The sequence below is a fragment of the Pantoea sp. PNA 03-3 genome, assembly GCF_003201175.1.
Classification (GTDB): domain Bacteria; phylum Pseudomonadota; class Gammaproteobacteria; order Enterobacterales; family Enterobacteriaceae; genus Pantoea; species Pantoea stewartii.
The window spans coordinates 346,029-461,371 of record NZ_QICO01000001.1 but is presented as its reverse complement, the minus strand read 5'-3'; the positions used below and the strand labels follow the sequence as shown (position 1 = coordinate 461,371).

General features: G+C 54.8%; 104 protein-coding genes (1 of these 104 only partly in view). 51 read left to right on the top strand and 53 right to left on the bottom strand.

Translation table 11 applies throughout. The annotated features are described in order from the left end of the window. Positions 1 to 156, top strand: partial view of a DapH/DapD/GlmU-related protein gene (locus C7433_RS02105; protein WP_033741380.1) — the 3' end only. The gene continues 474 nt to the left of window position 1, outside the view; only the last 156 of its 630 coding nucleotides appear in the window; its start codon lies off the left edge, out of view; the stop codon is at positions 154 to 156. Between the two features lie 49 nt (positions 157 to 205). Here C7433_RS02105 and C7433_RS02100 read toward each other — a convergent pair whose 3' ends face one another. The 7 genes from C7433_RS02100 to C7433_RS02070 all read right to left on the bottom strand — a co-directional run bounded on the left by C7433_RS02100 (position 206) and on the right by C7433_RS02070 (position 8,193). Further along, on the bottom strand, positions 206 to 1,672 hold the full coding sequence (locus C7433_RS02100) for a catalase (protein WP_033741382.1): 1,467 nt from the start codon (positions 1,670 to 1,672) through the stop codon (positions 206 to 208). A gap of 455 nt (positions 1,673 to 2,127) precedes the next feature. Next, entirely contained in the window at positions 2,128 to 3,159 is a 1,032-nt protein-coding gene (locus C7433_RS02095) for an NADP-dependent oxidoreductase (RefSeq protein ID WP_033741384.1), read from the bottom strand. 359 nt (positions 3,160 to 3,518) lie between these two features. Beyond that, positions 3,519 to 4,640, bottom strand: a complete 1,122-nt coding sequence (locus C7433_RS02090; protein ID WP_369974371.1) for an NAD(P)/FAD-dependent oxidoreductase — start codon at positions 4,638 to 4,640, stop codon at positions 3,519 to 3,521. 28 nt (positions 4,641 to 4,668) lie between these two features. After that, positions 4,669 to 5,742, bottom strand: coding sequence for a Gfo/Idh/MocA family oxidoreductase (locus C7433_RS02085; protein WP_110267523.1), 1,074 nt, complete (start codon positions 5,740 to 5,742; stop codon positions 4,669 to 4,671). Then, entirely contained in the window at positions 5,742 to 6,488 is a 747-nt protein-coding gene (locus tag C7433_RS02080) for an amino acid ABC transporter ATP-binding protein (protein WP_039340407.1), read from the bottom strand. Before C7433_RS02080 ends, C7433_RS02085 begins: the two co-directional genes overlap by 1 nt. A gap of 1 nt (position 6,489) precedes the next feature. Then, a complete protein-coding gene (locus C7433_RS02075; protein ID WP_033741390.1) occupies positions 6,490 to 7,296 on the bottom strand; it encodes an amino acid ABC transporter permease in 807 nt (268 codons plus the stop codon). A gap of 75 nt (positions 7,297 to 7,371) precedes the next feature. Beyond that, the gene (locus C7433_RS02070) at positions 7,372 to 8,193 is read right to left on the bottom strand and encodes an ABC transporter substrate-binding protein (RefSeq protein WP_039340405.1); all 822 of its coding nucleotides are present in this window, start codon (positions 8,191 to 8,193) and stop codon (positions 7,372 to 7,374) included. Between the two features lie 194 nt (positions 8,194 to 8,387). Here C7433_RS02070 and C7433_RS02065 point away from each other — a divergent pair, with 194 nt between their 5' ends. The 3 genes from C7433_RS02065 to C7433_RS02055 all read left to right on the top strand — a co-directional run bounded on the left by C7433_RS02065 (position 8,388) and on the right by C7433_RS02055 (position 13,027). Then, positions 8,388 to 9,497 carry a LacI family DNA-binding transcriptional regulator gene (locus C7433_RS02065; RefSeq protein WP_110267522.1) on the top strand — a complete coding sequence of 370 codons (1,110 nt, stop codon included), beginning with the start codon at positions 8,388 to 8,390 and terminating at the stop codon, positions 9,495 to 9,497. A 294-nt stretch (positions 9,498 to 9,791) separates the two neighbouring features. Beyond that, entirely contained in the window at positions 9,792 to 11,114 is a 1,323-nt protein-coding gene (locus C7433_RS02060) for a PAS domain-containing methyl-accepting chemotaxis protein (protein ID WP_233255745.1), read from the top strand. 116 nt (positions 11,115 to 11,230) lie between these two features. Further along, positions 11,231 to 13,027, top strand: a complete 1,797-nt coding sequence (locus C7433_RS02055; protein WP_110267521.1) for an EAL domain-containing protein — start codon at positions 11,231 to 11,233, stop codon at positions 13,025 to 13,027. A 76-nt stretch (positions 13,028 to 13,103) separates the two neighbouring features. Here C7433_RS02055 and iraP read toward each other — a convergent pair whose 3' ends face one another. Together iraP and C7433_RS02045 are read right to left on the bottom strand one after the other, a co-directional pair. Beyond that, positions 13,104 to 13,448 (bottom strand): anti-adapter protein IraP, encoded by a 345-nt coding sequence (iraP, locus tag C7433_RS02050; protein ID WP_033741400.1) that lies wholly within the window; start codon positions 13,446 to 13,448, stop codon positions 13,104 to 13,106. Positions 13,449 to 13,615: 167 nt separating this feature from the next. Beyond that, positions 13,616 to 14,110, bottom strand: coding sequence for a MarR family winged helix-turn-helix transcriptional regulator (locus C7433_RS02045; protein WP_033741402.1), 495 nt, complete (start codon positions 14,108 to 14,110; stop codon positions 13,616 to 13,618). A 249-nt stretch (positions 14,111 to 14,359) separates the two neighbouring features. Between C7433_RS02045 and C7433_RS02040 the strand changes: the two genes are divergently transcribed. The 8 genes from C7433_RS02040 (at position 14,360) to C7433_RS02010 (ending at position 22,730) form a co-directional block, all read left to right on the top strand. Then, positions 14,360 to 15,904, top strand: a complete 1,545-nt coding sequence (locus C7433_RS02040; protein WP_110267520.1) for a methyl-accepting chemotaxis protein — start codon at positions 14,360 to 14,362, stop codon at positions 15,902 to 15,904. 227 nt (positions 15,905 to 16,131) lie between these two features. After that, on the top strand, positions 16,132 to 16,452 hold the full coding sequence (locus C7433_RS02035) for a hypothetical protein (protein WP_110267519.1): 321 nt from the start codon (positions 16,132 to 16,134) through the stop codon (positions 16,450 to 16,452). 24 nt (positions 16,453 to 16,476) lie between these two features. Beyond that, complete coding sequence (locus C7433_RS02030) at positions 16,477 to 16,677, top strand: hypothetical protein (protein ID WP_033741409.1); 201 nt, start codon at positions 16,477 to 16,479, stop codon at positions 16,675 to 16,677. Between the two features lie 150 nt (positions 16,678 to 16,827). Further along, the gene (locus tag C7433_RS23505; RefSeq protein WP_133745223.1) at positions 16,828 to 17,103 is read left to right on the top strand and encodes a hypothetical protein; all 276 of its coding nucleotides are present in this window, start codon (positions 16,828 to 16,830) and stop codon (positions 17,101 to 17,103) included. 369 nt (positions 17,104 to 17,472) lie between these two features. Next, positions 17,473 to 17,667 (top strand): general stress protein, encoded by a 195-nt coding sequence (locus C7433_RS02020; RefSeq protein ID WP_033741481.1) that lies wholly within the window; start codon positions 17,473 to 17,475, stop codon positions 17,665 to 17,667. 697 nt (positions 17,668 to 18,364) lie between these two features. Next, positions 18,365 to 18,499: a hypothetical protein gene (locus C7433_RS24010; RefSeq protein WP_255421283.1), complete on the top strand. Its 135-nt coding sequence runs from the start codon at positions 18,365 to 18,367 to the stop codon at positions 18,497 to 18,499. Positions 18,500 to 18,784: 285 nt separating this feature from the next. Next, positions 18,785 to 20,449, top strand: coding sequence for a methyl-accepting chemotaxis protein (locus C7433_RS02015; protein WP_033741411.1), 1,665 nt, complete (start codon positions 18,785 to 18,787; stop codon positions 20,447 to 20,449). Between the two features lie 223 nt (positions 20,450 to 20,672). Beyond that, positions 20,673 to 22,730 (top strand): bifunctional diguanylate cyclase/phosphodiesterase, encoded by a 2,058-nt coding sequence (locus tag C7433_RS02010; RefSeq protein ID WP_033741412.1) that lies wholly within the window; start codon positions 20,673 to 20,675, stop codon positions 22,728 to 22,730. A 97-nt stretch (positions 22,731 to 22,827) separates the two neighbouring features. Here C7433_RS02010 and C7433_RS02005 read toward each other — a convergent pair whose 3' ends face one another. Beyond that, positions 22,828 to 23,391 (bottom strand): DUF4142 domain-containing protein, encoded by a 564-nt coding sequence (locus C7433_RS02005; RefSeq protein ID WP_033741414.1) that lies wholly within the window; start codon positions 23,389 to 23,391, stop codon positions 22,828 to 22,830. A 1,015-nt stretch (positions 23,392 to 24,406) separates the two neighbouring features. Between C7433_RS02005 and C7433_RS02000 the strand changes: the two genes are divergently transcribed. Beyond that, positions 24,407 to 24,928, top strand: a complete 522-nt coding sequence (locus tag C7433_RS02000; protein WP_110267811.1) for a DUF2778 domain-containing protein — start codon at positions 24,407 to 24,409, stop codon at positions 24,926 to 24,928. A 431-nt stretch (positions 24,929 to 25,359) separates the two neighbouring features. Continuing rightward, positions 25,360 to 25,599 carry an XRE family transcriptional regulator gene (locus C7433_RS01990; RefSeq protein ID WP_033741417.1) on the top strand — a complete coding sequence of 80 codons (240 nt, stop codon included), beginning with the start codon at positions 25,360 to 25,362 and terminating at the stop codon, positions 25,597 to 25,599. A gap of 275 nt (positions 25,600 to 25,874) precedes the next feature. On the opposite strand, the gene C7433_RS01985 is transcribed toward C7433_RS01990, so the two are convergent. Both C7433_RS01985 and C7433_RS01980 read right to left on the bottom strand, forming a co-directional pair. Further along, complete coding sequence (locus tag C7433_RS01985) at positions 25,875 to 26,216, bottom strand: hypothetical protein (protein WP_233255744.1); 342 nt, start codon at positions 26,214 to 26,216, stop codon at positions 25,875 to 25,877. Then, positions 26,209 to 27,753, bottom strand: a complete 1,545-nt coding sequence (locus C7433_RS01980) for a methyl-accepting chemotaxis protein (protein ID WP_058701927.1) — start codon at positions 27,751 to 27,753, stop codon at positions 26,209 to 26,211. The genes C7433_RS01985 and C7433_RS01980 overlap by 8 nt, the downstream gene beginning before the upstream one ends. Before the next feature lie 833 nt (positions 27,754 to 28,586). On the opposite strand from C7433_RS01980, the gene C7433_RS01975 reads away from it, so the two are divergent. Together C7433_RS01975 and C7433_RS01970 are read left to right on the top strand one after the other, a co-directional pair. After that, complete coding sequence (locus tag C7433_RS01975; protein ID WP_039340391.1) at positions 28,587 to 29,483, top strand: alpha/beta fold hydrolase; 897 nt, start codon at positions 28,587 to 28,589, stop codon at positions 29,481 to 29,483. A gap of 434 nt (positions 29,484 to 29,917) precedes the next feature. After that, positions 29,918 to 30,547 carry a glutathione S-transferase family protein gene (locus tag C7433_RS01970; protein ID WP_110267517.1) on the top strand — a complete coding sequence of 210 codons (630 nt, stop codon included), beginning with the start codon at positions 29,918 to 29,920 and terminating at the stop codon, positions 30,545 to 30,547. A 53-nt stretch (positions 30,548 to 30,600) separates the two neighbouring features. Here C7433_RS01970 and C7433_RS01965 read toward each other — a convergent pair whose 3' ends face one another. Together C7433_RS01965 and C7433_RS01960 are read right to left on the bottom strand one after the other, a co-directional pair. After that, complete coding sequence (locus C7433_RS01965) at positions 30,601 to 32,190, bottom strand: rhamnogalacturonan lyase B N-terminal domain-containing protein (protein ID WP_110267516.1); 1,590 nt, start codon at positions 32,188 to 32,190, stop codon at positions 30,601 to 30,603. A 24-nt stretch (positions 32,191 to 32,214) separates the two neighbouring features. Further along, complete coding sequence (locus C7433_RS01960) at positions 32,215 to 33,432, bottom strand: pectate lyase (protein WP_110267515.1); 1,218 nt, start codon at positions 33,430 to 33,432, stop codon at positions 32,215 to 32,217. Between the two features lie 723 nt (positions 33,433 to 34,155). Between C7433_RS01960 and C7433_RS01955 the strand changes: the two genes are divergently transcribed. Then, positions 34,156 to 35,817 (top strand): methyl-accepting chemotaxis protein, encoded by a 1,662-nt coding sequence (locus tag C7433_RS01955; protein ID WP_110267514.1) that lies wholly within the window; start codon positions 34,156 to 34,158, stop codon positions 35,815 to 35,817. Positions 35,818 to 35,986: 169 nt separating this feature from the next. Here the strand turns inward: C7433_RS01955 and C7433_RS24080 are convergent, their stop codons facing one another. Further along, a complete protein-coding gene (locus C7433_RS24080; RefSeq protein ID WP_072193598.1) occupies positions 35,987 to 36,757 on the bottom strand; it encodes a helix-turn-helix domain-containing protein in 771 nt (256 codons plus the stop codon). A gap of 99 nt (positions 36,758 to 36,856) precedes the next feature. On the opposite strand from C7433_RS24080, the gene C7433_RS01945 reads away from it, so the two are divergent. Continuing rightward, a complete protein-coding gene (locus tag C7433_RS01945; protein WP_199227841.1) occupies positions 36,857 to 37,243 on the top strand; it encodes a nuclear transport factor 2 family protein in 387 nt (128 codons plus the stop codon). Between the two features lie 187 nt (positions 37,244 to 37,430). Here the strand turns inward: C7433_RS01945 and C7433_RS01940 are convergent, their stop codons facing one another. Together C7433_RS01940 and C7433_RS01935 are read right to left on the bottom strand one after the other, a co-directional pair. Beyond that, positions 37,431 to 37,727, bottom strand: a complete 297-nt coding sequence (locus tag C7433_RS01940) for an NIPSNAP family protein (protein WP_039340383.1) — start codon at positions 37,725 to 37,727, stop codon at positions 37,431 to 37,433. Positions 37,728 to 38,069: 342 nt separating this feature from the next. After that, positions 38,070 to 38,801 carry an SDR family NAD(P)-dependent oxidoreductase gene (locus C7433_RS01935; RefSeq protein WP_110267512.1) on the bottom strand — a complete coding sequence of 244 codons (732 nt, stop codon included), beginning with the start codon at positions 38,799 to 38,801 and terminating at the stop codon, positions 38,070 to 38,072. Positions 38,802 to 38,900: 99 nt separating this feature from the next. On the opposite strand from C7433_RS01935, the gene C7433_RS01930 reads away from it, so the two are divergent. Continuing rightward, complete coding sequence (locus C7433_RS01930) at positions 38,901 to 39,281, top strand: helix-turn-helix domain-containing protein (RefSeq protein ID WP_033741436.1); 381 nt, start codon at positions 38,901 to 38,903, stop codon at positions 39,279 to 39,281. A 289-nt stretch (positions 39,282 to 39,570) separates the two neighbouring features. Then, a complete protein-coding gene (locus tag C7433_RS01925; RefSeq protein WP_110267511.1) occupies positions 39,571 to 40,104 on the top strand; it encodes a GNAT family N-acetyltransferase in 534 nt (177 codons plus the stop codon). Positions 40,105 to 40,271: 167 nt separating this feature from the next. Here the strand turns inward: C7433_RS01925 and C7433_RS01920 are convergent, their stop codons facing one another. Further along, positions 40,272 to 41,249, bottom strand: a complete 978-nt coding sequence (locus C7433_RS01920; RefSeq protein WP_110267510.1) for an alpha/beta hydrolase — start codon at positions 41,247 to 41,249, stop codon at positions 40,272 to 40,274. A gap of 12 nt (positions 41,250 to 41,261) precedes the next feature. Further along, the gene (locus C7433_RS01915; RefSeq protein WP_110267509.1) at positions 41,262 to 42,143 is read right to left on the bottom strand and encodes an MBL fold metallo-hydrolase; all 882 of its coding nucleotides are present in this window, start codon (positions 42,141 to 42,143) and stop codon (positions 41,262 to 41,264) included. Positions 42,144 to 42,259: 116 nt separating this feature from the next. On the opposite strand from C7433_RS01915, the gene C7433_RS01910 reads away from it, so the two are divergent. The 6 genes from C7433_RS01910 (at position 42,260) to C7433_RS01880 (ending at position 48,919) form a co-directional block, all read left to right on the top strand. Next, positions 42,260 to 43,171: a LysR family transcriptional regulator gene (locus C7433_RS01910; RefSeq protein WP_110267508.1), complete on the top strand. Its 912-nt coding sequence runs from the start codon at positions 42,260 to 42,262 to the stop codon at positions 43,169 to 43,171. Positions 43,172 to 43,804: 633 nt separating this feature from the next. After that, a complete protein-coding gene (locus C7433_RS01900) occupies positions 43,805 to 44,260 on the top strand; it encodes a hypothetical protein (protein ID WP_039340368.1) in 456 nt (151 codons plus the stop codon). 304 nt (positions 44,261 to 44,564) lie between these two features. Beyond that, entirely contained in the window at positions 44,565 to 45,587 is a 1,023-nt protein-coding gene (locus C7433_RS01895; protein WP_039340367.1) for a LacI family DNA-binding transcriptional regulator, read from the top strand. A gap of 213 nt (positions 45,588 to 45,800) precedes the next feature. Beyond that, positions 45,801 to 46,724, top strand: a complete 924-nt coding sequence (locus C7433_RS01890; RefSeq protein ID WP_110267507.1) for a TIM barrel protein — start codon at positions 45,801 to 45,803, stop codon at positions 46,722 to 46,724. An 11-nt stretch (positions 46,725 to 46,735) separates the two neighbouring features. Further along, positions 46,736 to 47,905, top strand: a complete 1,170-nt coding sequence (locus C7433_RS01885) for a Gfo/Idh/MocA family protein (RefSeq protein ID WP_110267506.1) — start codon at positions 46,736 to 46,738, stop codon at positions 47,903 to 47,905. A 123-nt stretch (positions 47,906 to 48,028) separates the two neighbouring features. Further along, entirely contained in the window at positions 48,029 to 48,919 is an 891-nt protein-coding gene (locus C7433_RS01880; RefSeq protein ID WP_054687743.1) for a sugar phosphate isomerase/epimerase family protein, read from the top strand. A gap of 207 nt (positions 48,920 to 49,126) precedes the next feature. Here the strand turns inward: C7433_RS01880 and C7433_RS01875 are convergent, their stop codons facing one another. Further along, positions 49,127 to 50,023, bottom strand: a complete 897-nt coding sequence (locus tag C7433_RS01875) for a LysR family transcriptional regulator (protein WP_033742190.1) — start codon at positions 50,021 to 50,023, stop codon at positions 49,127 to 49,129. Positions 50,024 to 50,399: 376 nt separating this feature from the next. Between C7433_RS01875 and C7433_RS01870 the strand changes: the two genes are divergently transcribed. From C7433_RS01870 to C7433_RS01855, 4 genes are all read left to right on the top strand, one after another. Beyond that, positions 50,400 to 51,083, top strand: coding sequence for a nucleoside recognition domain-containing protein (locus C7433_RS01870; protein ID WP_033741636.1), 684 nt, complete (start codon positions 50,400 to 50,402; stop codon positions 51,081 to 51,083). After that, on the top strand, positions 51,076 to 51,543 hold the full coding sequence (locus C7433_RS01865) for a YjiG family protein (protein WP_033741638.1): 468 nt from the start codon (positions 51,076 to 51,078) through the stop codon (positions 51,541 to 51,543). The genes C7433_RS01870 and C7433_RS01865 overlap by 8 nt, the downstream gene beginning before the upstream one ends. Before the next feature lie 17 nt (positions 51,544 to 51,560). Continuing rightward, positions 51,561 to 52,664 carry a M20 peptidase aminoacylase family protein gene (locus tag C7433_RS01860; RefSeq protein ID WP_033741640.1) on the top strand — a complete coding sequence of 368 codons (1,104 nt, stop codon included), beginning with the start codon at positions 51,561 to 51,563 and terminating at the stop codon, positions 52,662 to 52,664. A 379-nt stretch (positions 52,665 to 53,043) separates the two neighbouring features. Then, a complete protein-coding gene (locus C7433_RS01855) occupies positions 53,044 to 53,370 on the top strand; it encodes an NIPSNAP family protein (RefSeq protein WP_033741642.1) in 327 nt (108 codons plus the stop codon). Between the two features lie 228 nt (positions 53,371 to 53,598). Here C7433_RS01855 and C7433_RS01850 read toward each other — a convergent pair whose 3' ends face one another. After that, positions 53,599 to 54,153, bottom strand: coding sequence for a GNAT family N-acetyltransferase (locus tag C7433_RS01850; RefSeq protein ID WP_110267505.1), 555 nt, complete (start codon positions 54,151 to 54,153; stop codon positions 53,599 to 53,601). Positions 54,154 to 54,223: 70 nt separating this feature from the next. On the opposite strand from C7433_RS01850, the gene C7433_RS01845 reads away from it, so the two are divergent. Continuing rightward, on the top strand, positions 54,224 to 54,616 hold the full coding sequence (locus tag C7433_RS01845) for a VOC family protein (protein WP_110267504.1): 393 nt from the start codon (positions 54,224 to 54,226) through the stop codon (positions 54,614 to 54,616). A gap of 132 nt (positions 54,617 to 54,748) precedes the next feature. Then, the gene (locus C7433_RS01840; protein WP_052133182.1) at positions 54,749 to 55,384 is read left to right on the top strand and encodes an aspartate/glutamate racemase family protein; all 636 of its coding nucleotides are present in this window, start codon (positions 54,749 to 54,751) and stop codon (positions 55,382 to 55,384) included. Between the two features lie 27 nt (positions 55,385 to 55,411). Here C7433_RS01840 and C7433_RS01835 read toward each other — a convergent pair whose 3' ends face one another. Together C7433_RS01835 and C7433_RS01830 are read right to left on the bottom strand one after the other, a co-directional pair. Further along, positions 55,412 to 56,512: an NADH:flavin oxidoreductase/NADH oxidase gene (locus tag C7433_RS01835; protein ID WP_110267503.1), complete on the bottom strand. Its 1,101-nt coding sequence runs from the start codon at positions 56,510 to 56,512 to the stop codon at positions 55,412 to 55,414. A gap of 284 nt (positions 56,513 to 56,796) precedes the next feature. Then, positions 56,797 to 57,108, bottom strand: coding sequence for a DUF1471 domain-containing protein (locus C7433_RS01830; protein ID WP_033741649.1), 312 nt, complete (start codon positions 57,106 to 57,108; stop codon positions 56,797 to 56,799). Positions 57,109 to 57,691: 583 nt separating this feature from the next. On the opposite strand from C7433_RS01830, the gene C7433_RS01825 reads away from it, so the two are divergent. The 3 genes from C7433_RS01825 to C7433_RS01815 all read left to right on the top strand — a co-directional run bounded on the left by C7433_RS01825 (position 57,692) and on the right by C7433_RS01815 (position 60,505). Continuing rightward, complete coding sequence (locus tag C7433_RS01825) at positions 57,692 to 59,305, top strand: alkaline phosphatase (RefSeq protein ID WP_110267502.1); 1,614 nt, start codon at positions 57,692 to 57,694, stop codon at positions 59,303 to 59,305. Between the two features lie 211 nt (positions 59,306 to 59,516). Then, entirely contained in the window at positions 59,517 to 59,936 is a 420-nt protein-coding gene (locus tag C7433_RS01820; RefSeq protein ID WP_033741652.1) for a hypothetical protein, read from the top strand. A 5-nt stretch (positions 59,937 to 59,941) separates the two neighbouring features. After that, the gene (locus tag C7433_RS01815; protein ID WP_110267809.1) at positions 59,942 to 60,505 is read left to right on the top strand and encodes an RNA polymerase sigma factor; all 564 of its coding nucleotides are present in this window, start codon (positions 59,942 to 59,944) and stop codon (positions 60,503 to 60,505) included. Positions 60,506 to 60,553: 48 nt separating this feature from the next. On the opposite strand, the gene malG is transcribed toward C7433_RS01815, so the two are convergent. From malG to malE, 3 genes are read right to left on the bottom strand one after another with little or no spacing between them, the layout of a single operon-like run. Continuing rightward, positions 60,554 to 61,444 carry a maltose ABC transporter permease MalG gene (gene malG, locus C7433_RS01810; protein ID WP_110267501.1) on the bottom strand — a complete coding sequence of 297 codons (891 nt, stop codon included), beginning with the start codon at positions 61,442 to 61,444 and terminating at the stop codon, positions 60,554 to 60,556. Positions 61,445 to 61,453: 9 nt separating this feature from the next. After that, positions 61,454 to 62,992, bottom strand: coding sequence for a maltose ABC transporter permease MalF (gene malF / locus C7433_RS01805; protein ID WP_110267500.1), 1,539 nt, complete (start codon positions 62,990 to 62,992; stop codon positions 61,454 to 61,456). Between the two features lie 58 nt (positions 62,993 to 63,050). Beyond that, on the bottom strand, positions 63,051 to 64,235 hold the full coding sequence (gene malE, locus C7433_RS01800; protein WP_110267499.1) for a maltose/maltodextrin ABC transporter substrate-binding protein MalE: 1,185 nt from the start codon (positions 64,233 to 64,235) through the stop codon (positions 63,051 to 63,053). Between the two features lie 365 nt (positions 64,236 to 64,600). Here malE and malK point away from each other — a divergent pair, with 365 nt between their 5' ends. The 3 genes from malK to malM all read left to right on the top strand — a co-directional run bounded on the left by malK (position 64,601) and on the right by malM (position 68,069). Beyond that, entirely contained in the window at positions 64,601 to 65,734 is a 1,134-nt protein-coding gene (malK, locus tag C7433_RS01795) for a maltose/maltodextrin ABC transporter ATP-binding protein MalK (protein ID WP_039340343.1), read from the top strand. Positions 65,735 to 65,750: 16 nt separating this feature from the next. Continuing rightward, on the top strand, positions 65,751 to 67,052 hold the full coding sequence (locus C7433_RS01790) for a maltoporin (protein ID WP_039340341.1): 1,302 nt from the start codon (positions 65,751 to 65,753) through the stop codon (positions 67,050 to 67,052). A gap of 96 nt (positions 67,053 to 67,148) precedes the next feature. After that, positions 67,149 to 68,069, top strand: a complete 921-nt coding sequence (gene malM, locus C7433_RS01785) for a maltose operon protein MalM (RefSeq protein WP_110267498.1) — start codon at positions 67,149 to 67,151, stop codon at positions 68,067 to 68,069. 563 nt (positions 68,070 to 68,632) lie between these two features. Here malM and malQ read toward each other — a convergent pair. Then, on the bottom strand, positions 68,633 to 70,687 hold the full coding sequence (gene malQ, locus C7433_RS01780) for a 4-alpha-glucanotransferase (protein WP_110267497.1): 2,055 nt from the start codon (positions 70,685 to 70,687) through the stop codon (positions 68,633 to 68,635). A gap of 5 nt (positions 70,688 to 70,692) precedes the next feature. After that, entirely contained in the window at positions 70,693 to 73,095 is a 2,403-nt protein-coding gene (gene malP / locus C7433_RS01775) for a maltodextrin phosphorylase (RefSeq protein WP_110267496.1), read from the bottom strand. 279 nt (positions 73,096 to 73,374) lie between these two features. Here malP and malT point away from each other — a divergent pair, with 279 nt between their 5' ends. Then, complete coding sequence (gene malT / locus C7433_RS01770) at positions 73,375 to 76,077, top strand: HTH-type transcriptional regulator MalT (RefSeq protein ID WP_110267495.1); 2,703 nt, start codon at positions 73,375 to 73,377, stop codon at positions 76,075 to 76,077. 36 nt (positions 76,078 to 76,113) lie between these two features. Here the strand turns inward: malT and C7433_RS01765 are convergent, their stop codons facing one another. From C7433_RS01765 to C7433_RS01755, 3 genes are all read right to left on the bottom strand, one after another. Beyond that, entirely contained in the window at positions 76,114 to 77,346 is a 1,233-nt protein-coding gene (locus tag C7433_RS01765) for an MFS transporter (protein ID WP_058701896.1), read from the bottom strand. A 120-nt stretch (positions 77,347 to 77,466) separates the two neighbouring features. Continuing rightward, the gene (locus tag C7433_RS01760; protein WP_033741672.1) at positions 77,467 to 77,904 is read right to left on the bottom strand and encodes a GNAT family N-acetyltransferase; all 438 of its coding nucleotides are present in this window, start codon (positions 77,902 to 77,904) and stop codon (positions 77,467 to 77,469) included. After that, entirely contained in the window at positions 77,901 to 79,238 is a 1,338-nt protein-coding gene (locus C7433_RS01755; protein ID WP_110267494.1) for a glycoside hydrolase family 10 protein, read from the bottom strand. Before C7433_RS01755 ends, C7433_RS01760 begins: the two co-directional genes overlap by 4 nt. Before the next feature lie 113 nt (positions 79,239 to 79,351). Between C7433_RS01755 and C7433_RS01750 the strand changes: the two genes are divergently transcribed. From C7433_RS01750 to C7433_RS01735, 4 genes are all read left to right on the top strand, one after another. Continuing rightward, positions 79,352 to 79,516 carry a DUF2256 domain-containing protein gene (locus C7433_RS01750; RefSeq protein WP_110267493.1) on the top strand — a complete coding sequence of 55 codons (165 nt, stop codon included), beginning with the start codon at positions 79,352 to 79,354 and terminating at the stop codon, positions 79,514 to 79,516. Between the two features lie 143 nt (positions 79,517 to 79,659). Then, entirely contained in the window at positions 79,660 to 81,990 is a 2,331-nt protein-coding gene (locus C7433_RS01745; protein WP_033741674.1) for an FdhF/YdeP family oxidoreductase, read from the top strand. Between the two features lie 304 nt (positions 81,991 to 82,294). Then, positions 82,295 to 83,008, top strand: a complete 714-nt coding sequence (locus C7433_RS01740; RefSeq protein ID WP_033741675.1) for an MgtC/SapB family protein — start codon at positions 82,295 to 82,297, stop codon at positions 83,006 to 83,008. A 253-nt stretch (positions 83,009 to 83,261) separates the two neighbouring features. After that, entirely contained in the window at positions 83,262 to 83,795 is a 534-nt protein-coding gene (locus C7433_RS01735) for a C40 family peptidase (RefSeq protein WP_033741678.1), read from the top strand. A gap of 753 nt (positions 83,796 to 84,548) precedes the next feature. Here C7433_RS01735 and C7433_RS01730 read toward each other — a convergent pair. The 11 genes from C7433_RS01730 to C7433_RS01680 form a co-directional block, all read right to left on the bottom strand. Further along, complete coding sequence (locus tag C7433_RS01730) at positions 84,549 to 84,935, bottom strand: hypothetical protein (RefSeq protein ID WP_110267492.1); 387 nt, start codon at positions 84,933 to 84,935, stop codon at positions 84,549 to 84,551. Between the two features lie 225 nt (positions 84,936 to 85,160). Further along, positions 85,161 to 85,571, bottom strand: a complete 411-nt coding sequence (locus C7433_RS01725) for a VOC family protein (protein WP_058701893.1) — start codon at positions 85,569 to 85,571, stop codon at positions 85,161 to 85,163. 149 nt (positions 85,572 to 85,720) lie between these two features. Continuing rightward, complete coding sequence (locus C7433_RS01720; RefSeq protein WP_033741683.1) at positions 85,721 to 86,167, bottom strand: NUDIX hydrolase; 447 nt, start codon at positions 86,165 to 86,167, stop codon at positions 85,721 to 85,723. Positions 86,168 to 86,211: 44 nt separating this feature from the next. After that, positions 86,212 to 87,408, bottom strand: coding sequence for a PotD/PotF family extracellular solute-binding protein (locus tag C7433_RS01715; RefSeq protein WP_110267491.1), 1,197 nt, complete (start codon positions 87,406 to 87,408; stop codon positions 86,212 to 86,214). 4 nt (positions 87,409 to 87,412) lie between these two features. Further along, positions 87,413 to 88,432, bottom strand: a complete 1,020-nt coding sequence (locus C7433_RS01710; RefSeq protein ID WP_199227833.1) for a GTP-binding protein — start codon at positions 88,430 to 88,432, stop codon at positions 87,413 to 87,415. Positions 88,433 to 88,452: 20 nt separating this feature from the next. Next, positions 88,453 to 88,737 carry a hypothetical protein gene (locus C7433_RS01705; protein WP_006119159.1) on the bottom strand — a complete coding sequence of 95 codons (285 nt, stop codon included), beginning with the start codon at positions 88,735 to 88,737 and terminating at the stop codon, positions 88,453 to 88,455. Between the two features lie 12 nt (positions 88,738 to 88,749). Further along, complete coding sequence (locus tag C7433_RS01700; RefSeq protein WP_033741687.1) at positions 88,750 to 89,496, bottom strand: SDR family NAD(P)-dependent oxidoreductase; 747 nt, start codon at positions 89,494 to 89,496, stop codon at positions 88,750 to 88,752. A gap of 9 nt (positions 89,497 to 89,505) precedes the next feature. Then, the gene (locus tag C7433_RS01695) at positions 89,506 to 90,279 is read right to left on the bottom strand and encodes an SDR family NAD(P)-dependent oxidoreductase (protein WP_006119161.1); all 774 of its coding nucleotides are present in this window, start codon (positions 90,277 to 90,279) and stop codon (positions 89,506 to 89,508) included. A gap of 9 nt (positions 90,280 to 90,288) precedes the next feature. Further along, complete coding sequence (locus C7433_RS01690) at positions 90,289 to 91,656, bottom strand: MFS transporter (protein WP_058708135.1); 1,368 nt, start codon at positions 91,654 to 91,656, stop codon at positions 90,289 to 90,291. Positions 91,657 to 91,685: 29 nt separating this feature from the next. Further along, positions 91,686 to 92,561 carry a polysaccharide deacetylase gene (locus tag C7433_RS01685; RefSeq protein ID WP_033741691.1) on the bottom strand — a complete coding sequence of 292 codons (876 nt, stop codon included), beginning with the start codon at positions 92,559 to 92,561 and terminating at the stop codon, positions 91,686 to 91,688. A 19-nt stretch (positions 92,562 to 92,580) separates the two neighbouring features. Next, on the bottom strand, positions 92,581 to 93,957 hold the full coding sequence (locus C7433_RS01680; RefSeq protein ID WP_110267807.1) for an amidase family protein: 1,377 nt from the start codon (positions 93,955 to 93,957) through the stop codon (positions 92,581 to 92,583). A gap of 284 nt (positions 93,958 to 94,241) precedes the next feature. On the opposite strand from C7433_RS01680, the gene C7433_RS01675 reads away from it, so the two are divergent. After that, a complete protein-coding gene (locus tag C7433_RS01675; RefSeq protein ID WP_039340319.1) occupies positions 94,242 to 95,285 on the top strand; it encodes a GntR family transcriptional regulator in 1,044 nt (347 codons plus the stop codon). A gap of 122 nt (positions 95,286 to 95,407) precedes the next feature. On the opposite strand, the gene C7433_RS01670 is transcribed toward C7433_RS01675, so the two are convergent. The 5 genes from C7433_RS01670 to C7433_RS01650 form a co-directional block, all read right to left on the bottom strand. Then, entirely contained in the window at positions 95,408 to 96,058 is a 651-nt protein-coding gene (locus tag C7433_RS01670) for a hypothetical protein (protein ID WP_110267490.1), read from the bottom strand. 144 nt (positions 96,059 to 96,202) lie between these two features. Continuing rightward, entirely contained in the window at positions 96,203 to 96,592 is a 390-nt protein-coding gene (locus C7433_RS01665) for a RidA family protein (protein ID WP_006119165.1), read from the bottom strand. A gap of 9 nt (positions 96,593 to 96,601) precedes the next feature. After that, complete coding sequence (locus tag C7433_RS01660; RefSeq protein WP_110267489.1) at positions 96,602 to 97,933, bottom strand: FAD-binding oxidoreductase; 1,332 nt, start codon at positions 97,931 to 97,933, stop codon at positions 96,602 to 96,604. A 23-nt stretch (positions 97,934 to 97,956) separates the two neighbouring features. Then, positions 97,957 to 99,429: an aldehyde dehydrogenase gene (locus tag C7433_RS01655; protein ID WP_110267488.1), complete on the bottom strand. Its 1,473-nt coding sequence runs from the start codon at positions 99,427 to 99,429 to the stop codon at positions 97,957 to 97,959. A gap of 33 nt (positions 99,430 to 99,462) precedes the next feature. Further along, positions 99,463 to 100,593, bottom strand: a complete 1,131-nt coding sequence (locus C7433_RS01650) for an alanine racemase (protein WP_110267806.1) — start codon at positions 100,591 to 100,593, stop codon at positions 99,463 to 99,465. Between the two features lie 93 nt (positions 100,594 to 100,686). Here C7433_RS01650 and C7433_RS01645 point away from each other — a divergent pair, with 93 nt between their 5' ends. From C7433_RS01645 to C7433_RS01630, 4 genes are all read left to right on the top strand, one after another. Beyond that, the gene (locus C7433_RS01645) at positions 100,687 to 101,601 is read left to right on the top strand and encodes a LysR substrate-binding domain-containing protein (protein WP_006119169.1); all 915 of its coding nucleotides are present in this window, start codon (positions 100,687 to 100,689) and stop codon (positions 101,599 to 101,601) included. Between the two features lie 334 nt (positions 101,602 to 101,935). Further along, positions 101,936 to 102,499, top strand: coding sequence for a fasciclin domain-containing protein (locus tag C7433_RS01640; RefSeq protein WP_110267487.1), 564 nt, complete (start codon positions 101,936 to 101,938; stop codon positions 102,497 to 102,499). Positions 102,500 to 102,541: 42 nt separating this feature from the next. Next, complete coding sequence (locus tag C7433_RS01635; RefSeq protein ID WP_110267486.1) at positions 102,542 to 103,096, top strand: RNA polymerase sigma factor; 555 nt, start codon at positions 102,542 to 102,544, stop codon at positions 103,094 to 103,096. After that, entirely contained in the window at positions 103,093 to 103,749 is a 657-nt protein-coding gene (locus C7433_RS01630; protein WP_110267485.1) for an anti-sigma factor domain-containing protein, read from the top strand. The genes C7433_RS01635 and C7433_RS01630 overlap by 4 nt, the downstream gene beginning before the upstream one ends. A 45-nt stretch (positions 103,750 to 103,794) precedes the next feature. On the opposite strand, the gene C7433_RS01625 is transcribed toward C7433_RS01630, so the two are convergent. After that, the gene (locus tag C7433_RS01625) at positions 103,795 to 105,438 is read right to left on the bottom strand and encodes a methyl-accepting chemotaxis protein (protein WP_110267484.1); all 1,644 of its coding nucleotides are present in this window, start codon (positions 105,436 to 105,438) and stop codon (positions 103,795 to 103,797) included. 828 nt (positions 105,439 to 106,266) lie between these two features. On the opposite strand from C7433_RS01625, the gene kup reads away from it, so the two are divergent. Further along, positions 106,267 to 108,135 carry a low affinity potassium transporter Kup gene (gene kup / locus C7433_RS01620; protein ID WP_033741705.1) on the top strand — a complete coding sequence of 623 codons (1,869 nt, stop codon included), beginning with the start codon at positions 106,267 to 106,269 and terminating at the stop codon, positions 108,133 to 108,135. A 59-nt stretch (positions 108,136 to 108,194) separates the two neighbouring features. Here kup and C7433_RS01615 read toward each other — a convergent pair whose 3' ends face one another. After that, the gene (locus C7433_RS01615; protein WP_054633744.1) at positions 108,195 to 108,818 is read right to left on the bottom strand and encodes an FMN-binding negative transcriptional regulator; all 624 of its coding nucleotides are present in this window, start codon (positions 108,816 to 108,818) and stop codon (positions 108,195 to 108,197) included. Between the two features lie 97 nt (positions 108,819 to 108,915). Between C7433_RS01615 and C7433_RS01610 the strand changes: the two genes are divergently transcribed. Beyond that, positions 108,916 to 109,332, top strand: a complete 417-nt coding sequence (locus tag C7433_RS01610) for a GFA family protein (RefSeq protein WP_006119187.1) — start codon at positions 108,916 to 108,918, stop codon at positions 109,330 to 109,332. 5 nt (positions 109,333 to 109,337) lie between these two features. Here C7433_RS01610 and C7433_RS01605 read toward each other — a convergent pair whose 3' ends face one another. Both C7433_RS01605 and hipB read right to left on the bottom strand, forming a co-directional pair. After that, complete coding sequence (locus C7433_RS01605) at positions 109,338 to 110,441, bottom strand: HipA domain-containing protein (RefSeq protein WP_110267483.1); 1,104 nt, start codon at positions 110,439 to 110,441, stop codon at positions 109,338 to 109,340. After that, a complete protein-coding gene (gene hipB, locus C7433_RS01600; protein WP_006119197.1) occupies positions 110,441 to 110,680 on the bottom strand; it encodes a type II toxin-antitoxin system antitoxin HipB in 240 nt (79 codons plus the stop codon). Before hipB ends, C7433_RS01605 begins: the two co-directional genes overlap by 1 nt. 113 nt (positions 110,681 to 110,793) lie before the next feature. Here hipB and C7433_RS01595 point away from each other — a divergent pair, with 113 nt between their 5' ends. Continuing rightward, on the top strand, positions 110,794 to 111,246 hold the full coding sequence (locus C7433_RS01595) for a GNAT family N-acetyltransferase (protein WP_110267482.1): 453 nt from the start codon (positions 110,794 to 110,796) through the stop codon (positions 111,244 to 111,246). Between the two features lie 38 nt (positions 111,247 to 111,284). Here the strand turns inward: C7433_RS01595 and C7433_RS01590 are convergent, their stop codons facing one another. Both C7433_RS01590 and C7433_RS01585 read right to left on the bottom strand, forming a co-directional pair. After that, complete coding sequence (locus C7433_RS01590) at positions 111,285 to 113,663, bottom strand: glycoside hydrolase family 3 N-terminal domain-containing protein (protein ID WP_110267481.1); 2,379 nt, start codon at positions 113,661 to 113,663, stop codon at positions 111,285 to 111,287. A 21-nt stretch (positions 113,664 to 113,684) separates the two neighbouring features. Continuing rightward, positions 113,685 to 115,064, bottom strand: coding sequence for an MFS transporter (locus tag C7433_RS01585; protein WP_110267480.1), 1,380 nt, complete (start codon positions 115,062 to 115,064; stop codon positions 113,685 to 113,687). Positions 115,065 to 115,343 lie beyond the last annotated feature (279 nt).

Sequence of the window (115,343 nt, the reverse complement as noted above, 5' to 3'; positions counted from 1 at the left end):
GTGCCCGCCAAACCGATTCGGGTTCGCTTCCATCCGGCGATTGCCACGCGCTTACAACACATCGCCTGGTGGAACTGGCCACGGGAAAAGATCATGGCAAACCTTGCCGATTTTCAGTCAGAGGATATTGAGCAGTTTTGTGCAAAGCATGGCTGAATGCGACGGGGATAAAACGGTGGCGGATGCCACCGTTTGGCAGGGCGGTTTAGCGTTTAGCCCGCGCGTCCAGCACGGCCGTGGCGATGCGGTCGCCAATGGTTTTGTCGATATTGCGCCAGTACGCAAAAGCCCGCGACAGCACTGGCTCTTCCACGCCGTTTAACAGATGACCCGTAACGTTGTTGACCAGCCGGTCACGCGCGGCGTCATCCATCACCTTATTGATCAACGTATTCGCCTGGCCTACGTCGTCGTCGTCACGGCGCAGAGAATAGGGTGCCCGTACCATATCGCCGCTGGCAGACCAGACCGAGTCGGTTGGATAACGTTCACCATCGGCAACCGGGCCGCCTTTGCTGTTGGGCGCATAAACCGGGTCGGATACCGGGTTAATGCGCATCGCGCCGTCTTTGCTGTAGCTGTTGACCGGCGACTGCGGGGCGTTAACCGGAATCTGCTTGTAATTTACCCCGAGTCGGGCGCGGTGGGCATCCGCATAGGCAAAGACGCGCCCGAGCAGCATCTTATCCGGGCTCAGACCAATACCGGGCACCAGATTGTTAGGCTCAAAGGCAGCCTGTTCAATCTGCGCATGGTTGTCGGTAGGATTGCGGTTCAGCGTAAGTTTTCCAACCTTGATCAACGGGTAATCGCTGTGCGGCCAGACCTTGGTGAGATCGAACGGGTTGTAGCGGTATTCATCTGCCTCCGCAAAGGGCATGATCTGCATATAGAGCGTCCAGCTCGGAAAGTGGCCGTTTTTAATGGACATGAACAGATCGCGCGTATGGTAATCGCCGTCCTCACCTGCCAGCTTATCGGCTTCCTGCTGCGTCAGGTTTTCAATGCCCTGATCGGTATGGAAGTGGTATTTCACCCAGAACTTCTCGCCCTGTGCGTTTACCCACATATAGGTGTGACTGGAGTAGCCGTTCATATGACGCCAGCTTTTGGGAATACCGCGATCGCCCATCAGCCACGTGACCTGGTGCGACGATTCCGGTGACAGCGTCCAGAAATCCCACTGCATATCGTTGTCACGCAGATTGTTGTCCGCACGGCGTTTTTGCGAGCGAATAAAATGCTGAAACTTCATCGGGTCGCGAATAAAAAACACCGGCGTATTGTTACCCACCAGGTCGTAATTGCCTTCGCGGGTATAAAACTTGATGGAAAAACCGCGTGGATCGCGCCAGGTATCCGGGCTGCCGCGCTCACCGGCTACGGTTGAGAAGCGCATCAGCACATCCGTTTTCGTGCCGGGCTGAAAAACGTTGGCTTTGGTGTAGCGACTGACATCTTCAGTCACCTCAAAAAAGCCAAAGGCACCGCTCCCTTTTGCATGTGGCTGCCGTTCAGGAATACGTTCACGGTTAAAGTTCGCCATCTGCTCAATCAGATAGTGATCGTGCAGTACCAGCGGGCCGTCCGGTCCTACCGACAACGAGTGCTCATCGCTGGCAACCGGAATGCCTGCGTCGGTGGTGGTGGGTTTACGCGCATCGTGACTCATTCAATTAGTCTCCATGTTTATACGGGTATTGCATGGAGTAAGCGTAGCGTAAAACTGAGAAGCGCAACGGTGAATCGTTCACTCTTTATATGACGATCTGTTTATCTTCCTGTTCGCCTCTGACCCAGGCAGGCAGGGCTTTTCACGCCCCAGACCTGACAAACCCACCGGGATGGTGAGTGTTTTTTAATCATTCCACCTTCAGGTGTTGTCGCAAGCTCATCAGGCCGTGATGCAGGAGATCTCTCCCTTTCCGGGCGAGGCGTGGGCGGTGTGTTGCCCGTAAGGTGAGGCTGGTGGGTATGTAGGGGGACGTTTTGGCCGGTACTGGTTCAGACAGCTCGCTGTCGGTCGTGCTCTGCCGCAGGCATTGAAGGCGGCAATAACTGTTTTACCGTCCGGCAGATAAAAAAATGCAACGTCAGTGACGTTGCATTTTTAAGTGACAGGTGGGGTTACGAGGCCACTTTCACGACGGTTTTACCGAAGTTTTTACCGTTCAGCATATCGATAAACGCTTTGGGTGCGTTCTCCAGACCGTCAATCATGTGCTCGCGATAGTGGATCTTCTTACTCTCTACCAGCGGCGTCATGGCTTTCAAAAACTCAGGATAGCGGTGGCCGTAATCCTGGAAAATGATAAAGCCCTGCATGCGAATGCGCCGGGTCAGAATACCGGCCATGATGCGTGAGGTACGGTCAGGGCCTGGCGGCAGCTCTTTTTGGCTGTAGGCAGAAACCAGTCCGCAAACCGGCACCCGCGCCGCCGGGTTCAGCAGCGGGAAGACCGCATCGAACACCTTACCGCCCACGTTTTCAAAATAGATATCAATGCCATCCGGGCAGGCATTTTTGAGCTGCTCTTCAAAGTCCTGGCTGTGGTGATCGATACAGGCATCAAAGCCCAGATTTTCCACCGCATGACGGCATTTTTCTTCACCACCCGCGACACCTACCACGCGACAGCCTTTCATTTTTCCTAACTGGCCCACGGTCGCGCCCACCGGACCGGTTGCCGCCGCGACAACCAGGGTTTCGCCTTCTTTCGGCTGACCGATATCCATTAATCCCATATAGGCCGTAAATCCGGGCATGCCGAGAATTCCCAGCGCCCATGAGGGATGCGGGAGGTCGCTATTCAGACGGGCAACGTCTTTACCATCAGACACGGCATATTCCTGCCAGCCGCTCTGGCAAAGCACCCAGTCACCCGCTTTAAATTCACTGTTTTTGGATTCGGCGACCTGACAAACCGTGCCGCCAACCATCGGCTTATCCAGCTCTGCCGGTGGCGCGTAAGATTTCCCTTCATCCATACGTCCGCGCATATAAGGGTCGAGTGACAGATAAATCGTACGCAGTAAGATCTCGCCATCTTTGATTTCAGGTGTCGGCTGCGCAACATAACGGAAGTTGTCTTCCGTTGGTTCACCCTTGGGGCGTGAAGCCAAAAGCCAGGCGTGATTTGTTGTCGATTGTTCAGTCATAAAGTCGTCCTTTGCATGGGCAAACCGCTCAGGGTTGCCGGGAATGAATGGCTAAGTGTAGATGACAGAACAAAGCATGCTTAACCGTGCTGGCGGTCAACGGGCGGGGCAAACAGGACTCGCCCGGCGTACCGCTACGCACAGCGCGCGCCACGTGGCCCGTTCAGATTGCTCCGAATCCAACGCGTCGTGACGGTGTCACACGGGGAACAACGTTATACCGGTCGTCACGGAGTCTGAAGGGGGCGGTGACGCTGAAAGCCGCGTCAGGTGGCGGGAGAAAGGGGGCAAAGATGCCCCAGCGCATAACCATGTCGCAGACGGTTCCCGCGCCGTCGGGCGACGGCGCGGGGGCGGGCTTAGTTAAATCGTTCCGGCCGGAAGGTCGCGAGCATGGGATGCCGGACGTCGTTAAGGATCTCCTCCGTCAGCAATTCGCCCAGAATCAGTGCCAGCGTTGCGCCCGAATGGGTAAAGGCCACAAAGCAACCGGGGACTTTTTTCAGCTCCCCGACAACCGGTTCACTATCCCCCGGCACGGGTTTCAGGCCAATTTTCCAGCTGTCTGCTTCCAGTGGTGCGCCGTCGCCAAGCAGGTGACCCGCATCCGCCATTAACTGGCGAATAACGGCATGATCGATGCTGTACTGACCATCAGCATGCGCAACGATATCCTCTTCATACCAGTCATGATCGACCGCCAGCGTACGGCCAGGGTTGGGACGTATCGCCGCGCGGGGCGTATTTAATACCACGTTAAGATCGCGTTCCTGTGCGGTAGTGGTAACCAGCATGGACACCGGCGACCCGTTGGGAATGCGTACACCAAGCGGCGCAACGACATCGGGCGTCCAGGGACCACAGGCGACAAGCACCCGATCGGCCATGATGTCGCCCCGTTTCGCGCTGCGAATGCCTGTGGCCCGCCCACCTGCGGTCAGCACACTGGCTTTGCCTGCCTGTTCAATCACTTCGCCGCCTGCGGCTTTGAAATCCTCAACCAGTTTTGCGGCCAGATGCGGCAGGCTTACCCAGCCCTCACCAGGGTTGGCAATAGCGACGCTGGCCAGCGCGCTGGGGTTAACCTGCGGATCCACCTCATGCACCGTGCGCGGATTAACCAGCCGGGAAGCATAGCCAAGGGCGTTTTCATAATCATGACGCGCTTTGGTGCCCGCCTCGTCATCCGCCGCCCAGAACAGCGCACCGTCAAAGCGCAGCCAGCTGAGATCGGGATGGCGGGCAAACAGGGTGCGGTAGCGGTCAATGCCCGCCATTCTCAGCGCATGGTAAGGCGCGGAACGCTCTCCGGCAGAGTTAAGCCAGGAAAGTGAACGTCCTGATGCGCCAGAGCAGAGTTCGGCTTCGGTGACCAGCGTCACTTTCGCGCCAGCCTGTGCCAGCTGGCATGCCGTGGAAACGCCTAAAATGCCGCCACCCAGTACAACAACGGTTTTGGCCACAGAGTTGTCAGTCATCATGGATTCCTTCTGTCAGAAAATACCCCATTCAGGCAAGGCGTACGCGACTTTGCCGATGGAGTTGCTCAATAAGTTTCAGCACGCCCAGCGCCTCGCTGGCGTCCACTGGCGGCGGGCCGCCGTGTACCAGGGCACGGGCAAGACGGTGATAAAATTCAGGGTAATTGCCGCGCTGCAGCGCCACCGCCTCACTTTGCTCCACGGTGCCCAGCCGGGCTGCGCGTTCAGGCGGCGTTACGCCGTAGGCGCTGTCAGTCGGGGACATGCCCGCGGCCAGCTGCGGCTCCTGGTTATCCAGGCCCCAGTGCGTAAAAGCTCGCTGGCTGCCCAGCAGATGGAAGCGGGGAGCATTAAGCGCGGCCTGGCCATTCATCCACAGCCGCGAACGCACGCCACAGGTATGCAGTAAAGAAACGAAGCAATCCTCATCGCTGTTGGACTGACTGCCGGAATAGCGTGCCAGCTCGGCGCTGGCCTCCTGCACCGGACCAAACAGCTGTATCGCCTGATCGATCAGGTGGCTGCCCAGATCCAGCAGCAGGCCGCCCCCTTGCGCAAGCGAAACGCTGTCGCGCCAGTTACCAAATCCGTCAGGTCGCCACCACTCAAAGCGCGACTCAAAGCTTCTGACGGTGCCAAATGCCTCGTCCTGCACCAGGCGTTGCAGCGTCAGAAAATCGCCGTCCCAGCGGCGATTGTGAAAGACCGTTAACAGGGTGCCAGCCTCTCGGGCGGCGTCAATCATCGCTTCCGCCGCGCTGACGTCAGGCGCAAAAGGTTTATCCACCACCAGATGGATACCGCGCAGGCTGGCCTGGACAGCCTGCTCACGGTGCTGAGCGGGCGGCGTCGCCAGCACAATAAGATCTACTGCGATGTCGCCGTTGTCGATCAACTGCAGCAGTGACGGCCAGTCCGGCACAATTCGCGCCTGGGGATAATGCGTTTTTGCCGCGGCGACGCGTTGCGCATTACCGGTCACGATCACCTCAAGACGGTAAGCGGCATCGTGTGAAATCAGTGGGGCATGAAAGACCTTGCCGGCAATGCCAAATCCCACCAGCGCCGTGCGGATGGGACCTGTCACCTTATGCTGTGCCATCAGAGCACCTCCGATAAAAAACGTTGTAAACGGGCAGATTGTGGACGTTCAAATAACTGATCGGGTGGCCCAGCTTCGACAATCTCGCCCTCATCCATAAACACCACCTGGTCGGCCACGCGGCGGGCAAATCCCATCTCATGCGTGACCACCACCATCGTCATGCCGCGCTCACAGAGTTCAGCCATCAGCGTCAGCACGCCTTTCACCAGTTCGGGATCGAGCGCCGACGTGGCCTCGTCAAACAGCATCACCTCGGGCTCCATCGCCAGCGCCCGGGCGATCGCGACACGTTGTTGCTGCCCGCCGGAGAGATCGCGCGGACGATGGTCGGCGCGCTGTGCTAAGCCGACCTCAGCCAGACGTTGCCGGGCAATTGTCTCTGCCTCCGTTTTCGAGCGGCCTTTGACTTTCCAGGGAGCCAGCGCGACGTTTTCCAGCGCACTGTGATCGGGGAACAGATTGAAGTGCTGAAAGACCATGCCAATGCGCAACCGCAGCGCATCGGGTTTGTCCTTCAGTACCGAACGCCCGGCCAGCAAGACGTCGCCGCTTTTGGGTTCATGCAGGCGATTGATACCGCGCAGCAGGGTCGATTTTCCCGATCCGGAAGGGCCGATGATGCAGGTGGTGGTGCCGGGCGCGATGGTCAGTGACACATTGCGCAGCACCTCAATCGGGCCGTACGCCAGGGTCAGATTACGCAGCTCCAGGCTTGCGCCGTGAAATGCAGTGGACGTTGCCATCTCAGTGTCCTCGTTCGCTGGTCAGGGAGGCCGTGGGCGTGACGGCGCGTTTTACCGCCACCTCATCAATTTCTTTCAGTCCGCTCTGCGGCGCCGTTGCCCGGCGGCGTCCGGTGCGGTAACGGACGTCAATATGGTTCACCGCATGGGTTAAGGGCACGGTAATCATCAGGTAGAACAGCCCCGCCAGCATCAGCGGTGACAGATTGCCGCTCAGCACCGCGGCATCCTGGCCAACCCGGAACAGTTCGCGCTGGCTGGACATCAGCCCCAGCAGATAAACCAGCGAAGAGTCTTTAATAATCGCGATGAACTGATTCACGATGGCAGGCAAGACGCGGCGGATGCCCTGAGGAATGATCACCAGCCGCATCGCCCGACCATAGCTCATGCCCAGCGCCCGGCAGGCTTCCATCTGGCCTTGCTCAATGCTCTGGATCCCTGAGCGAAAGATTTCGCCCATATAGGCGCTGGCAATCAGACTCAGGGCAAAAATGCCCAGCGGATAAGGTGAGGGGCCAAACAGCTGATAGCTGAAGCGCGCCAGCCCCTGACCAATCAGCAAAATGGTCAGGATTGAGGGCAGGCCGCGAAACAGATCGGTATACAGCCGGGCCGGTACACGCAGCCAGCGCGAAGGCGAAATCCCCATCAGCGCCAGAATCAGGCCGAAAAAGGTGCCCAGCAGCGTGGCGGCCAACGAGATGATCAACGTGTTGACCAGGCCCGTTGCCAGCAGCTGCGGCAGGACGTCCTTCATTGCAGAAAAATCAAAGAAGGTACGGGAAAGAATAGTGATCAGATCCATAGCCGATTCTCTGTTGCGGGTGACGGACAACGCCCGTCACCGAATGTATTCACTCGCACACCGGTTGCGCGGGGACTAATTGTGCTGAGGCAGATACTGTTCAGGCATAGGCGAGCCCGGAAACCACTTCTCATAAAGCTGTTTCCACGTCCCATCCTGCATCGCCGCTTTGATGGCTTTGTCCAGCGCCGCTTTAAAGGCCGGTTTGTTTTTCGCTATCGCCACGCCCGCCGGGGCGTCGAAAGAGGGGATGTTGGCTGCCGTCACCAGTTTGAAGCGGGTGGCATAATCTTTGGCGGCTTCGTAATCGAGGAACATGGCATCAATAGTGCCGTTGTTCAGCGCGGAAACGGCCGCGTTGTTATCGGGAAAGCGCACCAGATCGGTCTGTTTGAAGTTGGCCAGCGCATAGCTTTCCTGCAGCGTGCCCTGAATGACGCCCAGTCGCTTGTGCGCCAGCGTTGCCACGTTTTTCACGCCGGAATCGCTGCGGGTCAGCACCGTCAGGTAACCCGCCAGATAGCCCGTGGAGAAATCAACGGTTTTTTCACGGGCCGGTGTGATTCCGATCGCGGCCACGCCTGCATCATATTGTCCGTTGGCGACGGCGGGCAGGATGGCGGAAAAATCCTGTCCGACAAAATCCACCTTATCAATGCCCATACGATGGGCGACATTTTTGAAAAATTCGACGTCAAAGCCGGTGAAATTTCCGTCTTTGTCCGTAAAGGTATAGGGTTTCGCGTCGCCCAGGCTGGCGACACGCAGATGGCCCGGTTCAATCAGCCCATAGGGATTGTTGTCGCTGGCTGCCCGTGCACTGACGCTGGTTGAGAGCATTACCGCGAGGCCGAAGACAACGGCGGTTATTTTGGTTAAACGTTTATGCGATGTCATAAAGCTCTTCCATTTTGCAGGTGAAACGTCGAAGGTCACTGAGCCAGTACTGTCTGATTGAGACCGGTCTCAATGCGGGTCAAAATGAAACCGGTAGTTGTTGTGAGACCGGTCTCAAGTGGATACAATGATATTAAGCACACGCTTTCAGCAGCGTCAATTACGATGTTATCAACTTGTGATTCAAAATAATTATGACCAGCAAAAAACAGCAAGTACGCGGACCCACAGTAGCCGATGTGGCACGTCAGGCAGGCGTGTCAAAAGCCCAGGCGGCCAGAGCATTGGGCGGCTATGGCGCCGTAAGTGAAGAGGTACAAATCCGCGTCACCCAGGCGGCAGAAACCCTGGGTTACCGGCCCAATGAGCTGGCGCGCAGCATGAATACCGGGCGTTCGAACACGATTGGCGTGATCGTGGGCGATATTGAAAACCCGCATTTCGGCCTTGCGCTGCGTGGCATGGCGGATGTGGCGCGCCAGGCGGGGTTTCATTTGCTGCTCAGCAACAGCGATGAAACCGTGGAAGAGGAACGGGAAGCCGTGCGCGTCATGCTGGACAAGCGCGTTGATGGCATCATCGTGGCCCCCTGCAGCTCGCTGGCGTGTGATAACGACCATCTTAAACAGGTGCTGACGGAAGGCCGCGCGCTGATGACCTTTGACCGTTCCGTCGAAGGGCTGGACGTGGAAACCATTCAGGCTGACTTTCTTAACGTGGCGAGGGAGGCGACGCAGCTGTTGCTTAACGCCGGTCATCACCGTATCGCATACCTTTCCAGTATGCGCATTGCCGCGCCTTACACTCACGCGATGAGCTTAGGACCCACGCCGGTGGCGCAGCGGGTGAAAGGGATGATTGATGCCCACCACGATGCCGGTATGGCACTCGACCCGAATCTGGTGCGCCTGAATGCCCTTAACGAAGCGTGCATCGAACAGATTCTGACGGAGCTTCTCTCGCTTCCCGAACCGCCCAGTGCGCTGATTGCGTCCGACAATTTGATTGCAATGGGAATTCTACGTGGACTGGCCAGACGTGGGTTGCGTGTGCCCGAGGATATTTCGTTTGTTATGTACGATGATTTTCCCTGGACCGAACTGATGACGCCCGCGCTTACGGTCGTGGCCCAGCCGGTTTATGAGATGGGCCGCGAAGCCGCACGCCGGTTAATCTGCCATATCCGGCAGCAGCCCGCCGGCGCGTTACCGGCATTCGACAGCTGGATGGTGGTGCGGGGATCGGTCGGGCCAGTGCGGGCAGGAGGAAAGCCGGTTCCAGCCGCCTGGGCGCTGAGCAAATAGGGGATTGTTCTTACAGCGGTCTTACTGCCGTGTCCCGTCATTATCCTCAGACGAGCAGGCCCGAGCGGTCAGTCAGGCTGCCGAGGTTGCCTGCATGACGCAGTTTGCGCAGCAGCATGCCTTTTGCAGCGGAGTCGTTTACGCATCCTGTTGAAGGTCATACAAAAAATTTATTTTTTATTAGTGAATTAATTTCACCCGGTAATAATCAACGGAAACTATCACAACAATACATAATGCCAGGGTCTTAACAGCCGATAACCAGATTAGTCAACTCAGATTACGGTCGTGGTTATGCGCTTTAATGTATTAAAAAATGTCTTTTCCTTTCTTAACGATCTTCGCAGCGGGCGTAGATCGGCGCCGTTCAGGGCGCTTAACAGCGCGATGCCGGTTATTGAATTCAGTCCTGACGGAACGATTCAGAAAGCCAGCCCGCTTTTCCTGACCGCAATGGGCTACGAGGCGCACGAAATAATTGGGCAACATCACAGCATGTTCTGCCCGTCTTCCCTGACGGATTCACCTGAATACCGCCATTTCTGGCAGCGCCTTGCCGCCGGTGACGTTCGCAGTGGTAAACATCTGCGGCTGGCTAAAGGAAACCGTCCTGTCTGGCTGGAAGCCAGTTATATCCCGGTCAGGAACCGCCGTGGCAGGGTGTGCAAAATCATTAAGATAGCGGCGGACATCTCAGAACGCATAGAGGCAGGGCTGGAACAGGAATCTGTGATCAACGCCATCAACCGGTCAATGGCTGTGATTGAGTTCAGTCCTGACGGTCGTGTCCTGGATGCTAATGACAATTTCCTGAAAACGACCGGTTACAAACGTGAGCAGGTTGTGGGTCAACACCATCGGATGTTCTGTTCAGAACAGCTTTCTGAAAGCGACGAATACCGGCAGTTCTGGAAAAGGCTTAATCAGGGCGAATTTTTTTCGGGGCAGTTTCCCAGACTCAATCATCACGGGAAGCCACTCTGGCTGCGCGCGACGTATAATCCTGTTTTTAACAGCAATGGCGAATTATATAAAATCGTCAAGTTTGCCACGGATGTGACCGAACAGGTTTTGAATAACCAAAAAGAGCACGATGCCGCCGTACAGGCCTGGGAAATGGCTGTACAGACGCTGGGAAATGCGCAGAATGGGGCGAATGTAATTGAGAGTAGTATTGAAGTTGTGGACCGGATCGCGCAGGACATGAACGCGATCTCCGCTGACATCGCGCGCCTCAACAGCCAGTCAGGAAGCATTGACGGCATGGTAGAGACCATCAGACGGTTTGCGACACAAACACGGCTTATTGCCCTTAACGCCGCGATTGAAGCTGCCAGAGCAGGGGCGTCCGGCAGGAGCTTTGCGGTTGTGGCCGCCGAAGTGCGCGCGCTGGCGGCAAGCGTCAGCGGGGCCACAGAAGAAATAGAACAGGTGGTATCAAATAATAATCAGCTGGCCCGGGAAGTGCTGAAAGGTATGGAACTCAACCAGAAAAATACGGAGCAGGGCGTCATACTGATGCGCGAGGCCGGCGAGGTCATCGCCATCATTAAGAAAAACTCGGAACGCGTGGAAGGGGCGGTCAGGGAGTTTACGCATACGGTTGAAACTGAGTAACGAATCCGCTTTAGCCGTTTTATCATTCAGCATTATCCTGCTTTCTGAGCACAGGGATGTCCTTCAGTGCAGCGCCTTGCTTTTTTAACTTTTGCCTTTCAGGGAAAGGATACGCCATGTTGATAAACATTCGTCACGGAGCGCAGTCTTCGCCACGCTCCGCAGACATTCTGCGATTGCCCGATCAGGAGCGTGATGAGGTACTCAACCACTTCGCCGCCCTGACCAGCACGTTGCTGGGCATACCGACCAGCTTTATATCCGTTCTTGATGAGCAGCATCAGACGTTTCGCGCAAAGTACAACACGACGCTGTGTCAGACTGATCGCAAGGATGCATTCTGCCGCTTCGTCGTGGAGAGCGCGATTCCGGTCATTGTGCCAGATACCTTACTGGACGCACGTTTCACCACGAATCCGCTTGTCACGGGGGAGCCTTACCTCCGCTTCTACGCGGGCGTGCCGTTGATCAACGCGCAAGGAAAGGTTATGGGGACGCTATGCGTCACAGACAGTCAGCCACACGCCTTTCCGGCTGAAAAGGTCAGGTTGCTCAGCCGACTTGCCGCGATGGTGACGGTCTTTCTGAAGGCCTGGCAGGTCGCGGGATTAACGGATGCGGTAACAGGCTTGCCTAACCGTCAGCAACTCATCCGCCATCTGGATCAACTGTCTGAGGCGGGGCATTCCGACGTCCTCAGGCTCACCGTTATCGACTGCATTGATATGCCCCGAGCCTATGAACTGGCCCGGGCACTGGGCATGCCGCCAGTGGAAGCGCTCCTGCGGGACAGCGGGCGTCTGCTGCAAAACAAGCTGGCGCTGGGGCCTGAAAAAATTTTTTACACGGTAGCCACTGGGCGCTTTGCCTTCCTGTCCCGCTCAGATGAGCCGTTTTCGGCCGATGCTGTTCTTGAAGCAATGCGCGACGTGCGGCCTCTCGCGCCCGAAGGTCTTGCTATGGACCTGACATTGTACGCGGGCGATGTCTGCTTTACGCCAGCGGCGCTACCGGCCCAGGAAGCCCTGCGGCGCGCGGTCAGCGCACTTCACGAAGCCATCAGCATCAATGGTGGCGCTCGTTCGTTTAGTGAGGTGAGTGACAGCAGGCGCAATGGCGATTTCATGTTGATGAACGATCTGTCGGCAGCCCTTAAAACCGGTACAGGCGGGCTGTATCTGGTTTATCAGCCCCGGCTTTCCTTATCTGATGTACAACCGACGGGGTTTGAGGCGCTGATACGCTGGTGTCATCCCGAGCGGGGCGAGCTTTCGCCCGCCGAATTTCTGCCCGCAGCGCAGTTAACCAGCCTGATGAGCGATATCACTGACTGGGTGATCACGGAGGTGATCCGTCAGCTGCGCGTCTGGTTATCCGAGGGCATCAGTCTGCCGGTATCCGTTAACGTCAGTGTCAGCGACCTTGCACGAAGTGGCTTTATTGACCACCTTGACGCGAAGATGGCGCAGGCCCAACTGCCACCCGCTCTGCTGGAGTTCGAATGTCTTGAAACGGAGCTAGCCACGGAAAATCCTGCCGCCCTGGCAATGATGGCGCAGTTAAGACAACGAGGATATCGTCTTTCGCTGGACGATTTTGGTGCCGGTTACAGTAATATTGGTTATCTGCGCAGGATGCCGGTGGACGTTATCAAGCTTGACAGGGCGCTGATAGCCGATTTGACCTCGAATGAAGCAAGCCGCATTATCGCATCGAGCGTGATAGGTATGCTGAAATCTCTGAACTATGTTGTTGTGGCTGAAGGCGTTGAAATACCAGAGGCTCTGGATATGCTCGCTTCATGGGGATGCGATCAGGCACAGGGTTTTTACATTTCTCATCCCTTGCTTCCGCAGGCACTAAAAAGCTGGCTCTCCACCTTTAAATACGGTCAGCTGGGCCACGCAACATAAATAACGTCCGGTTGCTGGCCCGTTGGGTAAAGGATGACGGGCGGTAAGGTGTGGCCTGGCGCTTAACCAAGCCGGCTTATTCCACAGAGGGGGATAATCCTTTAAGTTTAGTCATTCCTTCATGATTAATTTCGTCATCCGCGCCATCGACAGCCCTCGAAATGGTGAGCAGGCTCTGAAATTCACTGAGCAGGAGCGCGGCGTCAGACTTCAGCAGATCATCGCATTCAGCAGAGTCGATGACGGTGTTAATGGCTTTGTTAGCACTTTCAATCATTTCAGTCACACCGCCTTCTTTACTCACCGCCAGCACAAGTGCGCTGATGAGCAGAGACTGCGCCTCAACACGTGCTGTTAACTGCTTCATCCCTGCGTCGATATGCGATATTTTAGCCAGCATGCTAAGTACAACGTTTTTCATTATCGTCCCTCTTAAACTTTCAAAAGAAATCGGTCAGCAAGTTGCTCTCAAATTAAAACCGGTCTGTCCGGTTGGCCATAATCAGTGCCATTGTGCTTCAGTGAATAAGATGGGGTACTCTGCCGCCAGCCCCAGCCTGTCATCCCGTCTGAGATAATGACAAAACATCAGGCGTCAGGGTTCCGCTGTTCCGGCAATGCCTGGATAATTTTTTCCTGAACCTGTCTTATCCCGTCGCGCAGGCTGGCCAGGGTTTCAAACGGGATGCCCATTTCACAAATCATCGCTGCAGGTACGCCTGTGGCCCGCCTTTCAAGTTCACGGCCTGCTTCAGTCAGGCGAATAATCACTCTGCGTTCATCATGACCGGTATCGCGCAGGCGACTGATAAAGCCTGCCTGCTCAAGTCGCTTGAGGAGATGGCTGAGCGTGCCGGAGTCCAGTTGCACGCGCTGACCTACCTCAGAGACCGTGATGCCATCCTTTTCCCACAAGACCAGCAGCGCCAGATACTGTGGATAGGTCAGCCCCAGCGGTTTCAGGTGAGGCTGATAAAGCTTTGTCATAGCCAGCGAGGCCGAGTAAAGCGCAAAGCAGAGAAACTCCTCCAGACACTGAGGTTGGGTGTCTTTACTCGCGCTGGCGTCATTAATCTCTTTCATGCCGGGGCTCCAGATAAGGGGGAAGCCGGCAAGCGTTCGGTAATCGTGTGATGCGACAGACGTCAGGAAGCCGGAAACACAAGATATCACGGACACGTCATGGATGCTTTAAACCGCGGCCAAACTGAACGTGACCGCAATCATATCGACGTCAATTAAGTTGTGTTCAATTTATTTTGTAAAGTCTGTGCAGTTGACGCGTCTGCGGCCGATAGAACCTGACAGTGACATAACATTCGGGAAAATATAATGAAGGTTTCGACGCGTCTTGCTACAGGCTTTGGTTTACTTGTTCTGCTTTTAATTATCTGTACGGGCACTGCGTTACATGCGCTGACCGATGCACAGCGCGGCATGAATGACGCGATAAACAACAAAATGAAACGGTTTGCGATCGTTCTGGATATGCGTGGTGATATCCGTGATATGGCCATCGCCGCACGCAATCTGGCGTTGCTGACGGATGAGAAGGAATCCAGGCCCGAATGGGACCGTATGACGACACAGCGGGAAAAATATATCCACGAGCGGGAGCAACTGGTTGAAAGCATGACACACAGCGTCAGTGCACAGGGTAAAACCGTGCTGGATGAAATACTGGCAGCTGAAGATGACGCCATGCAAACCCTGATGACCGCGGCCAAAATGGGGCTGGAAAACCGTCAGCAGGACGCGACTGTCTACCTGATGAAGACTGCGCGACCGGCTCAGCAAAAGCTTCTGAAACTGCTCAACCAACTGACAGAGATTCAGAAGGCGCAGACCGTTCTTACGGTTGGCGAGACCAGCGAGACCGTTTCCCGCACAAGAGCAATGCTGATCGTGCTGACCCTGCTGTCAGTGCTGACTGCCGTAGCGGGCTGCATGATTGTCAGCCGCAGCCTGATGCGCCAGCTGGGTGGCGAACCAGCTCAGGCTCAGGCGCTCGCCGCCGCCATCGCCGCCGGAGACCTGACGGGACCGGTCGTGCTGCGCCGCAACGACACAACCAGCCTGCTGGCCTCACTGGATGGGATGCAGGCGAACCTGCGTGGTCTGGTGTCAAAAATTAAGGATTCGTCCGCCTCCGTTGCGCTGGCCGCCGATGAGATTTCACAAGGCAATACGGAACTGTCATCCCGCACCGAGCAACAGGCCGCGGCGCTGCAGGAAACCGCGGCCAGCATGGAGCAGCTTTCCGCCACTGTGAAAAGTAACGCGGCGGGTGCCCGGCAGACAGCCGAGTCCGCCCGTGAGACCGCGCAGCTGGCCCGCAGCGGCGAAACGGATGTGAAGCGTATGTCAGACACGATGCACGACATTTCCGTCAGCGCCACCAAAGTGCGTGACATCACCTCCGTCATTGAGAGCATCGCGTTCCAGACCAACATCCTTGCCCTGAACGCCGCTGTCGAAGCGGCGCGGGCAGGCGAGGACGGACGCGGGTTCGCCGTGGTGGCGGGTGAAGTCAGAACGCTCGCACAGCGCAGCGCCTCGGCCGCAAAAGACATTAAAACGCTGATCGAGCAGGCCGTTACGCAGGTGGAGAGCGGCGTCACGGTGGCCTCCTCAACCGGTCAAAGCATCCTGAAAATCGTCGGCATGGTCGGCGAACTGGCTGAATCCATGGACGAGCTTTCCCTGGCATCATCTGAACAGATGCAGGGCATCTCGCAGGTAAGTATCGCCGTCAGCCAGATGGACGGTGTGACGCAAAACAACGCGGCGCTGGTGGAGGAATCCTCCTCCGCCTCACAGTCGCTTTCTGAGCAGGCGCATGCCCTGCGCACGATGGTAGAAACCTTTAAGGTATGACACCCGGTAAATCAGACGCCGCGTAACGGCTCAGATGTATCCCTCTGAATGACGGCGTGGGAGGTCAGGGAGAATCAGCGGAGGTGGGGAATAACCCATTCACTTCCGCTTTCGCCAGCAAACTGCGTCATATGGGCCGGGCGTTAAGCCCGGCCCATCCCAGTGCTGTGTTAACGAGCGGCGCCGGGCAGAGGGGCTGCCTGCGGTCAGGATGTGCGACTGCGAGGGTGAACAATATTTTATGCTGTATGACAGGCCATAACGTGATTGGGCAGCTTCCCGTCAATCACGACTTCAACGTTTCTTATTATCTGCTTCATCTGAACCCCGCCTCAGAGCCTGTTCAGGCGCGACAGATCGCCTTCTCCATGGGGACGTTTTGCTTGCCGCTGGGTTCGGTTGCGGTGATGAATACGCTGCCGGCGGGAAGGGGCCGGACGGCCATCGAAAACGGAAATCATCCTGTTAACCGGGCCGTTTTTTGCGTCCTGCAGGAAGCGGTCCAGCAGGCGCGGCCGGGCCGCTTCGGTCAGGATGCTATACTGTAAGAACGTTTGCTTTACGGAGGCTTCATGGGGTCCAGAGAAGATACCGAAGAAAAAGCGCTTGAACTGGCGGGTAAAGTTATCTCGCAGTTGCTTAGCGAAAAAGCCAGTGTAAAGAAAGAAGAGATTATCTGCGCGCTACACCGCCTGGGGCAGGAAACCGGAGACTGGCGGGTGCGGGCAGGCTGTGAGAAGGCCGTGCTGATGATGAAACGCAGAGTTCACTGACCTCTGCGACACGCTCTGCCACGTGTATCAGCCGATGCTGTCAGGAAGTTAGTGGCCGTTTCCCGCCCATAACTGGAGATGTCTTTCTCCGAAAAAATTGCTGTCTTCACTGGCTGCGCCGCTTAAAAGTCTGCGGGTCTGGCGCAAAGCGTGATCGATAAGCTGACGCCGGGCATCATCAGTTTCCGTTTCGAGCATCCTGTTCAGCTGCACGCGCAGCGCCTCAGAACTTATGTCTGCATCATCTTCAAGCAGCGTCAGCAGGGCTTCGCCGATAACAATGTTTACCTTTTCTTCTTCACTCCTGAACATATCAACCTTCTTGTTGCTGGCAGTAAAAGTCCGTTGCGGCGGACAAGCGGTATTGCGCTAAAGCATCATTTTTGTATGTTTTTCGAGTGTAGTCCCGGCCACCCGAAACTGTAAAATCAGAACATGCCTTGTCCGCCCGGGAGCCAGCATCGTTAATAAGCATACGCTGCGTCAGGTCCCGCAGGCTGACTCCTGCAAGCGCTGTCTCGCAAAGAAGAAGACAAGCAGCAAACCTGTTCGGGATGGTGGTGAGAATCTTCTTAAAAGACCGGCTGTGGAAACTGTACACGACCCGCTCATGGTGTACAAATTTTATTTTGTTAACGCTGTTTTAAATAGATAAAAAATCTGTAGAAAGCGAAGCGGTGAATCTAAAACCCTTTATTCTTCCGACGTAAACATATGTTTATTCCTGTTTTTATTCAAAATTACAGCCATGCTTATATCCTCATCAACATTTTACACAATCAAAAGGTAACAGATATGAGCAACAGACGTGGTGGCGCGGGAAATTTCGCGGAAAATCCCCAGCGCGCGGCGGAAGCCGGAAGGAAAGGCGGAGCCGCCAGTAGCGGTAATTTTAAAAATAACCCGGAAAGAGCGGTTGAGGCCGGACGAAAAGGGGGTAAGGCAAGCCGCCGGGGCAGCGCACAGGAAACCGCTTCCCGGCCTGGTTGAGGGGCCGCCTTTGCGACTTGCGGGCTTGCGGCTTTCCCCGCCTGTTTTAAAGAGGACCTTAGCAGTACTGGATTAACAAGACGAAAGGGCTGTAAATCAGTGGCCCGGTAAGCCTGCCGGGCCGTCTCGTTAACAAGTTTTATACGCTGTTGGCCCTGTTCTTCAGGGCGGGCTCATGATTTTCAGTGAGGATACGCGAAAAGCGCCTGAACGGCTCATCACCCCTGATAATGTTGATTCTTCTCTGTTTTATCGGGATAAAAAAAACCGCCCGTAGGCGGTTAAGTCATCTTCCATGCAACAAGATCTTTCCTTAGAGGGATAGCCTCAATCAGCCTGGTCCTGCAGGCACTTCCCTGCAAGCGTAAACGGCAAAAAACTTCCGCATTGATATTTCATCCCGCCCCCCGGTCATCACGCTTTTGTTATCCGTCAGCGTCCGAATGGTCCGGCTTTACGTCATGGTCAGAACTCTGCGCCTGACGGAGGCTGGCGCGAACGGCCGCTTTTTGCGCGTAGCGGAACCGTTACGCGCTCGGCCTGGCTGTGTTTCTCTCCCTCGCCGTACATTAAGAGCGAATTAAGATGCGTGTAATAACGATTTAAAATAATTGATGTATGTCACAGTTAAAGAAAGTAACTACAGTGACGATAACTTTAAAACGGGATAAACGCGCTTTTACCAGAAGGATTTAACATGACCGTTAGCCACATAACCAGCCTGTCATGGGTTACCCAGACTAACCTCACGCTTTCACCGTCTTCACTGCGCAGGGCGATTGCGCGCCTGTCTTCTGTGCTGGCGCAGGCCATGCTGTCACGACTGCGTTAATCAATGCGGAGGGACAGCCTGCGATGCCGTCTGATGCCGTTCCTCACGTGCTTACGTCATGAGGAGGCCACAAACACGTATTTCTCTGTGCGGCCAGTCCCGTTAAACAGGGTGTTAAAACGGCACCTGATTATAAATTGCGCGCAGCTTGTTCCCGAACAGCTTAATCATCCTGATCGCTGTTTGCTGAAAGAGAGCGGTAAAACGCGCGCGGGATTAGGCTCGTCAGGTCTGAACCCTGGCTCTGAATAATTTTAATTTTCATATTTTAACCGAGGAAAGGTAATGAACAACATACGCATCGGCATTCGACTGGGTGCCGCTTTTGGCTTTATTCTGCTTCTTCTTATCGGTATTGCGCTGGCCGGTTTAATTCGTATCGACTCCCTGGGCGACACCGTGGATAAACTGGCTGGCGATCGTTTTGATAAGGCGACCGCTGCCAGTAACCTGCGCTTTTACGTTACGGATATGAGTCGTATGGTCCGCAGTATCGCACTGGTCGATGACCCGGCTCAAAAAGAAAGACTGAAACAAAACTATGAGCAGTCCCGCGCCCGGCTTGAAACGGCTTTTAATAAAGTCGATCAGATACTTCATGCGCCCAGAAGCCGTGAGCTCATCGCCGTGATGAAACGGGCCGGTACGCAGTATCTTGCCTACTCTGAACAGGCGGTAAAACTGGGCATGGAAGGTAAGCGGGATGAGGTAACGCGGCTGCTCACCGGACCCGCTTATGAGGCGCAGGACGAATACACAAAGGCTATCACAGACCTTGCGACCTTTCAGGGCCAGCAGATGAAGACCGCCGGTGCCAAAGCAGCGGCAGAGCAGCGCAGCGCTCAGGTTGTTCTTGTCTCCCTCAGCGTGGCGGCTATTGTGCTGGCAGCAACCCTGGCCTGGTTTATTACCCGCAGCATTGTCAGGCCCGTAAACATCGCGCTGCAGGCCGCAGAGCGCATTGCTGACGGCGACCTGACTGCAGAAGTGCCGGTCAAAGGACGTGACGAAACCGGAAAACTCCTTATAGCGATTCGTGGGATGCAGCATTCACTGGTACAAACCGTCAGCGCTGTCCGGGCGAACGCGGAGAGTGTTGCCGCCGCGAGCCTGCAGATAGCTCAGGGAAACACCGATCTGTCACAGCGCACTGAAGAACAGGCCAGCGCGCTGGAACAGACCGCCGCCACAATGGGTGAACTGGGCGTCACGGTCAGGAATAACGCAGACAATGCCAGCCAGGCCGCGATGCTGGCGGTAACGGTGCGTGACGTTGCCCGCCAGGGTAATGACATCACCACAGATATCACCGGTACCATGAAGGGAATTGGTGAGAGCTCAGGACGCATTGCGGATATCACGTCAGTGATTGACAGCATTGCTTTCCAGACCAATATTCTGGCGCTTAATGCTGCTGTCGAAGCCGCGCGGGCAGGCGAGCAAGGGCGTGGCTTTGCCGTGGTGGCAGGTGAGGTCCGTTCGCTGGCGCAACGCAGTGCAACAGCGGCAGGGGAGATTCGTCAGCTCATCGAAGCCAACGCACAGCGCGTCAGCGAAGGGACTTCACTGGTGGCGCGTTCTGCTGACACCATGTCTGCCGTGGTTTCGTCGGTCGGTCAGCTGACTGACAGGGTGGAGGAAATCACCGCCGCCACCGCAGAACAGGCTCGCGGAATTGAACAGGTCAGCATTGCCGTGACGGAAATTGATGATGTGACGCAGCAGAATGCTTCCCTGGTGGAAGAGTCCGCTTCAGCGGCAGCAAGTCTGCGCGAACAGGCCGATATATTGCTGCAGTCCGTCTCTGTTTTTACGCTGTCAGAGCCGTTATCGCCCGTCGCTCAAACCGCGCTGGTTGAAGCGCCGGTCACGGTTTCCGCCTCAACGACAACGCCTCACTCCAGCCGACCAGCCGGGAAAGATGCGGAAGAAAACTGGACAACATTCTGAAACCGCCCCCGGATTTGAGGGGGGCTGATTTGAGCCAGAAGCGGATAACGTTGCGAACGTCTTGCATGCATTATTTTGTGACAGGTAGAAATACCTGTCGCTCTTTTTTCTCTGACTAAATTTTTACAAAATTGTGTCACTGTTTTAGGCCACCGGCGCCGATACTCATCTGTAAAGCAGGATCATCTCCGAACAGGTCGGTGAACTTTTCAAGGACAGCCGCATGAAATCCGTAACCAATGACCAACTGGGGGCCGCCGTGGCCAGAACGTCTCTTTGCGCAATATACCTGCTGTCTTCAACCGGAGAAGTCATGAGCTGGAATCTGGGGTGCCGCGAGATTAAGGGCTGGGACAGCCGTGATATCAGAGGGCAACATATTTCGGTTTTTTACGATGAAGATGAACAGGCCAGGAACATCCCTGAGGCAAACCTGAGAGAGGCCCGCGAGCATGGCAAGTTTACAGGCGAAGGCTGGCGGCTGCGGAAAAACGGCAGCGCATTTCGTGCATCCGTAGAAATTGAATTCCTTAATCCCTCCGATCAGGAACATGCGGCATTTATTAAAATCGTGCGCGACGTCACGCATGATTATCAGGAAAGGGCGGCATTACGCATCGCTCAACAGGTTATCCTGAAAAGAGAAACGGAGTTGTCAGACACCAATAAGGTGCTTGACGCGGTTTTCTGTCACACGCCCTGTGCGCTTATCCTGTGTGACGCAAAATCCGGCGACATTATACGTGCGAACCCGACTGCCAGAAATTTGCCCTGTTTGCAGGAACTGGTGCTGAGCGGTAACACGCAAACCTCGCTTCACGCGGATCTGCCAGACGATCTGGCGGGTGTGTTCAGGCAAGCCTTTACGCTTCTTCCCGATGAAGGTTTCAGCGAAACGGTCTCGTCAACGGCGACAGAGCCGGCCTTTTCACTCCGCATCACGGCTGAAAGGCTTAATTCGGGCGGGGGAGAAGACTATCTCCTGTATACCATCCTGGACGTCACCGCGGAGTTTCAGGCTGCGGCAAGGGCGAATCACCTCGCCCTTCATGACCCACTGACAGGGCTCCTTAACCGGCGGGGCCTGATGCCCGAACTGGAGACGCTTCTTAGCGGTGACAGCCCCTTTGCCGTCATGGTGTCCGACATCGATCGTTTCAAAAGTATCAATGACGTGCTGGGACATCCTACCGGAGATGCACTGCTTATTGAGGTTTCCGCGCGGCTGCAATCCGTCCTGCGCCCTGAAGATATACTGGCCCGTACAGGCGGCGACGAGTTTGTTGCCGTCCTGCCAGGTATCAGCTCAGCCTCTGAAGCCAGCGAAACGGCATCACGCCTTACGGCCGTATTGCAGGAGCCGTTCATGCTGAAGGGCAGGAAAGTTACGTCGGGTTGCAGCTTCGGCGTCTGCCTCTTTCCCGGCTATGCACGGGATGCTGAAAGTATGTTATCGGCGGCGGATATTGCCCTGTATGCGGCCAAGTCAGCCGGACGTAACGGCTGGGTCATCTTTACCGATGAGCTTGCCCGCTCTGCGGCAGAGCGCTTCAGCCTGGAAAACGACCTGCGTGGGGCACTGGAAAACGGTGAGCTACAGCTATTTTATCAGCCTGTTGTCTGCAGCGTCAGTGAAGAGATTGTGGCTTATGAAGCCCTGCTGCGCTGGCATCATCCTGTGAGAGGAAGTGTGCCGCCAGATATTTTCATTCCTCTTGCTGAAAAAACCGGACTTATCCATGATATCGGTGCCTTCGCGCTTGCGCGCGCCTGTACGGATATGGCGGGCTGGTCAGGACAGGAGCGGATAGCCGTGAACATTTCCCCCCGACAGTTCAGGGACCCGCAACTGTCTGACAGGGTGAAAAACGTTCTCATCCATAGTGGGCTACATCCCAACAGGCTCGAACTGGAAATTACCGAATCGGCCTTGTTCGACAACCCGGATTTCAGTTACGAAGTGATACGGAAGTTTCGGGAGACAGGCATTAATGTCGTTCTGGATGATTTTGGCACGGGGTTTTCTTCACTGAGCCACCTCAGTTCCGGGCTTTTCAGCAGAATAAAGATAGACAGGTCATTCATCAGCGATCTGCACCAGGATGCCGGGGCGGCAGCCATCGTCAGTGCTGTTCTTTCACTGTGCCGTCAACTGAACGTGGAAGTCACTGCAGAGGGTGTGGAAACGTTGGCTCAGGCGGCCTGGCTCAGGACATATGAATGTCCTTTAATGCAAGGGTATCTTTTTGGCAGGCCGGGACCGTACTGGATTCAGACGTAAACGCGTTACCGTCCTGAAAAGCTGAATAAGAGGTTGCCCGGGCGGCATGACAAAAGTTCACCGGACAACCTGTTTAGTTGATGGCTGGCACAGAGCCTTACATTGACGCGTCCTGGGCGGACTTCAGGTGCTGCTCAACAACCGGAGTATGGGCGTCTGCCAGCGCCTTCACATCGGGATCTTTTATCTTTTTCGCGTCACTTTCCAGCGTCGACAACACCATCTTGTGGTCTTTGACGCCGGCATTTTCCATATACATCTTGTCAAAAGCCTTGCCGCTCTGTTTTTCCAGTTTAGTGGCCATGGCTTTATGTTTAGCATCAGGCGCGGTCGGCAGCGTAACCCCTTTTTGCTGAGCGACGGTCTGCACTTTGGTCAAGGCACTGGTGTGATCATCGATCATCTTCTGCGCGAAGGCTTTGGTTTCGCTGCTTTCAGCCTTACTCAGCGCGATTTTAGCGGCAGCGATTTCATTGATATTTGCCTGCGCCATGTCTTTGATTGCTTTTTCGTCACCGGAACTAAGCTTTGTCCCTGTTTGTCCAGCTGTGGTGCTCTGCGCCGCGCTCGTTGGCGTCTGCGCCTGCACGCTCACGCTGCTGAACATCGCGACGGCAGCTGAAACGGCCAGCAGGCCAGTTAACATCTTACTCTTTTTCATTTCGTTCTCCTGAAGCTTACAGGGAGGCTGACGACAGGGAGTTTTCTGTGTGCAGCCATGTAGGGAGATAACAAGTGCACTGGTCAGTATAGTGGAGTTTCGGATTTATCCAGCAATTTTTTTTATGTTTTAGGCGGTTGCAGAGAAGCGGAGCTGATATCTTTTTTCTTTTTGCTGTGTATTTAAGCCAAGCGAGGCTTTGGGTTAAGCCGCCTTTATACAGCATGGCGACATCCGGGCGGCCTGGAAGGTGAAGTTTATAACATAAATTTAATTAAAGTTTTTTTAGCTGGGAAACGCCCCGGTGATGTTTTCTCGCCGGCTGCATTTTTGCTATAAAGCGTTAAACGCGGCAGCGCGGTAAGCGGGACGTGATGCTGATTGTGTGCTGCCCGTTCTTAACGGGAAACGGAAAACCCCCAGGAGTCAGCCTGTTTTCCTTACGCGTTGACGTCGTAAAGGAAAGAGGCGATAAAGTCAGCACCTTTCTACGGGAAGGGCACAGGCTGCTGTCCTCCAGACTCAGGATGCATGTAAAGCCGGTCAGCAGCTTATCAACGTCAAAAACACGTTTCCGCACAGGGAAAATAGATTCAAATTCCGCCTCTGGTTGTGACCGTAAACCCGGTGTGAGCGAGGCCCACTAAGCCAGCGGCAGGCACACAAATGAAAACCCACCCTGTGCGCGATGCAGGCGCGGGGCGACAGTTTTTTCAGCACAATAAGATCTGACAGAATAGTGTCATTTCCTGACGGGCTGGGGGGTAAGACAATGTGTTATCTGATCCAGCAGTAATTTTTTCTACGAAATTAACCCTTTGTATAAAGGAGAAAATAATTTACAGGTATGTTCTGGTTTACTGGTGGGAGACATTTTGGGGAATATGAGAGCAGTTTGACAGAAGCAGGTAACTCAATCTTAAAAGAGCAAAAAAAACACATATTGGTTATTTACTCACCACTACTCAATAGGTACACTATTTGTAAGGATTTACAATACCCTAAGGAAAGGAGTATGGCCTTACATGGAAAATTAATATTGAACGGGGCAGATTATGCACCTTTCAATCTGTATGGTGTGGGTGTTTTTATGGCTTTCTCGGGTAAAGGCGTCTACCGGAATAAAGGAGCATGTGGCGCTATTCCGAATGATGGACCATTGCCACCGGGAAAATACTGGATAGTAGAGCGAGGAGCAGGTGGGCCAGGCTCATGGGTTAAAGCTAAGGCACAAGATCTATACAACAAATTTTACTATGGTGCTGAGTTTGGTCGTGATGAGTGGTTTGCCCTTTACAAGGATGACTGGGGCATTGATGACGGAACCTGGATTAATGGTGTTCATCGTGGATTGTTTAGGCTTCATCCAGGTCAAATTTCTGAGGGTTGTATAACAATTGCACATAATTCAGACTATTCACTCATCAGAAATGCACTTATAAGAACCGCGCCAATACACGTTCCCTGTATGAGGTCACTTATGGCTCGTGGCTGGGTAGAGGTAATAGATGGTGGCTATAACAACACGTGCCCGTAGAATTGCGAAAGTTATATTTTATATTCTTTTGTCTCTGGTTATCGCTCGCATCTTAGGTGCGCCTGAAAACTGGATTAGTGACAAGTTCTATTCATGGCTTGGTCATCTTATTTATGGACCAGGAGAAATAGGTGCAGACAATTACTATGATCTTTATTTCTATGTCTCCGTAATAACAGTTTTTTCTATAACAACCTTAATCTATTTATTTACAATGAAGTTAATTAACAAATTAAAAAAATAACATGCCAATCCCTCCGTATCCCTGCAGCGTTTTATCAGGCGGTGTGAAGCCTGCGGAGCAGGGGAATCTGCCCGTTTACGCGCCCTCGTTTAGCGTTTCGCTTATCCCAATAAGATATTGCATGCGTATTGAACAGGGCTGATGAGTGTTTTATGCTCGGGGGAAACCATGGAAGAAGTGAGGCTTTATGGACGAGCATTCAGTCGGACGCTTTCTGGCGTCTTTGTTAGCCGAATACAATATGAGCGTAGAGCAGCTCTGCCGCCGTTCCGGGCTGCAGATGCATGAGGCCCGGTTCCTCCTGCGCGGCACGCTGACCGTTACGCCAGCCGTGGCTGAAAAACTCGGTCGGGCGTTTTATTCCCCTGGCTTCTGGCTGGTTCGTCAGGCGATGTCTGAGCTTAATAAACTCAGTCGGGAGACTTAAATAACAGGGCTGCGTAGCCCCAAAAGCCGGGCTGGCTCGTCTGCATCACAATGCCTGCCTGGCGGAGGAGGGTCAGCATAAGGCGTGAAGGAATATTCAGTTGACAGGCTCTTCGCCCAACCGACACGAAAGTGCCGTTGAAAAGGGGATTCACAGCCGAAATCAGCACCTGATTCAGGCAAAAAAAAGCCCGCCTGAAAAACGCGGCGGGCCATGCCCTGTTGCATGCAGGTTGAAGGTAATCGCGCGGCACCCCTGAGCGTCCGCGCCATCGTTTATCTCTGTCGGTCTTTCCCGTCTTTCGCCTGCTGTGCGGCGCAGGCCATGAAATTTTCAATGATTTCTACGGCATAACTGATCGCCATCAGATCTGCCGTCAGCCGCACATCCGTGCGCAGCAACGTTTCGGTGACGCCGGGCCGACTCAGCAGGGGCTTTATGTCCTGAACCCGACGTATCAGATGCGCCCAGTTATTGGCAAAGGTGTCCATACTGGCGTAGCCACCGTGCCTGAGCTGAATAAAAATGACATCAATATCGGCCTTCAGCGCACTTATCTTCGCGATGTTAAGCGGATCGTTCTCTGGCGCATCAGGCTGCGGATGGGGCTCAGACACGGAACGCCTCCACCATGCCGCGCAGGGCATGCGCCTGTTCAGAAAGCGAACGCGAGGCCGTAGAAGACTCTTCAACCAGCGCGGCGTTGCTCTGCGTCACACCGTCCATCTGACTCACCGCCACGCTGATCTGCGAAATACCCTGCATCTGCTCTGAAGAGGCCAGAGAGATGTTATCCATCGCCTCCGCGAGTTCGCCGACCATTCCCACAATTTTCAAAATGCTTTGTCCGGTGGAAGAGGCCACGTTCACGCCGCTTTCTACCTGTGTTACGGCCTGTTCAATCAGGATTTTAATATCCCGCGCGGCCGTGGCGCTGCGCTGCGCCAGCGTGCGTACTTCGCCTGCGACTACCGCGAAACCGCGCCCTTCCTCACCCGCGCGCGCCGCTTCTACTGCGGCATTGAGGGCCAGGATATTAGTTTGAAAGGCGATGCTCTCGATCACAGAGGTAATATCACGCACTTTGGTGGCGCTGACCGAAATGTCATGCATGGTATGTGTCATGCGTTGCATATCAGATTCCCCCTCGCGCGCCAGTTGCGCCGTCCCCCGTGCCGCGTCGGCTGTCTGCTGCGCACCCGCCGAGTTGCTCTTCACCGTTGCGGTAAGTTGCTCCATGCTGGCGGCGGTTTCCTGCAGGGCGGCGGCCTGTTGCTCGGTGCGGGATGAGAGTTCGGTGTTACCCTGGTCAATCTCATCAGCCGCCAGAGAAACGGAAGCCGAGGCATCCTTGATCTGCGAGACCAGCCCGCGCAGGTTCGCCTGCATACTGTCGAGCGAGGCCAGCAGGCTGGTGGTATCATTACGACGAAGCACGACAGGCGAGGTCAGGTCTCCAGCCGCAATGGTCGCAGCCAGTGCCTGGGCCTGGGCGGGCTCACCGCCCAGTTGACGCATAAGGATGCGGATCACCACGACGCAGGCACCCACGCCCACCAGCACCGAAGCCCCGGCGAGCAGCAAAAGAAAAAGGGTATCACGGGCGGTAGCCGCGCTGTTTTGCTGCACCTCGGCCAGACTGGTTTTCTGCTGAATGTTAGTGACGACCAGCAGATCTTTCAGCATTTTATCCTGGACAGGTTGTACCTCTTTTGTCAGGCACTCGAAAAATTCTTTATCACGGTTGGCCAGCCCAAGCTGACTGGCTTTGGCGAAGATGCTGAAGAACTCGCTCTCGGTGTCGGTCAGTCTTTTAAAGGCCGCGCGACCCGGCGGAAGCGAGTCGATCTGCAACAGATCGCCCAGCGCCTGACGATTGGCAATGAAGTCAGCTTTATTTTTTTCCATCTGCGCAGCGACGGGTTTCATAGCAACCGGATCGCTAAGCAGGCCAAGCGTTCTGACATCAATAGCCATCTCCCTTAATTCCCCCAGCATATCCTGCGCAAGCTGATATTTTTTCATCTTGATATTCACGACGATATCCATGCTTGCCCGGGCTTTATGAAGGGCATTGAGCGCCGTGCCTGTGCAGATAATAAACAGAAGGATAAGCAGACCGAAACCTGCAGTCAGACGGGTTGAAATTTTCATTTTGTTCTCGTTATAAAAGTGAATTTTGCTGTGTATCTTTCCCCGGCAACATTTAATGATGCCTGTCAAAGCGATTAAATTATAATTCGCCTTGACAATTTCGTATGTTTCCTGGTTATACCGTTCCTAAACAGATCTCAGATAAGGGGGCAGAATAACGGGATGGCCTTGGAACGACGGAATGCGCCATCCTGACATCCCTGTTACGGCTCGTATTCAGCCCGCCTCGCGTTGTCGCCAGGTATCTCAGCTAGCGTGTTATGAAGTGAAGCATTGAGCTTGACATGATAACCGCTGCAGATTTATATAGGAAATGATCATTTCCTAACTCTAGGCCCTGACAGAAGCGGGCGAACAGGACGGCTCTGTGGCGGCAACGGCGAATGAAACCGCTGCGGCAGAGAGCTTTCTGGCGCTTCACCAGAGAATGCGAGGAGTAGGTAAAGCATCGATACGCACGATACCGATCTATCGGCCGGACGCTGAAAATACTGGCGTACAACCAACGCTCGCGACGAGGTGTTCTTCCGACTGGAAGCCGGCTTCGATCCCGTATTCTGCGGACCTGACAGCGTACTGCCGAGCCGTTTCCCGACGTTGAGTCCGTTGCTGACCGGGTTAATGAACGGTTCAGGTCACACGAAATGAACAGGTCGATAATGCTGGCCGCTCAGGAAGCTGCGTACGAAAACGGGGCGGTGATCTCGATTGTGCGGGCGACTGCCGGTCAGGTTGGTTCACCAAAAAATGGCACAAGTCCGCCCGTCGGGTTTGTTTTCATTCACGCACCTGTCGGTTGCCGACGAGTGATCGTATGACAAGAGGAACAGGTTATGTCTGCTTCTGTGATCCCTGATGCGCCCGACGGTTTTCGTCACTGCTTTGCACGTGTGGAAGGGTTGCGTTTTCATTATGTCACCGGTGGCCGACCAGATGGCTTTCCGCTGGTGTTGCTGGCCGGTTTCCCTGAAAGCTGGTTTGCCTGGCGAAAGGTTATGCCCGGTCTGATGGCGCACTTTCGCATTGTGGCCGTCGATTTACCCGGCCAGGGCGATACCGATAAACCGCTTGCGGGCTACGATACTCAAACGGTTGCCAGCCGACTGCACGCCTTCGTCGCATCGTTAGCATTAGGCCGGTATTTTCTGGCTGGACACGACGTCGGTGCCTGGGTCGCCTTTACTTATGCGATGCTTTACGGCGAGGAGATCCGGGCGCTGACCCTGATGGACGCCGGTATTCCCGGTATATCGCTGCCGGATACGTTGCCCACAGATTCCCGTCAATCCTGGAAGACCTGGCACTTCGCCTTCAATGCCGTTGCGGATCTTCCCGAAGCCTTACTGACGGGGCGTGAGCGCATTTATCTGGAATGGTTCTTTCGGGAGAAAGCGGCCGACCACCGTTGTTACGGCGAGACGGAAATTAACGAATATGAACGCCTGCTCAAAGCCCCTGGTGGATTGCGCGCAGGACTGGCGTTTTACCGCGCCCTGTCACAGTCAGCAGCACAGAATGCTGCGCTTGCACAGCAAACACGTCTGACGATGCCGGTACTGGGGCTGTCAGCCGATCAGGGCTCTATTGCGGATATGGCCGCCACCCTGAAAGCGTATGGGGACGATATTCACAGCCAGCGGCTGGCGGATTGCGGCCATTTTCAGCCGGAGGAGCAACCTGAAGCGACGGCCAGGGCACTGATTCAGTTTTTTGGACAATATGCCCATTAATGCCGACTTCTGGATACAACGTCCTGGCGCAAGCAGAAGGGAATTTCTGTCACGGAAGTCCCTGGACCTGTCTGTAACGAGGAGCGGGGAATTCGCTATCACTTTCTTTTTATTAAGTAACGCCACGAGAAGAGTGATAAATATGACCGTGTTTCGTCGTAAATGGCGTATATGAAGACGCTGAGCAACATCAAAACACGCGCTGTTATTTCAAAAAGAAACCTGTTTAAGACATGATGTAATTCTTTTCGCGTCGATAACGTGCCTGATTTTGTCCGATGCTTATTACGCGATTACTCAATACCGCCTTTATTCTCATCTGTAGCAGGGAGTTATGCTGCTTCTGGTGCCACCCTGATGAACGTCATCACTGCTGGTAATATGTATGCAGGCTCGCCTCAGGGCGCGGGATTAACGCATACAGGGTATCTTATATGTACACACTCTATGGAAGCGCACGTTCGGGCGCCGCCGCGATTGAGATGGCGCTCAGTTTGGCCGGGGCGGAATACACAACGGTTGAGGCGAGTTCATGGCTCAAAGACAGTGGGTTTGAAACCTTAAAGCGGTTGAATCCGCTGGTCCAGATTCCCACGCTCATCCTGCCTGACGGGGCCGTGCTGACTGAAAGCGCAGCCATCATGATTTATCTTGGTATGGCCTGTCCTGATGCCGGCATCCTTTCAACTGACGCCGACGTTCGTGCTCAGCAATTACGGGGGCTGGTGTATATAAGTGCAAACTGTTATGCCGCCATCGGCATCATTGATTACCCGGAAAGATGGCTGGACACAGGCTCGCCGGATCAGCGTAAGCAGCTGGCCGAGGGGGCGGTCAACAAACTCTATGAGCAGTGGGACATGTTCAGCGATCTCTTTTTTGACACGCGCGCATGGCAGCCTGCTAACCCCGGCGCGCTTGAAATGCTGGCCTGTGTGGTGAGCCGCTGGAGCAATGCGCGTGCGCATCTCAGCCGCACCAGACCCGCTTTCTGTGCTTCGCTGGAAGAGGCAGAAACGCATCCTGTCATCAAGGCTGTTGTGCGCCGTCACTGGGGAACCTGACACGTGATGAAGACAGCGTTTTCTCCGCCTTTTCAGGACTGATAACGCGCCGCTCATCGTACTAACTGAATACTGTCATAGACGAAGCCTGGGCTCAGAAATCCTGTGCCTTTTTGCCCCGAGGCCACATTAATATCCAGTGTGTTAATTCCTGCCTGCAGGGCGGAAGCCGGCAGGACAAAAGTAAAAAGCGCATTATTGCCCCGGAAAGTGCCGCGGGTGATCCCCCGACTCGCAGGCTGGCCAGAAGCCGGCGGAATCGGCGCGGTCCAGCGCTGATTGACGCTGACCTGAGGGCGTCCTCCAGACTGCGCCAGAGTAATAAAAATTCGTAAAGTTAAATCATGCACATCGTGACGAGACAGCATGAAACGGATGCGGGTTGGCGAGTTAATATCCCGCCACTGCGCGGCAGGAAAGTCGCTTTCTGATGCGGTTCCCACAAGGTAATCAGCGGCTGTCCAGGGCGACATACGCCGATCGGACGGGTGAGCGGACATCAGCAAACGGGCGTTACGAAACCCCGACGGAGTGCCATCCGGTGAACCCGTCTGCCAAATAACCTGACCCGGTAAGGTCTGGGCGGCTAACGCAATCTGAGTTTGTCTGCCGGCCTGGATGTCTGCTGTACGTTGCGCGACTTCCCGTTCCTTATCGTACAGCGTTATCTGATAGTGCCCCTGACGCACGCCCGTCAGTGTAAAACGCCCCTGGCTGTCCACGCGCGTCCAGTATTCGGCGCTGGCGTTTCGCAGGCCGACAACGGCGGCAGGGCGATCGCTCATTCCTTTCACCACACCTGACAGCGTGCCGCGTTCAGTCTGATCGACAAACCCTTTCAGCCCCAGTGACGCATGAATAAATCCCACATCGATTAACGTGGCGGAGGGCTTCTCTCCGGTCGTAAACAACAGCCCATAGATACCATGCAACCCCGGTCGAAACGGTTCTGTCTGGGTATGACTGGAATACATATAGTTGTACAGCTCGTGTGTCATCTGCGTTTTTTGCGTCGCGATGTCCTTAAAGAACGGGCCACCTGAACTGAGCTCATGATTGCCCGTCAGCATAAAGACCGCTACGCCCGGACCGTGGACGCCGTGCAGATCGTCATCAATCATGGGACGGGCGGAGTAAAACTTGGAACTGGTCCGTCCGTCAGGCAACAAAAAGACGTCGTTGCCTTCAATCGCTTTTCCGACGTTTGAATCGTTGCCCCAGTCGGCCTTTGGGAATTTTTTGACATCCAGACGCGTCACGAAACGCAGTTCCCCGACCGGCAGAAGCGCGGGCGCGTAGGTCGCCATATACAGGGCGTTGCGGCCTTTTTTGGCGAGGTAGTAGTGGATAAGTTCCCCCGCCTGCGCACTGATGACAATGACATCGCCTGCCGTTTTCACTCCAACCTGCGCGTGCCCCAGTCCGGAGGCGACTTGTGAGGCCTTGTGCTCTGGTGATGCCAGCTCACTGCCATGAAACCGCATTGATGTCAGATCACCGTTGCGGTCATCGATGCTAAACACCAGATCGGCACCGGTATCCACCACCAGAGTGTTGCCGAAGTGTGTAACGCCGAAGGCACTGGCAACGCCCAGCCTGCTGAACAGACAGAAGACAAAAATGCGCAACAATAAACGTGCCATCGGGGAAACCCTCACATTAAAAACTTACCGCACCGGACTGTGAATATGGCCCACGCCAGCTTCACGGGGCACCTGGACGCTGGCCACCTCTGCGGAAACAGGCGAGACGAGCCAGGCGCGATCGTATCTGAAAGCCTCCAGGACCGTGATATCTTGTGGGCGATAGTCGTTGCCGCTCTGGGTTTGCAGATTACTGACACAGCGCCTGCCCAGATTTTTCAGACAGGCGTTTTCCCCAGCGGCGGCGTTCGTATCAAAAAGCGCGAAGGCATTACCGGGCTGCCTGATGTCGTTAAACAGCGGATGAGCCACATTCTTAAAGGCGTTACCTTCCACCAGCAGACGCGAAGAGGGTGTTCTGGACATTATCGCGCCCTGATACGTCAGATTGACAAAGACATTGTTAACCAGCTGCGCCAGGACACTGGCATTGCCCATCCCACCGGCATGCGGGGCACGCCCGGAGGTATCATGAACATAATTGCGCGCGACCGTTAATGTGTCATGCTGCCCCAGAAACAGCCAGACCCAGTAATGGTGGCCGTCGCAGGTCGCGGAATAGGGTGTTCTGCCGTCAAATTCGTTATCGGAAAGCGTGACATGGGACGCGGAGCCCCAGCCCGTGACAATCATCTGTCGGCCAATGCGGGCGAAAGTATTGTGATCAATCCACACACCCTCCGCATTATCAATGGTAAGGGCATCCCCTCCCCAGACCAGCTGCGGATTGATATCTGACAGTGTCAGATTGCGGATAATCACGTTGTGAACGCCGCCACCGACGTAAAGCCCGATGCCCTGAATCCCCGCATGTGCCCCTACACCAATCAGCGTCTTATTTGATCCCACCTTAAGACGGTCTAAACCGGCATTATCATAGGTCACCGAAACCGGCGCTTTGCCCTGACAAAACTGGTTGGCACCGTTGCGCGCCCATTGGCCACCGCCTCCTGGGCAGGCATTTGCCATGCAACCCCTTTCCGTGGTCGTGGCTTTGCCGTTGACCATGACCGTTCCACGAAAATCGACGGTATGATCCAGAGCGATGATCCGGGGACGATCATCCGTACAGTTTCCGTGCCGGTCATAGGTGGCGCACAACGCCTTCACCAGATCATCAGTGCGGATGGGATGAACAACCGCGCCACCGCTACCGCCCGTCACGCCTTTTGCAAAGCCGTCCGGCAGATCGGCAGCGCGCGATAACGCGGACGTCAGGCAAAGAACCGCAAGGAGGAACATCGTGAACAATCCGTAAAAAGGGCGGAAAACAGCCTGTCTACAGAGCGTGTGAACTGAAAACCTGAAGCGACAGTGCGGGCTTTTCATTCCTGTCCTCTCAACGACGCCGTGTTGCGCTGACATACCGGGCCCGCATCGATGTCGAGCGGGGGAAGAGCCTGTCGAACCCACCAGGCCACTCGCATCGTACAGGAAAGTCGAAATGAACGTACAGCCGTGACCCGCAGGTGCGTCACAGGACGATCATGGGCATACAGGCAACGTAAACATGTCCCTGCGCATCAGACCGTCGCGCTCAGGGCTGATCGCGTCAGCCGAAAACTGCGCCGTTACCGCGTTGTTCCGCTGCCTGCCAGAAGTGGATGCAAATACAACAGTTTCTACTGTAAATAAGGACGCCATCCTGCCGATGTAAGGTTAAACCTGTCGCAACAACTGGAGCGAACATAAAGACATATGCGTCGTATAATTTATACTTCGCGTAGTGTGAAAAGTGCCGTTTGTCATGTCTGCCTCAGGCTTTTACTCACCGAATCTGAACCATGTTGAACGTGCTGTTTATGTCCCCGGCCCAACTTTGTTTTCATCACCTGTCACAGTAATAGGTCATTCTCTGATCATTTTTATTAAATGATATTTTTCTCCCGCCGATAAATCGTCTGAATGTTTGAGTTAGTACTGATATTCATCAGTCATCAGAATCCCTTTATGGCAGGAAATAACATGACCATTACACAGCGTTTACTCTTTACCTTTTCACTCCTTTCTGCTGCCCTGGTGACAATGGTTATCGTTGCAGTGCTGGTGGCGGGCGGCTTTCAGTCCCGCTTTAACTATGTTCAGGAAAATACGGTTCCGTCCATTCTGGACATCGGCAAAATGGTCGACAGCAGTAATGCGCTTGTCATCTCACTTTACCGCCACCAGAGTGCAACAGACCCGCGCCGTCAGGCTGTGCTGGAAAAGGAAATCGAGGGGGCGATTAGCCAGATTAAGTCGCTCAACCAGTATTATCTGAAGAATGATATTTCAAGCGATGAGGACCGTCAGTTAACGGAAAATTCGTTTGCCGCTATCAAAAAAGTTGAGGACACTTTACCGGCTTTTCTGGTCGCCTCTCGTGCACAAAATGATGCGGCTTCACTCGGCTCCCTTCAGGGTAACGACGGCATTGGTGCCGCTGCGCGTCAGCTCAATGCCGGTTTTCAGAAACAGCTGAAACTCAACGTAGACATTGGTAATGCGCTGCGCAAACAAAATGATCACACTTATAACGTAACAGTGTGGAGCCTCATCGGCGGTTCTGCCATAGCCATTATCATTCTCGCATTCTTCGCCCTCAGAACCATTTTTGGCATCAAACGTCAGTTGAACGGCATGCGTCATGTAATGGAAACCGCCAGTGAACGCCTTGACCTGACGCTGCGTGCAGATGTGAGTCGCCGGGATGAAATTGGCCTGACCGCCAGCGCCTTTAACCATCTGATTGAGAATGTGTCAGACTCACTTTCTAAGGTTGAAGCGTCGGCTCAGTCTGTCAGTTCATCATCGGCGCAGATTTCGGCCGGCAACGAAGATCTGTCTTCGCGCACGGAGGAGCAGGCCGCGTCGCTTGAGCAGACAGCAGCAAGCATGTCTGAACTCAGTGAAACCGTCCGTCAGACCGCAGAAAACACACGGCTTGCCAGCCAGCTGGCCAAAAATGCACAGGACATTTCAGAAGACAGCGCAGGCCGTGTCCGCACACTGCTGTTGACGATGGGCGATATCAAAGACAGTTCCGCAAAAATTACTGACATCATTGCGCTGATTGAAGGTATTGCCTTCCAGACCAATATTCTTGCCCTCAACGCCGCTGTTGAAGCGGCTCGGGCAGGGGAGCAGGGGCGCGGATTTGCCGTGGTGGCAGGTGAAGTCCGTAACCTTGCACAGCGGTCATCCTCTTCAGCCCGTGAAATTAAAGAGCTGATCGAATCGTCTATGAGTTTTGTCCAGGCAGGCTCCGAACAGGCTGAGGGCGTTGGCAGTAATATGTCACGCATGAATGATGCCGTCAGGCAGGTTACCGATCTTGTGGATGAAATCTCTGTGGCCGCCAGTGAGCAGTCACAGGGGATCAGCCAGGTGCATCAGGCCGTTAACCAGATGGATGATGTCACTCAGCAGAACGCCGCGCTGGTTGAACAAGCCTCGGCCGCCTCAAATTCGCTGATGGAGCAGGCCGCATCACTGAACCAGTTGGTCAATAACTTCACCCTTAAACCGGTTTCACACGTCCCTGCGGTGGTCCGCAGCAAGGTGGTAACTTCTTCACACGCGCCATCGTCTTTTCGTTCAGGTCCTGCCGTTGCAGCAGCAGATGAAAACAACTGGCAGAGTTTCTGATCTTTACGTTAACAGCGTTTCATTTAATTAAGGGCTGACACCGGCCCTTTTACTTTTTTATGCAGGAAACTTTTTCAGCATAAAAGCCTGAATCTGCTTATTAGTGCGTTTTATCAGAAGCACCGTCTGCTTTGAGCCAGAAGCCGATGCTTAATGCGGGCCTGCATATTTAAATTCTGAATCGTGCAGGAGTGGTGCCAAATACCCTGCGAAACATGGCGATAAAGGCACTCACGTTGTCATATCCAAGTTCCAGTGCAACTGTCGTCACTTGCTTGCCTGCGGCAAGAAGCTCAAGAGCTTTGAGTAACCGTATGCGCTGTCGCCATTCATTAAAGCTAAAACCGGTTTCGGATCTGAAACGCCGTGTCAGTGTGCGTGACGATACTCCCGCCCAGAATGCCCATTCTTCAAGTGTGCGACCGTCATCTGGACTCTCAGACAGCACCTGAGCAACTTTTAAGAGCCGTATATCCTGCGGCATTGGCAACCCAAGATTAACGCTGGGAAGCGAACCGATTTCATCAAGGATAACGTCAGATAAACGTTTTTGAGGCGCATTAAGCTCTGCAACCTTCCAGGAGGCTGCTCGTGTTATCGCTTCGCGTAGCAGATTTGTAACTGAGAGCACAGCAGGCTTATCAGATAATGCGCCACAGGCCGCAGCAGATATATAAACACTCCATCCTGAATATGGGCCGTGCGAGCGCAGACCATGCGGAATATTTGGAGGTATCCACACGGCATGCGTTGCCGGTACGACCCAGCGACACTCTTCCGCATCGATCGTAAGCAGCCCATGCTCAGCGCCGAGTAACTGTCCACGAATGTGATGGTGACGTGGTGTTTCCCTTATTGCATCCGACTGGCGGGCCGCGACAATCAAAGTGGGTCCATCAGAAGAAAAAGCCCGGGAGAATGGAATTAACGGGTCGGTCATATTGGCTTATTTGAGGTATTTATTGTCTTTTATACCGTACCGAAGCCATCAGGTCGATTGTAGAGTACTGATAACTTATGATGAGGACTGACCATGAAAATGATTTCTATTGCTAACGTATTGGATGAGATTATTAACCAACAGGAAATCCCCCTGGAAGAGATACTTAATCGCCACTTTAGTCCCGGTTATCGGCAGCGCACTGATAATGAGTGGGGAAGTTTAGATAGCTTTGCTCATCATGCTCGTAAACTTCGCGAAATAATTTCTTTCGGCAAAATTGATGTGCATGACGAACTTCGTGAAGGCAATCTCTATGCTACCAGACATCGTGTATTGTGTACTAAGCGCAATGGGGAAGAGGTTGAGATGGAAGTTTATATGTTTGCTGAAACAGATGATTCAGGGCTATTTGTTCGTATTGAAGAAGCCACACTTATGCTTAAAGTTCTGGAAAGTGACCGGGACCTGGGTAGCACCAGGTAACAGGGGTTTAAATGTCCGCTTCTCGCTTATAGCGGACAAAGGAAGAGATTTTAGCGTCCGCTTTGTGCCAGAAGCGGACAGGCCAAATGCGCTTTGTATGACCCCGCCTTAACGGCCGGTTAATTGCTGTGTATCAATTTAAGTGACTGCGACAGGAATGTTCCTGCTGGCTGAGAAAGTCGCAAAGTCAGAAAAGTGTTTCCTTAATAATGATTTCATCCACCCGGAGGATTGAAGACATATCGAAACCTTCCATGTCTGACATGAACTCCTTGCTGGCCATATATTTCTGATTTATAGCTTGTATTTCGGCATCCTCCTGATAGGTAACTGTTGCAATGACCTGACATTCTTTCCCCAGATAAACATGATTTACATATATACCAAAGGCTGGGAGAGAGGCCATATGTCTGGGCCAGTGTCGGTGAAAATAAATTTCTGCAGACTGTTTGTCTTTGAGTGTATAAATTCTGACCTGTTTCATATTTTCAATCCTGCTGTTAAGGCTTTCATACAGAACAAAGTCAAAGCATACCTATTCTATTTCTGAGAAATTAGCAAAAGACCACTTTTCGCGCATAGCGGACCTTCAGCTCAGTCAGCCTGTCCACTTTGTGCCAGAAGCGGGCCTTGCTGAAATGATGTCGGATTCATTAACGGCGAGCGCGTCAATGCCGCAATAAGCGGCAGCATACCGTCTGCCGGACACCGATACTAATAAACGGGAATTTGGGCACAGCCATCTGGCTAAAGAAAAACCGGGTCGTCGCCCGGTTCGTTTCTCGTACAGCTTTTCTCTGATCTTAGTTAAACTGAACGCCATGCCTCATACCTGTGTCATGCCACCATCCACACAGATTTCTGCTCCGGCTATATAACTGCTTTCATCACTTGCAAGGAACAGGGCGGCACTGGCAATTTCTTCAGGTCTGCCCATTCTTGATAAGGGAATGGTGCTGATTATCTCATTACGTAGCTCTTCAGAGGCTGCACGCATCATCTCCGTATCGACAGGGCCGGGGGCGACAACATTAACGCGGATGCCACGAGCGGAGAGTTCACGTGTCCATGTGCGGGCAAAAGAACGAAGTGCTGCTTTACTGGCACCATATACGCCATATCCCGGCGTGCCAATCACATCGGCAACCGAACCTATCAAAACGACGCTCGCTCCCTCCTTCATCAGAGGAAGGGCTGCCTGCAGAGCAAAAAGCGGTGAGCGCACATTCAGGCCAAAAACAGAATCAAAATGTGTCGGCGTGACGTCATCAATCGTCGAGTATTCGGCCATGCCGGCGTTGATGACCAGCACATCTATCTGGCGGGATTCTGTCTTGATTAAATCGAGTATTCGCGTCAGTTCACTTATCTGGCTGACGTCAGCTCGGACTGGCCTGGCAGTGCCCTTTATGGTCTGACTGGCTGCTTCTAACTCCTCATTACGGCGTGAGGTCAGCCAGGTTGTGGCACCTTCACTGGCAAATCGCTGGCTGATAGCCAGACCAATGCCTTTTGCACCGCCGAGTATCAGGGCAACTTTATTCTCTAATCTACTCATCTGCTCTCTCCTGTCAGGGTGGAAAACAGATGATATAATTTGTAAACTTAATAACAATTACGCACTTTATTTATATCAGGTATCGGGGAATATATCGCCATGTCTCAAACTGATTGTAATGACCTGAAAGAAATAGGGAAAACGCGGCCGGTTCTGGAGAACATAACCAATAAATGGTCAATTTTAATTCTCACTGTGCTTTGTAATGAACCTGTGCGCTTCAACGAACTCCGTCGCCGGCTGGAGGGTATTACGCACAAAGCATTGTCTGATGCGCTGAAGCGGCTTGAGCGCAATGGATTGGTGCTCCGAAAGGTGCTGCCTACTTCACCAGTGAGCGTGGAGTACAGCCTTACACCGCTGGCACAGACGCTTCAGGAGCCATTCAGTGCGCTGTATGGATGGGCGCTAAAACATGGAGCGGAAATGGAACGGGCTCAGTTGATGTACGATACCAGACAGGCGGAAGAGATTTGCTGAAGAGTCGTAATGTTGAATCCTGTTGCGATGCGCGCTCAGTTTTACAGGCCAGCATCGAAAAATGTTGATTAATGAAGCCCCACGTTTCCTGACAATGCTTTATGTGGATGTCCGCTTTGTATCAGAAGCGGACATTTACGTATGAGCTAAGCACTCTGTCACCATGAGTTTTCCAGATTCATTTTCATCCTTGCGTAAGATGTGATGTATGGTTTGACCGGGTAAGCTGATTTTCGACTGAATGTGATTTTGCTAACATGAAACGCCATTGCGTTTGTGAGAGGTAACAGTGATTCACTTAAGACAGGCTCAGCGCAGTGATGCCGATGCAATAGCACATCTGCACACCGCCGGATGGAGAGATACCTACACGAAAGTGATGTCTGCGGATTTCCTTGAAAATCAGGCGCAGGAAGATCGACTTTCACACTGGCGCTCAGCACTGAATCAGAGCAATGAAAGCGAAACAGTGTTTGTAGCTGAATATGATGGAAAGGTTGAAGGCTTCATATGTATTAAGCTCCACTATGATGCGCAATGGGGCTGTTATATAGACAGCCTGCATGTAAGCTCTTCACTACGTGGTCACGGTGTAGGAAAACAACTTCTCTGGCGCGCAGCCGAATGGGTCAAGAGCAGGGATGATGAGTCACCGCTCTATTTGTGGGTGTTTGAAGATAACACCCAGGCAACAGCTTTTTATCAGCGCCTCGGGGGCACCATTGTGGAGAGAACATTATCCGATATGCCTTCATCAGATAATGCCCAGGTATTCAGAATCAGCTGGAAAAATGCCGGTCAGCTTCTGACAACTGCTTGCTGAAAGGTTAGCCGAAATGCTTTTTATTTGTATCAACAGCGGGCAGGGCGAAATTCCCCTTTTCGCACCTGACGGACCTTAATCTGTTTCAGTGGTTGCTTTGTGCCTGAAGCGGATGTTGTCTGGCACGATACTTTTCTGAACATGAGGCTTGAGTGATACAGGCCTCATTAAATATCCAGAACCTGACTGATAAAATAGCGGGTAAGCTCAAACACCTGATGTCGGTTTTTCTCCAGCACCATCATGTGTGTGGCTTCACCGATTTCTGTCCAGCGCTTCCAGGGGGTGCCTGTCGCTCGCAGGAACCAGTCCTGGATTGCATTCACAGGTACATCACGATCCCATTCACCATGTAAGAGCAATACGGGGACGCGGATGTCGGCGGGATCGTAGACGCCTTTATTTTTTGCCCAGTAACACCGTGTATCCTGAATCGGACCGTTGCTAACCCGGATTTTGCGCTGGGCTCTCAAAACCGGATCGGGTTCCTCATTCACTGTTTGCCGGGCCCACTGCATAAATCCGCCGGGACAAATAAGGCTGTTCTTTTTATTGTCTGGCGCGGCCTGAAGCCAGCGTGATTCCACTGCATCAATGTCAATATCGCGCCATGCGCCCATTTCGCCGCCGGGATCCAGCGCGTATTTACCGTCCTGAATCCACTGTGGCGCAATAAGCGTCAGACGCCGCACGTTAGCGCTATTCCGTGTGGTGTAAAGCGACGCCACCGTTCCTCCCCATGACATCCCGATGAGGTTCAACTGCGTCAGTCCATGATGTGCAAGAACGTAATCAACCGCACTTCCTAAGTCCCTTACTGCGGTTTCAGCACGCGCTGACGGCGGATTTTCCCGCGCAGGCAAAGAGAAAGAAGGTAGTCTCGATGCGCGGCCGTATCCACGCACATCCACTGCCCAGACATCCAGACCGGCTGCGGCAAGGTAATCAAGGAAAGATTCCCCCTCAAGCGGTGTATCAAACAGACTTCCCGATGAGAAAGTGGCGCCGTGCATCAGCAGAACCGTCTGTGCCGCATCAAAGTCGGTAGTATCAGCGCGCCGCCTGTGACGCAGCCACAATGAAATGTCTCTGGTATCGGAGGGGATGGCGAAAGCTTCGCTGAACAGCGGTGGTATGTTTGTCATGATATTCTCCTGTCAGGCGTGCTGCCAGGTTAACTGGCCGTTTGTATTGAGAACCCGTCCTGCCGAGCTGTCCGGAAAGTGAGAGGTAAAAACCAGCGCTCGGGTCTGAGCAGCAAAATTCATCATCACTGTCCGGGATTTTTTTGCCGTATCAGGAAATTCGCAGTAGCGGCTGTTCCACTCGGGGAGGCATATCTGAAGCGGGCTGTGCACGACGTCACCCCAGAACAGGGCCGTCTCACCGCCGTCTGAGAAACTGAATGCCAGGTGATCAACGCTGTGCCCCGGTGTTCTGTGAATCTGCAGCCCGGCAACGACCTCTGTCTCGGCGCTGTCCAGAAACACGGCCTGCCCTGAAGCGACGACCGGATACACACTGTCATCCATTGCACCTGTGCTTTCCGGCATGACATTAAGTGGGTTCTGATAAAAATGGTATTCATCTGCGGAGAAGTAGTAGCGGGCGTTCGGAAAAGTGGGGCGCCACTGACCTTTCTTCCAGACAGTATTCCAGCCGACGTGATCGACATGAAGGTGCGTTAAAACGACCGCATCCACCTGCTCAGGCTCAACGCCTGCCGCTCGCAGCGCATGCAGCCAGTGGCTGTTCATTTCATGAAACTTTGCATTGCCAGGGCGTTTTTTGCCGTTACCCGATGCGGTGTCGAGGATGATGACCTTACCGTCTTTTTCAATCAGCCAGCTGTGTGTGCTGAGCGACACGGTCTCGTCTGTAAAATCCAGATCATGACGTTGAATGTGTTCAGCAAAACGCAAGGCTGACTGACGATCCCACTGTGGAAACAGGTACGACACGGGAATGCCGTTGCTCTGTTGCTCTGGAATCTTTGTGATTTTTGCACCGGCGACGTGCCAGGTTAACAGCTTGCTCATGTGCTTTTCCGTTGGGGGAATGGACTGGATGGCCTTATATTCAGGGTTGTGGGCGTAATGAACAATCGGGCGCCGGGCAAACTTAAATTGCAGATACAGCAACAATAAGGCGGGGCATGGATAAATTTTCTGCGATACGCAGCTTTCTACAGGTCGTTGAAACCGGAGCCTTCACCCGTGCTGCGGAAAGTCTCGGGTTACCCAAGTCAACGGTGACACGGCAGATTCAGGCCCTCGAAAATGAGCTGGGTGTAAAACTCTTACATCGTTCTTCACGACGGCTAAGCCTCACGGAACAGGGTGAGGTTTACCACAAGGGCGCGCAGGCATTACTTATCCAGGCGGAAAAACTGGACAGCAGCGTTTCGGGAGCGGCTGGAACGTGGCGTGGCCAGCTCAGGGTAGACATGCCGGGTGCGCTGGCATACTGCCTGATTATTCCGAGGTTGGGGGATTTCATGGACCGCTACCCGGATTTACAGATCATCACAAGCGTGGGCAACCGAACCAGCGATCTCATTGAAAATCAGTTTGACTGCGTGATACGCATAGGACGACTTCACGATGACTCGCTTGTTGCCCGCTCTCTGGGAGCACTGCCCATGGTGGTATGCGCCGCGCCCGCATACCTTAAAAGAGAGGGTAAGCCCTCCCATCCCACGCAGTTAGTGCACTTTCATCATATTCAGGTGCGTTCCCCACAGAGCGGCAGACGTTTTGAGCATCAACTGACGAAAGCCAGCGAATCGTTTCCGCTTAGCGGTCCGTTTCAGATATCCGTCAACGACGCTTACGCGGCATTCAGTGCGGCGCGCGCGGGCCTGGGCATCGTAACGACCTATGATTTTCTGGTGGCAGACGCGCTGAGAGAGGGGGACCTTATCAGGCTGTTTGATGACTGGCAGGTTGATGAACTCCCGGTTCATATTGCCTGGCCGGAGAACCGCCAACTGGCACCCCGTATACGATTATTTGCTGACTGGGTCAGGGAACAATTTTCAGTAACAGGTATGACAGGACGCCCCTGAGGCAATGGTTGACGCTGACTGGTAGTGTTTTGCTGCTGAGGTAACGTGTTTAGTGACTGTTGCCGCTCCTGAAAATGCTTCCTCTCAGCGAGTGATGCAAAGATCAGGCATGACTTATAAAGCAATAGAACAGTTTTACCTTGTGCCCTACGTCGTTCATGAACCTGGTATTTAGCGCGATCAGTTATAAGGCGGATGTTTACACAACGCCCCCCTGATAAAGGAGCGCGTTTCATCGACCCGTTGAACTCACAGCGCAAACCGGACCTTACGATTTAACCGGACTGGCCTGTGCAGGATTTCAGGCCGAAACATACCTCTTCAGACACAGCCATGGATTTTCCTGATCATAATGGTAAATCATCATTAGGTTTTCCCTTACAGACGTAATACTTACAGAGCCGAACGATAAAGAACTGGCTGAATCTGAACCACAGATATGAACCAGATGCAGAGCAGCGGCTAGCTGGTGAAGCCGTAAGGCAAAAGCAGGGCTCGGCTGTCATCACTCAGTCCCTCTGGTTATGATTAAGCAGACCTTAATTTTCCAGCCCCTGAGAGTCCTGTTCTTATGGAGTTTTGCGCCGGAACCCCATATCATTGATTAACAATGGTCAAGTAAAGGAAGCGCTGATGCAACTGATAAAAACTGAATACACCCTTAGATCCGGTTATCCGATTGTCAGGCGCACGCTGGAGAACAAAAAGAATTTAGTGAAACAGCCTGGTTTCGGTCCTGAGTCCTGCTGTGCAGTAGTCGAGTACCGGCTACGGGGTAATATTCGTTATGCGTTCGGAAACAGTCGGATGCAGGTAAGCGTGCCACCAGGAATCTATACTAATAACTGGGTAAGGCTGCATGGCGAAATGGCTGCACTCGTTGCTGCGATAGAACGCATTGAGCGCTTTTCCAGCGATGATGTCATACCCATCACGGCTGCCTATATTGAATTGCGACCCTGTGAGGCCAACTGCATGCAGGCACTGCATAATATCCTGCCTGAGAACGCTAACGTCTATTACTCTTTTGACCACCCCACTCAGGTTGAGGAATGGAAATTACGTGCTCACGAGCTTTGTGGTGTTTGAAACTTTTCACACATTTCCCGGCTAAAACACAGGACAGCCACTAATACACAGGGGAAAACTTAGGGTGTTTTTCTGGGGTAATGCTGCCTGCCGGGACTGGTGTATGAAACCGCACGGACTGGAATGTTAATCACGCATTCTGCTGAATAACCTACATCCACGTTTTCTCTGCCTGCTGTCATGGGGCGGTCACTTTCTGCCAATGCGTCATCCTGTAAAAAACGCCGTAAAGCAGCAGAAGTATTTTGCTGCTGCACACTTTTTGTGTTTAAGATGATAGAAATCTATCATCTCGGGCTGTGTAATGAAAAAAATATCCATGTCAGCGGTAGCCAGAGCGGCGGGTGTCGGGGTGGCTACCGTTGATCGTGTTCTAAATAACAGAGCGTCAGTAAAGCAGGAAACCCGGGACCGTGTTCTGCGCGCAGCGGAAGCGCTCGGTTACCGGGAAGATCTGCGTAAGGTGATGACGCCAGAAGCCACGGCGGTTAAAAGCGCGGTGCGCACCGGGTTTATTCTGCTGCCCAGTGATTATTCGTTTTACCAGGTGCTGTCAGAGGAAATCCGCCGGTATGCGGACGGAAAACTGGCGACAGAGCCGGCGTTTGTGTGGGCTGATATACATGACGTGGAGAAAGTCGTGTCGTCTCTTGAAGCTCTGGCAAAACGCGTCGATATCATTGGAGTAGTTGCGCTCGATCATCCTCTTATACGGCACACCATTAAGCAACTATCCGCATCAGGCGTGCAAATTTTCACTTTGTTTTCCGATCTTTCTCCCTGTGGTCAGGCGGGCTATATCGGTCTCGATAATCTGAAAGCAGGGCGTACAGCGGGATGGTTTGCTGAGCGCATGATGGAAAAAGACAGTGTTATTGGTGTGCTGCTCGGCGATCACCGTTTCAACTGCCAGGAAAGCTGTGAAATAAGCTTCCGTTCGTACCTGCGCGAGAACAGACAAGATGCGGTGGTGCTTGAGCCGTTACAGACGCGGGAAAGCATCAGTGGGGGCTATCTGGCTGCCAGCCAACTGCTAAAAAACCATCCCAGTGTGGCCATGATTTATGCGCCGTGCGGTGGCATAGAGGGCGTAATCAAGGCGGTCTGTGAAAGCGCGCGACATGATATAAAAATTCTCTGCCATGGCCCGTTCATCGGCGATGAAATGGCGCTTATCGCGGGGCATGTCGATGTGATGATGCGCCACCGTATCGATGTTGTGGCTGAGACGATCGTCTCTGTTTTTATCCGCAGGTATCAGGAAACCGACCGCAATCCTCTCTCTGTTACCGTTCCCTTCGATCTGGTTACCCGGGAAAATATCTGACGTCTCACGACGTATCACGCAGAGGGTTGTGCTGTCTGAATTTGATGTAAATCTATCAATAATATGATTTAAAAAAATCATGATCTCTATCAAATAATCCACGAAGGAGGGTTGCTGGTATCAAAAAACCGGCGCAATACTGCGCGCACTGAGTCAGGCATTTGTCGCCTGCATGTCAGTGCTTACCTGTGTTGCCGCATCCGGAGAAAAACCATGACCATTTCCATCGCGACTGCACCCTGTAGCTGGGGAGTGGACGACCCGAAAAACCCGTTTCTTCCCCCCTGGCAGAGCGTGCTAAAAGAGGCCGCGCTCGCCGGATACAAAAGTCTGGAGCTGGGACCATGGGGATACTTGCCTGTTGAGCCCGAAGCCCTGACGTCTGCACTTGAGGAACATCAGCTGTCTGTTATTGCCGGCACCCTTTTCGACGATTTAGTCAGTGAAGAAAACTTCCCGGCAATGATCGATCTGACCCATAAGATCTGCCACAACCTGAGCGCCGTTACCCGGCAGGCTGACGCTGTCAATGAGGGGGCATCGCCACCTTATCTTGTCATCATCGACTTTGGTGATCCTGAACGTGCCGCCACAGCCGGTCAGTCAGAAAAGGCCCCGCGGCTTAATCCCAGTGACTGGCAGACGATGATAAGACATATCACCATTCTGAGTGAGATTGCCTGGAAAGCGTACGGTGTCAGGCCGGTCATTCATCCCCATGCTGGTGGCTGCATTGAGTTTGCCGATGAACTGGAAAAGCTGGTCCACGATATTCCCCATACCGTAGCCGGGCTTTGCCTGGATACCGGCCATCTGTATTACGCTGGCATGGCGCCGGTGGCTACGCTGGAACGTTACTGGGACAGGATTGATTACCTGCACTTCAAGGATGTTAACGAGGCTGTCTGGCGCCGGGCAGTTAAAGAAGGGCTGGATTTTTTCACCGCCTGCGCCCAGGGCGTCATGTGTCCTCTTGGCAGCGGTGCCATCCACTATCCGGACGTTCATGCATTTCTGCGCCAGCGTCGTTACAAGGGCTGGATAACCATTGAACAGGAAAGAGATCCGCGTGATGCGGATACAAGCCTGCGTGATGTCACGGCCAGTCTGCATTATCTGCATTCCGTCGGTTTCTGAGGAGAATAATCATGATTAACGGCATTAAACCGCTCGAAAAATCACTTCGGTGGGGCATGGTCGGCGGTGGCGGAACCAGTCAGATTGGCTACATTCACCGCTCATCGGCACTCCGTGATCATACCTTTACGTTAGTCGCCGGCGCGTTCGATATCGATGCCGCACGTGGGCGCGCCTTTGGTGAGGCACTGGGCCTTTCACCAGACCGGTGCTATGCCGACTACGAAACCCTGTTTGCTACAGAAGGACAACGCGAGGACGGTATTCAGGCCGTCTCCATCGCCACACCAAACAACACGCATTTTGCTGTCTGCTGCGCCGCGCTTGAAGCCGGACTTCATGTGATATGTGAGAAGCCGCTGTGCTTCACGGTCGAAGAGGCTGAGCATCTGGCGAAACTGAGCCGGGATAAAAACAAGATCATCGGCGTGACGTATGGTTATACCGGTCATCAGCTCATTCTCCAGGCCAGAGAAATGATTACGGAGGGACTTCTTGGCGACATCCGCATTGTTAACATGCAGTTTGCACACGGTTTTCACAACGAATCCGTTGAACAAAATAACGCCAGTACCAGCTGGCGCGTTAACCCGCGCTTTGTCGGACCCAGTTACGTGCTGGGGGACCTGGCAACCCATCCGTTGTGCATCGCTGAAACTATGGCTCCCGCCTTAAAAATCAGGCGACTGCTGTGCTCGCGGCAGAGCTTTGTTAAAAGCCGTGCTCCCCTCGAAGATAACGCGTTTGTCCTGATGGAATATGAGAATGGCGCAGTCGGCAGTCTGTGGGCCTCCGCCGTTAACTGCGGCTCCATGCATGGGCAAAAAGTGCGCATCGTCGGCGCTAAAGCCAGTATCGAGTGGTGGGATGAACAGCCGAACCAGCTCCGGTTTGAAATTCAGGGCGAGCCGGTACGCATCCTGGAAAGGGGCATGGACTATCTTCACCCGGCCGCGCGTGCAGATGACCGTATCGGAGGGGGACATCCGGAAGGTCTTTTCGAAGCCTGGTCAAACCTCTACAGACGTTTCGCGCTGGCCATGGATGCCACCGATCGGGGTGACGACGCCTTCCTGAAAGATTTCTGGTATCCCGATGTGCATGCGGGGCTGGCGGGCGTCAAATGGGTGGAAAACTGTGTCCGCTCAGCCGAATCCGGCTCGACGTGGGTGGAATGCTGATATTGGCTGTCGTGAAAAATGGTCTGAGCGCATCATTCTGTTGAGGATGAGATTTGCGATTAAGTGACTTTCTCTGCCTGAAACCCGACTCAGGCAGCATGAGATAACGTAAAGGTGGCATCAATGAAAATTGCATTCGACGTAGATGTAATCAAAGATCTGGGTATCACCAAAATGGTCCGTCAGGTGTCGGAATGGGGCTACAAGTACATCGAGCAGTCTCCGCATCCGGAAATTAATCCGTTCTATAAGCATCCCCGCGCAAGCCGCGAAATCATTGCGGAGTATAAGAAGGCCCTGCGCGAAACGGGCGTTGAAATTTCCTCTTTCATTTGTGTTTACCGATGGTCTGGCCCGGATGAACTGCGCCGACAGGCGGCGGTAAAAAACTGGACACGCCTCGTTGAAATCGCCGTCGAAATGGGGGTTCAGGTTATTAATACCGAACTGGCGGGCGATCCTAATCAACCTGAAATCTGCGATGAGATGTTTTACCGCTCGATGGAAACACTGCTTCCGCTGTTCGAACGTGAAGGCATCCGTGTAGAAATACAGGCGCATCCATGGGACTTCTGCGAAGAAAGCGACGAAACCGTCAATATGGTCAGGTCATTCAGGAGCGATAACGTTAAATACGTTTACAGCGTCCCGCATACCTTTTTTTACGATAAAGGAAAAGGGGACGTAGAGAGGATGCTTCGTCATGCGGGGCACGATCTCTCTCATGTTCTCATTGCCGATACGATGAATCACACCAAACATTGCCGCTACATTGTCAATCCACCCGGTGTCGATGCGACCATTCATCAGCATGTTGGCATCGGAGAAGGCGAGGTGGATTTTGAGACGCTGTTCCGCACCCTGCGGGAAATGAAGTTTGCAGAGCAGACGTTCAAAGTGGGTGGCGAACCTATCGTGGCCGCTTCGCTGTTCGGTTACCCGGAAAAAATGAAATATCAGGCCGTTGAGACCCGCGAGCGGATAGAACGGGAATTGCTCACGCCACCACGCTGAGTCATCTGTCCGGCATGAGGGGGAAGGTATTCCCCCCTTCACGCCGGGCTTTTAAGCGATACCTCGCAGGCTGTTACTGCCTCAGTACTGACTGTTTGGCTCAACGTTTTATCGCTTCTCCTTGCTCACCGCTGGCTTCAGCCATCTTCGCTGTCCTGATGTTTCTGCGTTCCGCATGACATCCAGCCCTTACGGCTGTCTCTGCTTTTATCTGTCGCGAAACGCATTATGCAGAAGTCGCCACATATGATGGGCTGCCGGGGTAAAGCGCCTGTCGGAGTTCCGTAACAGGTGACACTGAGCGCTACTGGCAATCGGGTGATCGATTGGCACGGCGACAAGTGTGCCCTGGCGAATGGGGTCGGCGGCGGCGTGGGCCGTCATAAATGAGACGCCGAGCCCGGCCTGACTGAGGTTCATGGCGGTCGAGAAGAGGTTACACCGGTAAGCCGGATGAAACTGCAGGCCCTGGCTTTTGAACATCGCGTTCATATGCCGCTGCAGGCCGAAGTTCTCTGTGAGGGCGATAAGCGGGTGAGCAGTCAACGCTTCAATGGTGATGCTGGCAAGACTGGCGACAGGATGCTGCGGCGCGACGACGGCACAGATCGGCCCCCACTTAAAACTGTGCCGCTTCAGTTCCGGTGTGCCAATCGGACCAAACGCCAGCGCCATATCCGCTTCGCCGCTGACGATATCGTTCATCATCTCCTGCATGCTGCCGACCACAATATCGACAAACACCTGCGGGTAAGACTGGGCAAATTCGCGCATAACCCCTTCGATAAACGCCGTGATCAGTCCGCCGCCAATGCGCACCGAAAGCGTTCCGCCGCGCATATGGCGCAGATCTTTAAGCTGGCTCTCCAGCTTTTCGCGCCGCATACGGCTGACAAAATAGTCCTCTGCCAGCAGGCGTCCCGCTTCGGTCAACACCACGTTACGCCCACGCCGTTCCAGCAAGGGAAGCTGTAGCGCACGCTCAAGTTGTGCGATTTGACGGCTGACGACCGACGCATTAACCCCGAGGATATCTGCCGCGCGGCGAATGCCGCCCTGGTTACCGACTTCATACAGATAGCCCACCTGTTTATCCTGGAACATCTGCCACATTTCCTCGTTACTGTTGACCTTAAGGCAACAATAACATCACTCCACGGCTATTTATCAAGCTGTTTAAATAGTGATAATCAAATTAACCGTTAATTTTCGCTGGTCAGAAAAGAAAAAAAGCGAACAACATCGTACTGCACCAAAAGTGCGCCCAAAAACGGTGAGAAGTTATTTGCCTGCGCCTTTAGGCAGGCAGAGAAAAATACACTTTTCCGAAAAGGGATATGACGTTCTCATGTTTTTTTGGGAAGGGGTTTTACTGCACTAAAAATCTTAATAAAAGAGGTTTATTTCACGGCTGGGCTATTCAGGCATGGATCCTGCTTAGTATCAGGACTTTTCCATTACAGATGTAAAGAGAGATGATATGAGCGAATCAAAAACACTGAAGCAGCCAGATAAAGAAGCGACAGAGGAGTGGAAAGTGGGGCCGGGCGCGTGGATTTCACTGATCATTGTGCTGCTGGTCTTTTCCGGCTTCTTTTTTAAAGTTGACGGTATGGCCTGGCTGGGTGCATTCGATTTTACCACGTTAGGTGGCGCGTTCGGCACCATGAAAACGCCGGAAACCAATACCTTTATCGGCAGCGGCGGCCTGAGCGCCAAAGCCGGCTTCCTCTTTGCACTCTCGCTGGTGCCCACGGTAATGCTGGCACTCGGCCTGCTGGAAATCTTCACTCATTACGGCGCGATTCGCGCGGCACATAAATTACTTACTCCGCTGTTAAAACCACTGCTCGGAATTCCGGGTTATACCGGTCTTGCGTTGATTACCGATCTGCAAAGCACCGATGCCGGCGCGGCATTAACCAAAGAGCTCTATGACAGCAAAAAAATCACCCGTAAAGATGTGGTGATTATGGGCTCGTGGCAATACTCGGGTGCTGGGTTGATTAATAACTATTTCTCTATCGGCTCGGCGATGTTCGCTTCATTAACGCTCCCCATTATTATTCCGCTGATTTTAATGTTTGTTCTTAAATTCGTCGGTGCCGCCGTGGTTCGCCTGGCATTAAATACTGTTTATAAGCGAGATTTCGACAATGAATAATCAGGCAAAAGTCTCCGGTAATCCGTTTGATATTTTCGTTATTGGTGCGCGCAAAGGGTTTAATATCGCCATTAATAATCTGATGCCAAATGTCTTAATGGCCTATGTCATCGCAGAAATGCTTAATTTGCTGGGCGTGATGCAGATTATTGGGCACATTTGCGCCCCGCTGATGGGGCTTTTTGGCCTGCCGGGCGAGGCGATCACCGTACTGTTAACCGCCTGGCTCTCTTCCTCTGCGGGCACCGGCGTTGCCGTCAGCCTGCTGAGTAAAGGCCAGCTTGATATGGCCCAGATTACCATTCTCGCGCCCGCCATCTTTTTGATGGGCTCGCAACTCCAGTACATGGGGCGCCTGCTGGGCGTGGCCGATGTGCCGAAGAAGTACTGGCCGTTACTGATGGCGGTCAGCATTCTCAATGCCGTAATCGCCATGCTGATTATGCGCGTTATTGCCTGAGCACTAAGGAGTAATACGTGTCGCGTACACTTGAGCACTTTAATTACCTGCACCAAATCCCGGAACTGGGGTTCGAAGAGTTTAAAACCTCCGCCTATATCGCGGGCGTACTGGAGGCGGCGGGCTACCGTGTCACTCGCCAGGTAAATAACACCACCGGTATTGTCGCCGTTCTGGACAGCGGTAAGCCTGGCCCGACATTAGCGCTGCGCGCCGATATGGATGCGCTGGGGCATATCATTGACGGCCAACATGTGGCGCGTCACACCTGTGGGCACGATGGCCACTCCACCGTCGTACTGACCACCGCCCAGGAGGTGATGGCTGAAGGATTGGTGAAAAAGGGTAGGTTAAAATTCATCTTCCAGCCTGCGGAAGAGCTGGGCACCGGGGCGATTGCCCTGACCGAAGGCGGCGTGCTTGATGATGTCGACATGTTGCTCGGCTTCCACCTGCGCCCGTTGGAGGAGTGCCCGATGGGCCAGGCCGTGCCGGCGATGTACTACTCAGCGTCCGCTACCGTGGAAGTGATGTTCCACGGCAAAGCGGCGCACGCCGCGCGGCCACATTTGGGCGTCAATGCACTGGATGCCGCTGCGCACGCGGTGCAGGCGGTGAACGGCATTCATCTTGCTCCGTCGCTGACATGGAGCGCAAAAGCGACACGGTTTCTCTGTGATGCGGGCGTGACTAACTCGATCCCTGATAAAGCGCAGGTGTGCTGGGATCTGCGTGCGGCAGAGAACGAAGCAATGGCTACCCTTAAACCGCAGGTGGTACGCGCGATTGAGAGCAGCGCCGCCGCCTATGGCGCACGCGCAGAGATCCGCATTCTGAAAGAGATGCCCGCCGCCATTATCCATGACGAGGCCACAGACGTGATCGCACGCGGTATTCGCAGCGTATTTGGCGAAACCGGCCTCACTGCGCCGAAGTCGACACCCGGCAGTGAAGACTTCTTTCACTATCTGCGTCTTCGTCCACAGATCAAAGGCGGCTTCTGGGGACTGGGGGCCAACCTGACGCCAGGTCTGCATCATCCGGAGATGCATTTTGACCGTGACGCGCTGGCGCTTGGGGTGAAAGTGTTTAAAGCCTGCGTGCAGGATGTGCTTGGCTGATTATCAGTTAGCAACAGCGACGTGCCGCGCTCACCGTACGTCGACGTCGGAATCGCAAATGATCCCCTCAACGTGTAGCAGCGATCTGCACGGGATGAAGGGACAAACCTCCGGCGTCGACTATGTTCGGCGCGGGGGCTGTTTCCACTGGCTTTAACAACGTATGGCGCGCCATATCGCTGACATGCGCGCATACCGTCAGCAAACCCTGTTATCAAGGAACTCGTCTGGGCGTATAGGGTATGAATGCTGAAGCCTCTGTTACATCATATTTATGGCGAGACTTAATGAATAACCAATCAGAAGTGAAGTTTATTGATTTCGCTTTGTGTGCGGAATGGTATGGTAAGCACAAATATAAATCAGGAGGAAGAGGTGCATGCGTGCAGTCGAATTATTACAGTACGGCCTGAAACCAGGCACTGGACGAGACTTTCATAAAATCATGGTCGAGAAAAGCGCGCCTTTACATCGTGAAGCGGGAATCGACATCATTGCTTTTGGCAACTCTGCACATGATGTCGATGCTTACTACCTCATCCGGGCTTTCGATAATATGGCGCATATGGAAGCCTCTCAGGCCGCGTTTTACCTGAGCGATGAATGGAAGCGTGGCCCACGAGAAGCCATCATTGAACGTATTCAGACCTGTGTCAAATCTGTATTGATGCTCTCTGAGACAGCAATAAATGCTTTGAGAAACTGACATATTTCGCCCAGCCGTGAGCTTCTTTGCCATTTCTTAAAATTGTAATTAAGTGGCAGACATTTATCAGGTACTACTGTCAGCGTTGGCTTACTCATATCATTATCTTCCCAAACCTGCTTCATCATATTTATTATGCAAGTTCACCTGGCGATAACCGTTACGATAAGTACACATCCTGGTGCGTTCTCATTCGTCTGCGCACAGGTTAATTAACAGCTCACCCTGCTAACATTTAGGTTCCGCAGTGGTTTGTGCGGCCTGCCACTGCTCACGCGTGATCGCATAACACAGGCTTGGCGGGGCATTTTCGACGTCATAAATCTCTTTGATGTAGCGCAACCCGCTTTTCTCCAGCACGTGAATTGACGCCTGATGATGACGTCGTACCGAGGCGGTCACGGACGCCAGCCCCAGCTTGTTGAAGCCGTAATCCAGGGCAAAACGTGACAGCTCAGTAGCATAACCTTTACCCCATGCCTGGGTGTCAAAGCGATAGCCGAGATTATTGGTCAACTCACCGGCAAACTTACGTACGCTCAACCCACCAAAGCCAATCAGCGTATCGGGCGCATCTCGCGTCGATATCGCCCAGCTTTCAAATCCGTACCGTTTAAAAGCGGCCAGTCTCTCGGCCAGCTTCTGCTGCGCGAACGCCAGGCTCGGATACGGGCCCGCCGGGTTAAACGTGTTGGTCGCAGGATCGCCATAAATACGGAACAGATCCTTGTCGTCGGAAGGGCGCATAGCTCTGAGCAACAAACGTGCTGACTGCAGAAACATTATAAACCTCACTGTTATGTCGTTATCCACGCTCACTATTAATAGCCTTTTTACAGAATCAGGAGAAGCAATGGTGATACAACAACTGCGCATTGCGCGCCCGGTCAGTGACCTGACCGCGAGCGCAGACCTGTACTGCACTGGCCTTGGATTGCATAAACTGGGGGAATTCAGGGACCATGACGGATTCAGCGGCATTATGCTGGGCGATAAGACCTTGCCCTGGCATCTGGAGTTTACGTCTTGTCAGCACCATCCTGTCCAGCCCGCGACAACGGTTGACGATCTGCTGGTGCTGTATCTGCCGGACGCGGCGTGCTGGCAGCAACGTTGTCAGGCAATGACGCGTGCCGGGTTTACTGAAGTGACGTCTTTTAACCCGTACTGGGCAAAAAACGGCGCAACCTTTCAGGACAGGGACGGCTATCGGATCGTTATCCAGCATGCCGCATGGCAGGCCTGACGGCATAAGTAATAAGCAGGCGCTACCACACGGGCTGGTGGGTTGGCGTGCGGCTCTCTCTTACAGAGGAGACGTTTGAATCTGGCGTCGCCCATGGCATGATGAAAACCTGTTTTTACGCCGAGCCCACACATGATCGCTATTGCCTGTTTACATACTGCGGCCAGCAATATTTGCATCTTTGACGATGCAGCGAGCCAGTTGCCGTCGGGAGATCTGCAACTGAGTCATCTGGTGATGCCGCACCTGCTGGCGGAGGCCGAAGCCAGTGGCGGACTGACGCCTGAACTTCATGCACGGATCGGCGCGTTGCTGGCGAGTCTGCAACCCCATTTTGACGCCATTCTGATGACCTGTTCCACGCTCGGACCGGTGGCTGAAAGCTTTACAAACGCATCTTCGCCGTGCGTGGTCTGGCGCACAGACAGCATGCTGGCAGAGGCGGTCCGCGAAAATCCCAGGCAAACGGTCGTGCTTTGTGCGGCTGAATCCACGCTGGGCGCCACGCGGGCACTGTTTCACGGTGCCAACGGGCGGCCAGAGGTCGTTCTGATTCCGGGAGCCTGGCAGAAGTTTAAAGCGGGGGATCAGACCGGCTATCTTGCCTGTGTAACAGAAGCGGTTGAAGCGGCCTGGCAGCAGGGCGCGGAGCAGGTTGTGCTGGCGCAGACGTCAATGGCACCGGCGGCGGCGCATTTCGCATCAACACGGCAGCCCCTGACCGGCCCGCATCTGGCGCTACAGCGTTGTCTTCAACACTATCAGTAAGGCCGCACGCTGTGCGGCCATAACGGTTTACTCGTCCGGCGTCAGTGTTCCTTTTGCGCCGTGAGGTTCAGAACGCAGATACTGCGGCGGCGCTTTCACCGTTGCATCGAATGCGGCAGCGGCGTGCCATGGCCAGCGTGGGTTATAGAGCATACCGCGTGCCAGCGCGACCAGATCCGCTTCCCCCTGCTGCAAAATATCTTCGGCTTGCTGCGGCTCGGTAATTAAGCCTACCGCAATCACCGGGATACCGATTTGCTGACGAATATCCCGCGCGAAAGGGACCTGATAGTTCGGGCCGACGCTGATCTGCTGCTGTTCTGACAAACCCCCACTGGAAACGTGGATATAGGCGCAGTTCAGCGCTTCCAGCTGTTGCGAAAAAGCAATGGACTGGCTTACATCCCAGCCGCCTCCAACCCAGTCGCTGGCAGAAATACGCACGCCCACCGGAATGGCGGCCGGGACGGCCTCACGTACTGCTTTAAAGACCTCAAGCGGAAAACGCATTCGGTTCTCCAGTGAGCCGCCGTATTCATCATCGCGGGCATTGGAAAGCGGCGACAGAAACTGGTGCAGCAGATAGCCGTGCGCGGCATGCACCTCAATGAGTTCAAGGCCAAGACGAACGGCCCGCTTTGCCGTAGCGACAAACGCCTCTTTGACACGCGCCAGCGCGCTGGCGTCCATTGCGCTGGGCGGATGATCGCCTTCACTGAACGGCAGGGCGGAAGGGGCCACGGTTTGCCAGCCACCGTTCTGAGGCGAGATGTGTTCGCCGCCTTCCCACGGCACGTCGCAGGATGCTTTGCGCCCGGCATGACCCAACTGAATACCAATCGGCATATCGGAATAGCGACGGATGTCCGCTAATACCGCCGCCAGTGCGGCTTCGGTGTCATCATTCCATAACCCCAGGTCGCCGTAGGTGATACGACCAATATCTTCTACCGCGGTCGCTTCAATGATTAACAGTCCAGCCCCTGAAAAGGCGAGCTGCCCCAGATGGATACGATGCCAGGCGGTTGCGCAACCCTCTTCAGCGGAATACTGACACATTGGCGCAATAACAATTCTGTTATCGAGCGTTAATTCACCGAGTGAAAAAGTGGAAAACAGCGTGCTCATAAAAACCTCATGTCTGAGAATCAATACGTTGAAAAACTATAGTGGCTGAATGCAAAACAGGGGCGACAGGCGGCAAAACAATTTATCCCTTAACTGATATTAGTTACATCATACAGTTAAGTTTCTGATTTAGACCGCACGATGAGACACCGGAGAGATGTTTAAAAATGCAGACTATGCAGGCGTTAGCAGCAGGAAAAGGATCAAAAAACCCTGCTGTTATCATCCGGATAATCAGCAGGGTTCGGAAGGGCTAAAAACGCGTTGCGAAGATGGAGATGTCACTAGTGTGCTCTCTGCAATGCCTTCTCATCCAGCGCATACAGGGTCGCGGTCGCTTCCAGAATATGCTGCTGGTCATTACCGGGTTTGTGAGAATCAACCTGGGTAATGTGGTAACCCACAGCACCGGCCTCAGTGGCTTTGCGCAGCAGCGCATCAGTCACTTCCTGCATTGAGGTCGCCCAGGTCACCGTCGTTACGCCCATCGGGGTGATGGCATTTTTTTCTTCCTGAGATAAGCCGCTACGGATAAACACAGGGCTGACTGTCTGAGGAGAGAAGATAGACAAAAGATCCTGAACAAGTGCTTTCATTTTAATGCTCCTGAATATCGGAATGTATCGCTATCACGGGCAAACGACGCGACAGTGATCGTTACGGGTTTGCTATGTGCTTACGTTTTATTGCCGTGTTAAATACTGTCGGCAGAAGTTATCAAATACCTTTTCAAGTAAATGAATTTGGCTTTTCTTGCTAATCAGATGCTTATGAAAGCTTCCGCCACACTTGAGCTGAAATTTGGCAGGATTTTTGTGTCTGCTTACAGGTTGTGAAATTAAGATACAAAATCCCAACGTCAAATTAACAAACGAAGTCGGTACGCCCTGGCATTAACGTTGGGTCATCCGTGTGCTCACTTACAGAGCTTTACACAGCACGCTTTCTGCAGCAGGTTTTTTAAAGTGATGCCTCAATGCATTGATATAAAAGCTTTTTATCCGTTACACTGAAAGCGATGGCCAGACAGGGGGAAGCAGGAGGGGGATTTTCTTCATAAAACTGTCACACGTCGTCGTAATACTGCGCAGCCATCAAAGTTACAAACAGACATTGTTTGACATGGGTTGAAACCTGGCTTGTCTGTCAGGGGCTTGCCGCAATAATAGGGAGAGTTTTATGTCACGCAAACCACGTCTTTACCGTACCGCTGCCGCGTTTTCTCTGGGTAAACTCAGTCTGCTTATGCTGGCAATGGGCGGTATGACCGCCAGCTCCGCCGTGCTGGCGGCAGAAGTGAAAGCCAAAAATGTGATTATCATGATTAATGACGGGGCAGGCTGGGGCACCTGGGATGCAACAGCCTACTGGCAGTATGGCAGCCGTGAAAGTACGCCGTATGCCGCGTTTCCGGCAAAATATGCCATGACAACCTATCCCCTGAATGCCTCAAAAAAAGCCACGCACAATAATGCCTCTCTGGTTAATTACGATCCGCAGAAAGCCTGGGATACAACCCGAACAGATAATAAGGATCTGCCGTTCAGGGGTTACGACTATCTGGCGGTGAATCCTACGGACAGCGCCGCCGCCGGCACAGCGCTGGCGTCAGGAATTAAAACCTATAACAACGCCATCAACGTCGATAACAACGGACAACCGGTTGATTTTGTCACACTAACGGCGAAAGCCATGGGCAAAGCGACAGGCGTCGTCACCAGCGTGCCGTTCTCCCACGCCACGCCCGCCGCCTTTGGCGCACAAAACGCGTCGCGTAACGATTATCACGCGATTGCGAAACAAATGCTGACGTCAGGGAAACTGGATCTGATTATGGGAACCGGTTTGCCGGGCTTTAACGCCAACGGCACCGACTGTCAGCATCTGGCTTCAAACGAAACCACCGTGGGGTGCGGAGAAGATGCGCACCGTTACCTCTCTGAAGCAGACTGGACATTGCTCAACGCTGGCAAGCTGGCCCCTGCGGGTGGTCAGCCGTGGAAAGTGGTGCGCAGTACTGAGGCGTTCGCCCGCCTCGCCAGTGGCGCGCTGGTGCATAGCGGCCCGTTACTGGGATCGCCGAACGTTGCCCCCAACGGCACGTTGCAGCAGGGCCGTCAGGCCGCCATTGTTGGCAAAGATGCGGCGAATCCGTCCGGGGATGCGTTTATTGCCACGGTACCGACCCTGAATACGATGACCCGGGGAGCCATTCAGCACCTGAGTAAAAACCCCGACGGCTTTTTTATGATGGTCGAAGGCGGTGCGACTGACTGGTCCGCGCATACCAGCAATGCATGCAGTGAAAAAGGCGACTGGGGGAATTCCTACAACCCCAACTGCGTCGGCGTGGAATATGGTCGCCTGATTGAAGAAAGTGCAGACTTCAACAACGCTGTGGCCTCCGTGATTGAATGGGTAGAGAAAAACAGTAACTGGAACGAGACGCTATTGATCGTGACGACCGATCACGACAACGGCATGCCAATGGGACCCGATGCGCAGAGCATCCCTTTCCAGGCCGTCATTAATAAAGGGAAAGGCATGGTGCCCGGCATCTCATTCCGTCCAACCGGCAACCATTCCAACGCGCTTGTGCCGCTGTGGGCAAAAGGCGTTGGGGCCGATGCCTTTGCGGAGCGCGTGCGTGGCAACGATGCGGGCTATGCTAAGCATGTAGGCTACAACCAGGGCGACTATATTGATAACACCGACGTTTTTACCGTTGTGAAGGCGGTGCTTGAAGGCAGGGCGGTCGAAAAAGTGACGCCCGACCACGTGAGTAAATCATGATGTGACGTTGTCACCATGAGCGGGATTTTCGGTCCCGTGGTTTTTACCTCTTGCCCGTTGCCGGTCGGCCTGTGCTGATCGGCAGCGCGGTTTTATGCCAGACCGGACCGCCACCTTCCACACTCAACAAATTTTTTTTAACGAGCCAGCAATATTTTGCGGGCTCATTCGTCTACCTCATCATGTTCATCACTGCTGAGGTCATACAACTATGAGAAATGTCGATAATCACCCGTTTCACCCTTCTCGCGGCATGGGCAGGCACCGCCTGCCAAAGGCGTTCATTGTCGGGGGCGTGTTAATTGTCGTGCTGTGTCTGCTGGTCATGACACTATGGAATGCCATACTGCCTGCCATCACAGGCGTTAAAACAATTGGTTTCTGGCAGGCCGCCGGACTGCTGCTGCTGTGCCGGATTCTGTTTGGCGGCCTGGGCATCAGACCGGGGATGTTTGGCAAGGCGCGGCGGCGCATGCATGAGCGCTGGATGCAGATGACACCGGAAGAACGGGATGAATTTATGAAGCAACGGCGTGAAGGGTTCGGCCATCGTGCTCACCACCGTCGGGACAGATGCCGGGAAGAGCAGCCACCGTCTGCGGACACTCATTCTGACACCCGGACAGAGTAATGACGATGAAGGCCAGCGCATTGCAAACCGCATCACTGGTAAAAGCGCTTGAACGCTGCAAAACAAAACTCCACGCTTTTATCCGGGGTCGCATCGCCGTTCGCGATGAGGCTGAGGATATTTTGCAGGAAGTGACCTGTCAGCTGATCGGGGTAGAACAACCTGTAGAGAATATCTCGGCGTGGTTGTTTCGGGCGGCGCGTAATGAAATGACCGACCGGGCGCGTAAGAAACGAGAACTGCCGCTTTTTCCTTACGTGCAGGATGATGATGAGGAGGAGGCGGTAGACGTCGAACTGGCGGAAACCCTGTTTGGCACGCCGCAAACGCCCGAAGACGATTATCTCAGGGGGCTGCTTTGGGAAGCCCTGGAAGCGGCACTGTCTGAACTGCCGCCAGCGCAGTTTGAGGTGTTCGATAAAACAGAGCTGCAGGGCATAAGTTACAAAGAACTGTCTCACGCCACCGGCGTAAGCGTTCAGACTCTGTTGTCGCGCAAGCACAAAGCCGTGCTGTATCTGCGTATGCGCCTGCGTGCCGTTTATGACGATCTGACAGAAGACAACTAAAAAAGGCGGCCAGTGGCCGCCAACACGAGCACAGCAGTGGCAAATGAGTCAGCCTTTAACGCCACCGGCGGTCAGGCCATTAACCAGCCAGCGTTGCGCCAGCAAAAACACCAGGGTAATCGGAATGGCAGAGAGCACGGCAGCGGCAGCAAAATCCCCCCACAGATAATTTTGCGGATTGAGGTACTGCTGCATCCCGACGGCCAGCGTATAGCTGTTCACGTTGCGCAGCAGTAAAGACGCTACCGGCACTTCCGTCACGGCGGCAATAAAAGCCAGAATAAACACGACGGCTAAAATGGGCACGGACAGCGGCAGCAGCACCAGACGAAATGCCTGCCACGGCGTGGCACCGTCAAGGGCAGCGGCCTCCTCCAGCGATCGGTCAATCGTTTCGAAATAGCCCTTAATCGTCCAGACATGCAGCGCAATACCACCCAGATAGGCGAAAATCACACCGCCGTGAGTATTCAGGCCGATAAACGGCACGTATTGTCCAATGCGATCAAACAGGGCATAGAGCGCCACCAGGGACAGTACCGCCGGGAACATCTGAAAAATCAGCATGCCTTTCAACAGGCTGGCACGGCCTTTAAAGCGCATACGGGCAAAGGCATAGGCGCAGGTGGTGGACAGCGCCACAATGCCCAGTGCGCTGATCGCGGCAATTTTCACGGAGTTCCAGAGCCACAACAGCACCGGAAAGGGCGGCGGCGTAACGGAACCGTCGGCGTGCTGGACGCTGAACCCCAGCGCCAGCCGCCAGTGCTCCCAGGAGATCTGATCGGGGATCAGGCTGCCGGTGGCAAAGTTACCGGCGCGCAGCGAGATGGCCACGACCATCAGCAGCGGAAAGACGATTGCCGCGATAAACGTCAGCAGCAGCAGATGCGCCAGAAGCAGACGCAACCGTTGCGATTTGGGTTGCACCATAGCCATAACGTCTCCTTAATCAAATTTCATTCGGACAGCTTTCAGATTCAGCACCGCCAGAGCGCCAACCAACAGGAAAATCAGCGTCGCAATCGCGGCCGCCAGACCAAAATCCTGCCCGCCGCCGCCTTCAAACGCGATGCGCCATGTGTAGTTCACCAGCAGGTCGGTGTAACCGGCCGGTGTAGTCGTGCCGAGTCGGTCAGGTGCGCCATTGGTCAGCAACTGAACCAGTACAAAGTTATTAAAGTTAAAGGCAAAACTGGCAATCATCAGCGGCGTTAACGGCTTCAGCAGCAGCGGCACCGTAATTAAAAAGAAATTTTGCAGCGGGCCCGCACCGTCCATCGCAGAGGCTTCATACAAATCCTCTGGGATCGCTTTCAGCAGTCCCATGCACAGGATCATCATGTAGGGGTAACCCAGCCAGGTATTCACAATGATCAACATCGTGCGGGCCAGCGTGGGATCGCTAAACCATGCCGGTTTGATCCCAAACAGCGTACTGAGCAGCACATTGATTTCGCCGAAGCTCTGATTAAACAGCCCTTTGAAAATCAGGATGGAGATAAACGCGGGCACGGCATATGGCAGAATCAGCAGGACGCGATAAATCGCTTTGCCTTTCAGCGCCTCCCATTGCACCAGACAGGCCAGCACCATGCCGACAGCGACCGTCAACACCACCGTCAGTAAGGAAAAGATCATCGTCCAGCCGAAAATCGCCAGGAAGGGCTTTTGAATCCCCTCATCGGTAAACACCCGCACAAAGTTTTTCCAGCCCGCGCTTACGGTGAAGCCGGGACTTAACTCTTCATTTCCCCATTGCCCCTGCGCAGTGATCGCCTGGTAGAACCCCGTTTCCGGGTTTGCCCGATAGCGAAGGCCGCTTTGCTGATTTTTCAGCGTGTCACGATCCACCACCTGATAAAGCGGACGTGTGCCGGAAAACTGACGCAGCGAACTCATCACCAGTTCACGACCATCCGGCATTTCAGCGCGGATCTTCCCCAGGGCCTGGCGATGCGTCGTAATGACACGGAGCGACGCGCGCGTTCCGTCTGGAATCGGCCCACTGACCATCTTCAGGTTTCCGACCGCCGCAAACGAAAAGGGCGCGGAAACCCAGGACTGATTATCTGCGCTGTTCGTCAGGACCAGCTGCCAGCGATCGTTTACCGCAAACAGCGAAAAATTCAGACCTGCGCCGTCCTGATAGTGTCGGCTGAGTAAGACTTGCTCCGCCCGTTCCTGACTCAGCTGATGGGTGCTGCTGTAGTTGGTGAAAGCAATGCCCACCGTGCAGGCCAGGGGAAACAACACAAACAGTGTCATTCCGGCCAGGCCCGGATAAACATAGCGCCAGGCGTAAGCCCGGCGCTGGCTGTAAATTCCGATCCCCAGTCCGCTGATCACCAGCGTGAGCAGGGCGAACAGGTATTCCCCCTGGGCGTACATCAGCACTAACAGGTAGCCGACCAGCAGGCAGCACATGCCCACCACCAGACCTTTCAACAACGCACGATGCCGTCCCGCTTGCGGTTTTTCTGACATGACCCGATTTCCTCAACGGCAAGAGGCGGACCCGTTTTACCGGCCCGCTTTATAAGGTTTATTTATTCAGACGTGACTGCGCATCCTTCAGCGCGGCATCGACGGTTTGCCGACCGCTGAGGGCGTTAAGCGTGGCGGTGCGCATGGCGTACCAGAAGGCCGCCATCTGCGGAATATTGGGCATAATCTCGCCGTTTTGCGCATTGTTCATGGTAGCGGCGATACGGGTGTCTTTTTCCAGTTTTTGCTGGAAAGACTTCAGCGCCACCGCGCCCAGGGGTTTGTCTTTGTTGACGGTTTCCAGACCCGCATCCGTCAGCAGGTAGTTTTCCAGAAATTCTTTTGCCAGCTCTTTATTGGGGCTGGCCGCATTGATGCCGGCGCTCAGCACGCCAACGAAAGGTTTAGACGGTTTACCGTTTAACGTTGGCAATGCCGCAACGCCGTAGTGAATACCGCTTTTATCAATATTGCTCCAGGCCCAGGGGCCGTTAATCGTCATGGCCGTCTGGCCTTTATTAAAGGCGGCTTCAGCAATGGAATAGTCGGTATCCGCATTCAGGACCTTTGCCTTGACCTGATCGACCAGAAACTGCAAACCGGCTTTTGCCCCGGCACTGTCGACGCCCGTGTTGTTGACATCGTAATGGCCCGCGTTTCCTTGATAGGCATAAGCGCCACCGGCGGCCAGCAGAGGCCAGGTGAAATAGGGTTCCTGCAGATTAAACATGATGGCGCTTTTGCCTTTTGCGTGCAGTTGCTTATCCAGCGCGGCCATCTCTTCCCATGTTTTCGGCGGCGTTGGCAACAGATCTTTGTTATAAATCAGCGACAGTGATTCCACCGAGACCGGATAGCCGATCAATTTGCCATTGTAGCGAACCGCATCCCAGGTGAAGGGGAAGATCGTTTGCTGAAAGGTCGCGTCCGGCGTGACTTCGGCTAATAAACCCGACTGGGCATAGCCGCCAAAGCGATCGTGCGCCCAGAAAATAATATCCGGGCCATCACCCGTTGCGGCAACCTGGGGGAATTTTTCTTCCATCTTATCCGGATGTTCGACGGTGACGTGAATACCGGTTTCCTGCTCAAACTTTTTCCCCACCTCGGCCAGGCCGTTATAGCCTTTGTCACCGTTGATCCAGATGACCAGTTTGCCTTCTTCAATTTTTGCCATGGCTGAGGCCGAGTACAGCACAGCCGCAAGGGCTGACAGAGTCAAAATCTTTGCGCCGGTTTTCATCTTTAACACTCCATCCTGTTAGCGGAAACACATCTGTTACCTGCGCCACATTGTGGGTGTTCTGTCGGGCTTCTCATCCTCCTGCGGTCTACGCCTGCGCCAGCCGGGCCGTGATCGCCGTAGCAAAATAAGCGCGTTATCACGGTACAGCTCACACAATGGCTCCCACCAGACTGCGTTATCCATCACAAAAAACGGCGCGGCGGCACGCAGTTCGTCAAGGTCGCCATGTTCTCCTCCTCCCGGCTCCTCCCCCAGCAAAAGCGCGTTTGCGGAGGATGTGACGGGGTAAGGCTCTGCGCATAGTAAACGCCAGAATTTTCCGCTGCCGTGCAGGCCGCATTTGTGAGTGAGAGGAAAGCACTATGGCAAGCGTCGTATTACGCAATGTCACCAAAGCCTGGGGCGACACAGTGGTGTCGAAGAACATTAACCTGGAGATGGCTGAAGGGGAGTTCGTGGTCTTTGTCGGGCCGTCGGGGTGCGGCAAATCCACATTGTTACGCATGATCGCCGGGCTGGAAACCATCACCAGTGGAGAATTGTTGATCGGCGATCGGCGAATGAATGATGTCCCACCCGCTGAACGCGGGATCGGGATGGTGTTTCAGTCCTATGCGCTTTATCCCCATCTCTCTGTCGCTGAAAACATGTCTTTCGGCCTGAAGCTTGCGGGCGTGAAGAAAGCGGACATTGAACAGCGCGTGACGCAGGTCGCCGAAGTGCTGCAACTGGCACATCTGCTTGACCGCCGCCCCAAAGCGCTCTCCGGCGGGCAACGTCAACGTGTGGCCATTGGCCGCACTCTGGTGGCAGAGCCGCGCGTCTTTTTGCTGGATGAACCGCTCTCTAATCTGGATGCCGCGCTGCGGGTGCAGATGCGCATTGAGATCGCCCGTCTGCATAAGCGCCTCGGACGCACGATGATTTATGTCACCCACGATCAAATCGAAGCGATGACGCTGGCCGACAAGATCGTCGTGCTGGACGCCGGACGCGTCGCACAGGTTGGCCGACCGCTGGAGCTGTATCACTATCCGGCCAACCGCTTTGTCGCAGGGTTTATCGGCTCGCCCAAAATGAACTTTCTGCCCGTCAAGGTCACGGCGACCGCCATTGAGCAGGTGCAGGTGCGCCTGCCCAATAACCAATTTGTATGGCTGCCGGTCGACAGCACCGGTGTGCAGGTCGGCAGCAACATGTCTCTGGGCATCCGTCCCGAACACCTTCTCTCCAGCGAGATCGCCGACGTTACGCTGGAAGGTGAAGTCCAGGTTGTCGAGCAACTGGGACATGAAACGCAGATCCACATCCAAATCCCCGCCATCCGTCAAAACCTGGTGTACCGCCAGGAGGACGTGGTGTTGGTAAAAGAGGGCACCACGATGGGTATTGGCTTGCCGCCCGAGCGTTGTCACCTGTTCCGCGAGGACGGAAGCGCGTGCCGCAGGCTGCATCAGGAACCCGGTGTTGAGCCCGCCAAATACAAAAAGCAATAACCTCAGGAGATCGAAAATGTTAACTCTGCGCAAGCTTTCCCTCGCCGTGGCCGTGGCGACAGGCACGCTGTCTGCGCCGCTTATGGCGGTGGATTTTTCCGGTTATGCGCGCTCCGGCATCGGCTGGACCGGTAGCGGCGGCGAGCAGCAATGCTTTCAGGCAACCGGTGCACAAAGTAAATACCGCCTCGGCAACGAATGCGAAACCTACGCGGAACTGAAGCTGGGTCAGGAAGTGTGGAAAGAGGGCGATAAGAGCTTCTATTTTGACACCAACGTGGCGTACTCGGTTTCTCAGCAAAATGACTGGGAATCCACCTCACCGGCGTTTCGTGAGGCCAATGTCAAAGGCAAGAACCTGATTGATGCGCTGCCGGGTTCTACGATCTGGGCCGGTAAGCGTTTTTATCAACGCCACGATGTACACATGATCGACTTCTACTACTGGGATATTTCGGGACCGGGGGCGGGCCTGGAAGATGTCGATCTGGGATTTGGAAAGCTTTCTTTTGCGGCAACCCGTTCCTCAGAAGCGGGCGGTTCGTATACCTTCTCCAGCGATCGAATCCGCAATTACGCCACCAGCACAGCTGACGATGTCTTTGACGTGCGGCTGGCCGGGCTGGAAACCAACCCCAATGGCGTGCTTGAGCTGGGCGTGGACTATGGTCGTGCCAATGCCCGTGACGGTTATCGCCTGGACGAGGGCGCCTCAAAAGATGGCTGGCTGTTCACCGCAGAACATACCCAGAGCATGCTGAAGGGCTACAACAAGTTTGTGCTCCAGTACGCCACGGACGCGCTGACGTCACAGGGCAAAGGGTTAGCGCAGGGCAGCAATATCAATAACAACGGCCGGCTGTACCGGATCCTGGATCACGGCGCGATCTCGCTGGCAGAGCGCTGGGACATGATGTACGTCGCGATGTACCAGAACACCGACCTCGATAACAACCGGGGCAACGAGTGGTACACCGTGGGCGTGCGGCCAATGTACAAATGGACACCGATCATGAGCACCCTGCTGGAAGTCGGCTATGACAACGTGAAGTCTCAGGAGGTCGGCGAGCGCAATGGCCAGTACAAAATCACGCTTGCCCAGCAATGGCAGGCAGGTGACAGCATCTGGTCGCGCCCGGCGCTGCGTCTGTTTGCGACCTATGCCAAATGGGACGAGAAGTGGGGCTACAGCAAAGATGCGGCGGGCGATCTCACTACGCTGGCCGCACGTGACAGCAGTGGCAACGGCCTGTTCACCAACAGTCGTGGCAACAATGACGAGTGGACCTTTGGCGCCCAGATGGAAATCTGGTGGTAAGGCGATCCCCGGTTAACGTTCTCTCACCGCATTCTTTTTTTCTGGTAGCGGCTGCTATTGCCTGGCGGTGCCGCTGCCGGTTCTGCGAGGTTCACAATGAAAATGCATAAAGTCGGATTAGCGCTGAGCCTGAGCGCAATGCTGCTGGCAGGGCACAGCGCCACTGTCCGCGCCGAAATCAATCTGATGCCGCAGGATGTCTCTGCCGCACCACACTTTTCACAAACCAGTCTGCAAAGCCTGACCTGGCAGCCGCTGGATACTTCACGCGCTCAGGTGACAGTGCTTGATGGCAGCCATTCACGATGGAATGTCCCGGGGATGACGGGCCCGGTCGCGGCTTACAGCCTGCCTGCGACGCTGGGAGAGCTGACCATTACCCTGAGCAGCGAGGTGCAGAATAACCAGGTATTTGCCCCCAATGTGCTTGTCCTGGATGAACATTTCCGTCCGGCCGCCTGGTTTCCGAGCCGCTGGTTTACCTATCAGCAACCCGGCGTAATGGCCGCTGACCGGCTTGAAGGCGTAATGAAACTGACGCCCGTGCCGGGGCAGCAGAAAATCTATCTGTTAGTGTTCACCACAGAAAAGGATCTGACACAAACCACTACGCTGTTGGATCCGGCAAAAGCCTATGCCAGGGGAACCGGCCACGCGGTGCCGGATATTCCCGATCCCGTTGCCCGCCATAGCCTCTCGGGCAGGCTAAAAATCAACGTCAGCACCAGTTCCGCCTCCTCGATACTGGTCGGGCCGCTGTTTGGCGCTTCCCGTTCAACGCCCGTGACGGTCGGACAAACACAACCTGCCGTGCAGGCCGCGCAACCCACTGCTGCGCCTGACACAAAATCACAGCCCCTTGTCACCGATACCGAAAGCTACTTTAACCAGAGCATCAGGCAGGCAGTGGCTCAGGGCAATATTGATAAAGCGCTTAAACTGCTCGACGAAGCAGAGCGGCTCGGTTCACCTTCCGCACGAAAAACATTTATCAGCAGTGTTAAAGGCAAGGAGTAATCACTCCGCAGTGCTGATTTGCTCCACCTGGTGCGCTGAGGCGCACCTTTTTTTGTCAGTCAGAGAAGTAAATACGAATGTCGGCCGGAAAATTGAACGACTATTCGAAATGATGACATGTTAAGCCATGCTGAAATACTCTCGATGGGTTGTCTTTTTCTGAGGCGGGCCTGCAACTTTCACAATAACTTTGAAGACCTTGAGGATTATTTATCGTTTCACGCGCGGGTGTGGTTCCAAAGTGATTAGGCGTCTGAAAGTAAATATGCTGCCTTCCGTGTGTCACAGAGCATTTCGGGCAACTTTTATATTCAACGTTGTTTTTGACTTTGGGAAGCCCCCCTGTTTAAAGCAAGACCGCAACACGCACAGCAACCGATCATCGCACCCTCTCAATATATTAATAAATCTGATTAATATCTTTGCCAGTGTGCAAGTTTCGGTCCAAAGGTAAATTGAACCCGGCTACAGAAATGACATATACGAAGCGTAGCCAACACCCAAATTCATTTAACAGTCCATATCGGCATTGTATTTTGGTTGATATGGACCGCATTATTTTCTTATCCGCGCTTCTGCGTCATGGTCGCCAGCAGCCCGTTAATCCGCGCATCGGCAAACATCGCCTCCAGCGGCAGGCTGAGCTTACGTCGCCAGTTCGGATAGGTCTCCACCGTGCCGGGTACATTGACCGGAGAAGCCATATCCAGCCAGTCTTCGGGCTGCAAGCCCAGCAGGGCGCTGTTGCAGTCAGCCAGATAGTAATGAAGCGCGGTATTCAACACCAGACTCATGCGCGGGCTGTTGGCCTGCACCAGTGCGCCGTTCTTCAGATAACCCTGGCGCTGCAGGCTCTGCAACAGCGCCGCGCGGGCTGTCCTGCGCTGGCGATGGAGCCCGGCCAGCACCGCGTTGTCAGGATAGAGCCCCAACTGGCTGCCGAGCGTCAGATCGTCGTGTTGCCACCAGCCGCGCAGCGTTGGCATATCATGGGTGGTGGCTACCGCCATGGCCTGCGCAGGCCATGCGGCAGGCGGACGAAAGGCGCGTTCAGCGGTTCGTTCAAAGTAGAGCACTTTGTAGGAGTAAACGCCGGCATCACGCAGTTTCGCCACGATGGTGTCCGGTACTGTACCCAGATCTTCTCCGATCACCATGCAGCGGTGACGCTGGCTTTCCAGCGCCAGAATGGCCAGCAAATCGTCGACAGGATAAGTTACATAGGCACCTTCCGCTGCCGTTTCACCCGCCGGAATCCACCACAGACGCAGTAACGCCATCACATGGTCAATACGCAGTGCGCCACAGTCACGCATATTCGCACGCAGCAGGGTTATCCAGGGTTCGTATGCCCGGTCATACAATTCCCCGGGATGCAGCGGCGGTAATCCCCAGTTCTGGCCAAGCGGTCCGAGAATATCCGGCGGCGCGCCCACGCTGGCCGCCAGGCAATACAAGGCACGCTGGCTCCAGGTTTCAGCCCCATTCGCGGCCACGCCGACGGCGAGATCGCGATAAAGCCCCAGCGTCATCTGTAGCCGCTGGCTGTCCTGCCAGCACGCCGCAAACTGTCGGGCGGCAAGCCATTGTAACCACTGATAAAAACGGATCTCATCGCCGTGTTCGATGCGAAAGGCGTGCACGGCGGCGCTGTCCGGCTGTTGATACGCAGCGGGCCAGGTATCCCAGCCGTGACAGGTTGGATCCTGACCCACAAACCAGGCCTGTAAGGCATCGAAAATGCCCTGATGCAGCAGGCTTTCACCACCCTGAACGATAAACGCCTCGAATGCGACGACCTCACTGTCCTCTTTATCACGCTGCAAAAACTGCGCCCACGCAAACCGCAGTGCGGTGAGCTTGAGCGACGCGACAGCGGGATAATCCACCCATTGTGCCGCGCGGGCGCGCTTGAGAACGTCCTGCGTTTCTGCCGCGAGCCACCAGGCCTGTGCGGCGGCGCTCAGCGTAAAATCAGCCACATCGGGCACGCTGATATACAACACATTCAGCCAGCGCCGGGAAGAGGGACTGTAAGGACTGGCCTGATCGGGCAGCGCGGGGAACAGCGCATGTAACGGATTCAGACCGATAAAGGCGCCGCCTCGCTGACCGGTCTCGTTCACCAGTTGCCGCAGATCGGCAAAATCGCCCATGCCCCAGTTGCCCGCTGAGCGCAACGAATAGAGCTGCACACAGGTTCCCCAGCGCCTGCGCCCTTTAAGCAACGCCTTCGGCGCATAGCAACGTGACGGTGTCACAATTATCTGGCAGTTAACCCGTTGCGCGCCTTGTGTCAGGCACAATTGATGGTAGCCATCAGGCAGTTCCGGTAAGCACAACGGTTTATCCGGCTCACATTGCCCCGACCAGTGCTGCCCGTATTCGCTCGTTAACTGCCAGCGCGTGGGACCGGTCAGCACAGGCGTTAACACTATCGGTTTACCCTGTGGGATAACCCATACGGGGGGCAATGGTGTGGATGGGGCCGACTCGCGCGCCATCGCCGTCAGCAAACGCTGACGCGTCAGGGCAGAAACCGTCTGCACCGTTCCATGCGCATCCACATATTCCGTTGCTATGCGGCCCGTCTCCTGAGGGGGGTGAAAAGGCGTCATTGTAATTATCCTTTACGCTGCCAGATGCGCTGCTGGTAATGGCGAATCGCACGGTCCGCGCTGAACATTCCGCAGCGGGCGGTATTCAGGATGGCTGCGCGCGTCCACGCCTGCTTATCGGCCCATAAGGCTTCGGCACGTTGCTGAGCATTCAGATAGTGACGGAAGTCAGCCAGCACCCGCCAGGGATCGCCGTTCTCAGGACCGAGACTGTTTAACAGCAGGTCAAACGCGTGCGTATCGCCCGCGCTAAAGGTGCCGTTTTCCAGCGCCTGTAAGGCCTGATCGAGTTGGACGTCGTTGGTGCGCCACTGAACAGGATCGTAATGCCCGGCCTTCAGCGCCTGCACCTGCTCCACGGTGTGGCCAAAGATAAAGATATTGTCTTCACCGACCTGTTCGGCAATTTCGACGTTGGCACCATCGAGCGTACCTATCGTAAGCGCGCCGTTCAGGGCCAGCTTCATATTGCCGGTGCCGGACGCTTCTTTGCCCGCCGTTGATATCTGCTCTGACAGGTCCGCGGCAGGGATCAGCCGTTCAGCAACAGAAACGTTATAGTCCGGAATAAACACCACTTTCAGGCGATCGGCCACGCGCGGGTCGTGATTTATGACCTCAGCAACCTGATTAATGGCGTAAATGATGTTTTTGGCCAGCGCATAACCGGGTGCCGCTTTGGCCCCGAAGATCACCACGCGCGGACACAGGTTCGCCTGCGGATCGCGACACAGCATCTGCCAGAGGGCGATGATATGCAGCAGCGTCAGATGCTGCCGTTTGTATTCATGCAGTCGCTTGATTTGCACATCGAACATCGCCGCGGGATTAACGATAATGTCGGTCCGCTCAGCAATCCACGCGGCCAAATCCTGCTTGTTTTGCTGCTTGATCTGCTGATAGTCGGCACAAAAACCGACGTCATCCACCCAGTTTTCCAGAGAGGCGAGCGCGTCCAGATCGTTGATCCACGGCCGCTTCAGCGTGTGGCTTATCAGGCGGGCAAGGCGGGGATTGCACTGGTTGATCCAGCGGCGTGGCGTAATGCCGTTAGTGACGTTATGAAACTTATCAGGCCATAGTGCGACGTATTCCGGGAACAGCTCATCTTTGACGAGTCGGGAGTGCAGCGCGGCGACGCCATTTACGGCAAAGCAACTCATTACACACAGGTTAGCCATGCGGAGTTGCTTATGATGTACGATCGCCAGTCGGGCCCAGACCGCGTCATCGCCCGGCCAGCGTGCATCCACTTCTGCCTTTAGCTGGGCATTGAGGCGGTGGATGATCAGCATATGGCGCGGCAGCAGGGCGCGGACGATGCCGGTATCCCAGCACTCCAGCGCTTCAGGCAACAAAGTATGGTTGGTATAGGCAAATGTGCGCTGGGTGAGGGCCCAGGCACTGTCCCAGCTGAATTGGTGCTCATCGATCAGCAGCCGCATCAGTTCGGGGATCGCCAGCGTGGGATGCGTGTCGTTTAGCTGAATCACTTCGTAATCGGCCAGGCTGTCGAGCGAACGGCCCGCCTGCAGGTGGCGGCGAAGGATATCAGCCAGCGAACAGGCGCACTGAAAATACTGCTGCATCAGGCGGAGTTTTTTGCCGGCCTGATGATGGTCGTTAGGGTAAAGGACTTTCGTCAGCTTCGCCGCATCCATGCCCTGTTTTTCAGCCCGCATAAACGCCCCGTTGTTGAAGGTTTGCAGGTCAAATGGCTGCGCATGCGTGGCCTGCCACAGCCGCAACGGCTGCGTCACGCCATTTTCAAAGCCCACCACCGGCAGATCCCAGGCTTCGCCCTTGAGGTAAAACGCGGGCTGCCAGCGGATTGTGCCGTTTTCGTTGCTGACTCTGCCGCCTAAGCCCACCTGAACATCCCGCCGGGCATTGTACGTAAACCAGGGATAACGCTCGCGCTGCCAGTCGTCGGGTTGTTCATCCTGCGCGCCGTCGACAAAACGCTGACGAAACAGACCGTACTGGTAATTCAGGCCATAGCCGGTAGCGGGCTGACCGACAGTGGCCATCGCGTCCAGAAAGCAGGCTGCCAGACGCCCTAAGCCGCCATTACCCAGCGCCGGATCGCGCTCGTTTTCCAGTACGTCACTGAGTGACACATCCCATTGCGATAAGGCGGCAGCGACGGCGTTATACCAGCCCAGGTTGAGGAGGTTATTGCCGGTCAGTCGTCCGGTCAGAAACTCCATCGACAGATAATTGACATGGCGTTGATCGCCGGAAGCGGGCCGGGCAGGGAGCGCGCGCAGCATTTCAGCCAGCGCACCACTCAGTGCGTGCCACCACTGATGCGGCGTCATCTCGTGTGCCTCTTGCAGGCCAAACTGTTGCCACTGGCGCGCCAGCGCAGCGTTAAAAAGCGATTGATCAAAGGGATGCTGTGTCATAGCCGGAAATCCTGTTTTAAGGAGAAAAGGGAATAACCCACAGTGTGCTTTTGCGTTCCGGCGCGCGCCTCCTCCCGGCAGAATTTCGCGCAGGCGGAGCCGCAGGGTGGAGAGCCTGAGGGAAGTCCGAAAGTTTTACTTAAGTGTGATTAGATTCGCTTTTGTGAAGATTCACTTAAGCGTCTGCTTGCTTTATCAGGAGGGATAGCTGAACGTGTGAAGAATAATTACGAAGCGTAAAAAAATGATGCGCCGAAGCAAATGGAGAAGCGTGCGTCTATGTTAATTCCCTCAAAACTCAGCCGTCCTGTCCGGCATGAAACCACGGTGAAACGCGAGCGACTGATACGAAAATTATCCGCCGCCGGTAACTATCGCCTGGTGCTGGTGACCAGCCCCGCTGGCTACGGTAAAACCACCTTGATCTCCCACTGGGCAGCCGATAAAGCCGAGCTGGGCTGGTATTCCCTGGATGAAAGCGACAACCAGACGGAGCGCTTTGCGGATTATCTGGTAGCGGCCCTACAGCAGGCCACGCAGGGATGCTGCCGCCGTAGTGAAGTGCTGGCGCAGAAGCGGCAGTACGTCAACCTTAACGCACTCTTTACCCAACTCTTTAACGATTTGCAGGAATGGCATAAGCCGCTGTGGCTGATCATTGATGATTACCATCACATCACCAATCCGGCGATTCATGATGCCATGCGCTTCTTTCTACGCCATCAACCTGAAAACGTCACGCTGGTCGTGCTCTCGCGTAATCTGCCGCAGTTAGGCATTGCCAATCTGCGCGTGCGCGAACAGCTGCTGGAACTCAGCAGCCAGCAACTGGCCTTTACCCATCAGGAAGCGCAGGCGTTTTTTGCTGCCCGGTTGCCCGCACCGCTGGCGTCCGACGAAACCGGGCGCCTGTGCGATGACGTCGCAGGCTGGGCAACGGCTCTGCAGCTGATCGCCCTGTCGGCCCGGCAGGGCGCAGGCGCGGCGCAGCATTCGGCCCGACGTCTGTCGGGTATTAATGCCAGTCACTTAAACGACTATCTGGTCGAGGAAGTGCTGGATAACGTGACGTTGCCCACCCGCCATTTCCTGTTAAAAAGCGCGCTGCTACGTTCGCTAAATGCGGCGCTGATCGCTGAAGTCACCGGTGAGGAGAACGGCCAACACTGGCTGGAGGAGATTGAGCGCCAGGGGCTGTTTCTGCAACGCATGGATGATTCCGGTCAGTGGTTCAGCTATCACCCGTTATTTGGCAGCTTCCTGCAACAGCACTGCCAGTGGGAGCTGGCTGCAGAGCTTCCCGCCCTGCATCGTGCGGCGGCAACCAGCTGGATGGCGCAGGGCTTTCCGGGTGAAGCCATTCATCATGCTCGCGCCTCAGGCGATGCTGAGATGCTGCGGGACGTGCTCATTGAGCACGCCTGGTCTCTGTTTAACCAGAGCGAGCTGCCGTTACTGGAATCGTCGTTGAAAGCACTGCCCTGGAGTATGCTGCTGGCGCATCCCAACCTGGTGTTATTGCAGGCCTGGCTGATGCAGAGCCAGCACCGCTTCACAGAGGTGAACAGCCTGTTGGCCCGGTTTGAGCAGGAGAGCCGTTGCGAAATCGATGCGGTCCTGCGCGGCGAGTTTAACGCGCTACTGGCGCAGGTGGCGATCAATGACGGTAATGCGGATGAGGCCGAGCATCTGGCGATGCTGGCGCTGGACGCGCTGCCTGAAAGCCGCCACTACAGCCGGATTGTCGCGACCTCGGTGCACGGCGAGATTCTGCATTGTAAAGGCGAACTCAGTAACTCGCTGGCGCTGATGCGCCAGACGGAGCATATGGCTCGCCGGGAAGATGCCTGGCACTATGTGCTGTGGAGCCTGATTCAGCAAAGCGAGATTCTGTTTGCCCAGGGCTTTCTGCAAACCGCGTATGAAACCCAGGAGCGGGCCTTCGCGCTGGTAAAGGCACAGCATTTGTCTCACTTCCCGTTGCATGAGTTTCTGCTGCGCATCCGCGCCCAACTGTTATGGGCCTGGGGACGGCTGGATGAGGCGGAGCAGGCCGCGCGCGACGGCATGAAAGTATTACAGGGTTTTCAGCCGCAGCAGCAGATCCAGTGCCTGGGCTTACTGGTGCAGAGCGCCATCGCCCGTGGCAACCTTGATAACGCGCGCACCTTATTAAATCGCCTGGAGAACCTGCTGAACAACGGCCGCTGGCATCATGACTGGCTGGCCAATGCAGATAAAGTGCGGGTGCTGTACTGGCAAATGACCGGCGACTTGCAAAGCGCGCGTGACTGGCTGCGTCAGACGCCAAAACCGGCCAGTGCCAGTAACCATTTTTTACAGGGCCAGTGGCGTAACGTGGCGCGGGCGCAGATTCTGCTGGGGCAGTACACTCAGGCCGAGGTGATTCTGGACGAGCTGAATGACAACGCCCGGGCGTTGCAGCTAATGAGCGATCTCAACCGCAATTTGCTGTTGCTGAATCAGATCTACTGGGAAACGGATCAGCGCGCAAAGGCCCAGCAGGCTTTACTCAGTGCGCTCAATCTGGCACGCAGCACCGGCTTTATCAGCCATTTCGTTGTGCAGGGTGAAACTATGGCGCAGCAGCTCCGTCAGCTGTTACAGCTGAATACACTTGATGAGCTGGATCACCATCGGGCGCGGCGCATCCTGAACGAGATCAACAAATATCACCGCCACAAGTTTGCGCATTTTGATGAAGGCTTTGTCAGCCGGTTGCTGAACCATCCGGACGTACCGGAGCTGATCCGCACCAGCCCACTGACGCAACGTGAATGGCAGGTACTGGGATTAATCTATTCCGGCTACAGCAACGAGCAGATCGCGGCCGAGCTGGATGTGGCCGCCACCACCATCAAAACCCATATCCGCAACCTGTATCAAAAACTGGGCATCACCCATCGGGCGGAAGCGATGACGCAGGCGCAGTCGATGCTGAAAATGATGGGGTACGTGTAAGAAAAGCAACAGGCAGCCGGGTGCTGCCTGGACGTTTTACGCTTTTTTGTTTCGCGTGTCAGGCATCAGTAAGGTCACAAAGCCAAGCAGCGGTAAAAAGCCACAGGCGTTGTATACCGTGGTAATACCGTACCAGTCCGCAAATTTCCCCAGTGCGGCCGCGGCGATACCGCCAATCCCAAACATCGTGCCAAACATGATCCCGGCCACCATGCCCGTGCGGCCCGGCAGCACCTCCTGGGCATAGACGACCAGCGCGGCAAACGCCGATGAAAAAACCAAACCAATGCAAACGGTTAACACCGCGGTCCAGAACAGGTTGGCGTGCGGCATCAGGAGCGAGAAGGGAATGACGCCCAGGAAAGAGATCCAGACCACCGCCTTACGTCCGATACGATCGCCCACCGGGCCGCCAACCAGCGTCCCAATCGCCACCGCGGCCAGAAAGGTAAACAGGTAAATCTGGGCTTCCGGCACCGGTAACTGGAAGCGCTCGACCAGATAAAAAATGTAGTAGTTGCTGATCGAGGCAATATAGGTGAATTTAGCCAGTAACAGCACGCCCACAACGGACAGCGCCAGCTTCACATCGCGCGACGACAGGGCGCGCAGTGACCGCTGGTTGTGCTTTTTCATGTGGGCATGACCGTGCTTCACCGTCCAGCGGCTGATACCTGACAGAATGATGACCGCAAACAGCGCGATCAGCATCAGCCAGCCCACCGCCAGCTGTCCGTGCGGGATGATCAGCATCGCGGCGACCAGCGGCGCAAAAGCGGTACCGACATAGCCGCCGACCTGGAAGGTGGATTGTGCCGTCCCAAATTGCCCGCCCGAAGCCATCCGTGCCACACGCGACGCTTCCGGATGAAACGTGGCTGAACCTACGCCGATAAGCGCCGATGCCATCAACACCACTGAGAAATGCGGCGCGATGGCCAGCAGCCCGATGCCGATGAGTGTCGCAACCATACCGGACGGCAGCAGCCAGGGCTTGGGATGTTTGTCGGTATACAGGCCAATCCACGGCTGCAGCAGCGAGGCGGTCATCTGATAAATCAGCGTGATCAACCCAATCTGGGCGTAGCTGAGCGCGAAGTTGGTTTTCAGCAGCGGATAAATGGACGGCAGCATGGCCTGGATAAAGTCATTACAGCAGTGGGAAAAGGCCACTGCGCCCAGTATCGACATCACAATTTTCTGACTGTCATCAACGTTGGCGGCCAGTCCGGGCTGACTGGTTTTCACTTCACTTGAGTATTGAGACATGCGCATTTCCGTTTGGGAGGACTTTACGTTTATTGACGTATATTACGCCACGCAGCGAATGCGGTGCTGACAAAAGTGCTATTTTGGGCTGAATAGTAAAATATCTGTTAATGATTTGCGTCAGAGGGCTTTGATCAGACACACAGAAGCGGGCTTATCGACATAAGCGCCGTAAGGGGCGGTTTCCTGAAAATGGCAACGATGATAAAACGCCACTGCGCGGGTATTCACCCGGCGCGTTGAACACCGCAGCGCGCGATAGCCGCGCGCGCGGGCAATCTGCTCAAGCGCAGCCAGCACGGCCGCGCCCGTACCGGGGATATCGCGGGTGGAAAACATACGCTTCAGCTCGGCTGTCTCAGGGGAGACATGCACCAGCGCCCCACAGCCAATTGCCTTGCCCTGGCTGTCACGGGCCAGTACCCAGGTCGCTGCCTCAGGCGCGCTGAAGTGCTGTGTCCCCGCATCGCCAGTAAGGGCAGACAGTTCCGCTGACAGCCGTGCCGTCAGGACCTGTAACGCCGGGGTTGCTGCCTCGACAACCGCCACGGTTATCACGGCTGTTGCCCCCAGCGGCTGCGCAGGTAATTCACTGCTGGCTGCGTTTGTGGCTGATTCAGGTAGTCTTCCCGGAACAAAATCGTGCCGCTGACCTGCGGCAGGGAGGCGTTAAGGTCAAGCTGACGTTTCAGTTCCGGTACGCCGCCCTGAATCGTCCATTCCGGCTCGTTTTTGGCGGGCACCCCGACTTTGTATAAGGCGATACCGATATACAGACGCGTTTTAGTCGGCTTAACAACGTTAGCCCACCAGTTCGCCAGCACATCGTAACGGGCGGCGCTGCGTGAGAAGGGCCAGTAAATCTGGGGCGCAATATAATCCAGTAAGCCGTCCTGTACCCAGCGGCGTGTATCCGCATAGGACTCATCGTAGGCCGCCGCGCCGCGCGTATCCGAGCCGGCAGCATCGTGCGAACGGTTACGCCAGACGCCGGCCGGGCTGACGCCAAACTCCACCTGTGGCTTGAGCTGCTTGATCGTGTGAGAAACCTGCTCGATCAATAACTGTGTATTATGCCTGCGCCAGTCTGCCTTCGAGGCAAAGCCCTGGCCGTATCGAATAAACGTCTGACTGTCGTTCAGGGGCGAGCCGGGCGACTCGGCGTAGAAGTAATCATCAAACTGCACGCCATCGATATCGTAGTGTTTTACAACTTCAGCCACGATGCTGGTTATCCAGTCACGCACATCCGGAATGCCGGGATCGAGCACGTAACGATCCCCCGACGTGCGAATCCAGTCACGATGCAGAACAAAGACGCTGGCAGGCTGCTGTGACAGGGTGCGGTTCAGCTCGGCGACCGTTGAGGGTTTGGTATTCACGGAAACGCGGTAGGGATTAAACCAGGCATGCACGCGCATACCGCGCTTATGGGCTTCATCCAGCATAAACTGCAGCGGATCAAAGCCCGGGTTCTGACCTGTTTCGCCTGTCATCATGTCTGACCAGGGCAGGATCTTCGATGCCCACAGTGCGGTGCCATCCGGTTTGACCTGAAAGAACACCGTATTGATTCCCAGGCTTTTCAGCTTGTCGAGTTTATCGGTCAGCGCACGCTTTTGCTGACTGACGCGCAGCGCCTCATCGCGGATATTCACCGAGGCGATCGGTGGCCAGTCGAGACGGGAAACCGTCGTCAGCCAGACGCCGCGTACAGGCACATTCTCCCGCACCGGTTGGCTGGTTACCGGCGGTTTACTGACGGTCGGAAAGGGCGTGACCAGCGATTTTGGCGGTTCCGACGAACAGCTGGCTAATAACAAAGCCGAGGCGGCGAACAGGCCGGCTCGGCGTCCCGTACGGGCGCGATAAACGTCGCGAAAAGTGGCGATGGTAAACTCCGTGTCGCGTAGTCCTTAACTGGAACAGTATTCTGATCCTATTTGGCGTAAAGTCAATCAACCCGGCCTGTCTATACTTATCACCTGATGACAGGGGGCAGACGATGCACACTTTTAAAGGAAATAAACAGGCGCTACCGGTGCGCTACTGCAGGCAGTGCCATAAACCCATGACCTGGCGTAAAAAGTGGGCAAAATGCTGGGATAAGGTACTGTACTGCTCTGAACGTTGCAGGCGACAGCGTCGAAATACCGCTGACGGAGCATAACATTTTTGCGCGCCGCCTGGCTTTGCCGCCTCGGTGAAACATTTAGCAAAAGTTAACCTGAATTTTACACGACTGTTCTCACGCGCCGTTGCGATTACTGTACCAGGCTTAATAAAAACAAAAACAGTCAGTCTGGAGCAGCAATGAAAGAGCAAAACAGGACGGAAGGTGTGAAACCCTATGATGGCGCAGCGGGCGGCTGGGGTGCCCTGAAAGCGGTAGCAGGGGCGATTCGTGGTCAAATGGCCGTGAAACAGGACGTGATTGCCTTATTTAAAGTTAACCAGCCTGAAGGCTTTGACTGTCCCGGCTGTGCCTGGCCCGATCCCAAACACACGTCCTCCTTTGAGTTCTGTGAAAACGGCGCGAAAGCGGTGTCATGGGAAGCCACCAGTAAACGCACGACACCTGAGTTTTTCGCGGCCCACCCGGTCAGCGAATTGTGGCAGCGCAGCGCTTACGAGCTTGAAGGCGAAGGCAGGCTGACGCATCCAATGAAATACGATCCGGTAACGGATACCTATCAGCCCATCGAGTGGCAAACCGCCTTCAATGAAATTGGTGAGCGGCTGCGCAGTTATCACAATCCCGACAGCGTGGAATTTTATACCTCAGGACGTGCTTCCAACGAGGCCGCCTTTCTGTGGCAGCTGTTTGCCCGCGAATTTGGCACCAATAACTTCCCCGACTGTTCCAATATGTGCCACGAGCCAACCAGCGTCGGCTTACCTGAATCGATTGGCATCGGCAAAGGCACGGTAGAACTGGATGATTTTGACCATTGCGATCTGGTGATCTGTATCGGTCATAACCCTGGTACAAACCATCCGCGCATGCTGGCCACGTTGCAGGAGGTGTCGAAACGCGGTGCGAAAATCGTCGCGATCAATCCGTTGCGCGAACGGGGACTTGAGCGTTTTACCGCCCCGCAAAATCCGGTACAGATGGTGACGCTGAGCTCAACGGAACTGGCGTCAACCTATTACAAAATCCGGGTCGGCGGTGATGCGGCCATGCTTAAAGGCGTGATGAAGTGCCTGATGGCGATGGATGAAGAGGCCAAAACCCGCGGCAATCCTGGCGTGTTTGACGCCGCGTTTATCGCTGAACATACGCAGGGCCTGGACGCCTTAAAAGCCGACCTTGAGGCGACGGACTGGGCGCATATTCTTAACGTTTCGGGTATGTCACGCGAACAGATTGAGCATATCGCCCAGCTTTACGCTAATGCTGAACGCACGATCATTTGCTATGGCATGGGAATTACTCAGCATCAGTACGGCACGCAGAACGTGCAACAAATTGCGAATCTGCTGCTGTTACGCGGCAATATGGGCAAGAAGGGCGCGGGCATTTGTCCGTTACGCGGTCACTCGAATGTGCAGGGCGATCGTACCGTTGGCATCACCGAAGTTCCCTCCGAAAGCCTGCTGAAGCGTATCGAAGCGGTCTTTGGTTTTACGCCACCGACAAAACACGGACACAGTGCCGTTAAGGCCGTTCAGGCCATTCGCGATGGTGAGATAAACGCACTGCTGTGCCTGGGCGGTAATCTGGCCGAAGCCATGTCGGATCCACAGCAAACCTTTGCTGCGATGCGCAAGCTGGATATGGTGGTGCACATGGCCACCAAACTGAACCGCTCGCATTTGTTGCTGGCAAAACACAGCTATCTGTTCCCGGTGCTTGGCCGCACCGAGATTGACCAGCAACAGTCTGGTGCACAGAGCGTGACGGTTGAAGATTCCATGTCGATGGTACACGCCTCACGCGGCACGCTCGATCCGGCGTCGCCTCATCTGAAATCCGAACCCGCGCTCATAGCGGGCCTGGCCAAAGCCACGTTGCCGGACACGGTCGTGGACTGGGACACGTTGACAGGCGACTACAGCCTGATTCGTGACGCCATCGAAGCGGTGATTCCGGGTTTTGACAACTTCAACGAACGTATTCAGCAGCCGGGCGGGTTCCGTTTACCGAATGGCGCGTCTGAACGTGTCTGGCATACGCCATCGGGCAAAGCACAATTCCTGGTGATGGAGGGCATCAATGAAGATCCGCGCTCGTTGAAATGTCATGATCTCGTTCTGACGACACTGCGCAGTCACGATCAGTACAACACCACGCTCTACGGGCTGGATGACCGCTATCGCGGCGTTTCAGGCCGCCGCGACATTCTGTTTATCAGTGAAAACGAGGCGGAGAAAAAGGGCGTTCGCATGGGCGATCAGGTTAACATCATTGCGCTGGACCCGGACGGCAATCCTACTCATCGCCGTCTCGATAATCTGACTATCGCAGTGCATGATATGGCCGAAGGATCGGTTGCGGCCTATTATCCTGAAGCTAACGTGTTAATTCCCTTAGACAGTTACGACACAAAAAGCGGTATTCCCTCCTATAAAAGCACACCGGTGAGGATGGAGCTGGCCCGCGCCGACGTGCCGGTTGAGGCGTCTGCAACGCGCCGTTAAACGTCCGTCCAGCTAAACCAATCCTGAACGAAGCGCCATCTGAGTGGAAATCCGCCCTCAGATGGCTATACAATCGCCGCGAATTTTACGCAAGAGGCAACCTACATTGGACACAAGTCCCGAACGATTACACCAGGCTTCTGCAGTAAGATAGTTTTGGCTGTCTTAACTGCACGTTAAGACGGCGGCTGTATCAACATCCTTCCCTGACGTGATGCGCTTTGCATCAACGCCCGCTGTAATCCATTTTATTCATCTTTGTTTTTCCGTACTGCGCCTGCTGCGCGGCGGAGAGAGGTTTATCATGGACTGGAAAATCTTTTTACTGCGCGTATCGGCCGCGCTGATTCTGGGTGCGCTCATCGGCAGCGAACGTCAGCTGCGTCAACGCATGACCGGCTTACGTACTAACGCGCTGGTCAGCACCGGCGCCTGTTTGTTCGTTCTGATGACGCAGTGTGTTCCCGGCATTGCCACCGACGCCACTCGCGTTGCCGCCTATGTGGTTTCCGGTATCGGCTTCCTGGGTGGCGGTGTGATTATGCGCGACGGATTAAACGTTCGCGGCCTGAATACCGCCGCCACCTTGTGGTGTACCGCGGCCGTCGGCGTCCTGTGCAGCATGGGGTTGTTACTCGAAGCCGCGATAGGTTGCATGGTGATTCTCTGTGCCAACATTCTGTTGCGTGAACTGGCGCTGGGCATTAATCGCCAGTCCATCGTGTCGGCCGACGAGGCAGTACAACATTACAAAGTGCAGATCGTTTGTCTGGCGCAGGATGAAGTTCAGGTGCGCAGTTTGATGCTGCACAGCCTGGGCAACAGCGGCCTGCGCCTGCAATCGCTCCACAGTGAAGATTTGGATCCGCCACATCGCATGGAAGTGAATGCCGAAGTGATGGGCCAACCCAGCATGACCGGACAGCTGGAAAGTCTGGTAAGCCGCATTAGCCTGGAGAAAGGGGTCAGTTCGGTGCGCTGGCAGGTATGCGGTCTGGATGCGAGCGAAAACGGATAGCACAAAAAACAGGCGCCGCTACGTGAATTCTAATAAAAGAGCAGGGGAGTTATGCGTCAGATTTCGCGTAGCGTTGTTATTTATTCGCGAAAATCCGTTTCCAGGTGCGCTTTTTTACGCTATATAAAGAGAGCCTGCCGTTTGAGTGTAAGGTTAAGTAAAGCAGAGCGTAGATATTTCTATAAGCGATTGAATGGGTTATAAAAGCCCTTAGCGTTGCTCACCTTGTTATCTTTACTGTGCGGATTATTCGATGAAGCGTAAAACCTCATTCTTTTTTCTTTCCGGCCTTATGCTCCTGCTTTCTGGTTGCAGTCATCATCATTCAGATGAACCCAAGGACACCGCCGCCGCTGACGCATCGCAAAACCCGGATTTGATTCCTATCGTCGCGGCGTTGCATGACCAAATGCACACCTGGCATGATACGCCGTACCAATGGGGCGGCACACAGCTGTCTGGCGTGGATTGCTCGGGCTACGTCTGGCGAACCTTGCACGATCGTTTCAATCTGCCAATGGACCGCGTCACCACAGCCGATCTGCTGCATATGGGCGTTCGTGTCACACCGGAACATCTGCAACCAGGCGATCTGGTGTTTTTCCGCATTGGTGGCGGCATGCACGTTGGCTTCTACGATACGGATAATCAGTTTATTCACGCGTCGGCCAGCAAGGGCGTGATTCGCTCATCATTGAACAACCCATACTGGAAATCGGTTTATTACCAGGCGCGTCGTCTGACGCGAGAATACGGGGCGCAGGTAACTCTGAACAGAGCCAGCTAAGCGTGAATTATACCAGGCAACGCTACGTGAAATCTGACAATCCAGCACAGGGATAAGCGCCAGTTTTTTACGTAGCGTTGTTGTGATTTGTGGGTACAGAAGCGGACAAAAAGAAGCGGTGAGGCAGGAAAGGCGTAAACGGGCTGGCTGAGTGTGTAACCGGATATCTTATTTAACATAATATACATTATGCGTACTTTTATACATCAGGCTCCGATATGGGTTGTTCTGCGTCTTTTCCGGTTTTGCACCATTTTCTCTGCTTTTTCGCTTTGTCTTCGCTTCGCTCTCATATCTCGTCTTCAGGCCACATCAAAATCTGATGCCGTGCGCGTTACCAGTGATAACCGAGTCACCCCTGCAACTCATGTCTATCACCCTAAACGCGCATCAGCCGTTCTTGATGACAACTCACCTGATGTTGAGAAAACATCTTACAGGCAGTGAATACCGAAAAGCGGCGACGTGATGTTTTGCCTGGTTCCATCGCTGAAGCTGATCAGCCACGAACTGACGTCTGCAACCTGAACTGACGCGGCTACGTAAAAATTAGCGTACTGAGGTACCGAAATCCCCACAACATTCACCCATATCGATTAATACGAAACGCTGTCTGATATCGGTACCCACAGATCTATGATGCCTGATGAAGGATATTAAAAGCCAACCCAGGGCCCGGCCCCGAATTTAGCAGTTTGCAAGGTGCTCACGTTGACTATTAACTTCCCTATTGGCCTTCCAGGCAATGAATATTTAAGGATGTTTGAAAATTTGCGTCACATAAAACTGCGCGGATAATTGCGAGACGGGGTGCGGCAAAAGCGGATCAAAAAACAGACCATCGTGGTAAGCAATCCAGTGACGTGTCCCGGTTTTAACGTTATTCCAGCGACCATGAAAAATACCACAATCCGTCGGTACGCTGGCCCCGTTGTGTCTTTTATACGATACGTTCTCTAATCCCTTATAACCCAGAAATCTTTTCATTTGCGCGAGATTGACACGTTTCTTCTTGTCGCAGAAGCCATTTTCCATAGCAATTGACAACATCTCATCATAACTTTTTTGATGTAATCGGGCCATAACCGCGATACCACATCCTTCGTCGTCTGATGGCTGTTTAATATGCAAATACGTCATTTTAGGTTCTCCTTAACGCAATAGCTGATGTGAATTAACTAATATCGGCTTCTAAAGACGTTTCTTGAAAAAAATAACGATGTCGCGGTGTAATCACAACGCGCGTTATCAAAATATGGCGTGCCTCGAAAAAAGACCGCCCTTTTCTTTTTTATTCTGCGTTTAATGAGCATAGAGAGTGATGGTCAGTCTCAATTAACGTTAACGGACAAGGCAATTGCCTGTTTATGGCCGATGCACGCTGTCCTCAAATATCGCCAGGTTTTCCTTCGCTTCCGCGTACTGATAAGACGTCAGTTCAATCTGATTTCCGTCAGGATCGCAAAAATAAACGGACATCGACACCTGATGATCGCTGACTGTATAAGGTATGGATTGCGCGACCAGGATGCGTAATAACTGACAGAAACACGTGGCATCCAGGCTAAATGCCACGGTGTTACCCGGCGGCTGATGGGTTCTTAAAAACAGCGATATTACGGCAGCATTATTTTTCAGCACCAGTGGACCGCCCTGCGTAAACCAGAACAGCAACGATTCATCGCGTGAAAAACCCAGCACCCGTTTATACCAGTGTTCTGCTTTCTTCAGGTCATGCACATAAATATGGACGTGGTCGATCTTGAGTAAGTTCACTTTCACCGCTTTGGTCAGGCGTAAAGAGAACCAGCATTAAACAGATTATGCCGTGATGCAAAAGCACGCGCACATAATAGCCTGCTATTTAACATAAATCAGGATTGCAAAAAAACGAGGCGAATTAATCAGAGCCGGTCAGAATGCATTCAGGTATATTGCAGAGGCAACAGGCTCATAATATTGGCGGGATAAACCGTTTCGGTTGTTTCACTGAGTGCTTTGACGGTCCACCAGCGCGAACTGGCAATGACTGATTTCTCATTTTCACTCCAGCCCAGTGTGTTAATTTCGTTCCCTGCGGCAGTAACAATAAAGAACCGCTCATGTGCCTGCACGATCTCGCCCGAAGGCAGCGTCATGGCAAAGCATCGCTCACCGACAGACGGACCCACATCGGCACGGTGAATGCCGGTTTCTTCATACAGTTCCCTGACCGCCGCCTGCTCAAAAGATTCGCCCTGCTCTACGCCGCCGCCGGGCGTTGCCCAGTATGCGCTGCCGGCCAGCGCATCCTGCGAATGCACAAAACGAAACAGCAACACCTCATGGGAAGCATTCAGGATCAGTAACCGGGCCGAGCGACGCGTGCGCATAGTCTCTTCCTTTTATTGGTGGCGTGCTCACGGATAAAGATTTCTCAACGGGGCCGCAAAAAATCCTGCCAGCGGCGCGTCAGATAGTTATGTTCATCCATCACGGCGTTCCAGACGGCAATGTGGCTCATCCGTTGCTCGTAACTTCCGCCATCGCGCACTTCCCCCTGGGGAATCAGCGGTGCGCCCCAGGCATCCAGCAGCATTTCGCGTGCGGGTTGACCACCGTACCAGAAATCCCATTCCGCTGCCGACAGATGCGTCCGGCTGCGTTCCGCGTTAGAAATGTAATAACCCTGCCGCGCCATGACCGCACCGGGCCAGCCAGACTGCCACCAGTTAAGGTAGTCGTAGGCCGCCTCTTTGATTTTGCCGGTCGCACAGCGTGAAAGCGACATGCCGCCGTACCACGCACGGTAGCCTTCACGTGGTCGCGCCATTTTATAGCCGCGCTGATGGAAATGATGGCGAAAATAGATGGGTGCCCAGAGACTTTGTACTTCAACATGCTGATTAGCAATCAGATCGCATGCCTCATCCTGCGATGCCCAGAAGGCCGCAAAATGGCCGTTACGGTGAAGACGCGCCAGCTGCTGTGTTAACAGGTCGATCTCATCAAGCGTCAGATTACCGATATTCGTAAAGCGTGCCAGCCCGGCCCCCTGCATGGCCAGCGCCGCATCAATACCGCCCATGGCCGCATCTTCCTGTAGCGCCACCTGCCCCGTCAGCGAAGGATGTACCAGCCAGCCCCAGCTCTCTTCCTGCTGTTGCAGCACCGCAGGCAGCCGGTCGGCATGATAGGCAAAACTGTCCACGTTATGGGTAAGCGGCAACATGCTGATATGGTCACTCGCGTGGCTACCTAAATGCATATCGCGCTGAACATACAGTCGCTCCGAAGGTACACTGCCATCGGCTAACGGCAGATCGGGACCTAGCCTGCCGGTTTTGGCCAGCGGCGTAATCTCGTCCCAGTATTTCAGTCGCTTGATTTCCAGCGGCTGGATTGCCCGGGCAGGCCAGACAAAATCGATATTGTGAAACCACTGATCGTAAAGGTCATAACTTTCCGGATGCATGACCGCAATGCGCTGGGCATCTTCCACGCTGTGCAGCAGATACTCGATGCGAATCCCCAGATCGCTTTCCGCACGGACACGCAACATTTCAAGCAGCGTGACCGAGGTGCCCAGTACACGTAATGTCAGTTGATCGTTGACTTTCGCCGCAGCGTTCATTGTTTTACTTATCCTTTACCGCCTGCTGAAAACGGCTGAATCCCTGTTTCAGTCGCTCGGGATCCAGTCCGCGCAGAATAAACACCAGTTTTGAGGTATCGGCATCGCCGGGCCAGTCATTCAGGTGAACGGGCGGATGTAACGTATGCTGTACGCCATGAATCACAACGGGTGAACTGCTGCCGCTGAAACGTAAGATGCCTTTCATTCTCAATACAGACTGACCATGGCTATGTAACAGCATTGACAACCAGATAGCAAACGCGGGCCAGTTCAGGGCGTTCTCTAAGGTGATCACGCAGGTTTGCGTAAGCGGATGCGGATTCTCGTCATGGGGTGCAAGACGATAACCGGACGCACCGGCTGCGCCAAGCCAGCGAAACCGCTGTTGCCCGCTGCCTTTTGCCAGGCGCAGGCCAAATAAGGGGTCCGGATCGGCCAGCGCCTGCACGGTGTCACTCAGTTCCGCCATAGGGTTCAGTCCGGCAATCCAGGCCTGAAGCGCCACGCGTTCGGTCTGTCCGATACGGTCGCATTTGCTGAGCAACAGCTTATCCGCCGCGCTGACCTGGGCTATCCATTCCGGTTGATGCATCGACTGCTGCCGGGCATGCTCTGCATCGACCAGCGTCACCAGCGTGCCCTGACTGAAGTGATGTTTAAGCTGGGGATCGTGCAGCAATGTTGACAGGATGGGCGCAGGATCGGCAAGGCCGGTGGTTTCCAGAATGACCTGGCTGAACGGCGGCAGCATGCCGCGCACCCGCCGTTCATAGAGATCCAGTAACGCCGTTTTCAGTTCGCCGCGAATCTGGCAACAGACGCAGCCGCTGGGCAGCAGCACCGTATCGGGCGCGACTTCATTCAGCAGATGATGGTCGATGCCCACCTCACCAAATTCATTAACCAGCAATGCAACGTCGTTCAGATCTTGCTGCGCCAGCCAGCCTTTCAGCAGCGTGGTTTTGCCGCTTCCCAGGAAACCGCTCAGGATATGCAGCGGCAGTTTTTTATCGTGCAGCATAGCCGCTCCTCTTGTATGCCTTACAGCGCCGCCAGCCAGGCTTCATCCAGTGGATCAAGCGGGCGTTTGGTGATCTTCTCGACCTCTTTCCACAACAGGTCCAGTGAATTCACCATCACCTGCTGACCGGTTGGGCTGGAGAGCACCCAACTGGCATGAAACTCAGTCAGCGTGAGCCGCCAGGGTTTAAGCGTTCGGTTGAGCAGCGCCAGCTGCTTTAACCGCAACTGGCGCTGGGGCAGATCGTTTTGTAGCGCATCGCTCCATTGCGGACCGCTGTCCAGTAAACCACAAACGCCGCACATATCGGCTTCTCCTCAGGGCATGACATCGCCGGAATTAGGGCCAAGCGTCTGGCCAACAAACAGGTTACCGCCGGGCTCACTTGCCAGCAGTAACGCTACCGGCGCGACCTCTTCCGCCCGGCCAAAACGTCCCAGCGGCAGTTCGGCTGCCTTGGCCGTTTTCCATGCCTGATTGATGCCATCGATAAGCGGCGTTTCAATCGGACCGGGCGCGATGGCGTTCACCAGCACATTATCTGCGGACACCTCCAGCCCCAGCGATCGGGTAAAGCCTAATACGCCGGCTTTGGCCGCCGCATAATGGCTGAGTTCGGCACCGCCTTTGATACCGAGCTGCGACGCGATGTTGATCACTCTGCCCCAGCGCTGCGCCAGCATGGACGGCAACGCCCGTTGCGTCGCCAGGAAGACACTGCGTAAATCCACAGCCATCATCTCTTCCCACATGGGCAGCGTGATATCGGTACAGCGCGCCTGGGTCAGCATTCCGGCGTTATTCACCAGAATATCGATTCCGTCGAACTGCGCCAGGCAGGCATCCACGCCCGCCGTGGCGCCTTCCACCTCGCCGACATCGGCCACAATGCCAAAACACGGCACGCCAGACTGGCGACAGTGATCAACCACCGTCTTGAGCTTTGTACTGTCGCGGTCAGTGAGTATCAGATGGGCACCTTCGCGGGCGAACAGCATCGCGATGGCCGCCCCGATGCCGCTGGCCGCGCCGCTGATTACACAACGTTTCATCCTGAGTTGCATGGGTTCTCCTTAATCCGGCCAGCGAACGGTGAGTCCACCGTCGACAATCAGACTCTGTCCGGTGAGGTAACTGCTCTCGTCGCTGGTGAGAAACGCGATGACTTTCGCCACTTCCTCGGCGCGTCCGACGCGGCCCAGCGGAATCGCCTTCGCCGCCTTCGCCAGCCCTTCCGGGCCAAGCGAATTATCCTTATCCAGTGACTGCGGCGTTTCAATCAGCCCGGGGATGATGGCATTACATCGCACCCCGCGCGGCGCGAGTTCGACGGCCAGGGAGCGGCAAATGCCGGGCACCGCCGCCTTCGCGGCGGCATAGTGCGCATGCGCCTGCCAGCCATATACACCGCCCGCAATCGACGACACTGCAACCAGGCTGGCCCCCGACTGAAGGTGGGCGGCAGCGGCACGGAACAGGCGCATCACGCCGGTCAGATCGACATTGAGCATCTCATCCCAGCGTGCGTCGCTCATCTCCTCAATCTCTGCCCGACGCAGAATGCCCGCATTGGCGACGACCGCGTCAAGCCGTCCAAAGTGCTGTACGCCTTGCGCAATAAACGCGTCCACCGAGTCGGTGGATCCGACGTTAAGCGGCAGCCAGAGCGCGTCACCGCCCGCCGCTTCAATCTGCGCGGCCGCGACGGCCGGATCGTGGGGATCCTGCGGATAATAGCCCGCTATCACCCGCACGCCTCTCTGGGCATACAGCGTTGCCAGCGCCAGTCCAATCCCACTTGCGGCTCCGCTGATCGCGGCAACCGGGGCTGTGTTTGCATTCTGCATAGGGTTTCCTTAGGCCTGAGGTTGAGTGGAGGCGGCGATGTGCGTATTCAGTTGCGTGACCGGCCGGGCGAACAGAATAATGATGCCCGAGACAAAGCACGGAACCGCACCAAACCACAGTGCCGCCTCCTGCCAGTGTCCACCCTGACTCAGCACTGAGGTAGTGCCGACACCGGCCACAATTGCGCCCACCGGCCCCATCGCCATAATTAATGCGCCCGCAGTAGCACGAATGGCGGTCGGGAAACTTTCACTGATAAAGAACAGCGCGGCCGCATACGGACCAATCAGGAAAAACAGACCGACGCTGTACAGGGCCACGATGATGGCAAAGTTGTCCGGGCAGAACAGCATCGCGGCAAAGGCGATACCGCCCAGCATCCAGCCGGCCGCGATGGTGTTGCGACGACCGATGCGGTCACCGAGCCAGCCGTGTGCCAGATAGCCGCAATAGCCCACCAGGTTAGACAGAATCAGGATCAGTAAAGAGTTATTGAACGAGACCGCGTGGGTTTTGGTAATTACCGTGGTGCCCAGCACGCTGAAGATCTGAATGGCGAACCAGTTCAGCAAAATGGCAACACCCAGTACCAAGGTTGAGCGCAACGCCGTGCCGCGAAATGCCGAGGCAAAACCTGACTTCGGCTGATCTTCATACGGAACCTGATAGTCGGCTGCGACCTGGCGTGCATCTTTTTCTTTACCCTGCTCCCGCAGCGTTTTGATTTTCTTCTGCACTTCAAACTGAGGCGTTTCTTTCAGCTTCAGCGCCAGTAGCGCGATCACCAGCGACGGAAAGGCTGCGAAGATAAAGCTGCCCTGCCAGCCGATAATCGGCAGCAGAATCGCGGTCAGCGCCGAGGCCACCAGCGCACCGACCGGCCATCCGCCCTGCACCAGGCTGTAGACAAATCCCTTCCGTTTGTTGAGTTTGGGATCGTCCAGCGCAGTATAGAGTTCTGATAAATAGGTGGCGTTAACCGTTTGCTCTGCATAACCCAGACCGGCAACGGAGCGAATGGCGGTCAATGCGCCCTTACCCCATAATCCCCCTATTGCGGTCAGCAGCGAACACAGGGCCGCGCCTCCCACGGTAATAACGATGCCCATGCGCCGCCCCAGGCGATCCACCAGCGGGCCAATGGCCAGAGCGATCACTGCCCCACCAAACGCGACCCAGGTAGCAATTTCAGACTGTTCAACTTCGCTCCAGCCAAAATGACCGCCGATCTCCGGCAGCAAGGTGCCGAAAAGGATGAAGTCATAGACGGCGAAGATCCAGGCGAAGAAGGCGATCCATGTAGCGAATTTGACATCCCTGGTGGTTAACTGCTGGGGCTGCCAGCCGTTAACGGATTTTTTTTTGTAGATGCTCATGTCGTGATCACTCTGCAAGAGGAAAAGGCTTAACGCGGTTGGCGCGCTAAGAAGTCGTCGGCAATTTCGTCGAAAGTGACGAAACGCACGCCCTGGTGACTCTGGATGTACTTAATCAGGCGCTCCAGCATCAGCAGCACCTGCGGACGGCCTGATACGTCGGGATGAATCGTCATGGTAAAGACGGCATAGTCGTTTTCGCGATATACCCAGTCGAACTGATCGCGCCAGATCTCCTCCAGATGGCGCGGATTGACAAAACCGTGGCTGTTCGGTGACTTCTTGATAAACATCATGGGTGGCAGATCATCCAGATACCAGTTAGCGGGGATCTCTACCAGGTCGGTCTCTTCGCCGCGCATCAGCGGCTTCATCCAGGTGTCCGGATGCTGGCTGTAGTCAATTTTGGTCCAGCTGTCGCCTACGCGAACGTAGTAAGGATGAAAGTCGTTGTGCATCAGGCTGTGATCGTATTTGATGCCTTTTTTCAGCAGCAGCTCATTGGTCACATTGCTGAATTCCCACCAGGGCGCGACGTAACCGGTTGGACGTTTACCTGCAAGCTGCGTCACCAGTTCAATACTGCGATCCAGCACCGCCTCTTCCTGCGCGGGCGTCATGGCAATCGGGTTTTCATGGCTGTAGCCATGCACGCCAATCTCGTGGCCGGCGTCAACCACCGCTTTCATCTGCGCCGGGAAGGTTTCGATTGAGTGGCCGGGAATAAACCAGGTGGTGCGCAGATTATGTTCAGCAAACATTTTCAGCAAACGCGGTGCGCCCACTTCTCCGGCGAACAGCCCGCGAGAGATATCGTCAGGGGAATCTTCCCCGCCGTAAGAGCCGAGCCAGCCGGCAACAGCATCCACATCCACACCAAATGCACATAAGATTTCTTTCGCCATCTTTTCTTCCTCTGGAGCGTTAAGCGCAGACCGAATCGTCTGCGGTAAAAAGACCTGCCAGTCGGCTGGCAGCGTGAAGAAGCCGGCGATCTTCGCCAGCCGGTAGAGAGAAAAGCAGACTGGTATGCAACCCACGGTCATCGGTACCGCTCGGCAGGGCGATGCCCGGCATATCCAGCAGACTGCCCGGCATGGTCAGGCGCAGCGTGGCCACGTTGGTCTGGGCGAACAGCGCGCTGTCCTGCATCAGCGGACCGAGTTCCGGTGCGGTATGGGCCACCGTGGGGGTGATCAGTATTGCGTCCGCCAGCTCTGCCGCCAGGGCCTGTTGCCACTGCTGACGTTGGGTCAGAAAGGTATCGAGCACGGCCGGGTCCTGCTCGCTGGCGGCAAGCAGACGTTCGCGCACTCTGGCATCCATGCGTTCTGCGTCAGGTGAGGCTAATAAGAGGCGATGCAGCAACCAGGCTTCGCGCCCACCCGGCCAGCCTTTTTCAGCGATCCAGCCAAGCGCCTGTGTAAACGCGGTAAGCGGCTGATGGTCAATGGCAAAGCCGGCCGCGTCGAGGCGATCCAGCATTCTCAGGCCGTTATCGCGAACGGCGGGCTGGCATGTCATGAGGAGCGCGTCGTCAACCCGGAAACGGGGTTCAGGAAAGGCGGTGGTATCCGGACCGCACAGGATGTCATCAAGAGCGATAGCATCCCGGACGCTGCGGCATAACGGGCCGAGTGTATCCAGCGAGCGGGCCAGCGGAAAAACGGCGTCCATGGCATAACGGCCACGGCTGGCGCGGTAGCCCGTAATGCCGCTGAATGCGGCCGGAATACGAATGGATCCGCCGGTATCGGTGCCAAACGCGATACAGGCCAGGCCTTCCGCGATTGCCCTGGCTGCCCCGCTGGACGATCCGCCCGGCGCGTGCAGGCTGCCCGCTGATGACCGGATAACCGGTGTACCAAACGCGGGATTCAGGCCGAGTCCGGAAAACGCAAATTCGCTGAGATTGGTTTTGCCGATCGTGACCATGCCCGCCGCCGCGCACCGGGCAACGACGGGTGCATCCTGTCGGGCGGGCGAAACGTGTTCCCGGGTGGCCGAACCGGCGGTGGTCTGGCAGTCCTGAAGGTCGAACAGGTCTTTCCAGGCCACCGGAATTCCATCCAGTGGACTCAACGGCTGGCCCTGCCGCCAGCGCTGCATTGAGGCTTCGGCCTCTTCACGGGCGCGCGCCGGGGTGAGCGAAATAAACACCGAAGGTACATTTTCTGCGGCGGTCAGGCAGGCCTCAGTAAACGCCAGGGGTGAAAGGCGGTGCTGTGCATAAAGCGCACTGATTCCCAGCGCATCGATCTGACCCTGAATGTATAACTGACGGACGGTTTCTGGCTGCACACGCTTACCTTTAAATGTATATTGCAATTTAATGTACATTTGAAGATAGCAATAACGATGCCAGGAAAAGGACTGTTAAGTTACATATTTGTGATCTTATCGATCATTAAATAATTTAAATCAGCAATAACAAAAACTTAAATTGGGAGTGGTGACGGACATTTGTGCAGGCTGAGTAAAATCCTGTCTTTGTATTAAATGTACTAATTTATTTATGATCCATTTTAGAGCGCTGTGCACTAACGCAGTGCTGTGCGTGGGCAGCCGTCGTTATTTCCTCAGATGTGATAATCTGGCGGGCAGGATGGGAGCGGAAAAAGACAATGCGAAACATAATGAATGGAGCAGACATGGATGACGCCGGTTCTGCGCGTTATGAAATCATCCGCCAGGTGCTGCTTAACGTGCTGCAGCAAAACGCTGTTCCTAAAGGCCTGGTGTTGCTGGAAGGTCCGTTAGCACAGCTGTTCGGCACCAGCCGCGTGCCGGTCAGGCGGGCGTTAAGTATGCTGCATGAAGAAGGCTGGATTGCCCGCTTTGAAGGCCGGGGCTTTATCGTGGCCCGTGACGACGAAGACGTCGAACCCGTGCGCATTGCCCTGACGCGCGAACTGTTGGGGCTGGCGCATCATGAGGAACTGGTCGACACCCGCAGTACGGGTGAAAAAGTGCTGGAGCACCTCCAGGGTGTGCTGTCGACCGCGATGATCTTTGGTTGCTATCAGGTGGATGAGCAGGACGCGGCACACTATTACACCACCAGCCGGGGCGTGATTCGTGAGAGCTTAATGCGCCTGCGTGATAAAGGCCTGGTGGAAAAAGAACCCTATTCCCAGTGGCTTACCGGTCCGTTAACGGCGCGCGAGCTGGGCGACCATTTTGAAATCCGGGCCAATCTTGAACCCGCAGCGCTGCGTAAAGCAGGCGAACGGCTGGACGTCGACTGGCTGAAGTCGCGGCTGGATAACGCGAAAAAATCGCAGGGTAAGCAGTTAACGGCCATTGAACTGGAAACCCTGGAAGAAGATTTGCACATTCGCTGCCTGGAGCCTGCCGGTAACAAGCTGATGATGCAGATACTGCGACAACACCAGTCGCCCTTTATCGTCACGCGCATTTTCTATGACCTGCTGCGTATCCCTGTCGACAGTGCCATGCTGGATGAACACTGCCTGGTCTATGAATTTTTGCTGAAACGGAACTGGGAACTGGCGGCCGCCTGCATGAAGGATCATCTGGAGCGCGCGCAGGTTCGCACGTTGCAGCGGCTGAAAGTGTTATCTGTGCTGCCTGTTCCGGCCTTTCCGGATTTTATGGCACGGCGCTAGTCGCTTATAAAGGTGACGCTGTCACGTAAAAAGCGACGTCTTCTCCTCCTGTCATACTAGCCCGTCACCGGTTCCCTCTTCAGCGCTGAACGCGTCATGTCGGACAGGGTGACTCAGCCTCTTTACCGACGCGCGTAAAACGCTTGAAAAACAGTCACCGGTGCGCTGACCGCCAGCGGCTGAAGCGGAAAACCGGTCGCCAGGCGGGAAGGATGAAACTCGACCTGAATATGTTGATACAAGTGCGACGCACGTTCTGCTCTGAGGCTGCCGTCCCAGCGCAAAAACTGTCCCCAAAGCGGCATATTACGGTAGCGGTCCGTGACCGGCATGGCCGAACGCAGGTACGCGGGCGGAAACAGCCGACGATAGCGGTGATGATGGTAGAGCCACGACAGCCCACGAAGGGTTTTTATCGCGGGCGTGAGAGTCACTATCTGTGCCAGTAAACCGCACAATTCGCGCTGACGCGCGGCGACCTCGCTGTCACACAGGGGCGAAACCGTTCCGTCAGTGCTGTCAAAATGAATGCGTGCGGACCGATCCGTTTCCAGACTGAATGAGAAACAGCCCGAACGCCCCACCATATCGGGTGGGGCAACAGGCGGCCGGGATTGCCAGACAGCCAGCGTATACTCAGCATCTTTATCGGGGTTGTGCCGCAGGCCGCGAATATAGTCTGACCAGGCGGGAAGCTTACGATCGAACCGCCGCCCGCACCCCAGACGAATAAAAATGTTCGTGTAATCCATAATCGCGTTGGCCAGCGGCATGCCTGTGCCTGACGCCACCCAGCTCGCGAAACCGGTATCCTGAAGAATTCAGCGGTGAGCTTCATGCCTGGCGGCCTTCTCCTGATGAGCATATGCGCATTTTACCATCCCTTACGGCGACGCGCCGCGGGCAAAGCGCGCCGTTCAACGCGTCTGCACCGCCGTCGCTTCAATCTCTAACAGGACACCATAATGCAGTCCGGAAACCGGCACCACAGCGCGGGCGGGTTTCCAGCTCCCCAGCCACTGCGCGTAAAGCGCATTAAAATCATCCCATAATGCGATGTCAGCCAGATAGACTCTGACCATCACCAGTTGTGATCGGGTAAGATTCTCCTGGCGCAGGCAGGTATCCAGACTGGCAAAGACCTGCAGGACCTGATCGGCAAAGGGCGCGGCGCTGAGCATCTCCCCTGCGGGCGTGGCCGGTAACAGACCCGAAATAAACATCATTCCTGCCCCCAGACAATAGTGGGAGTAATGACCGGGATGCGGCTGATCATTGATATCACGCGCCTGCAATCGCTGAAGCATATTTTCTCCTTACATCATACCGGGTTGTTTCAGGGCGCTGCCATCGCGGAAACGACTGTAACGGAACGCCGTGGGGTCCACGATGGGATCATCACCGGTCACCAGATCGGCCGTCAGGCGGCCGGCACCGGGCCCGATGCCAAAGCCATGCCCACTGTAGCCCGCCGACAGAACCAGACCGGGAAGCTGTGGCACGGTGGAGATGACCGGTATATCGTCAGGCATACAGTCGATGACGCCGCCCCAGGCCTGCGTGACTCGCAGCCCGGCCAGCGCAGGATACTCACGGCCGATGGCCATCAGCCCCTTTTCCACCACGCCGTCCGACACCGTCGGGTCCAGAATGCGGATTTTTTCAAAGGGAGACGGGCGCTCCATTGACCAGCGCGCCAGCGACTCCGGTCCCTGTAAAAAGGAGGTCAGGCGGATTTTGGTTTCCAGATTGAGCCGACGTGCTTTGTATAACGGGAAGAACTGACGGGCATATTTCAGCCCCTGAATGCCGGGCTCAAGACGACCCGTGCCGGACAGTGCGATGGTATAACCGCCGTCCGATCGTGGCCGACAGGCAAACGCATCCGTATAGAAAGGCCGGGTAATCACCTGTTCGACGGGATAAGTACGAAACGCACTGCCGATGACATTACCCGCAGGTAAATCGATGCCGTGCCGACGACAAAACAGCGATGTCCAGGCACCTGCGGCGCAGACCACGCGCGAGGTTTTAATCAGACCTCTTTCCGTGATCACCCCGCTCACCTGACCTGCCGAAATATCCAGCCCGCGCACCGCACAGCGCTGAAACAGAAAGGCGCCTTTTTTCACCGCCGCCTCCATCAGGCCTGGCGCGGCGAGTGCGGGATCGGCATAACCGTCATCGGGTGAATGCACGCCGCCTTTCCACGCTGTGCGGCTACCGGGCGTCATGGCTTTTGCCTCTGCGGCATTGAGAATCTGGCTACGAATGCCGTATTGCTTCGCCATTTTCCCCCAGTTATCCCAGTTGCGGATGTCCTTTTCCGCGCACGTTGCATAGACCAGCCCGGTGGCGCGGAATCCCACGTCCATGCCGATTTCCTTGCTCAGTTCATGCCAGCGTTGCAGCGCATGCAGGATCAGCGGGATCTCCCGTTCATCCCGGTTAAGCTGGCGGCACCAGCCCCAGTTACGGCTTGACTGTTCAGCCCCGACCAGGCCCTTTTCGATCACCGCCACCCGATAGCCTTTTTGGGTGAGCGCCCAGCAGGTTGCCGCGCCGACAATGCCTGCCCCAATAATCACTACATCCACCGAGTCGGGAAAATGCGTACTGTTCTGAACCAGCCTGAGCGGTGCGGGCATAATATCTGCTCTCCAGCGAAAGGTTAAAAATCGATTAATACGCTTTTATAGCGCTGACAGGCCTCAAAGGCCTGGCGGCCCAGATCTTTACCAAAGCCGGATCCCTGAAAACCGCCGGTAGGGATAATGAAATCCCAGGTGCGGCGATAGCGGTTAACCCACACCGTGCCGCTGTCCAGCGCGCGCATTAAGCGCATCGCCCGTGGCATGTTCACCGTGTGGACGCCCGCGCACAGGCCAAAGACCGCATGCTGCGCCAGCGCCAGGGCTTCTTCCTCATCGGTAAAGGTCTGAATGGTCAGCACCGGTCCAAAAATCTCTTCGTGCAGCGCCACGTTATCCGGGCCGACGTTCTCCAGCAGTGTGGGCTGCCAGAACCAGCCTTCTTTCGTATTGTCGTAGCGTTTTCCACCCACCAGCACCCGCGCACCCTGAGCGACGGACTGCGCAATAATCGTGGCCACTTTTTCACCCTGGCGTGCGTCAATCAGCGGACAATACCGTGTTGACGCGTGCCAGGTCATGCCGGGCACGGGTTTCTGACAGCGTGCAATCAGCTTTTCTGTAACACGTTCAGCAATGCCTTTCTGAATAATCAAACGTGTTCCGGACACGCAGGCCTGACCGGCATTCACTGTGAATCCCAGAAAGAGGCGCTCGGCAATCTCGTCGGCGTCGCCGGCGTCATCAAAGACCAGCTGCGGGCTTTTGCCGCCCAGCTCCAGCGTGACCGGTTTAGTACCGTGCAGGGCCGCCTGGCTCATAATCGCCGCACCGGTGGCAGTGGAGCCGGTAAAGGAGACCTTGCGCACCAGCGGATGCGTTACCAGCGCATTACCGGTGACCTTGCCGCTGCCCTGGATCACATTCAGCACACCGGATGGGATCCCCGCCTGCACCGCCAGTTCGGCCAGACGGGCCGTTGAAAACGGCGTCAGTTCAGACGGCTTCAGCACCACCGCGTTACCTGCCGCCAGAGCCGGGCCGCATTTCCAGGAAGCCATTGACAGGGGAAAATTCCACGGCGTGATTGCGCCGATCACCCCATAGGGCTCAGGCACCAGCATGCCCAGGCTACTGTGCTGCGTTGGAAACACGTCACCGCTGTATTTGTCCGCGCATTCGGCATAAAAACGCAGGGCCGCCGCGGTAAAGGGCACTTCGATATTGCGTGCATCGGTGACGGGTCGGGTCGATCCGACGGCTTCCAGCTGCGCCAGGTATTCACTGTCTTTTTCGATTAAGTCTGCCCAGCGCGAGAGGGCTGCACCCCGTTCTCGTGGCGAACAACCCGACCAGCCGCTGCTGATGCGCCGTGCTTCGGCCACGGTCACGGCATCGTCGACGGTACGGGCGTCCGCCTCATGGATCTCTGCATAATGCTGACCGTCAGAAGGCCGTTTAATGCCCATAGCCTGACCGCTGGCGGATACAAATTGTCCGTCGATAAAGTGTCCGCTGGACAGGTGAACGTCATCGGGATTGAAATCAGTCATACGTGCCTCTTAAAAAAAGAAAGGAGCGGGACATCACCAGCCGGTGACGCGATGCCAGACTTCGTGTTCCCCGCTCTGGCTGTCCATCACCTGATACCGGGTGTGCATTCCGGCAGTGGCGCAGGCGTGATTGGGCAAAATCCGCAGCCGGGTCCCGAGCGAGAAATCCGTGACCTGGTGACCGCTGTCGGGCGGAATGGCGATAATGCCGTGTTCCTGATTGGTGGACGACAGCAGGAGTCCGGTGGATCGCCCTTCGCTGTCACATACCAGACCGTAGGCATAGTCGGTTTTTTGCGAGGCGGTGCCACGGTCGCGCGACATCGCCATCCAGCCTGCATCGACAAACAGCCAGCCTTTCTCAGCATTGTGGCCAATTACCGTGGTGACAACAGAAAGCGCGATATCGTCGGCGGTGCAGACGCCGAGGTTGGTCATAAACAGATCGAAAGTGGAAAACACCCCGGCGCGCACTTCCGTTACCCCGTCTAAATCCCTTACGGCATGGGCCGTGGGCGTCGATCCCACGCTCACCACCGGACAGGTCACGCCAGCCGCGCGAAGGCGCTTAGCCGCTTTGATGGCGGCCTGGCACTCCGCCCGTGCCGCCTGTGCAATCTCGTCCTGCGTACGGCAGTGATACGATTCCCCCGCGTGAGTTAACACCCCTTCGACATGCATTCCGTTCTGCTGCAAATACGCGCCAATGTCGGTCAGGTCGCTGTCGTCCGGTTTTATGCCGCCCCGATGACCATCGCAGTCAATCTCAATAAACACGCTAAAGGCCACCTGATGCTGCTGTCCGTATGCAGATACGGCCTGCGCCTGTGTCAGACTGTCGAGCAGAAGATGCACCTGGGCACCCTGACGAAGACAGGCCGCGATGCGCGGCAGCTTGTCCGGCGCAATCCCCACGGCATAAAGGATATTGCGGTAACCTGCGGCAGCAAACGCCTCGGCTTCAGCCAGTGTGGACACCGTGGCCGGTGAAGCCCGGTCACGCAGTAGCCAGGGGGCCGACTGTACCGTGCGTAGCGTTTTCAGATGGGGGCGAATCTGACAGTGCAGGCTATCAATATGATCGTAGAGCCTGCGGATATTCCGCCTGAACTTCACTTTGTCCAGCAGCAGATACGGCGTTGTCAGTGAGGGATCGTTAAGCATCATTGTCTGTCCTGAGGGGTTTACTGGATGCTCTCATCAATGCATTTAGTTTAAAATGCAGACACACCCAATTAATGATTAGGTTTGAACCTAATGATCAACAGTGACGATCTGCGGTTTTTTCAGGTGATCTCCGCCAGCGCGACCCTGGCCGCCGCCGCCCGCTATCTGGATATCACACCACCGTCCGTGACCCAGCGGCTGCAGCACATTGAACAAAAAATGGGCATCAAGCTTATTTTGCGTCCGGCAAAACGGATCATTCTGACCGACGAAGGCGAAGCGTTATTAGCACGCGCGCGGCTGATTTTGCATGAGCTGGACCAGCTACAGGATGTGATTGACCAGACCCGAAACCGGATAAGCGGCACGTTGCGGGTACTGGCTCCGCTGGGATTTGGCTCGGAATATATCGCGCCCTTGCTCTCCGATTATGTTGACCAGCATCCCGATCTCAGCGTGGATCTGATGCTGTCAGATAACCCGAACTGGATGCAGGCCGATAAATGGGACGTGGCGATCTATATTGGCAACCTGCGGGACTCGTCGTTGTACAGCACCCGAATTGCACCTAACCGCCGCGTGCTGTGCGCTTCGCCGGATTATCTGCAGCGCCACGGTGTGCCCACGCATCCCGCTGAACTCACGCAGCACCACTGTCTGGTTATCCGTGAAAATGCTGAGGACGTGACTCGTTGGGTGTTTGCGCATCAGCATGACCCGGTCACCGTCAAAATTACGCCCCGTCTGGCAAGTAACGATGGTCGGGTGATTAAACGCTGGGCGCTGCAAGGCAAAGGGATTATGGTGCGCTCAATCTGGGACATCAGCAGTGAAATTAAACAGGGGCGACTGGTCCCACTCCTGCCTGAATTTATGCTGCCGCCCGCCGACATTGCCGCGCTGACCAGCATGCCAGAAATCAAACGCCTGCCCCGTACTCAGGGCTTTATTACGTTACTGAAAACCACCTTTAGTGCGCCGCCGTGGATGCAGAACGAACAGTAAGCCACAGGTCTTGTTGGGGGGACAGGTGTGCTTCGCGGTCCATAAGGCTAATCAGTCCCTCACGCCAGCTGTTGCGAACGGCATGAGGTCTGAAGCACACAGGAAACGGGTTGAGTGTGCTTGAATCGCTTTGTGTTAGTGACGGTATCGCCTGGCCGGACAGCCCGTGAAAATTGTGCTTAAACGGCCAGGCGTGCTTGACCGTACCCGTGCGCCCGCCTCCAGCGGATAAATCTTCGTAAAAAAAATTATTTTTTTCTGCATCCAGTGACGACCCTGCTCTCGTATCTCTCTTTGCAAGACACTTACCCACTCTCTCTTATGAGGATTTACGATGAAAAAGTTCTTCGCTGTTGCCGTAGTTTCAAGCGCATTCCTGTTTACTGCCACCTCATTTGCCGCAATGGAGTCGGGCTCCGTGATGGTCGGTGGCGCTGCGATGTACCCTCAGAAAAATATCGTTGAGAATGCGGTGAATTCGAAAGATCACACCACGCTGGTGGCGGCGGTGAAGGCGGCCGGTCTGGTTGACACACTACAGGGTAAAGGGCCGTTTACCGTCTTTGCCCCAACCAATGCCGCGTTCGCGAAACTGCCCGCCGGTACCGTCGATAATCTGCTTAAGCCAGAAAACAAAGCGCAGTTGACCAGCGTCCTGACCTACCATGTTGTGGCAGGCAAATACGACATGAAAGCGCTGGAGAACAAGATTAAGCAAGGCGGCGGTCATGCTGAACTGAAAACCGTTAACGGCCAGCCGTTGTGGATTATGAATAATGGCCCACACAATATTCAGCTGAAAGATGCACAGGGTAACGTGGCCAATATCAGTACGTATGACGTCAACCAGAAAAACGGCGTGATAGATGTGATTGATACCGTATTAATGCCGAAGTAATTCTCTATACTCAAACGGAAAATCACATCATTCAGGATGATTATGGACAAGGTGCGGACAGTGGAGCAGGTAACCCTGATGCAGGCGATCGTGAAAGGCGATCGCCTGGCGTTCGAAAAACTGTATCGGCAAACCTCGCCGCACCTTTTTGCCATTGCCTTACGGATGTTACGCCACCGCCCCTGGGCGGAAGAAGTGCTGCATGACTGCTTTCTCACCATCTGGAGCAAAGCGGAGACCTATGATCCAGCGCTGAGCGCGCCGATGACCTGGATGACGCAGATCGTTCGTCATCGTTGTATTGACTGGTTACGTAGCGGACAGGCGCGCATGGCCAGTACAGAAGAACCGCATGATGATGCCCTGCTGGTCGTCGATACCGACGAACCGGACAGCAGGCCCGATGATGCCCAGGCTGCGCGCCTGCGTCGCTGTATGGAAAACCTTAGCAGCGAGCAACGGCAGAGCGTTACGCTGGCCTATTATCAGGGCATGTCACACAGCGATATTGCTCACTGGCTACAGCAGCCGGTAGGTTCGGTGAAAAGCTGGATCCGCCGTGCCATGGCCCACCTTCGGGAATGTGTCGGACTATGAACAGACAACAACGTGACGACGCACTCTCTGCCGAGTACGCCATTGGTACGCTGCGTGGCCCCGCCCGGTTACGCTTTCAGACGCGCCTGCTGACCGAGCCAGAGCTGGCCGAACAGGTTGCCAAATGGCAAACGTTACTCGCTGGGCTGGACAGTCAACTGATACCCGAAATCCCGCCGGATCGGGTCTGGAAGAAAATTGCCCTGAATCTGCCCGCAAAACCCTCTGCCCGCCCTGCCCGCCCTGCCCGCCGCGCCGCACTGGGCTGGATGGTAGCGGCGGCCATTGCGGTCCTTGCCCTTTTTTCCTGGCGCATGTTTTACGTGCCAGAGTTTACCCCGCTTACCGTCATGAGTGACGCTCAGCAACACAGCCAATGGGTGGTCAGCGCCGACCACGATTTAACCCAGTTACGGGTGACGCCATTGCAGCCTGTAACGGCTGACAGCCACACCAGCCTGCAGTTATGGCTGATTCCAACAGGCAGTCGTCCCATTTCGCTGGGGTTACTTAACGCTGAACAAGCCACCCAACTGGCACTGAAACGGCAAGATTCCCTGAAAAACGCGGTGGTCGCCATCAGCCGGGAGCCGCGGGGCGGCTCACCGACCGGGCAACCCACCGGGCCCGTACTTTACAGTGGTAAAATATAGGCCCGACACGCAGTGACAGGACTGCCACTGCGTGTCACCGACATATCAGAAATGTTGCCAGTTTGCGTCCTGATTTGATGCCGATGCGGTCGCCATCGCGAAGGCGGGTTTGAGCGGCGCCACCGTGCGCGCCTGTACAGCGGGAGCCTCGGTCAGCACGAAGGCGGCAACAAGATCATTCAGTGCGCCTGCCTGATCCATCAGCGAGCGCGATGCTGATGACGCTTCCTGCACCAGCGCGGCGTTCTGTTGCGTAACGTCATCCATCTGATGCACAGCCTGATGGACCTGACTGATGCCCAGCGACTGCTCCTGAGACGCAATGGCAATCTCATCAACCAGATCGGTGACCTGGCGAATTGCATCATTCATGCGCCCCATATTTTCCCCGACCTGCTCTGCCTGGCTGACGCCCGTTGCCACATAACGCATCGACGATTCGATCAGATCTTTAATCTCCCGTGCGGAGGCCGACGAGCGTTGGGCAAGATTACGCACTTCACCGGCCACCACGGCAAAGCCACGCCCCTGCTCGCCGGCACGGGCGGCCTCAACGGCGGCGTTGAGTGCCAGGATATTGGTCTGAAACGCCACACCTTCAATCAGCGCGATGATGGCGGTGATTTTCTCCGAACTCTGTTTAATATCGGTCATGGTGCCTAACATGGTGTGCACTTTGTCAGAGCTGTCACTGGATATCTCACGCGCGTTTTTAGACAACTGGCTGGCAAGACGGGTATTTTCAGCCGTCTGACGAACCGTTTCGCTCAGTTCAGACATGCTGGCCGCCGTTTCCTCAAGCGACGCGGCCTGCTGTTCGGTTCGTGAGGAGAGATCTTCGTTACCGGCTGAAATTTGCGACGAGGCCGTGCTGACCGAGTGGGCGGACCGTTCGACGGCAGACAAAGACTGCGCCACATTCTCCACCAAAGCATTAAATGCTTTTGCCGTTAACCCGATTTCATCTTTACGTGCGTCATCGGCACGCAGCGTTAAATCAAGCCGCTCGCTGGCGTGCTCCATGGTTGTGCGCATACCATTCAGATGGCGACGAATGCTTAATATAGTACGAACAGATAACGCGCCCAATATCAGGATAATGACGCTGGAACCGGCGATTAAGGCCCATAAGGTTTGATGATAAACGCGGTTATTCTCTTTTTGAAAAGCCGCGCCCACCTGCACATTAAACTGCAGTTGGTTTTGATAACTCTCAATAAGATCACGGATAGACTGCCCCACACCGTCCGGGCCTTGCAAGGCGGAAAGAGAATGAGCGTCATCATGCGAACGCGAGTATTCAAGGAAGGCAGGTAAGCGCGTCTGGATCTGTTTAATCAGTGCCAGCGCATGTTCACTTAACTGCTTATCCTGATCGTTGGTAATTTCATTTTTTAAATAGAACAGGGTCAGGCCTTTCAGCGTATCCATCTTCGCAGCGATTTCTTTTTCGAACTCAACCTGCTTAGCCGAATCTTTGGCACTCTGGTGGCGGTAAAGCGATACGTTAACCCGATTACTGCCGTTGACCATTTTATCAAGGTCTACAATTGAAGGTAGCGTGTTGTCTTGCACGTACTGAAAACGCGACTGAAAGCCTGCTAACACCATGATGACGATCACTACCATCGCGACCATGGCGGCGGAGAGTAGAGAAAACGTCAGGAAAAGTCGCTGTGTAATAGTCATATTAAAACCCCGAATATTAAGACGGTAATTCTGTAAGTAATGCTGAATAACGCCAGCAATAAATATATCGACGCTTCAGGCATTAGCATTAATGTCAGATGGTGCTGTGTCGCAACGATATCAGGACAAAACGTTTATTTTCATAAAAACAGATTAGCCCGCTGAATGAGAGTTTGACTATTAAAGGCAGAAATGAAAAATAAAAAGAAGAAGTGATAATGATTAAAAATAAACGAAATTTATTTTCAGCCATCGTTTATCCAACCTTATTTAAAACGACGCACGACATTAATCAGTAAAAGTTGGCTAAAGACAGCGCAAAATCGTCTTCATCCCCTGCCCACGACACCGTATTTGTCTTTTATTTTTTGAAATTAATTAGCCTTAAAAAATCGCCTGCCGCATTAATCATAAATAAGGACTATTAAAAAATATTTTTTTAAAACGGCAGAGGCTGCGTGGTGTTTCCTGTACGGGCTGATTACACTTTGAGGAACTGTTCTGAGCGTGCTCGGACGCGTCCGCATGCTGTTACGAGGGAGGCAGCGTTGAGATGAGACCTTATCCGCGTGTGTTGACCTGGCAGGCGAATCACGCGTCAGGGGGAAACGGTAGCGGTAAAGGGTCAGCGTCAGGCCTCACTGCCGGATAAATCGACAGTTGTATAAAAATGCCGTAAAAATAAAGCGTAAAGCTGTAAAAATGCAGTACATAACATCACCAGCTACTCCCTAATTCACAGCAAAACGCGTAATGTCATGCTCAGCGTCAACCGGTGTAACTGTCGGTTTGAAGCTTATGATGACGTGAAATACAACAGGACATTAAATGGCCCAGTCTGAAAAGCAATCCCTTCCAGCCGGTATGCTGGCAGCAGCAGGGATCGTATTTGGTGATATCGGTACCAGCCCGCTTTATACCTTAAAAGAGTGTCTTTCTATCCTTCCTTCTGGCGCGGTCACCGAAGAAGCCGTGATGGGCTTTCTGTCGCTGATCTTCTGGGGACTGATGCTGATTGTGACGGTAAAATATGTCATGTTCATCATGCGCGCCGATCACGATGGCGAAGGGGGAATACTGACCTTAATGTCGCTGGCCCGGCAAAATGTTGGCGCCACGCTCAGCCGCGTCATTGTGCTTGCCGGTTTGACGGGCGGCGCCTTTTTTTACGGCGACGGCATTATCACGCCGGCCATCTCAGTGCTGTCTGCCGTTGAGGGGATCGAGGTTGTTGCACCCGCGCTGGATCGCTATATCGTGCCGCTGGCTGTGGTGATTCTGACTCTGTTATTTGTGATTCAAAAACACGGCACTGAACGGGTCAGCCGCGTCTTTGGGCCGATTATGCTGGTGTGGTTTATCACCCTGGCGATACTGGGCGTGCACGGAATTCTGATGAATCCCCATGTTCTTCATGCGCTCAACCCGGCATTTGCGCTGAAATTTCTGCTGAATCATGAAGCCCTCTCTTTCGCAGCTTTGGGCATGGTGGTACTGGCGGTGACCGGTGCGGAGGCCCTGTATGCTGACATGGGACATTTGGGGAAAACCCCCATCAGGCTGGCGTGGCTGATCATTGCCCTGCCTGCTCTGGTGCTGAACTATTTCGGTCAGGGGGCGCTGGTGCTGGCCAGTCCTGCCGCGATACAAAACCCATTTTATATCCTGGCCCCGGTCTGGGCGCAGATTCCGTTAATCATCCTGTCGACGCTGGCCACCGTTATTGCGGCTCAGGCGATCATTAGTGGGGTTTATACCCTGACACATCAGGCAATTCGTCAGGGCTTTTTGCCGCCGATGCGCGTCATTTTCACCTCGGCAACCGAATCGGGACAAATCTACATTCCGGTAGTGAACTGGTTACTTTTCGGTGCGGTGACCGTCGTCATCCTGGCCTTCCGTCAGTCCTCGGCACTCTCTTCGGCGTACGGTATCGTGGTGACCGGCACCATGGTTCTGACAGCCTGCCTGGCCGGTATCGTCGCCTTTAAAAACTGGAAATGGCCGCTGCCCGTGGCGCTGGTTTTCCTGCTCTGCATGTTGGCGATCGACGTTCCGTTGTTTATTTCCAACCTGATGAAACTGCTGTCGGGCGGCTGGGTTCCCGTGTTGCTGGCGATGACGATGCTGATGCTGATGCTGATTTGGAGCGGAGAGCGTTCAAGGCTCATTCGTCGTCTGACTGACGATCCCGTCAGGTTAAAAGCCCTGATTAGCTCGCTGGAGGCTTCGCCCCCGATGCGGGTTGGCGGTACGGCAATTTTTCTGACCCGCAAAGAGTATGAAATTCCGCAGGCGCTGCTGCATAACCTGAAACACAACCGGGTGCTGCATGAGCGGACGGTTCTTCTGCATATCAAAACGGTTGACCTGCCGCGTGTTCATAACCAGAAGCGCATCGCGCTACGTCAGCTTTCGCCGTCCTTCTGGCAGGTGACGGCCGAATACGGCTGGCATGAACGGCCTTCCATGAAAGATGTGTTGCACCTGTGCGGGCTGGAAGGATTTGGCTGTACGTTAAATGAGGCGTCGTTTTTCACCTCTCACGACACGCTGGTGATGAAGAAACGACGCGGTCTGGCACATGCCCGTGGTGCCATCTTCCATTTCTTCCAGCGCAATGCGTTACGTGCCCATGAACAGTTTATGATCCCGCCAAACCGCGTCATTGAGCTGGGTGGGCAAAAAGAGTTTTGATTGACGTACCCGGGCAGCCTCTTCATGTGACGCTGCCTGGTTTATTCTCTCCTCAGCCTTTACGCGCCGTGGTGACGGGTCAGTACGTCTGGCCGGAAGCGGCTCAGCCAGTCCTGAGCAAAGCGCGCATAATCCGCATACGCACCGCCCTGGGCAGCCAGTTGCTGGAAAACATTAAGCTGTTCGGGTGGACGGCGATGCTGCCCAAGCTTCAGCGTGCCGCTGATGTGGCTAATCTCTATCCTGACACCGGTGATGCCCTGCATCAGTTTTTGTTGATAATCATCGGGAAGCCGTTGTTTATCCTGCCTCAGGCCCGGTTGAAACGCGGCTAACATTCTGTCCAGCGACTGGCCCAGTTCCGCCTGCGTCATCAGCCTGCTGATGCCTTTCACGCTGACGGCGGCATAGTTCCAGGTTGGAACGGCAGGTGACGCCAGATAGTAATCCGTACTGATAAAGGCATGCGGACCCAGAACGCTCAGCAGGCACGGCTGCTGCGCCAGCGCAACCCGTTGCGGATTATTGCGTGCCAGATGTGTTTCAAGAACGTTTTCACCGTTGAAGCAAAACGGAATATGGCTGATTTGCAGATCGCTGCTCACCAGCGTTCCAAACATGTGCTGCGTGAGAAAATGTCTGCACTCTTCCGGCGTCATGCTGGTGTCTTTTACGTTAAGCATTCACAATATCCTGGCTGAATTCCCTTTCGTCTTTATGCCATTAACCCCTCACCTCTGTCACGCTGCGAAACGTGACAGGATGAAAAAGGAGCAAGCGATGACAGAAATCACTTCAGGACAGTGCCACTGTGGTGCGGTTGCGTTTACTGTTGAACTGCTGGATGGACTGAATACGGCCCGACGCTGTAACTGTTCATTTTGCCGGATGCGCGGTGCCGTGGTGGTGTTTGCCCCTGCTTCGGGGCTGACGATCCACAAAGGGAAAGCGGCGCTGAGTGAATACCGCTTTAATTCCGGACAGGCGGTGCATTATTTCTGCTCGGTTTGTGGTATTTACACCTTCCACCAGAGCCGCTCTAATCCCGAACAGTTCGGGGTTAACGCGGCGTGCCTGACAGGCGTTTCCCCTTTTGATTTCGCCTCCGTTCCCGTGACGGATGGCATGAACCATCCCAAAGATGGGGGCAAAGGCGGCGTGGCGGGACATCTGATTTACCAGCCGGAAACGTCATGATCCCTTCAGGTCAGCGAACGGACCTGTTCGAGCATCAGCAATGAATGGCTGAAAATCGCATCGGCCACCACCAGAGAAACCTCTTCTGGCAGGCTGTCACGTACCCGGATCATCGCAGCCGGTAAAGCAGACACAAAGCCATTCAGGATAGCGTGCATCTGCTCCTCACTGAACCGCACGCTGCGGGCACTGGCCAGAAAGTGTGAGGGCGCGATCTGCGTGATGCGATGCAGCTTGCCCGCCGGGCCAGTGACACCAAGAGGTAACTGGATGTCATCGCGGTCCATTTTGCGCTGAGAGCGCGCGGGCCAAGCGGAGACCAGACAACGAAACGGTGCCAGCCGAAAACTCCCCTCGCGCTCGATGAACAATCTGATATGTCGGGCATCCAGACTGGTGATGCCTGTTAACCACTGAAATACCAGGCAACGCATTATCGCTTCGCGATCGGTAAGCGCGCTGCGCGATCCCATCAGTAATCCCATCAGTGCCTCAAGGCCCGGACCGCCCGATTGTTCATGACTGCATGCGGGCGGGAATCCCAGCGCCTGGCACAGGTTTTCGGTGGGAAGGCGGTAGCACTGCGTCCGGTCCGCATTCCAGCGACGGTCGTCACGCGTGATGCACAATTGCCAGCCCCCGCCTTCCTGGCGAAGCGGCCTGGCATCCGGTACAGGCAGGCCCAATTCACGCGCCAGCGCAAGACACAGAAAGGCGTTGTCGCTGTCGGCATGTGCGCTGGCCATATCGGACATTATGGATTCGTCATCCAGCTCAACGGGCTGCTGGTTTACCGGCAGCATGATAAGTGCACCCGGTAACCGGTATCCCACTTTTTGCAATACGGCGAAAACCCCACAGGATTTTGTCTGGAAAGCCTGGTTCTTTTCCTTTTCTGTCAATGGGATGGGGTTTGGTAGGTTTTCGAAGAAATAGCTCACCCTGACTGAGTGGTGGGCGGCACGTTGCAGCGGCAGTGACAGTGAGAGAGGCCGGGTGAGCGGATGCTGAAGCCAGCTGGCAGCGTACTGGAAGCTCAGCGTCCCGTCATGATGCTGCATTAACGTTCCGACCCGCTCACCGTTCATCCAGGCGATGAGTTTTGCCATTACCAGGCATCCTCCGCTAGCGTGGTCGGGGGCGTTTTGATCTGCAGCGCCAGAGCAATATCCAGCGCCTGCAAAATTTTAAACAGCGTTTCCAGTGAGGTAGACTCAGGATAATTTTCAAAATGAGACAGCGTTGCCTGTTTCAGGCCCACGCGTTTGGCCAGGTCGGTTTGGGTCCAGCCCTGCTGCTGGCGCAGGCGTTTCAGCTGATTGGCTAACTGCCGGGGACTGTAAATCATCTTGCGCGCTCCATCATTCATCAGAATTTATCCCTTGAAGGGGATATGTATAGCGTAGATGCCCCTTTTGATAACGGCAATATTATCCCTTACAGGGGATATAAGGACAAAAAATGAGCAGACCCGTTAACACCACTTTTTCGCTGACCGTGACTCACACGCTGAGTGAGCAGGACAAGCAGGATCTCTTTACCGGGCTGCGTGCCTGGAATCATCAGTTTATTGACACGGCGTTATGGGGACCGCTGTCGGTCATGTGTCGTCACGATCAGGGGCCGTTACAAGGCGGGCTGGCTGGCAGCATTAAAGGCTGCTGGCTGTGTATTGATTACCTGTGGGTCAGTGAAGCCCAACGTGGTGCGGGCCTGGGCGGTGAGCTGATTCGTGCTGCGGAACAGGCGGCTGTGGCCAGAGGCTGCCACAGCGCACAAGTGGATACCTTTAGCTTTCAGGCCCTGCCCTTTTACCAGAAACAGGGCTATGTCCTGAAAATGTCGCTGCCGGATTTTCCCGAAGCCGGTATGCAGCGTCATTACCTGACGAAAACGTTGTGCGAGCACACCTAAACTCGCCTGCCCATCCGCTTAATGGGCAGGCGAAGGCCTCAGTCGGCAACGTTGACCGAGCAGGTGCTTAACATCCGCCAGTGTGTCGGCAGCACACGCGTTTCTCCCGTTACCGTTACGGTGCTGACGCCATGAATATCACGGCACGAGGAACCTGTCTGCAACTCGAACTCACCCGGTTCGACAATACGTTTACCATCGCCACGGGTAAAGTTGAGCATATCGACAGGAAGCGTAAAGCACAGTTCGGCTGACGCGCCTGGCGCCAGCGTGACGCGCTGAAACGCTTTCAGTTCCTGAAGCGGGCGTACAAGGCTGGCGATTCGGTCACGAACATAGAGCTGGACCACTTCGCTGCCCTGCCGTTCCCCCCGATTGGTCACGGTGATCCGCAGGCGGATCTCGCCATCGATCGCGACCTGATCCTGTTCAGGCTGAGGCGCGCCCCAGTCGAACGTCGTCCAGCCCAGACCGAAGCCAAACGGATAGCGTGCGCCAAAATGAAACGCGATGGGCGTTCCACCGCTTTTCAGTTTGTGGTTGTAATAGAACGGCATCGCGCCGACGTTTTTCGGGATACTGACCACCAGTCGCCCCTGCGGTTCTGCCCGCCCCGTCAGCACATCGGCAATCGCCCAGCCGCCTTCCTGGCCCGGCGCCCAGGCGAGCATAAAGGCCGCGACGCGCTCCTCCATTCCTTGCAGGTTGTAAGGTCGCCCACCCGTCATCACCACAATCAGGGGCTTACCTGTGGCGGCCAGCGCCTCCAGCAGCGGCTGCTGAACGCCGGGCAGAGTCAGGCTGTCGGTATCCGATCCTTCGCCTACGGTGCCGCTTTGAAACAGCCCCGCCAGATCCCCCACGCAGGCAATCACGACATCGCTTTGTCGGGCAACCTCAACCGCCTCGTCAATCAACCCGGTATCCTGAGACACCGGCGACTGCTGCATTGGTTTCGCCCCGCTGTCCCCCGGGAAAACCGGCGCACCGGCGGTGCGGGTTTCAATGATATGGCACCCTTTGGCATAGCGGACCTGCTGCTCACCCAGATAGTGTTGCAGTGCGGCCAGCGGCGTGGTGACCTGCGATGTTTCTTCCAGCATATCGCTGATGATCAGGTGAACCGGAAAACTGTAGCCGCTCAGCAAAGCCAGCGGATCGTCAGCACAGGGCCCGACTACCGCCACGCGCGCGCCGGTTTTCAGCGGCAGAATCCCGTTATTTTCCAGCAGCGTAATTGACTGTGTTGCGACCGTACGCGCTACCTGACGGGTTTCCTCGTGCTGAAGACAAATGTCCGCTTCACGGATGTACGGATCGTCGAATAACCCCAGGCGAAATTTTTCTGTCAGGATACGGCTGACAATACGGTCAATCGTCTCCATCGACAGCAGTTGACGGGATACCGCCTCGGCCAGATGACGCGCGCAGTCATCCTTAGGCAGTTCGACATCCAGACCGGCATTAAACGCCAGTGCCGCCGACTCCGCCGCATCCTGCGAAATGCCGTGATGCTGATGTAGCAAACTGACGCCACCATAGTCCGCCACGATAAGGCCATCGAATCCCCACTGCTCCCGAAGCACGTCGGTCAGTAAAAAACGATCGCTGTGGCTGGGTTGATTATCGATGTCATGGTAAGCGGGCATGACCGAGCCGGCATTAGCCAGCTTTACGGCCATTTCGAACGGCAGCAGGAACGTGTCGTTCAGTTCGCAAAAACCGAGATGGACAGGCGCATGATTGCGCGCACCTTCGCTAAATGAATGGCCTGCATAGTGTTTGAGCGTAGCCAGCAGATCGCGCCGCTCGCCCTGTAAACCTTCGACATAGGCCGTTGCCATCACGCCCACCAGCCAGGGATCTTCTCCAAAGGTTTCTTCCGTTCTGCCCCAGCGGACATCCCGTGACACATCCAGTACCGGAGCCAGCCCCTGCTTACAGCCAACGGAACGCGCTTCGGCACCGATATGCTGTGCCGCCCGTTTCACCAGCCCGGCATCCCAGGTAGAACCGTAGTTAAGCGAGGACGGAAAGAGCGTAGCGCCTTTGCAGAGTAAACCCACGAGGCACTCCTCATGAAACAGGGCCGGGATGCCAAGGCGCGAGCCTTCAACCAGGTCGCGTTGTAAACGGTTCGCGGCACGCACGCCAGTGACGGCATCAACAATGTGCGTGCCCAAAGGACGGGTAATCTGACCGACGCCGTGCGTTAACCGCGCCTTCAGGATGGTGTGTTCGCTGACGCCCGTGAAGTCATCGCTCAAATCGCTTCGCGGCTGATGATTGCCCTGTTCATCCAGGATGAGCCAGTAGGCGTGCATCTGGGCGAACTTCTCTTCGGCCGTCATGCGCGACAACAGATCGTCTACGCGTACGTCAATGGGCTGATGAGGATCCTTATACATCTCGGTCATGTTTCTCTCCTTTCGCTGAGATCAAATTGTGTTTTCAGCATCGTGTCGGGCTTCTGCGGCGCGTTTTGCCGCCAGCGCTTCGGCAATCGCATTGACTCGCGGGCTGTTAAGTTGGTAGAAAAAAAGCAGAAGCAGCATGGCGATAAACAGCACGCCGGGGATGATGTTATGCATCAGGTTGATGGTGGTAATGACCTGGGGTGACTGTGCAGCGACGCCGGGTTGGTAGTGCACCAGACCGAGGATCCAGCCCACGACGGCACCGCCCATGGCCAGGCCAAATTTGATGGCAAATAAGGCGGTTGAGAAAACCAGGCCGTCGAGACGTCTGCCGCTGCGATGTTCTTCATAATCCACGACGTCAGAAAACATATTCCATTGAACAGGCGTGGTCAGATTCTGAACAAAGCCAAAAACAATATTCAACCCAATGATTAACCAGACCTGGGACGGTGGAATTAAATAAATGACCGTCAGAAAGAAAACAAAACTGACAAGACAGACCTGATAAGCACGAATGCGGTCGAATTTTCCTAATATACGTTCTGATAAAAATGCACCGCATAATGCGGCTATCATGCCCGTAACAATAAAAGTAAAGACCAGGTCAGGTCGCCGTAAGACATAATTCATGTAATACAGAGTCGATGAGCCGCGCGTCACGACGGCGGTCAGGAGCAGGATGTTAAAAATAATAATGATGCGCCACTGATTGTTTTTAGCGAGCAGCTTGAGATCCGACCACATTGACCCCGCTGTATCGTTGTGGGGTAAATAACGCTCACGCGTCATAAAGAAGCAGCAGTAGATTAACACCACGCCCAGAAATCCCATCAGGCCCATGGCGTAAAGGTAACCCTTTGCCTTGTCTCCCTGCCCCAGCAATTCGACCAGCGGCAGGCCGATCACCGTGACCACCAGTCCGCCGATAAACGCACAGGCAAACCGCCAGGATTGCAGCGAATGGCGCTCGCGTGGATCCAGGGTCAAGGCTCCGGGCATCGCGCAGTAAGGCACATTGACAGCAGAATAAATAAAACTGAGAATTGCATAGGTGACGCAGGCATAGACAATTTTGGCGGTCGGGACGGCATCCGGCACGTAAAAGGTGATCAGGCAACTGACGCCGAACGGAATCGCGAACCACATGAGCCACGGGCGAAAACGGCCATGACGGGTTCGGGTACGATCGACCAGTGCCCCAATACAGGGATCGACAAACGCATCGGCCAGGCGCACCACTAAAAACATGGTGCCCATAATCGCGGCCGGTAAGCCGAACACATCCGTGTAAAAATAGGCCAGAAATAAGGTGGCGGTTTGCCATACCATCGAACTGGCGGCATCACCGATGCCGTAACCCAGTTTTTCTTTCGTTTTAAGCTCAGAGGATATAGTCATTATAATTCGCCTTATAATTCGGTAATTACCTGTCTTAATCAGCTATCCCTGGCCCACGCGCAGGCAGGCCCGGCTCAAGTATTAGTAAACTGCGCCAGGTCAACAATTACCGAAATTAACAGCCAAATTATGATTTTTAGTTTTTTCTGTGGTTTGTGATACAGGACATATTGATTACTCTCTAATATAAAATTTTACGCGAACCGGGGATGAAAAATAGCGATGCGCATCTGGCATTAATCTGTTAAATGCCCCTTTAGCACAAACCGACTGGGAAAA

Excerpts from the sequence above, each read along its gene's own strand:
- C7433_RS02100 (WP_033741382.1), bottom strand. The coding sequence starts at position 1,672 with ATGAGTCACGATGCGCGTAAACCCACCACCACCGACGCAGGCATTCCG.
- C7433_RS02095 (WP_033741384.1), bottom strand. The coding sequence starts at position 3,159 with ATGACTGAACAATCGACAACAAATCACGCCTGGCTTTTGGCTTCACGC.
- C7433_RS02090 (WP_369974371.1), bottom strand. The coding sequence starts at position 4,640 with ATGATGACTGACAACTCTGTGGCCAAAACCGTTGTTGTACTGGGTGGC.
- C7433_RS02085 (WP_110267523.1), bottom strand. The coding sequence starts at position 5,742 with ATGGCACAGCATAAGGTGACAGGTCCCATCCGCACGGCGCTGGTGGGA.
- C7433_RS02080 (WP_039340407.1), bottom strand. The coding sequence starts at position 6,488 with ATGGCAACGTCCACTGCATTTCACGGCGCAAGCCTGGAGCTGCGTAAT.
- C7433_RS02075 (WP_033741390.1), bottom strand. The coding sequence starts at position 7,296 with ATGGATCTGATCACTATTCTTTCCCGTACCTTCTTTGATTTTTCTGCA.
- C7433_RS02070 (WP_039340405.1), bottom strand. The coding sequence starts at position 8,193 with ATGACATCGCATAAACGTTTAACCAAAATAACCGCCGTTGTCTTCGGC.
- C7433_RS02065 (WP_110267522.1), top strand. The coding sequence starts at position 8,388 with ATGACCAGCAAAAAACAGCAAGTACGCGGACCCACAGTAGCCGATGTG.
- C7433_RS02060 (WP_233255745.1), top strand. The coding sequence starts at position 9,792 with ATGCGCTTTAATGTATTAAAAAATGTCTTTTCCTTTCTTAACGATCTT.
- C7433_RS02055 (WP_110267521.1), top strand. The coding sequence starts at position 11,231 with ATGTTGATAAACATTCGTCACGGAGCGCAGTCTTCGCCACGCTCCGCA.
- iraP (WP_033741400.1), bottom strand. The coding sequence starts at position 13,448 with ATGAAAAACGTTGTACTTAGCATGCTGGCTAAAATATCGCATATCGAC.
- C7433_RS02045 (WP_033741402.1), bottom strand. The coding sequence starts at position 14,110 with ATGAAAGAGATTAATGACGCCAGCGCGAGTAAAGACACCCAACCTCAG.
- C7433_RS02040 (WP_110267520.1), top strand. The coding sequence starts at position 14,360 with ATGAAGGTTTCGACGCGTCTTGCTACAGGCTTTGGTTTACTTGTTCTG.
- C7433_RS02030 (WP_033741409.1), top strand. The coding sequence starts at position 16,477 with ATGGGGTCCAGAGAAGATACCGAAGAAAAAGCGCTTGAACTGGCGGGT.
- C7433_RS02020 (WP_033741481.1), top strand. The coding sequence starts at position 17,473 with ATGAGCAACAGACGTGGTGGCGCGGGAAATTTCGCGGAAAATCCCCAG.
- C7433_RS24010 (WP_255421283.1), top strand. The coding sequence starts at position 18,365 with ATGACCGTTAGCCACATAACCAGCCTGTCATGGGTTACCCAGACTAAC.
- C7433_RS02015 (WP_033741411.1), top strand. The coding sequence starts at position 18,785 with ATGAACAACATACGCATCGGCATTCGACTGGGTGCCGCTTTTGGCTTT.
- C7433_RS02010 (WP_033741412.1), top strand. The coding sequence starts at position 20,673 with ATGAAATCCGTAACCAATGACCAACTGGGGGCCGCCGTGGCCAGAACG.
- C7433_RS02005 (WP_033741414.1), bottom strand. The coding sequence starts at position 23,391 with ATGAAAAAGAGTAAGATGTTAACTGGCCTGCTGGCCGTTTCAGCTGCC.
- C7433_RS02000 (WP_110267811.1), top strand. The coding sequence starts at position 24,407 with ATGGCCTTACATGGAAAATTAATATTGAACGGGGCAGATTATGCACCT.
- C7433_RS01990 (WP_033741417.1), top strand. The coding sequence starts at position 25,360 with ATGGACGAGCATTCAGTCGGACGCTTTCTGGCGTCTTTGTTAGCCGAA.
- C7433_RS01980 (WP_058701927.1), bottom strand. The coding sequence starts at position 27,753 with ATGAAAATTTCAACCCGTCTGACTGCAGGTTTCGGTCTGCTTATCCTT.
- C7433_RS01975 (WP_039340391.1), top strand. The coding sequence starts at position 28,587 with ATGTCTGCTTCTGTGATCCCTGATGCGCCCGACGGTTTTCGTCACTGC.
- C7433_RS01970 (WP_110267517.1), top strand. The coding sequence starts at position 29,918 with ATGTACACACTCTATGGAAGCGCACGTTCGGGCGCCGCCGCGATTGAG.
- C7433_RS01965 (WP_110267516.1), bottom strand. The coding sequence starts at position 32,190 with ATGGCACGTTTATTGTTGCGCATTTTTGTCTTCTGTCTGTTCAGCAGG.
- C7433_RS01960 (WP_110267515.1), bottom strand. The coding sequence starts at position 33,432 with ATGTTCCTCCTTGCGGTTCTTTGCCTGACGTCCGCGTTATCGCGCGCT.
- C7433_RS01955 (WP_110267514.1), top strand. The coding sequence starts at position 34,156 with ATGACCATTACACAGCGTTTACTCTTTACCTTTTCACTCCTTTCTGCT.
- C7433_RS24080 (WP_072193598.1), bottom strand. The coding sequence starts at position 36,757 with ATGACCGACCCGTTAATTCCATTCTCCCGGGCTTTTTCTTCTGATGGA.
- C7433_RS01945 (WP_199227841.1), top strand. The coding sequence starts at position 36,857 with ATGATTTCTATTGCTAACGTATTGGATGAGATTATTAACCAACAGGAA.
- C7433_RS01940 (WP_039340383.1), bottom strand. The coding sequence starts at position 37,727 with ATGAAACAGGTCAGAATTTATACACTCAAAGACAAACAGTCTGCAGAA.
- C7433_RS01935 (WP_110267512.1), bottom strand. The coding sequence starts at position 38,801 with ATGAGTAGATTAGAGAATAAAGTTGCCCTGATACTCGGCGGTGCAAAA.
- C7433_RS01930 (WP_033741436.1), top strand. The coding sequence starts at position 38,901 with ATGTCTCAAACTGATTGTAATGACCTGAAAGAAATAGGGAAAACGCGG.
- C7433_RS01920 (WP_110267510.1), bottom strand. The coding sequence starts at position 41,249 with ATGACAAACATACCACCGCTGTTCAGCGAAGCTTTCGCCATCCCCTCC.
- C7433_RS01915 (WP_110267509.1), bottom strand. The coding sequence starts at position 42,143 with ATGAGCAAGCTGTTAACCTGGCACGTCGCCGGTGCAAAAATCACAAAG.
- C7433_RS01910 (WP_110267508.1), top strand. The coding sequence starts at position 42,260 with ATGGATAAATTTTCTGCGATACGCAGCTTTCTACAGGTCGTTGAAACC.
- C7433_RS01900 (WP_039340368.1), top strand. The coding sequence starts at position 43,805 with ATGCAACTGATAAAAACTGAATACACCCTTAGATCCGGTTATCCGATT.
- C7433_RS01895 (WP_039340367.1), top strand. The coding sequence starts at position 44,565 with ATGAAAAAAATATCCATGTCAGCGGTAGCCAGAGCGGCGGGTGTCGGG.
- C7433_RS01890 (WP_110267507.1), top strand. The coding sequence starts at position 45,801 with ATGACCATTTCCATCGCGACTGCACCCTGTAGCTGGGGAGTGGACGAC.
- C7433_RS01885 (WP_110267506.1), top strand. The coding sequence starts at position 46,736 with ATGATTAACGGCATTAAACCGCTCGAAAAATCACTTCGGTGGGGCATG.
- C7433_RS01880 (WP_054687743.1), top strand. The coding sequence starts at position 48,029 with ATGAAAATTGCATTCGACGTAGATGTAATCAAAGATCTGGGTATCACC.
- C7433_RS01875 (WP_033742190.1), bottom strand. The coding sequence starts at position 50,023 with ATGTTCCAGGATAAACAGGTGGGCTATCTGTATGAAGTCGGTAACCAG.
- C7433_RS01870 (WP_033741636.1), top strand. The coding sequence starts at position 50,400 with ATGAGCGAATCAAAAACACTGAAGCAGCCAGATAAAGAAGCGACAGAG.
- C7433_RS01865 (WP_033741638.1), top strand. The coding sequence starts at position 51,076 with ATGAATAATCAGGCAAAAGTCTCCGGTAATCCGTTTGATATTTTCGTT.
- C7433_RS01855 (WP_033741642.1), top strand. The coding sequence starts at position 53,044 with ATGCGTGCAGTCGAATTATTACAGTACGGCCTGAAACCAGGCACTGGA.
- C7433_RS01850 (WP_110267505.1), bottom strand. The coding sequence starts at position 54,153 with ATGTTTCTGCAGTCAGCACGTTTGTTGCTCAGAGCTATGCGCCCTTCC.
- C7433_RS01845 (WP_110267504.1), top strand. The coding sequence starts at position 54,224 with ATGGTGATACAACAACTGCGCATTGCGCGCCCGGTCAGTGACCTGACC.
- C7433_RS01840 (WP_052133182.1), top strand. The coding sequence starts at position 54,749 with ATGATCGCTATTGCCTGTTTACATACTGCGGCCAGCAATATTTGCATC.
- C7433_RS01835 (WP_110267503.1), bottom strand. The coding sequence starts at position 56,512 with ATGAGCACGCTGTTTTCCACTTTTTCACTCGGTGAATTAACGCTCGAT.
- C7433_RS01830 (WP_033741649.1), bottom strand. The coding sequence starts at position 57,108 with ATGAAAGCACTTGTTCAGGATCTTTTGTCTATCTTCTCTCCTCAGACA.
- C7433_RS01825 (WP_110267502.1), top strand. The coding sequence starts at position 57,692 with ATGTCACGCAAACCACGTCTTTACCGTACCGCTGCCGCGTTTTCTCTG.
- C7433_RS01820 (WP_033741652.1), top strand. The coding sequence starts at position 59,517 with ATGAGAAATGTCGATAATCACCCGTTTCACCCTTCTCGCGGCATGGGC.
- C7433_RS01815 (WP_110267809.1), top strand. The coding sequence starts at position 59,942 with ATGAAGGCCAGCGCATTGCAAACCGCATCACTGGTAAAAGCGCTTGAA.
- malG (WP_110267501.1), bottom strand. The coding sequence starts at position 61,444 with ATGGCTATGGTGCAACCCAAATCGCAACGGTTGCGTCTGCTTCTGGCG.
- malF (WP_110267500.1), bottom strand. The coding sequence starts at position 62,992 with ATGTCAGAAAAACCGCAAGCGGGACGGCATCGTGCGTTGTTGAAAGGT.
- malE (WP_110267499.1), bottom strand. The coding sequence starts at position 64,235 with ATGAAAACCGGCGCAAAGATTTTGACTCTGTCAGCCCTTGCGGCTGTG.
- malK (WP_039340343.1), top strand. The coding sequence starts at position 64,601 with ATGGCAAGCGTCGTATTACGCAATGTCACCAAAGCCTGGGGCGACACA.
- C7433_RS01790 (WP_039340341.1), top strand. The coding sequence starts at position 65,751 with ATGTTAACTCTGCGCAAGCTTTCCCTCGCCGTGGCCGTGGCGACAGGC.
- malM (WP_110267498.1), top strand. The coding sequence starts at position 67,149 with ATGAAAATGCATAAAGTCGGATTAGCGCTGAGCCTGAGCGCAATGCTG.
- malQ (WP_110267497.1), bottom strand. The coding sequence starts at position 70,687 with ATGACGCCTTTTCACCCCCCTCAGGAGACGGGCCGCATAGCAACGGAA.
- malP (WP_110267496.1), bottom strand. The coding sequence starts at position 73,095 with ATGACACAGCATCCCTTTGATCAATCGCTTTTTAACGCTGCGCTGGCG.
- malT (WP_110267495.1), top strand. The coding sequence starts at position 73,375 with ATGTTAATTCCCTCAAAACTCAGCCGTCCTGTCCGGCATGAAACCACG.
- C7433_RS01765 (WP_058701896.1), bottom strand. The coding sequence starts at position 77,346 with ATGTCTCAATACTCAAGTGAAGTGAAAACCAGTCAGCCCGGACTGGCC.
- C7433_RS01750 (WP_110267493.1), top strand. The coding sequence starts at position 79,352 with ATGCACACTTTTAAAGGAAATAAACAGGCGCTACCGGTGCGCTACTGC.
- C7433_RS01745 (WP_033741674.1), top strand. The coding sequence starts at position 79,660 with ATGAAAGAGCAAAACAGGACGGAAGGTGTGAAACCCTATGATGGCGCA.
- C7433_RS01740 (WP_033741675.1), top strand. The coding sequence starts at position 82,295 with ATGGACTGGAAAATCTTTTTACTGCGCGTATCGGCCGCGCTGATTCTG.
- C7433_RS01735 (WP_033741678.1), top strand. The coding sequence starts at position 83,262 with ATGAAGCGTAAAACCTCATTCTTTTTTCTTTCCGGCCTTATGCTCCTG.
- C7433_RS01730 (WP_110267492.1), bottom strand. The coding sequence starts at position 84,935 with ATGACGTATTTGCATATTAAACAGCCATCAGACGACGAAGGATGTGGT.
- C7433_RS01720 (WP_033741683.1), bottom strand. The coding sequence starts at position 86,167 with ATGCGCACGCGTCGCTCGGCCCGGTTACTGATCCTGAATGCTTCCCAT.
- C7433_RS01715 (WP_110267491.1), bottom strand. The coding sequence starts at position 87,408 with ATGAACGCTGCGGCGAAAGTCAACGATCAACTGACATTACGTGTACTG.
- C7433_RS01710 (WP_199227833.1), bottom strand. The coding sequence starts at position 88,432 with ATGCTGCACGATAAAAAACTGCCGCTGCATATCCTGAGCGGTTTCCTG.
- C7433_RS01705 (WP_006119159.1), bottom strand. The coding sequence starts at position 88,737 with ATGTGCGGCGTTTGTGGTTTACTGGACAGCGGTCCGCAATGGAGCGAT.
- C7433_RS01700 (WP_033741687.1), bottom strand. The coding sequence starts at position 89,496 with ATGCAACTCAGGATGAAACGTTGTGTAATCAGCGGCGCGGCCAGCGGC.
- C7433_RS01695 (WP_006119161.1), bottom strand. The coding sequence starts at position 90,279 with ATGCAGAATGCAAACACAGCCCCGGTTGCCGCGATCAGCGGAGCCGCA.
- C7433_RS01690 (WP_058708135.1), bottom strand. The coding sequence starts at position 91,656 with ATGAGCATCTACAAAAAAAAATCCGTTAACGGCTGGCAGCCCCAGCAG.
- C7433_RS01685 (WP_033741691.1), bottom strand. The coding sequence starts at position 92,561 with ATGGCGAAAGAAATCTTATGTGCATTTGGTGTGGATGTGGATGCTGTT.
- C7433_RS01670 (WP_110267490.1), bottom strand. The coding sequence starts at position 96,058 with ATGCCGCTGGCCAACGCGATTATGGATTACACGAACATTTTTATTCGT.
- C7433_RS01665 (WP_006119165.1), bottom strand. The coding sequence starts at position 96,592 with ATGCTTCAGCGATTGCAGGCGCGTGATATCAATGATCAGCCGCATCCC.
- C7433_RS01660 (WP_110267489.1), bottom strand. The coding sequence starts at position 97,933 with ATGCCCGCACCGCTCAGGCTGGTTCAGAACAGTACGCATTTTCCCGAC.
- C7433_RS01655 (WP_110267488.1), bottom strand. The coding sequence starts at position 99,429 with ATGACTGATTTCAATCCCGATGACGTTCACCTGTCCAGCGGACACTTT.
- C7433_RS01650 (WP_110267806.1), bottom strand. The coding sequence starts at position 100,593 with ATGCTTAACGATCCCTCACTGACAACGCCGTATCTGCTGCTGGACAAA.
- C7433_RS01645 (WP_006119169.1), top strand. The coding sequence starts at position 100,687 with ATGATCAACAGTGACGATCTGCGGTTTTTTCAGGTGATCTCCGCCAGC.
- C7433_RS01640 (WP_110267487.1), top strand. The coding sequence starts at position 101,936 with ATGAAAAAGTTCTTCGCTGTTGCCGTAGTTTCAAGCGCATTCCTGTTT.
- C7433_RS01635 (WP_110267486.1), top strand. The coding sequence starts at position 102,542 with ATGGACAAGGTGCGGACAGTGGAGCAGGTAACCCTGATGCAGGCGATC.
- C7433_RS01630 (WP_110267485.1), top strand. The coding sequence starts at position 103,093 with ATGAACAGACAACAACGTGACGACGCACTCTCTGCCGAGTACGCCATT.
- C7433_RS01625 (WP_110267484.1), bottom strand. The coding sequence starts at position 105,438 with ATGACTATTACACAGCGACTTTTCCTGACGTTTTCTCTACTCTCCGCC.
- kup (WP_033741705.1), top strand. The coding sequence starts at position 106,267 with ATGGCCCAGTCTGAAAAGCAATCCCTTCCAGCCGGTATGCTGGCAGCA.
- C7433_RS01615 (WP_054633744.1), bottom strand. The coding sequence starts at position 108,818 with ATGCTTAACGTAAAAGACACCAGCATGACGCCGGAAGAGTGCAGACAT.
- C7433_RS01610 (WP_006119187.1), top strand. The coding sequence starts at position 108,916 with ATGACAGAAATCACTTCAGGACAGTGCCACTGTGGTGCGGTTGCGTTT.
- C7433_RS01605 (WP_110267483.1), bottom strand. The coding sequence starts at position 110,441 with ATGGCAAAACTCATCGCCTGGATGAACGGTGAGCGGGTCGGAACGTTA.
- hipB (WP_006119197.1), bottom strand. The coding sequence starts at position 110,680 with ATGATTTACAGTCCCCGGCAGTTAGCCAATCAGCTGAAACGCCTGCGC.
- C7433_RS01595 (WP_110267482.1), top strand. The coding sequence starts at position 110,794 with ATGAGCAGACCCGTTAACACCACTTTTTCGCTGACCGTGACTCACACG.
- C7433_RS01590 (WP_110267481.1), bottom strand. The coding sequence starts at position 113,663 with ATGACCGAGATGTATAAGGATCCTCATCAGCCCATTGACGTACGCGTA.
- C7433_RS01585 (WP_110267480.1), bottom strand. The coding sequence starts at position 115,064 with ATGACTATATCCTCTGAGCTTAAAACGAAAGAAAAACTGGGTTACGGC.